The following is a 115,343-nucleotide window of genomic DNA, read 5'->3' as shown; positions in this document are numbered from 1 at the left end:
CTCTCGCTGGGCGGGACGACTTGCGTCATCGCAGCCGAAGGCCCTGTAACCGTGGCGCTGCTGATCGGCGAAGGCGATCGCGCATCGGAGCCGGTCGAGCCGGAGCCGGCAGAAGGCCTGGCGGCCGGCCGGATGCGATTCCGCACCGATGCCGGAAGGCGTTATGTGATTACGCCGGTATAAGGCGGCAGAGGCGATCTGCGCAGACGAGTACGCGCGTGAATATGGACGAAATAGAAGGACGCCTTTGCAAGGCGTCCTTCGTTGCGTCACTGCAGGCTCATCGCGTCTCGATCCTGCTCGTCCCCGCTCGTCCTGTCCGGCAGTTCGGCCGGTTTGAACCACAGGTCGCGGAACCGGACCCAGCCCAGCGATTCCAGGGCGATGCCGCGAACGGACGGGTGAAACGCGGTTTTCAGATGCTTGCGGTACAGGAACAGGAGGCGGTGCGTCGAGCGCAGCTCCGATTCCATCCCGATCAGCATCCGGTTCCGCAGCTCGGCATCCCGCATCACCATGATTTCGGCGAGCTTGCGCTCGAACGCCTGCTGCGTTGCCGGCAGCAGATGATGCAGCATGCTCTTGAACAGCTCGATAAGCCGCAGCTCGCGATGCTCGTCCAGCATGACCGCGAACAGCAGCAGATCGGCGGACAGCCGCGACTCGCCCTTGAACATTTCGGCGGGGAGCAGCTCGATCTCCAGCCGTATGCCGGCGTGCAGGCATTCATCGCGCACGAGCTCGGCGTCGGCTTGATACTGGGGGATCGTCGCCAGCACGATCCGCTCGCCTGCGTATCCGGATGCGGCAAGCTGCTCCGGGCAAGTATTCGCTGCGTCCGCGCGACGGCTGTCAGCTTGCAGCCCGCGCAGCTTCCATGCGCCGCACTCGGCGTTCCCGTCAAGGCTGCCGGTCCGAACCGCATCCCGTTCCGACGCATCGCCTTCAGCGTCTCCGCCGATGCTGCCGTCCGCCCGGACGTCAAGTTCCGGCCAGAAGCTGTTCGTCGCTTCGATCACGTCGCCGGACAGCCGCTCGATCAACTTCGCCCGATCGAGCGCCAGATCGACCGCCTCGCGGACGGCCGGATTGCGCAAAGGGCCGTCCCGCAGCTCGTTGACGGTAATGAACTTGCAGGTCGTGCCGGACTGCCGCACCTGCTGTAGCTGCTCCGAAGCGGCCTCCGTCAAGCGGACGTTGTGCATGACTTGAAACGCCGGCGGCTCGTCTTCCGTTCCGAAGCTCGACGGATCCGGCTCCGTCCACACCTCCACGACGTCGAGAAACCCTCTGCCTTGAAAATACCCCTCGTTCGCTTCAAGCGTATATACGCCATGCGCGCTGCCGGCAAGCCGGAAAGGCCCCGTTCCGACGGGGGCGCTCCCGAATCCGGCGCTCTCCGGCCCGGACATGACCGGGACGATGGACGCCCGGTTCGTCGTCAGGAACGACAGGAACAATTCGTTCGGCGCCCGCAGCCGGAACGTCACGGTCCGTTCATCCGGGGTAACGATGTCCGCGATATCGCCGTACGCCCAATAAAACAGTCCTCTCGGCGCAAGCTGCCGAATCCGGTCGAAGGTATATTTCACATCCGCGGACGTGAACTCGCGCCCATGATGGAACCGGACGCCTTTGCGCAGGAAGAAGGTCCAGATTTGCCTCGAGGCATCCGTCTCCCACGCATGGGCAAGCTGCGGCAATGCTTCGTTGCCGCTTGGACTCATCCTGACCAAGCTGTCGAACAGCTGGTTGACGAGATGGGATTCGCCTGCGAAGTGCATGTCAGTGGGATCCAGGGCGCGAATATGCTGGGGAAGCGGAAACCGCAGCACATCGAGCCGCCGTTCCCCGCGTACTTCGGAATGGAAGCCGAACCGGCCCGACAGCCAGGCTTGAAATTTGGCCCGAAGCCCGCTACCGGCAGGATCGATCTCCTGCAAGTAGGAGACGGCGCGCCGTAAATCTTGTTTCTCCGCGATTTCCTGCGCTTCCGCCAGCGTCTGCTCCTCCTTGGTGGCCAGGAAGCGCAGGATCGAACGGTTGCCGCGGCCGCGTCTCGGTTCCCAGCTCAGCCAGCCTTCGCGCTGCATGCGCTGCAGCAGCAGCACCATGTTCCGGTGCGTGCAGTCGAGCGCTTCCGCCAGCTCCAGCGTGGTCGCTTCGATCGGTTCGCGTTCTTGCGCGAGCGGGTACAGGCCGCGAAGCGCCAGATAATGCCGTCTAATTTTCATGCGATGCGTCTCCTTGCCTGTGCGATTCTAAAATATGAAAGGACAACAAAATAACTTTCACTTTTTGTTCCTATTTTATCGGCTACAATAAATGGAAGCAAGTCATCCGCGCTTACGTCGGCGCAATTGCAAGGAGTGAGACGATGCGAAATCCGGCGCCATGGCAGCGGAGATACGAGAATATCGCTTTGCTGTCGATGCTGTTTGGAATCGTCAGCCAATATTTATTCGTCGGGAACGGGTTCAACGTGAACGTGCCGTTGTTCGTAATCGCGTTCTACGGCTTGTTCTTCTATGCGGTCAGAGGCAGAATCGGCGGGTTCGAACAGTGGCGGGGCCAGACCAGGTCCGGCTGGCTGCTCAGCGTGCCCGTGGCGTTGCTGTCCTTGACGTTCGCCTTATACGACAATGCGTTCTTCCATCGCCTGAACGTGATCATGCTTCCGGCGCTTGCGGCCGCGCAGACCGTGCTGCTGACGAGGAGCAGCGCCAAGCCTTGGTATCGCGGCGGGTTCTACGTCGATGTGCTGCATCTGGCGCTGCTGAAGCCGAGTGCATATATCGGCATTCCGTTCGGCCTGCTCAACGACCGGCTGCTGCCGAAATCCGAAGCCGGCGCCAATACGGCGTCAGGCAAGCTGCGGCGGATATTGTTCGGCCTGCTGCTGGCGGCGCCGCTGCTCGGACTCGTCATCGGCCTGCTCGCTTCCGCGGACCGGATATTCAATTCGCTGGTTTGGCGCATTCCGCGGCTGTTGTTCCACTGGAATCTGTTCGACGGCTTCATCCGGATTTTCGTCGGCGCGTTGTTCGCTTGGTACGCATTCTGCTATCTGTGGGCGCTGCTGTTCAATCGGAGCGGGGATCACAGGGCGGATGGGATCGGCGGCGGCTTGCAAAGCCGGCCGGTTATGAGCGCCGAGGCGAAACGGGAACCGTTCGCGCTTGACCCGCTGACCGCCTGCACGCTGCTGATCAGCATCAATCTTGTCTATGTCGTCTTCGCCATCATTCAATTCTCGTATTTGTTCGGGGCTGCGAGAGGACTCCTGCCGGACGACGTCGCCTACGCCGAATATGCGAGACAAGGCTTCGCGCAGCTGATCGCCGCGGCGCTTATCAACTTGATCCTGCTGCTGTGCGGGCTGCATCTCGTCAAACGCGGCGAACGGATCGGCGAGCTGGTGCGCAAGCTGTCGCTCAGCCTGCTTGTCGGCTGCACCGTCATCATGCTCGTATCCGCGTTCAGCCGGCTGTCGCTCTATGAACAAGCGTACGGATATACGCAGACGAGGCTGCTCGTGCACGGGTTCATGGTGTTCCTCTGCTTCATTCTGGCGGCGTCGCTGCTGCGGATATGGCGGGAGCGATTCTCGCTGGCCAAAACGTACATCGCGCTTGGCATCGCGGCTTACCTGGCGATGAATTTCGCGAATCTCGATGCGATCATTGCGGAACGCAATTGCGACCGTTATGCCGCAAGCGGAGAGATCGATACCGCCTATCTCGGCACGTTGTCGGCGGATGCGCTGCCGGCGCTGATCAAGCTTCAAGCCGGACATCCGGACGCTATCGAAGGGCTGGAGGAAGCGATCGCGGGCATTCGAATGGGTACGGCCGAGGGAGGAAGCTGGCCGAGCTGGAACTTGTCCAAATGGAGAGCGGGAAGCACGGACATCGTTGATAATTAATGATCTAAACAATGGTGAAATAGAATAATTAATGCCGCTAATGATTTGTTTATATGCGCAAATCGACGGACGGAGTCGAGCGGGGTCGAACGGCAAAAAAAGTAGTCGAACTGTACGAAAATCGTGTTTACGTTAAGAAGAGCATGCGTCGAACGGACGCGAATGGCGGCAATGTTATCGGCGCGGTTACCGGCCTCTTGACAATCGTCCAGAACCTGTTGTATTTTTAGAACCAATCATCAACGACCGTAATCAAGGACATGCCGTTCGAGCACAAGCCGCGTACAGAGAGGAAGCCCACGTTGAGAAGCTTCCCGCGGCCGCCGGACAGTCCCGCCTTGTAGTCGCTGCAAAGAAAGCCGAGTATTTGCAGCCGGGAGATCCCCGTTATCCAAGCCAGAGCGCCGATCGGCGGACATTCGTCCGCGATCCGGCTGAATTTGGGGTGGTACCGCGAGCACGCACTCGTCCCTTGACCGGGGACGGGTGCGTGTTTTTTTGCATTCTTGCGTTCGCGGCATACGCATGGTCATGCCGCGAATGTACGGATTCGGGTTCACGAAGCTGTATCGCGAATAATCTGGGTTCAGAAAATGGAGGTTCATTATGCGACAACAAACGATGCTTATGCCGACGATGCGGGATACGCCGGCCGATGCGGAAGCCGTCAGCCATCGGATGCTCGTCAAAGGCGGCTTCATCCGCCAGCTGTCTGCCGGCGTCTATTCGTTCCTGCCGCTGGGGCGGCGCGTGCTGCGGAACGTAGAACGGATCGTCCGCGAGGAGATGGAGCGGACAGGCGCGCAGGAAGTGCTGTTGCCGGCGATGCAGCCCGCCGATCTGTGGCGGCAGTCGGGCAGGTACGAGGTGTACGGTCCGGAGCTGGTTCGCCTGCGCGACCGCGGCGACCGGGAAATCGTGCTCGGCCCGACGCACGAAGAGGTCATAACGGATCTTATCGGTCAAGAGGTGTCGACGTACCGCAAGCTGCCGGTTACGCTGTTCCAAATCCAGACGAAATTCCGCGACGAGCGCCGTCCGCGCTTCGGCTTGCTGCGCGGCAGGGAATTCGTCATGAAGGACGCCTATTCGTTCTCTGCCGATTGGGAGAGTCTCGACGCGACGTACCGGGCGATGTACGACGCGTATCATCGGATTTTCGAACGGTGCGGCTTGGCGTTCCGGGCGGTGGAAGCCGATGCCGGCGCGATCGGCGGCGAGGGCGGCACGCATGAGTTCATGGCGATCGCCGCTTCCGGCGAAGACGATGTCGTGGTTTGCAGCCACTGCGAATACGCAGCCAACATGGAGAAGGCGGCCGGACGCGGAACGGCGGCCGGCGCCGGTCTCGGCGGCACTCGCGAGTCTTCCGTGCATGGCGCGGCCGACGAAGCGGAGGAAGCCGTGCCGGGCATGGAGAAATTCCATACGCCGAAGCTGCACAGCATCGCGGATCTGGAAGCGGCGCTCGGCATTCGCGGCGACGAATTGATCAAGACGCTGATCTTCATGGCGGACGGCAAGCCTGTCGCGGTGCTCGTCCGCGGGGACCGTACGCTGAACGAGACGAAGGTGAAGAATGCGCTCGGCGCCAACGAGCTTGAGCTGGCGGACGGCGGGACCGTGCTGGCGGCAACGGGCGCGGCAATCGGCTTCGCCGGCCCGGCCGGGCTGCGCATTCCGCTGCTCGTCGATCTGGAAGTCGCCGCGATGCGCCGCGGCGTCGCCGGCGCGAACGAAACCGACTATCATATCCGGCATGTCGTGCCGGGCAGGGATTTTCCGCTGTCCGTTGTCGGCGATTACCGCAACGCGGAGGAAGGCGAGGCATGCCCGAATTGCGCGCAAGGCGCGCTGCAGGTGATCCGCGGCATCGAAATCGGCCATGTGTTCAAGCTCGGCACGAAGTACAGCGAATCGCTGAACGCCCGGTTCACGGATGCCGGCGGCGAGAGCCATCCGTTCATTATGGGCTGCTACGGCATCGGGGTGACGAGGCTGCTATCCGCCGTCATCGAGCAGCGGCACGACGACAACGGCATGCTGTGGCCTGTCGGGCTGGCGCCGTTCCAGGTCCATGTCATTCCGGTCTCGCATCAGGATGCAGCGCAGATGGAGGCGGCGAACCGGCTGTACGAGCAATTACGGTCAGATGGCGTCGAGGCGCTGCTCGACGACCGGAGCGAACGGCTCGGCGTGAAGCTGAAGGATGCCGATCTGATCGGCATTCCGCTCCGGATTGTCATCGGCAGAGGAATTGCCGACGGCCAGGTCGAATGGAAAGAGCGGGGCAGCGGCGAGCCGGCCGTGAACATTGCGGCGGAGGATGCCGGCGCGGCCGTTCGCAAATGGCTGGATGCCGCCCGACAGTCGCTAGGCTAGTACAGCCGTTCGCGGCTGGCTGAGCGTTCGATGGACGCGACGCGTAAGCAATCATTCGCAGCTGGCCGGGCGCTCGGCATTCGCGAAACTAATGAAGCCGGAAAAGGAGACGATTCGATGAGTTTGCAATGGCATATGACTGACCAGCCGTTCAACGTCACGCTGCACGGCGTTTCGAAGCAAGTACCTCCGGGAGACGATTACGGAACGACGATCAAGGAGCTGCTCGACAAGCTTTGGGCGGAAGTGCGCGGCCAAGCGCTGCCGAACCGCGGGTTGACCCATATGGTTTACGAGGAAGACGGCACGGTGTTCGTCGGCGTGGAGCTGGAGCTTCCGGCATCGCGCGGCGAAGGCGCTGTAGATGGCGTCCCGAATTTGGCGAAGCGCGCCTGGACGCTGAACGAATACGCCTACTGCGTTCATCGCGGTCACTACGGCGGTCTGGGCCGCACTTACGATGAACTGCATGCGGCCGTATCGGCAGCCGGACGCCAATGCAAGAAGCCGCTCGTCGAAGCGTACGGCCATTGGAAGGAAGACGAGTCGCAGATGGAAACCGGGATCTATTTCTCGCTCGCTTGACGAGCAGATCCTGTACAAGCAAGCCCCGAACAAGCGTACCCGGTACAAGCAAGCCCCTAACAAGCATGCCCGGTACAAGCAAGCCCGAAAAGAGCCATGCATACCCTCGCATAGCAACGCCAAACCGCCCGGCCTTACTGGTTCGGGCTGTTTGGCATTTCTGGCGGCGCCCGTCCCTTGCCGGGCTGGCGCTATTCCCGTCTCACGATGAGCTTGAAGAAGCTGCTCTTCAGATAATCGAGCGAGTAGAAGACAGGCTTGTCGTGCTCGTCGTAATGCAACTGCTTGAGCAGCAGGATGTCGGGACCGAGCAGCTCGATCGCCGTGCGGTCGAGCGGGCTGTCCAGGCTGACCGCGCAGATTTCCGTAATGGCGTACGTAATATGAATGCCGATTTTATTCCGCAGAAAATCGAAAATCGCGCCGGTGAATTCGCCGTCGATATGGCCGGCGACAAGGCTTTGCGGAAAGATGTTATAGTAGAACGCCACTTTGTTGCCGTCCGCCGTTCTGGAACGTTCCAGGATGACGACGTTCTCCTCGCTTTGCAGCTTCTCGCTCCAATCCGCTTCGGCTTCCCGGGTATAGATGTGAATATCGAGCTCGCTCTCCTTAAAGCCGGCGTTCTTGATCATTTGCCCGACGCTTTGCAGCTTGTTCAACGGATTCAGAATGCCGTCGGTGCGGCTGTTCACGTAGGTGCCGACGCCGTTCCTGCTGATCAGCGTCTTCTCCCGCTGCAGCATCTTGAGCGCCTCGCGCAGCGTGGGGCGGCTGACCTCGTATTGCTTCGCCATCTCCGGCTCGGAGGGCAGGCGGTCGCCCGGTTTCAACGCGCCGGCCGCGATGCCGCGCTCGATTTCTTCCTTCACTTTGAGATATAGCGGTTTCTTATCCAACTTTCCGTTGTTCCTCCTTGGCGACATATGCTGTCTGACATCTAAAGTGTAGCACAGACATCGGCATTTTCACAATAAGAAGCTTGCTATTGCTGGATACTATCTCAACAAACACTTAACATTGCCTGGATTGACAGTCAAGAAATGGACTGCCTATAATTCAAGGTGTCAGACAGCATCACTATCCAAACGGGATCGGGGGAGATGGATCGCGGCGAATCTGACGACCGCAACGGCGCCTAGCCGCCGGATAGGCCGGCATAGGACAACGGTGTCTGCTTCGCTTTACCATGTACAGACAGCTATTCGGGAGGGAAAGTGGATTAAGGAGCCGTACTGGGGGGATTCGCCATTGTCGCGGCGCAATCGCCATAACGGCGAATACGGCCGAACGGATGTATCGGATTCATCGGCGTGAAAAGCGTCATAATCATGCGCTTCATCTGCTACTCAATTTACGGGAGGGTTAACCATGTTCAACAAACCACGCGCCCGCATGGGCGGTTTCGTCCTGGCATCGGCATTCGCGCTGACGGCCATGCTGTCCGGCTGCGGCAGCGACAACAGCAATAACGGCAGCACGGCGCAAGCATCGACCAATGCCGCAAGCAGCCAAACGGCGGCGAACGCGAATACGGCCGGCGGCAAGAACGCTGCGGACGCCGGCACAGCAAGCGGCAATTCGGCGGCAGACGCGGCGCCGGCCGATACGGCGCCGAAGTCCGACAAGCTGGTCGTCTACGCCGCGCTCAACGAGGACGACATCGTTCAGATCCAGAAGCAGTTCAAGGCCGATACGGGCATTAACATCGAATACATCCGCCTGAGCGGAGCGGGCGATGCCAGCACGCGCGTCCAAGCCGAGAAGAACAACCCGCAGGCGGACATCATGGTCGGCGGCTCGGTGGAATTCTATGACGGCCTGTCGGATCAAGGATTGCTCGAGGCGTACACGTCGCCGAACGCGAAGGAGATCGATGCGCGCTTCAACGACCCGAAAGGCTTCTGGCAGGGCTGGTACATGGGCGTGCTCGGCATCGTGCTGAACAAAGACCGCTTCGAGAAGGAACTGGCGCCGAAAGGCGTGAAGGAGCCGCAGACATGGGACGATCTGCTCGATCCGAATTATAAAGGGAAATTCATCACGTCGAACCCGGCGACGGCGGGCGGCGGCTATATTTTCGCGGCGGATCAATTGTTCCGGCTCGGCGACGAGAAGGGCTGGGACTACTTGAAGAAGCTGAACGCGAACGTGCATCACTATACGCCGGCGGCCGGCGACGGCATTACGCTGACGGCGACGGGCGAGTTCCTGGCCGGCATGGCTTGGGCGCATGATATCGTCAAAGCGCAGAAGCAGGGCTATCCGATCAAAGTCGTCATTCCGAAGCAAACCGCATTCGAGATCGGCGGCGTCGGCATCGTCAAGGGCGGCGCGAATACCGATAACGCGAAGACGTTCGTCGACTGGCTGCTGACGCAGAAGGTCGGCGAGATGAACACGAAGATGTCCAACCGCTACTCCGTTCGCGGCGACGTCGCGCCACCCGAAGGCATGGTGAAGATCGAGGACGTGGATCTGGTGAATTACGACCGCGCCAAAGCATCGGCGATGAAAGCCGACGTCGTGCAGAAATTCACCGACATGATCGGCAAATAAGCTTAACGAGTACGCATTCTTCAGCCGCCGCCTCCTCTCTGCGGGTTCGATCCGCAGGGTGGAGGTGCGCGCCTTGAACCGAAAGGGTGAACGCTTTGCTCTCGACTGCCGTCAAACCGAAACCGGGCGCGGGGGACATGAAGCGAACGAGGCGAAATCCGTTGCCGGCGCTCGGCTCCGCCGCGATGATCCTGGTGACGTGCCTGTTCGTCGTCTGGCCGCTCATCAAGGTCGCCGGATATTCCCGCTTGGACGATTACCGCAAATTATTCACCTATTCGAGCTGGTATCATGCCGCGCTCAACAGCTTGTTCATGACGGCCGTCTCGACGGTCTCGTGCACCTTGATCGCGTTCTTGTTCGCCTATGCGGTCGCAAGAGCGCAGGTTCCGTTCCGCAAGCTGTTCGCTTCGATCGCGCTGCTGCCGATCGTATCGCCGCCGTTCATTGTCGCGCTGTCGTATATTTTGCTGTTCGGCGGGCAAGGCATTATTTCCAAATACGTGCTTCACGTCCATTTCGATATCTACGGCTGGCATGGGCTATGGCTCGTGCAGACGATTACGTTCTTTCCGTACGCTTATGCCGTCATTCATGGCGTGATGGCGTCCATCTCGCCGGAGCTCGAGAATGCCGCCTACAACCTAGGCGCTTCGCATTGGCAGGTGTTCAGGCATGTCTATTTGCCGCTGTGCAGGCCGGGACTGGCGGGCGGCGCGCTGATCGCGGCGATGAACGTGCTGGCCGATTTCGGCAATCCGATCATCATCGCGGGCAATTTTCACGTGCTGCCGACCGAGGCGTACATGCAGATGTCGGGGATGTACGATCTGCCTTCGGCTTCCGTCCTGTCGACCGCGCTGCTCGTTCCGGCGCTGGCATTGTTCGTCCTGAACCGCGCGTGGGTCGGACGACGCTCCTATGTGACCGTAACGGGCAAAGCTTCGAATTCATATGCGTTTGCCCTTCCCGCCGCGGTCAAATGGACGCTGTTCGCGGGCTGCATGCTCGTGACGGCGCTAGTCATCGCGATATACGGCGTGCTGTTCTACGGCGCGTTCGCGAAGACATGGGGATATGACTGGTCGTTCACGCTGAAGAACGTCCACTACATCTTCTCCAAAAGCAGGGAGATGACCAACAGTCTCGAATTCGCGCTCGTCTCGTCGCTGGCCGCGGCGCTGTTCTCGCTTCCGCTCGCGTTCATCGTACAGCGGAGACGAACGCGGATGTACCGGCTGCTGGACGCGCTTGCCATCCTGCCGGGCGCGGTACCCGGCATATTCCTGGGGCTCGGCTTCGCCGTCGCCTTCAACGAGAAGCCGCTGCTGCTGTCGGGAACGCCGGCGATTATGATCCTGGCGCTGATGTTCTGGAATTTGCCGACCTGCTACAGCGCCATTCTGGCCGGACTCGCGCAGATCAGCGGATCGCTGGAGGAAGCCTCGCTCAATCTCGGCGCGAATCGGCCGCGAACGTTCGCGCGGATCCTGCTTCCGCTGCTTCGGGGGCCGTTCCTCTCGGCCGTGACCGTCTCGTTTCTGCGCTCCGTCACCTGTCTGAGCGTTGTCGTCTTTATCTATTCCGCCCGAACGTCGGTCGGCACGGTCTCCATTCTTGGCCTTGTCCAGAACGGGCAATGGGGCAGCGCTTCGGCATTGACGGCCGGACTGATCGTCCTGGCGTTCGCCGTCCTGGCGGCCGCGCGGCTGCTCATGAAGAAACAGGCAAATCCGATCCAACTGTAACGGAGGGCCATATGCCAGTCAACGAAACGATGCATGAACCAATGAACGAACCGATGATTGAAATTACGAACGTATCCAAACGCTTCGGCGATTTCGAAGCGATCAAGAATGTGTCGCTCGGCGTACCGGAAGGCTCGTTCACGACGCTGCTCGGACCGAGCGGCTGCGGCAAAACGACGTTGATGAAGCTGATCGCCGGTTTCTTCGAGCCGGATGCCGGCCAGATCCGCATCGGCGGCAAACGGATGAACGGGCTGCCGGCCTTCAAGCGGGACACGCCGCTCGTCTTCCAGGATTACGCGTTGTTTCCGCATATGACGGTGGAAGACAACATCGCCTACGGGCTCAAGCTGCGGAAGCTGCCGCGGCGCGACGTACAGCAGAAAATCGCGGCCATGGCGGATATGTTCGGCCTGCACGGGCTGCAGCACCGGTACCCGCGCGCCTTGAGCGGCGGCCAGCAGCAGCGCGTCGCTTTCGCGCGCGCGCTCGTCACGGGCAGCCGGGTGATCCTCATGGACGAGCCGCTCAGCAACCTCGACGCGAAGATGCGCGTCGAGGTCAGGGACGAGCTGCGCCTGCTGCAGCAGCGGCTCGGATTCACGGCGATCTTCGTCACGCACGATCAAGACGAGGCGCTGTCGATATCCGATCAGGTAGCGGTATTCGACCAAGGCCGGATCGTGCAGACGGGCACGCCGCGGGAGATCTATCACCGGCCCGCTTCCGCATTCACGGCAGGCTTCGTCGGCGCGGCCAACTTCGCGGACGGCGTCGTGCAAGCTGTAGAAGGCGGCGAGCTTATCATCGCGAGCGGCATCGGCCTCATGCGGGCCGTCCGCGATAGCGCCCGGTTCGCCGAAGGCGACCGGGTGACGATGGTCATCCGGCCGGAAAATATCGCCATCCGCGATGCTTCGTTCCACGGCGACAACGCCTGGAGCGGCTTCGTTCGGCGCGTCAGCTTCCATGGGCGTTCAATCCGGTATTGGGTAGCGGACGACCATGCCGAATGGATCGTGGATTGTCCGGGTACGGGTCCGGAGAACGGCGTCGGATTGGAAGCGCGCATTCAACTGTCGGTGGATAAACGGGCGATTCATGTACTGCCTTACGAAGGCGACGCCGCAGGCTTCGGCCAATCCATACGACCGAACAGGGAGGAGTAAACCGCATGACCATGAACGGCGCGGAGGTCCATTTTCTGAACGTCGGCTGGGGCGATGCGCATGTCGTCCGGATGCCGTCCGGAGGCGTGACGCTGATCGACGGCGGCGACGAGCATGGGGCAGGCGAAGCGCTGCCGGACCGCGACCATCCGCTTCATTGGCTGAACCGGCACGGCTACGCCGAGGTCGAATGGATGGTGCTGACGCATCTGCACGAAGATCATTTGAACGGCCTGCTCGCTGTGGCGGAGCGGGAAGAGATACGGGTGAAGCGCGCGCTGCTGCCGTACGAACCGTTTCGGCTCCCGCCGGCTAACCCGGCGACGGCGCTCACGCCGCTGGCGGCAAGCATGCACCGCATGCTCGCTGCCTACTTGACGATGATCGACCGGCTGCTGGCGCGGGGGACGATCATCGTATGGCGCGAACGGTATGACCGCGAAGGCAGCGAAGTCGTATGGGAGGAAAGCGGGATCCGCTTCGCTCACGAATACCCATGGCGCGGCGACCCGCTTCCCGCGCGGCAGCTGCTGCCCGAGCTGGCCAAGGCGGAGCAGGCCGAGAGCGAGCTGCTCGAGCGGTTCTTCGAAGCGTCCAACCACGACAGCTCCGTGTACCGGCTCAGCTGCGGCGATGCTCCTGCGACCGGCGTGTTATTCGGCGGGGATCAACTGGAGCCGGGCTGGGAGCGGCTCGCAGGCAGGCGCGATCTGGCATGCGAGGTATGGAAGGCTGCCCATCACGGGCTGCCGGATGGCTGCAATGAGCGCATTTTGGGCTGGATTCGGCCGGCGTATGGCGTTATTCCGATCGATTCGGCTCGTTCGGCGCCATATGCGGCCGAATGGGAGCGGTTGAAGCGGCTGACGGGTATCGAATTTCAGCTTACGTCCGCTTCGGCGTACGGATGGGTGTATCGACTGAATCGGCACGCCGATTGCGGGAGTATAGGAAAATGACTTATCGGATGGGAGCGAATGCCATGGAGGCGCAAGCGGCTTATGAATTAACGATGCTGAAGAACGCCGAGCGATACGCCAGGGAGGCGGGCGCCTTAGTCGCCGACCGGATGAACTCGCCGCTTCGCATTCAGGAGAAAATGAACAAATCCGATCTGGTGACGGCCGTGGACGTCATGAGCGAATCGTTGATATGCCGGCTGATCCGGGACGATTATCCCGAACATTGGATTTATTCGGAGGAGACGGACGGCGCCGAAGGCGATGCTTGGCAGCGCATGCTGCAGCCCCGGGAAGGCTACGGTTGGATCGTCGATCCGATCGACGGCACGACGAATTACATTCACGCGGTCGGTCATTTCGCGATTTCGATCGGCATCGTCAAGAACGGCGTACCGGTCTGCGGCGTCGTGCACAATCCGCTCACCGGCGATCTCTATACCGCCATGAGGGGCGGCGGGGCTTATCGGAACGGGGAGAAGCTGGCGGTCGGACAAGAGCGGGGGCTCGGCGATGCCTTGCTCGGGACAGGATTTCAGGCGAAGGACTGGCATCCCGGTTCCTGCGCGGCGAAGCAGATCGGGCGGATGGCGGGAACGGCCCGCGACATTCGGATCTTCGGCTCGGCCAGTCTTGATCTATGCCTGGTGGCCGCCGGCAGGCTGACGGGATTCTGGCATGACGGGCTGTATCCGTGGGATGCAGCCGCCGGAATCGTCATCGTTCTAGAAGCGGGCGGGCAGGTGACCAATCGCGACGGACGCCCTTACGCCCTGAGCGACAATACGCTGATTGCGTCGAATGCGATCGTTCACGCCGAGCTGCAAGCGGTGTTGAGCACCGTTGCGCGCGATGAGTAAGGGAGGCGAATAAGGGAATGAAAGCGAGAAAGGGATGACCCGAAGCCGCAGCGGCCAAGGTCATCCCTTTCTTCATTTCATTGCATTCGTTCAATCGCATTCATTCAATTGCATTCAACAAGCTTGACGGCAACATGCCGACGACGACGACTCCCCAAGCAGCCTTCAAGCCATTCAGCCTTTCCTCACGCTTCCTTCGGCCGATCGATCGCTTCCGCCATCGTCTTATCGGTCAGATGCGCATAGATCTGCGTCGTTTCCGGGGAGGCGTGGCCCAGCTGCTCCTGCGTCTTGTACAGATCGTTGCGGAGATAATAATCCGTCGCGAACGAGTGCCGAAGCTTATGTACCGACAAGTAAGGCTTGCCGAACCGTTTGGCGTACTTGATGACCATCTCCTGGATCGCGCGCTTCGTCATCCGGGAGCCTTCGTTCTTGCCGTTCGCGAGCGCGAGGAACAGGGCTTTCTCCCGCTTGGGCGCCTTGTACTGCGATTCGCGAAGCGACAGGTAGTGCTGCAAGTCCCGCAGCGCGTCCTGGCGGAAATAGACGGGCGTCTTGAACGTCTCGTCGTTCTTGCCTTTGCGGTAGACGTACAGCAGCTGCTTCTTCAAGTCCAGATCGTCTACGTTCATATTGACCAGCTCGGACACGCGCAGACCGGAATTCAGAATCAGGCTCACGATCGACGTGTCCCGCGTCCGGTTGTTCGCATAGGCATAGGACGCCTGCTTGTTGCTCGCGACCTCCAAGCCGTAATCCTCGTTGATATAACGGATAAATTCCTCGATTTCCTGCTCCTGCAGCAGCTTGCCCTCGAGCTTGGCGGCCGTATCCTTCGGCTTCGACGTCCGCTTGATCGACACCTTCGCCATCACGTTCCGCTTGAGCAGCGGGTAGAACTGCTCATCCTCCGCGATCTGGCTCAAATAATGAAAGAGCGAGCGCAGGGACGACAGCTTGCGCGAGATCGTCGCGCGGCTGTTGCTATGCGCGGGCCTGGTGGCGAGAAACATGCGGAACGAGTCGATGCTGTCCATATGCAGCTTCTCCAGTTCGTCCAATTTCACGTCGCGGATCGTCGGGCCTTCAGCCAGCCCTTCGGCGAGCAGCCAGGACAGGAAGGCATCGTAGTCCCTTACATACTCCAGCAGAGAGGACGGCGACAGATCGGGCAGCTTATAGTTAATGAATTTCTCGATATACCAGGGCATCGCCGGGATTCTCCGATCCAGCTCCTGCCGGTCCTTCACCTTGAGAATGTTCATCGCGTTGCCACCTCCGTGTAGTCCATTTTAGAACAGAGGCGTTTCAATGTAAATGTTGGAAAAGAACATGCGTTCTCCGGTTCTCCCGATCGATTCGGAAAGCCTAACCGCACGGAAAGCCTGATCTAAGGAAAAGCCTGGTCGCACGTTACAAGCTTACTCCTTGACGACGATCGCCTGGAGCGGGTAGTGGTCGGACGGATAGCGGCCGTTGTATTGTTCGCGGTCGACGCGGGCGCTCGCGATCCGGGCGTTCGGCGAGACGAAGAGATAGTCGATCGGATTGCCCGATTCGCCGCCTTCGAAGTCGTGATAGGTGCGTCCGTGCGGCTCTGCGATGACGTCGTACGCGGAATGGTAGCCCGCTTGCCCGACGAGCTTGACGGCATTGCTGTCCGGCTCGCTGTTGAAGTCGCCGGCGAGCACGAGCGGAACGGAGCCTTGCTCCGCATTGGCTTTCATTCGGTCAAGCACCAGCTGTATGCCGTTGTCCCGCGCTTCCTCGCTCATATGATCGAGGTGGGTATTGTAGACGAGCCATGCCGCTCCGTCCTTGCCGACAAACCTGCCCCATGTGCACATACGCGGACAGGCCGTGTTCCAGCTCATGGCGCCCAGCTGCTCCGGCTGCTCCGACAGGCTGAAATTGCCGCTCTCCGCCGGCGCGATCGTCGCGTGTTTGTAGAAAATCGCACAGTATTCGTCTTCCGTTTCGCCGCTGCGGCTAGCACCGATCCAACGGTAATCGGGAAGCTGCTTCTGCAAATCCCGCAGCATAGCGGCCGTGCCTTCCTGCGTGCAGACGATATCCGCATCCGATTGCCGGATCGCGTCGGCCGCGCCGGTTACGCGGTTGGGCCATGCGTTATCTCCGTCGCCGAGTACGTGAACGCGCAAATTGAATGTCAGAACGTTTAATTTCATACGATATCCCTCCGTTTATATAGGATGACGATTAGAGCGCTTGCTCAGGCAAGTCACAGCAACATTATAACTGAAGAAGCGGGCAGGCACATCTCTTGACGGAATATTGCAGCAATCGCGTTCCGGCCTTGGCACGCCAGCATCAGGGGGACGTATTCCGGCGGGAATACAGGGGCGGATGCGGAAGTTTGCGCGCAGCGGTTGACAATATACCGCATTACTTATATAGTTAGTTACATGAGTAACTAACCAACATGGTGGTGAAGCGATGGGAAACACAATCGACGACAGCCGTCCCATCTTCGTTCAAATCGCCGAACGCATCGAGGACGACATTATCGCCGGGGGATTGCCCGAAGAATCTCAAGTGCCTTCAACGAATCAATTTGCCGCGTTCTACGGCATCAATCCGGCAACGGCGGCTAAAGGCGTCAATCTGCTGGTGGACCAAGAGATTCTGTACAAGAAGCGGGGGATTGGGATGTTCGTATCGTCCGGAGCGAAGGAGAAGCTGATGGAGAAACGGAAGGAACAGTTTTTCGAACAATACGTCGTGACAATGATCCGCGAAGCGGAGAAGCTTGGCATCACAAGAGAACAACTGACGGACATGATCCGCGGGAAGGGGAATTGACCATTGGAAACCATTGTGGAAATCAACCGGCTGACGAAGTCGTACGGCAGCTTTACCGCTGTCGATCATGTAAGCTTCGCGATCGAACCGAATAAAATCTATGGCCTGCTCGGCCGCAACGGCGCGGGGAAGACGACGATCATGCACATGATCACGGCGCAGCTGTTCCCGACGGGCGGGGAGCTCCGCGTATTCGGCGAAGCCCCGTACGAGAACGACCGCGTGCTGCGTCAGATCTGCTTCATTAAGGAAAGCCAGAAATACCCCGACACGTTTCGGGTAAACGACGTGCTCTATACCGCCGAAGCGCTGTACCCGAATTGGGACAGGGAATTCGCGAAGCGGCTCGTGGCCGACTTCAATTTGCCGCTCAAGCGGCGGATGAAGAAGCTCTCCCGCGGCATGCTGTCGTCCGTCGGCATCATCATCGGGCTTGCCAGCCGGGCGCCGCTGACGATTTTCGACGAGCCGTATCTCGGCTTGGACGCCGTGGCGCGGAATATTTTCTATGAACGGCTTATGGAAGACTATACGGAGCATCCGCGCACCGTCATCCTGTCGACGCACTTGATCGACGAAGTGAGCAAGCTGCTGGAACATGTCATCGTGATAAACAAGGGACGGATTTTGCTGGATGAAGAGGCCGATTCGCTGCGCGGGCGCGCCTACACCGTCTCGGGGCCGGCGGCGAAGATCGATTCGTACGCGGCGGGGAAGACGGTCATCCATCAGGAATCGCTCGCTGGCAGCCGCGCGGTCACGATTTTCGAGCGGCTCGGCGTATCCGACCAGAAGCGGGCCGAGGCACTGGGACTTCAATTCACATCGGTCACGATTCAGCAGCTGATCGTATTTTTGACGAACGGCGCATCGGCTAAGAAAGAGGGGACAGCATAATGAACATGGCGGTCAAAGGCATTGTCAAAATGCATTTGAGGGACCGGATTTCCTGGTTTCTGGTCCCATGGTGCATCATGATGAGCAGTTTCTTAATCAATCTGATCATCGCCGGAACGATGAACGACGATCAGATCATTACCGGCGGGCTGGCATCGATCTATATCTATAGCATGGTGAGCGGTATCGTAGCGGTCAACCATACGTTCCCGTTCGCGCTCGGGCTCAGCGTCCGCCGGCGCGATTATTTCACCGGCACGATGATGATGATCCTGGCAGTGAGCATCGTAACCAGTATCGTTCTGACGCTGCTCTCGTATATCGAGGACGCTTCGAACGGCTGGGGCGTGCGGCTCTTCTTCTTCCATCTGCCCTACGTAACCGACGGCAACGCCTTTCAGCAATTCATCGTTTTCTTCTCGTTCCTGCTGTTCATGTACTTGTTCGGCTTCGTCATCTCCAGCTTGTTCCGGCGCTTCGGCAGAACCGGATTGCTCGTGGCCGCGATCGTGTCGCTTATCATTGGGACGGTGCTTGTCTTTGCCATTATTCATCTGGAATGGTGGAGAGATATTTTCGACTTCTTCGACGGGCGTTCCGCCTTCAACATCGCGCTGCTGCTGCTGCCGGTCACGATCGTCTGCTCGCTCGTTTCTTATGCGCTGTTTCGCAGGAGCACCATCTAATCAGGGGGCCGGGAGGTCAAATGATAATAATTTAAGATCATTAAAAACCTCCCTTTTTCCGCATGCAGGCCTGAATTACGTGCTATGATCGGCTTCCATACTTATGTTTGGAGGGATTCAGGCTTCATGAACAGACAGACACGAATCATCGCATTGCTCGCCGGCGCGATCGTCGCGGGCAGTTCCCTGCTCGGTTACGGCGGTACGGCCATGGCGGCTTCGCCGCCGACGCTCAAGGCAGGCAGCGCGGGCAGCGACGTGGCGGATCTGCAGTTCAGACTGCAAACGCTCTATTATTTCAAAGGGACGATTACGACGACATATGGCATGACGACGCGCTCGGCCGTAATTGCTTTCCAGAAAGCCCATGGCTTGCAAACGGACGGGATCGCCGGTCCGGCGACATGGAGCACGCTCAAGAAATTGACCGTCAACAAGCCCGAATTGTCGAAATTGGCGCGGATCATCTATTCCGAAGCGAGAGGCGAAGTATACAAGGGACAGGTGGCCGTAGGCGCGGTCGTCATGAATCGGCTCAAGTCGCCGCTCTTCCCGAAAACCGTGACCGATGTTATTTTCGCGCCGTTCGCCTTCGCGGCCGTTGCCGACGGCCAGTACTGGCTGCTTCCGGACAACACCGCCTTCCTGGCGGCGAAGGATGCCGTGCGGGGTTGGGACCCGACCAAAAACGCGCTTTATTACTACAATCCTGCAACGGCGAAGTCCCAATGGATGCTCGCGCGCAAAGTCACGACCAAAATCGGGAATCACGTATTCGCAGTTTAGTTCGCAGAATGGCAGCTCATTGATCACCCATATGTTTAATTACGTTAATTAAATCCGCCTGATGGGGCGGTTTTTTTTATTTTATCGGGCCGTTCCATCGCAACTATTGCGGCGCGTTCCCGTTTAAGATGATGAGGAGAACGACATCGGCATGCATTCGATTTTGTTTAATGGCGCTAACTATCGCTCTCTTGAACGTGCTCCCGGCGAAGCTTGATGCCCCATCCGCATCTTCGCCTAATCCATGTTGGAAAAGGAGAGAGGTTCATGAAGAAATGGACAGTCGTCTTGCTCGTTCTGGCCATGTTCGCGTTCGGCGGAAGCTCGGTATTCGCGCATGGCGGTTATTCGGGCAAGGACGGCAAGAACAACCAGCAGCAGTCGTGCAGCCAGACCGTCAATATGCTTAATCAAGTGCTGCAGAAGACGAAGAACGAGCGCTCGCGCTCGCTGCTCGTCAGTCTCATCGCCTCGTTCAAAGCGCAGTGCGCGGCCGACAACGGCAGCAGCTTGAATACGCAGAAAGTGACCGAAGACAAGAATGCGCTCGCCATTCAGTACCTTGTGAACGACAACGCGAATAACGTGACGCTGCCGGTCATTCTTCCGGCCCGCGGCAAGAACGGATCAACCGTGAAATGGACGTCCAGCAATCCGCTCGTGATCTCGAACGACGGTCTGACCGTCCACCGGCAGGCGAAAGCGGATGTCGCGGTGAACCTGACCGCGGTGCTTACCTATAACAATGCTACGGCAACCAAGACGTTCCGCGTCGTCGTCAAGGGCACGTCCCCGCAGCTCTCGGATATCGAACGCGTCACGCGAGACAAGGCGGCGCTCGCGATCGGCTTCGGCGAATCCGATAACGGCGGCAGCGTGACGCAGCCGTTCAAGTCGCTGCCGGCGAAGGGCGAGAACGGTTCGACCGTGAAGTGGACGTCGATGACGCCGTCCGTCATCTCGAATGACGGCAAGGTCGTTAATCGGCCTGCGGCCGGCAGCGGCGACGTCACCGTCGTCTTCGCCGCGTACTTGCAATACGGTTCAGCGACGGAATTCAAACTGTTCACCGTCACCGTGAAACAGCAGCTGCCGGATACGCAGAAGGTCGCTGCCGATAAAGCGGCGCTTGCGATCGACTTCGGCGGCTCGGACAACGCCGGCCGTGTGACGCGTCCGCTGGACGGCCTGCCGGCCACGGGCGTCAACGGTTCGAAGATTACGTGGATCTCCAGCGCGCCCGGCACGCTTTCCGCCGATGGCAAGACGTTGAACCGACCGCCGTCCAACGCTTCCGATACGATCGTCTACATGACGGCGATTCTCTACAGCGGCTCCAGCAGCGATACGAAGATGTTCGCCTTGACCGTGAAGCGCCAATACAGCGATTCCGAGCAAGCGGCCGCCGATAAAGCCGACCTTGCGATCGCGTATCGCAGCGGCGACTCGGCGTCCGGCGTCACGCAGCCGCTCGGCTTGCCGACGAAAGGCTACTACGGCAGCACGATCACTTGGTACTCCAGCAATACGTCGGTACTGTCCAATGACGGCAAGACGCTGCATCGGCCTGCGCACGGGAAAGGGAATACGAATGTGACCTTGACCGCCATCATCAGCAACGGCGGGTCGGCCGACGTTCGCGCATTCACTGTAACCGTCAAGCAGCAGTAAGCGGCCTGCGGCGGGCGATCCTGCTTTTGTCCGATATTTGTGGTTGTACGATGCGTTGGATAGCGCTATCATTCTAGGTGAAGCACTTGTACTTGGGATCATCAATTCGGACAAATCGGGTGAAGCGAATGGGAATTAATTATTGCATGACTTGCGGAGCGCCGCTGGCGCTGCGGGATATCGACGGTACGATGCGCATGGCCTGCTCGGCGGAAGGCTGCAGCTTCGTGCATTGGGGCAATTACAGCATCGGCGTCGGGGCGCTCGTCCTGAGGGACGACAAAGTGCTGCTCGTGCGCAGGGCGCAAGAGCCGGGCAAGGGCTATTGGACGAATCCGGGCGGTTATATCGAGCAGCTGGAATTGATTCATGATTCCATCGTGCGCGAGGTCAAGGAAGAGACCGCCGTGGACGCGGAAGTCCGCGGCATCGTCGCCGTGCGCGATTTGCCGCGCAACATCCATAACGTCTATATCGCGTTCGCGATGGACTACGTGGGCGGGGAGCCGGAACCGGACGGCATCGAAGTCGATCGGGCAGGATTCTTCAGCATGGAGGAGCTCGAATCGATGAACGTCGCCGGATTTACGCGCTGGCTCATCGATGTGGCGCTGCGTTCGAAGAACGAAGGGCTGACGGAAGACAAGGAACCGCTCGTTCAATTGGACGGTCACGGCTTGTTCCGCGTATAGCGCGTATAGGCGGTACGACAAGCGGGTTGAACAAGGGAACAAGGGAACGAGAGACGGAACGACGAACAGTAGGCCGAACGGTACAATATTCAGCATCCGCGGCACAACAATCGGAATGCCAAAGCGCACAATAAACCGTAAAACGAAACGTCCAACAGACGGAACTTCAAACGCATAACGAAAGAAGCCTCTCAACGTCGCGATTGCCGCGGTGCTGAAAGGCTTCTTGCCATTTGGATGCTTCTTCGGCAGATTAATTAAGCACGCGTCTTGCCGTTACGTAATATTTCTTCCAGTAGCTCGAGTCCATATCGGAAATTTCAACGCCATTGTTGGCGCTGTGCAAGATTTTGTTGTCGCCGGCGTAGATCGCGACATGGCTGATGCTGTAGCCGTTCGTTTTGAAGAAGACGAGATCGCCCATGCTGAGATAGCCTTTCGCGACCTTCGTTCCTTTCAATGCTTGATCGAACGAGGTGCGCGGCAGCGTAATATTGAAGTTATCGAACACGTATTGCGTAAACGAAGAGCAATCGAATGCGTTCGTCATGTATGGAACCGCTCCATAAAGATAAGGCGTACCTATGTATTTCTCGCCGTAGGTGATCAATTCTTTGGATTTCTCGGTCGCCGCGCTTGCCGTTGTCGCCGTTCCTGCCGCGATGGCCGCAACGCCGATCGTGGAGCAAAGACTCACATTTAGGATGCTTTTGAGTAAAGTTTTATAAGAGAACGACATTGCTTTGCTTTCCCTCCAGCTCTTCAAGGTGTCATTTGTCTTTTTACACTATAGCACAGCTGAAACAGCGGGTTTTGGGCGAATGAGGACGTTTGTCGAGCGGTTCAGTGAAAAATGCGGCTTTATGAGAATTACGTGAGAAATTTCTCATTTGTAAACGCAAGTCTTGTCGAAACAGGGCCGGCTGGCGGCATTTGGTAAGCGAAACCGTCTTCTGGTATGATAAAGAAAGAGCTGGCAGACAGAAAGGACGAGACGAAAATGAGCGATATCAATACAGATCAAGCGCAGCAATCGGGCAGCAAGCTGGAGAAGGCGACCTTCGCCGGCGGATGCTTCTGGTGTATGGTGACGCCGTTCGAGGAGCAGCCGGGCATCCATAGCGTCGTGTCGGGCTACATGGGCGGGCATACCGCGAATCCGACGTACAAAGAGGTGTGCTCCGATACGACGGGCCATGCCGAAGTGGTGCAAATTACGTTCGATCCCGCCATTTATCCATACGAGAAATTACTGAATACTTATTGGCAGCAAATCGATCCGACCGATGCGGGGGGCCAGTTCCATGATCGGGGCCATTCGTACCGGAGCGCGATCTTCTATGAAGACGAAGCCCAGCGCGCCGCGGCGGAGAAGTCCAAGGCCGAGCTGGAGCGGAGCGGGCGGTTCGACAAGCCGATCGTGACCGAAATCGTACCGTCGGCGGCGTTCTATCCGGCAGAGGATTACCATCAGGATTATCATCACAAGAACCCGCTCCGTTATCGGATGTACCGTAAAGGGTCGGGCCGCGACGCCTTCATCGATGCGCATTGGAATACGACGCAGGACCGCGAAGCCCGCCGCGCGATGCTGACGGCGGAGCAATTCGAAGTGACGCAGAATAACGCGACGGAGCCGCCTTTCGCGAACGAATACTGGGATTTCAACGGCGAAGGGATCTACGTCGACATCGTGTCGGGCGAACCGCTGTTCAGCTCGAAGGATAAGTTCGACGCGCACTGCGGCTGGCCGAGCTTCACTAAGCCGCTCGTGAACGCGAACGTGAAGGAGAAGGGCGATTACAGCCACGGCATGATCCGCACCGAAGTGCGCAGCCGGGAAGGCGATTCGCATCTGGGCCATGTGTTCAACGACGGCCCGGGCCCGTCGCGGCTGCGCTATTGCATCAATTCGGCGGCGCTGCGTTTCATTCCGAAAGCCGATATGGAGGCCGAGGGGTACGGTTATTTCCTGCCATTCGTATAAGGCGTGGTATCAAAAGCAGGTGGATTAGGCGTGACACTTCATACGGAATAATAGAGCGTGAATGCTGTGTAGGCGTGACATATGCGGGCTGATAAGGCGAGACATTCAAGCAGGCTGATTAGCGTGACATACATGCGGGTTGATAAGGCGAGACATTCAAGCAGGCTGATAAGGCGAGATATATGCGGGCTGATTAGCGTGACATTCAAGCAGGCTGAGTCATTGGGGACTTGGTCTGCTTGTTTATGCTAGCCAGGCGGATGTGCCGGTTGTTATAGGTAAGAGAGGTAGATTTGAGTTATGATAGAGAAAAATGAGAGGGGCATTGCGGCATGAAGGTAGTATTGGCGCCGGATTCGTTCAAGGAAAGCATGTCCGCGTATCGCGCGGCGGCCGTGATGCGCGAGGCGATTCAAGGCGTTGCCGGCGGCAGCGAAACGGAAATCGTCGAGCTGCCGGTCGCGGACGGCGGGGAAGGGACGCTGGACGTCTTAATCGGCGCCATGCGGGGCCGTCTCATCGACGTGGAAGTGACGGACCCGTTGGGCGGGAAGGCTGCCGCTCATTACGGTTTGTCCGGCGATGGCGGGACGGCCGTCGTGGAGATGGCGCAGGCGAGCGGGCTGCAGCTTGTTCCGCCCGAGGCCAGAAATCCGCTGCTGACGACGACATACGGCACGGGCGAATTGATCGGGCATGCGTTAAGCCACGGCACTGTTCGCCGCATGATCATTACGATCGGCGGCAGTGCGACCAACGATTGCGGCGCAGGCATGCTGCAGGCGCTCGGCGCGAGGCTGCTCGATGCCGGCGGCCGGGAGATCGGGCGAGGCGGCGGCGAACTGCCGTGCGTGGCGGCGATCGATCTCTCCGGGTTGGACAAGCGGCTGCGTGAGGTGCGCATCGCCGTCGCCTGCGACGTGACGAACCCGCTGGTCGGCCCCCGCGGCGCATCGCAGGTGTTCGGCCCGCAGAAAGGCGCCTCGCCGCAGATGGCGATGGCGCTCGATGCGGCGCTAAGCCATTTCGCCGACCGCATTGCGGAAGCGTCGGGTCTGCGGCTGCACGACGTGCCCGGCGCCGGCGCTGCCGGCGGGCTCGGCGCAGCGCTCATGCTGTGCGGCGGCAAGCTCGAGCCGGGGATCGAGCTCGTGCTGGACGCGGTCGATTTCGATGCGCACCTGGAAGGCGCCGATTACGTGCTGACCGGTGAAGGGCGTATCGACGGCCAGACGCCGAACGGCAAAGTGATCGCGGGCATCGTGAAGCGCGCGCGAAAAGCCGGCGTGCCGGTCCTCGCATTCGCCGGCAGCCTGCAGCCGGGATACGAGAGCTTGTACGAAGCGGGCCTGCAGGCCGCCTTCGGTATCACCACGCGGCCGATGCCGCTTGAGGATGCGCTGAAGCAGGGCGAACAGAGCTTGCATCAAGCGGTGGCGAACGTGATGCGCTTGGTCGCGGGAACGAAGCGGTGAGTGCAGCGGCGGTGATGCGGCCTAGGTCGCGAGAGTTGCGGAATGGTCAGCAATGCTGTCGGGCAGGGGATTGGCCGGATGGACATCTTGCGTGGCTGTAAGATGGCAAGATTTCAGGATGGCAGAGGCCTAGATTATTTGGCCGAAGGCCGGTGAAATCGCACGAAAAGCTGCCGCCTGGGCAGCTTTTGTGGCCGAAGGTGCGGAAAGCTGCCTTTGGGAAGGAATTCGCGTGAAATGCTGCCGCAGAGCACCGAAATCCTGCCCTTGGGAAGGATTTCACGGGAAATTCTGCCGTGGAGCCCGTGGAGCACCAAAATCCTGCCCACGGGAAAGAATCACGCGATTTCCCGGTGCAAGCATCAAAATCCTTCCCTTGGGAAGGATTCCCCAGGATTCCCCTCATAGGGAGCAACTTTTTCGGCCGAAGGCCGGTGAAACTGCTCGAAAAGCTGCTCCGGCGGCAGCTTTTATGGCCAAAGGCCGGTGAAGTCGCACGAAAAGCTGCTCCGGCGGCAGCTTTTATGGCCGAAGGCCGGTGAAGCTGCTCGATAAGCTGCTCAGGAAGCAGCTTTTACGGCCGAAAGCCGGTGAAGTCGCACGAAAAGCTGCTCCGGCGGCAGCTTTTATGGCCGAAGGCCGGTGAAGCTGCTCGATAAGCTGCTCAGGAAGCAGCTTTTACGGTCGCAAGCCGGTGAAGTCGCACGAAAAGCTGCTCCGGCGGCAGCTTTTATGGCCGAAGGCCGGTGAAGTCGCACGAAAAGCTGCTCCGGCGGCAGCTTTTATGGCCGAAGGCCGGTGAAACTGCACGAAAAGCTGCTCAGGAAGCAGCTTTTATGGCCGAAGGCCGGTGAAACTGCTCGAAAAGCTGCTCCGGCGGCAGCTTTTATGGCCGAAGGCCGGTGAAACTGCTCGAAAAGCTGCTCCGGCGGCAGCTTTTATGGCCAAAGGCCGGTGAAACTGCTCGAAAAGCTGCTCCGGCGGCAGCTTTTATGGCCGAAGGCCGGTGAAACTGCTCGAAAAGCTGCTCCGGCGGCAGCTTTTGTGGCCGAAGGCCGGTGAAACTGCTCGAAAAGCTGCTCAGGCGGCAGCTTTTGTGGCCTAGGGCCGGTGTAACTGCTCGAAAAGCTGCTCAGGCGGCAGCTTTTGTGGCCGAAGGCCGGTGAAGTCGCACGAAAAGCTGCTCCGGCGGCAGCTTTTACGCTTGTTGTACGCCCAGCATAGGCGTCATCTCCGGGTGAATTCCCGAACGGGGGGTTAGCTGCCGCCTCCTACTCGATGGCCAGCTTCCAGGCAACGGACCAGCTCTTCCGCAGCATCCATCCTCAGTTGCGCAGCATCCATCCTCAGTTCGACTCCCCATACAACTCCGCCATTCGCCGAAACGACGCTTTCGGCTCCCACGGCATGCCGGGATAGGCCGTCTCGCGTTGGCTGCTTCCATCACTATCTCCTTCGCCGAACGTCTTGACGACGCTGTAACTAGCCATGTCCAAATCGAACTGCGGCCGGTCGCTGCCGGGATAGAACGGCATGACGAACGTGAACCAGAACGCGCCGTTCACCTGTTCTTCCTCGAAGATCGTCAGCAGCTCTTCCATGTAGCGGGTCTGCTCATGCTCGTCCCGCGCATAGTCGCCTTTTAATCGCGGCGGCGACTGATCGCGGTCGACGATCGCCCAGCCGTAACCGCCTTTCTCGCCCGCTCCCGCATACGTGCAGCAACCGAATTCAAGCACGATGACGGGCTTGCCGTGTTTGGCATACGAACGCAGCTTCTCGCGGTAGGTTCGCCGGGTAAACCGATCCCGATAGCAATCGACGCCGACGTAGTCGAACGGCGCCCAATCTACATGCTCCCAGACGCCCGAAGCATACGTCAGTTTGCCATGGAAACGCGCGCGCACGACAGCTGCAGCTTTGCTCAGAAAAGCATTCAACCGCTTATGGAACGAGCCTTTCCGTAGCGTATTCTTGATCAGCTTCCATGGATTCATCAGCGTCTGCATGCGGTCGAAAGCCGTCTCGCCGCTCACGAGTCCTTTCATGAAAAACGTCAATTCGCAGCCGACAACGAAAATCACATCCGGAGAAAGCTGGCGCAGCTCCTCCGCCGCTTCGGCACATGCTGCAAGGTAAGCTAAGGTCGCTTCTTCGCCGGCATTCACGTACGAAGGGGAGAACCATACTTCAAGGCCTTGCTCGATGGCGAATCGCGCCGCTGCTGTCAGCCGGTCAATGTCTTGACCGGAGATGCGGACGGCGTTGCAGTGCAGATCATGCCGGATGATTGCCAGCTCCTGCCTAACGATCTCGGGTTCGAAACGTTCGCGAGACGAATAGGCTTGACTGCGCGTGTAGGTGCCGACATCGTAATGGATGCCTTTCCGGCTTAGGCTTAATGCATGATCTTCATTCATTGCGTTTCACTCCTGACTTGTTTCGTCTATAGGTGTCCATGTTCGTTTGCACCTTGTCTATTTGCTCCATGTTCGCTTGCACCGTGTCCGATAGTTCCGGTTTCCACTTGTTCGATGCTCGCTCCGTATCTTCTTGTCCCAAGCCAACGAGCGTGATATAGTAAATAAAAAATAACTATATTCTCCTATTTATCTTTATATCATGCCTATAAAATAAACAAATATGAACGAGTTGTCAAACGCCAGGAGGAGGGGCGCCGAATGAACAAGGAGGCCGGGCAGATCGCCGCGAGCTACATGCAGCTGATACCGCTGCTCTACCGCGCGATGGATAATCCGAACGACGAAGACAAGGAATGGAAGGCGCCTGCTGAAATCACCCATCTTCAGGTGCATATCCTGGAGGAGCTGTACCAGCATCCTGACGGCATCGCGATGACGCCGCTGTCGCGTCTGATTCGCGTATCCAAGCAGCAGCTCACCCCGCTGGTCGCCAAGCTGGAAGAGAAGGGTTACGTCAGCAAGCACGCGGATGCGAGCGATAAACGGATCGTCCGGCTGCGGTTGGCAGAGAAAGGCCAGCAGCTTGTCAACGAGCGCTGGGGCAACTTCCATCACGGGCTCGTGCGCCGTATGGAAGGACTGAACGGGGAGGACCGCAGCGATCTCGCTTACGCGATCGAGAAGTTGACTCATATTCTGCGAAGGCTGCCGACATAACGAAGAGCCGCGAAGAACGCGGCTCTTGCAAGCAAGACTATGCAAGTAAAGCTATGCCAGCTCGATCACAACGTCGAACGACGATTCTGCGAAGGCTGCCGACATGACGAAGAGCCGCGAAGAACGCGGCTCTTGCAAGCAAGACTATGCAAGTAAAGCTATGCCAGCTCGATCACAACGTCGAACGACGATTCTGCGAAGGCTGCCGACATAACGAAGAGCCGCGAAGAACGCGGCTCTTGCAAGCAAGGCTATGCAAGCAAAGCTATGCCAGCTCGATCACAACGTCGAACGACGAAGGCGGGCGGAGACGGGTGAAATAATAGGTCTCCGCGGAGTCCCAGCGCGCATGCCATTCGGTGTCCTCGCTGTTCTCGCGCTCGTTATGGCGCCGGTAGCGAGTTGCGGGCGGCACCTCGATGAGGATCGAAAGGCCGATCAGATCGAGCAGTTCCGGCAGCGTGCCGTAAATGCCGTCGAGCAGGATGACAGCCGCAGACTGCACCGTTACCGTATGGGCCGCGAGGCGATCGTCCGTCTCGAACGAGAACGGCCGGTAATTGGCGCCATGACCCGCGAGCAGCGGTTCTAGCGCTTCGCGCCGAAGCCGACGCCAATCCATGCACCGGCGGCATTTCTGCTCGTCCGTGCATCGATCCCATTCCGCGTCGGGAACGGATGCGTCGAAGAAGTCGTCGATATGCACGACGGCCGCCGGAATCCGCCATTCGGCCAGCTGCTCGGCGGCCAGGTGCGCCAACGTTGTTTTGCCGGCGCCGCTTCCGCCGTCGATCGCGGCGATGAACGGAATCGCATGCATGGCTTGGGCCGTCCGGACGGCATGCGCGATCGCGTTCGCGGCAGCGGTCAGGGCGTGATCTGGCGAGCGTGATGTCATGGCAGCACTCCCTTTCGCATAATTAGGTGTAATGAACGTAAGCACCTATTCGCGATTTGCGTTGCATATCCCTTCCGACGCGTCATGATGTGGTATGCTAAAAGATGGAAAGGGGCGATATTCATGCATGCCAGTCCGGGGCTTGTCGTGCTATGGATCGTGCTGGTGCTGCTTCCGGCCGCCGCAGGCTGGAGGCGAAGATGGCGGCCGTTCGCCGTTTATGCGCTCGGCTGCGTTATTTTTATCGTGGAAGCGAACCGCGGCAACGACGGCTGGGACGACTTGGCCGACGTGGCTACCTTGGTCGTCATCGTGCTGCCGTTATATGTGATCGCATCCGTCGTCTGGCTGATTCAAATCGTCGTCGGCAAATACCGCAAGAAGCATACGTAACCCATTCCAGCTTACAGGAGGGACAAGCATGGCAATCGTACAAGTGACCATCGTTCCGCTCGGAACGTCATCGCCAAGCGTCGGCGCCTACGTGGCCGCCGTCATCGACGTGCTTCGCGAAGCGCCGGAACCGATCCATTACGAGCTGACGCCGATGAGCACGATTATCGAAGGCGAGCTGGACAACTTGCTGGCCGTCGTACGGCGGATGCACGAGGTGCCGTTCGAGCACGGCGCGATGCGGGTATCGACGTCCATCACGATCGACGACCGCAGAGACAAGAAGGGCTCGATGGAACAGAAGCTGAAATCCGTCGAAGAGAAGTTGAAATAAAGCTCCGCCGATCGAATCGACGAGCCCTTTAAAGAAGGCATCGCCAAAGCCGGGAAGGGCCGAGGGATGCCTTTTGTTCTGATCGTGCATGACCGGATGCCGCTCGAAAGCGCGACGTTCGACTCCAAAATAACAAGAAAACCCCGAGCCATTGGCCCGGGGTTGCGTATGCCGATCCGTAACAAGAACTCTACCAACATCATACCAAACCCTTCCGAAACAGTCTATATTTTCGTGCGGAAATTCGTTAATATTCTAGATGCCGGCCGGCAAATCGATCGATTGGGAGGATGCTTCGGCATGGACCAGCAGCAACATCTACATCCGGAAGACCTAACAAGTTTCGCGATTCAAACGTTTGGACACGATTATCGGCCGGCGGGACTGACGCGGCTGTATGGAGGCGCGCAGAAAGTCATATACGACGTTGCTTTCACGAACGGCTTCCATTGTCTGCTCTACATCTGGGATATCAGCCAGAATTTCTTCAAGGAAGAGATCGAAGAAGCGGATCGGGCATGGCATTCGTACGGTGCGGATTTGTTCGCCTTGAATCACGATTTTCTGACGAGGCACGGGATTCCGACGCCGGCGCTGTATGCCTTGAACCGCGAGCGGGAGCGGTATTCGTTCGATTACGCATTCGTGGAATACGTCACCGGTCCGAAGCTGGAGACGTATTTGACCGAACCGGGAACCGGTTCCGCGTCGGGGCCGAGCGCGTCGGCGAAGCCGGATGAGCTGATGGAGCAATTCGCCGACATCGTGAAGCGGATGCATGGCATCAAGGGCTTCGCGTATGGTCAAGCGGTCGCCGACAACGTCAATGCAGCGGACCAGTCGATTCCGTGCCATCGGCATCAGCTGATGAATGCGGAGCAGCAATTGGCGTATGCAGCACGGCACTTGGAGGAAGCGGCGGCCAACCGGGATCGGCTGCTGAAGAAGCTGTACGAGCTGGAAAGCCGGATTGCGCCCCGGCGAGCGTACGGCTTCATCCACGGAGAACTGGGGCCCGATCATGTGATTGTGAAAAATGACGCCGAGCTCTACTTGATCGATATCGAAGGGGCGAGCTTCTACGACGTCGAGCATGAACACGGCTTCCTGCATCTGCGCTTCGGCGAGCATTACGAATGGCTGCGGGACGAGTCCATCGATCCGGCAAGGCTGGCGTTCTATCAGCTGCACCATTACCTGTCGCTCACCGCCGGCGGTCTGAAACTGCAGCAGCGGGGGTTCCACGACCAGGCGCTCGCGCGAGGAATCATGGAAAGCAATCTACGCCGAGCGTTGCAGTTCGTAGGCTGAACGTTAGCGGCAGGGCTTTTGCTCCAGCCATAAGCCCGTTAGTACACAGCAGTCATTCACACAATGGCGTGGAGGCTTGATATCGTTCGACAGAGTACGGTTCACGGTCGACGGACGGTACAAGCGGTACGGGGACTGGCGCAGATATGCAGATATGCAGATATACGTTGAACAGCCGGTTTGACGAGGGCTATGGTTATTCGACGATGCCCGCCCTTTCAGTTCAGCTTGTTGCCCCGCAGGGATATTTCCCTTGCGGGGCTTTGTCGTGAACGGCATGGCATGCATACGGACGCATAATTTGCCAGCCCGGGGGAAAAACCAACAAAACGACAGGAGAGGGAGCGATGCAGATGAAACTGTTTCACGTGTTTGCCGGCGAGTTCCGGACCTTCATACGAACGCCGATGCTGCTCGTGACGTTCGCCGCCGTGGCGCTTGTGCCGATTCTGTACAGCGGCTTCCTGATCCGCGGAACATGGGACCCGTACGGGCAGCTGGCTTCGCTCCCGATTGCCGTCGTGAACGAGGACCGGGGAGCCGAATTCGAGGGCAAGACCCGCAACGTCGGAACGGAATTCGTCGACGAGCTGAAGTCGAACGAGCAATTCGCCTGGCATTTCGTCACGCCGGACGAAGCGTTGAACGGCATGAAAGGCAACCGTTATTACGGCACGATTACGATCCCGGCCTCTTTCTCGGCGGATGCGGCTTCGCTGGAGAGCGATCATCCGAAGCAGGCGGAAATTCGCTTCGAAGCCAACAGCTTCAATAACTTCATTGCCGGGCAAATCGGCGAGAACGCGATCAAGGAGCTGCGAAACCGATTGTCCGCGACGTTGACCGAAGCGTATTCGCGGGCGATATTCGCGCAGTTCGAGACGATTGCCACAGGCTTCAGCGACGCGGGGAAAGGCGCCGGCGAGCTGCACGCGGGCGCGCAGACGCTCGGAGACGGCATTCATACGCTGAAGGCGAACCTGGATGCGCTGGCGAACGGGACGGGCCGGATGGCCGGCAGCGTCGGACAGCTGCGAACCGGCGCGGGTTCGCTGCGCGACGGCGCTGCCGCGCTGAAGCAAGGGGCGGGCGACCTGGCGAACGGCGCGAAGGCTATCCAAGACGCCGTCGGCAAGCTCGATCAAGGCGCATCATCCGCCGTAAGCGGCAGCCGGACGCTGGCGGACGGACTGAAGGCGTTCAAGACAGGAGCAGACCGCCTATCGGACGGATTGAAGACGGCCGCTGACGGCAGCCGCTCGCTTCAAACCGGACTCGCCGCGTCATCTGCCTCGAGCGCTGACCTGGCAAGCGGAGCAAGCGAAGTCGCTGTCGGACTGGAGCAGTTCGCCGCCGCGCATTCCGATCTTGCGGAGGATGCCGCATTCCAGAAGCTGCTGGCGGCGAGCAAGTCGGTTGCGCAAGGGAGCAAGACGCTCAGCGAAGGCCAGCGGCAGCTGCTCGCCGGCAGCCAGACGCTTGCCGCCGGGAACGGAACGCTGGCCAGCGGCGCGCAATCGTTGAGCGGCAGCGCGCAGCAATTGGCCGGAGGCGCGGAACAACTGCGTACGGGCCAGCTATGGCTGCAGAGCGGGCTGCATGCGCTGAGCGGCCAGCTGCCGGCGTTCGCGGACGGCGCCAGGAAGGCGGGCGACGGGGCGGCGAAGCTGAACGGAGGCGCTGCCGCGCTTGCCAGCGGCATCGGCGAATTGGCGTCGGGCATCGATCAAGCGGCGAGCGGCGCGAAGAAGCTGGACGACGGGGCGGCCGAATTGGATGCGGGCGTGCCGAAGCTGGCGGACGGCAGCGGCAAGCTGGCCGACCAGCTGAACGCCGCCGCGGCCAAGACCGCTGCCGTTAAGGCGGACGATGCTTCCGTTCGAATGCTCGCCGACCCGGTAGCGATCGTATCCAATGACGACCGCAAGGTGAGCGTGTACGGAAGCGGCATCGCGCCGTACTTCATTTCGATGTCGCTGTTCGCGGGCGCGCTCGTGTTCACGACGATCTATGCCGCCCGGGGCACGCGGGTTGCGGACGCGACCGGCCCCCGGCTGCTCGTCGGCAAACTGATCGTGTTCGGCCTGATGAGCATCGTGCAATCGCTCGTCGTCTGCACCGTGCTGCTTACGATGCTCGGTCTGCATGTGCAAAGCGTGCCGCTGTTCTATCTGTTCACCGCCGCGACGGGATTGACGTTCATGCTGCTCGTGCAGATGCTGGTCACGTGGCTGGATCAGCCGGGCCGGTTCATCGTGCTCGTCGTGATGATCTTCCAGCTGGCTTCGAGCGCCGGAACATTCCCGCTGGAGCTGCTGCCGGGCTGGGCGAAGTCGATGCATCCTTGGCTGCCGATGAGCTACAGCATACAAGGGCTGCGGGACGTCATCTCGAGCGGCGACTTCAGCCGGGCATGGAGCCAGATGGGCATGCTGGCCATCTTCGCCTCGGGTTCGCTGATGCTGACCTGCGTTTATTTCATGACCCGCGAGACCGATGACGACGAGCAGCTGATGCCGGCCAAGGTTTGAACGCGCCGCCGGCAGCTTTCGCTCTTGTTGACGTCATTCACAGGAGACCCGGCAAAGCGTGATGGCATACTTCCTTCGGAGTCTGTAGAATAGAGGGTAAATAACCGCGTTGTTTACCCTATGACGCCGGCGGTTCGGAGGACAGGCCATGAACAAACACGAACAGGTCATGATGGATCTCAGGGATGTATTTAACAAAATGGCTTGGCTGAACAAGATCAAGATGGAAGTCAGCTTGAAGGGGTTCAAGCCCTCTGAAGTGCATTGCATCGAACACATCGGGAGACATGCGGATTCCAACGTGACGAAGCTTGCGGAGTCCTTCTATATGACGCGAAGCGCCATAAGTAAAATGACGAAGAAGCTCATGGACAAAGGCCTCATCGAAAGCTACCAGAAGGCGGAGAACAAGAAAGAAATCTATTTCAGGCTTACCGAGCAAGGGCAGGCGGTCGACAAGATCCATGAGGAGCTGCACCGGGAGTTTCAAGCGCGGGATAAGGCGGTATTCGAGACGGTAACCGAGGAGCAATATGACGGTATGCTCCGTTTCTTGGGCAAGTACAGCAAGCATTTGGATGCCGAAATCATGAAATCGGGTGCAGATGCGAAGTCGGAATAAAGGCGAATAACGAAAGGCAGCCTAATGCGATGCGGGCAGGCTGCATTTTTTTGCTTACTTTTTTGTTGACTAGGACACAAAATGGAGGTATGATTTTGGTGCCAGGGAAACAAAATTCCGATGCGAACGAACTGACAAGGGAATGCACGATAGCACGCGATAACATCTGAGAGGAAAATCCTATGAAACCAAATCCAATGAAAGCCCCCGGTTTGCCCAGAGACGTGCTTATCGCCGCCTGGGCGATCGCGCTGGGAGCCATTGCCCCGATGCTTGACTCCACCATGGTGAACATCGCCGTCGACAAGCTTACGAAACAATTCCATACGACATTGGATATCATTCAATGGGCCATTACAGGGTATGTGCTGGCTCTTGCGATTGCGGTTCCGGTATCCGGATGGCTGATGAACAAGTATAACGGGAAGCGCATCTTCATCGGCGCAGTCGTCGCCTTCGGTGCCATTTCAGTGCTCGCCGGCTTGAGCTGGAGCAGCGGGAGCTTCATCTCCTTCCGGCTGATTCAAGGCTTCAGCGCCGGGGTCATCACCACGCTCATGTCAACGCTCTTGGTCAAGACCGCGGGTCCGGAGAATTTGGGACGAGTGATGGCCATCGTCAGCACGCCGATGATCTTCGGTCCCATCCTGGGGCCCGTAATCGGAGGCTTCATCGTTCAAGGCGCGTCATGGCGCTGGATTTTTTTCATCAACGTGTTCATCGTGCTCATTGCCGCGCCGCTGATGATGAAGAAGTTGCCTGACTTCGAACCGTTCAAGAAGGATAGCAAATTGGATGTATTCGGGATCGCTGTTTTGTCGTGCATGAGCGCGGCATTGATATACGGTATTACGAAAGCGGCGGATCACGCTACCTTCTACAATCGCGCAGCCGTCCTCTGGGTGGGCGTCGGTCTCGCATTAGCCGTCATTTACCTCGCCTATAATCGAATCCGCAATAATCAAACCGTGCTTCCGTTGAATTTGTTTGCGCATAAGCGCTTCTCCGCTGCCAGCGTCGGGTTGTTCCTGGCGAACATATCCATTATGGGGCCGATGCTTATCTTCCCCTTGTTCTTTCAGCATTTTCGCCATTACACGGCAATCGAAGCCGCGCTTGCGTTAATCCCGCAAGGCGTCGGAATGCTCGTTACCCGGCCCCTGATCGGCAAAATGATCGATCGGCTCGGCGCGAAATACGTGGTTATGGTCAGCCTGGCGATCTCGCTGATCGGATCGGTTCCGCTTATCTTCATCACCGATCATACGAGCATGGTTTGGATAGCCGTCGTATTATTCATCCGCGGAACCAGTTTCGGAGGAATCATTCTGCCTTTGACGAGCGATGCGTATACAGGACTTGACAGCAGGGAGCTTCCCGAAGCAGGCGTAGGGATTAACATGATCGAGAACCTGGGTTCGAGCTTCGGTTCAGCGATTGTCGCGACAGTGATCTCGGCGGTCTCTCAGGGCTTGCAGCCCACGATCGCCAATGAGCTGAAAGGTTACCATGCCGCATTCCTCGTGTCCGTCATTGTTCTTGCGGCCATCTTCATTCCGGGTTTATTCCTGACGCATAAGAAACGAATGCCTTCCCGACACTAGATGACAACCTTAATCCCCAACTGCTAAACTGGCATTATCTCCCTGAAGGCTTGCCGTCAGGCCGGCCGGCGATGGGCAATCACTTCAAGCAAACGGAGGAAGAGATGAACAAGGTGATCGAAGAGGTCGTCAATCGGTTAAGCGGCAGGAATGGGCGAACGATTATCGGGATTTCAGGTCATGGCGCCTCCGGCAAGACGACGTTAACCCGACAACTCGTCGAGCTTCTCGGCCCGGATCATGTGAACGTGATCAATACGGATACCTATCTGATCGGCTCTGCTCTTAGGAAATATACTTTGATCAGCTACGACTATCGCAACGAACGCCATCAAGACAAAATGACGGCCTGTCATCCCGCGGCGCACAACAGTCTGGCATTGGAGCGAGACTTGCGGATGATTCGAGACGGGATGGATCTGTATACCATACGCACGGAGTTTGCGGAGCAGCAACTGATCTCCCCGCATAACGGCATTACGATCGTCGAAGGGATGACCGTCGCGTTTACGAATCTCGATTTGTATGATTCGACGATCTACTTATACACCGACGGCGAAACGGAACTGACGCGCAGAAGCGATCGCGACGTGAATGAGCGCGGCCGGGACATCGAAGCGTTAAGGCAATCGCATGACGAGCGCAGAATCCAATATGAATTGTTTATGCATCCCCGCTGTCATCAGTTCGATATAATCATCCGAAGCTCCAATGAAGGCTGCGTGCTTGAGAAATAACGACGAGTTAAGGCGGCATGCCGTTCGAACGCCGGATCGCATGACGCCTTTTTGCCGTGCTTTCGGCTCTCAGAGCTTCTGCACAGCCGCCGCTGCATGCCTCGCTCCGCTTTAACGCCGACACTCGTTAATTCCGTTGATAACGGACTGCCCATGCTCCCCTGGCAATTCGGTTATTTTTTCAAAATCTAACGTTAACGTAATCTTGAATTTCTGCTATGATAGCAAAAGCTGATCAAACATTCCGACTGGAGGGAGGTACTACACAACTTGGCGCCTTCGGTGAAATTATCGATGGAAGAAGTGACGGAGCGGCTCGGGATTACGTCCCGTACGCTGCATTATTACGAGGAAATCGGGCTGCTCCCGGACGTCGCGCGGACGGAAGGCGGTCATCGCATCTATGACGAGGCGATGGTTGAGCGGATTGCGCATATTTTGCGGCTGAAGCAGGTGCTTGGCGCTTCGCTGCAGGAAATCCGCGACATCCTGCAAGCGGAGGAAGAGCTGGATCGCATTCGGGCGAGCTATCGCGGCGAATCCCGGCTTGAAGAACGCGACCGGCTGCTGGATGAAGCGGCCGAGCGGCTGCAGTCGATCATCGCGCATATCGACGAGAAGATGGCGAAGCTGGATGCGATGCGGCAGAGCTTCGGCGCGCGGCTCGAACGGGCGCATCGGTTGAAGCAGGAACAACGGGAAGCGGCAGATCGCTGAACGCGAGCGTGAACGAAGAGAGGTCGATGAATGACATGAACGATTCTAGAAAATGGTGGATTTTATCCGTAACGAGCCTTGGTTCTTTATTGTCGGCGCTTAATTTCAGCACATTAATTATCGCGCTGCCTGATTTATTGAAAGGCCTGCACGCATCGCTGCTGCAGGCAATGTGGGTCATGCTCTCTTACATGGTCGCGCAAACCGTCATGGTGCTGATGGCCGGCTCGCTGGCCGACCGGTTCGGCCGCAAACGCGTGTATATCTTCGGCATGCTGCTCTTCACCGTCGTCTCCCTGGCGGCCGGGTTCGCGGACAATGCGCCGCTGCTCATTGTTTTCCGGATCCTGCAGGGCATCGGCGGCGCGATGATCATGGCGAACAGCACGGCGATCGTGGCCGACGCTTTCCCGAGAGAGGAGCTCGGACGCGCGCTCGGCATCAACATCATGGTCGTCGCGGTCGGTCAAATCATCGGACCGGTGCTCGGCGGCTGGCTGACGGAAGCCTTCGGCTGGGAGTGGACGTTCTGGTTCAATGTGCCGTTCGGCGTCATCGGCGTGATTTGGGGATTCAAGGTGCTCGGCATGAAAGACGACAAATTCGCGGCTCCGAAGGCCGGAGGCTTGGATCGCGGCGGCGTTATCACGTACGTGCTGTCCATTACGGGCCTGCTGATCGCCCTGACTTGGGGGCCGATCCAGAGCTGGACGTCGCCGGTCGTATGGATCTCGGGGCTGTTCTTCGTCGTGCTGTTCCCGCTGTTCCTGCGCTGCGAGAAGCGCCATCCGAACGCGCTGCTGCATCTGCCGCTGTTCGCGAACCGCGTCTTCTCCTTCGGCATCGTATCGGCAACGTTAAACGCGATCGCGCGCATGGGCGTCATGTTCATGCTGATCTTCTACTTCCAGGGCGCGCTTGAGAAGGATGCCCTGGTAGCCGGAATCATGACGATTCCGCTGGCGGCGGGCATGCTCGTCGTCTCGCCGGTCGCAGGCATGCTTGGCGACAAATACGGGGAGACGATGCCGGCGACGCTCGGATTGTTCCTGAACATCTTCGGCATGGCGGGGCTTGCGCTCGATACGGGCCTGGATACGCCGTTCTGGCATCTGGCCGTCTACATGACGATCATCAGCGTCGGCTCGGGCCTGTTCAACTCGCCGAACTCCAGCAGCATCATGAACGCGGCGGGGCCGAAATACCGCGGCGAAGCGTCCGGTATCCGCTCGCTGACGACGAACATGGGCATGATGCTCAGCATCGCCTTCTCGATGCCGATCGTCACGCACAGCATTCCGCATGAAGCGATGCTCGCGATCTTCTCCGGCACGCAAGTCGGCATGGACGATAAGTCTTCGCTCAACGGTTTCATTTCCGGCCTGCATGCCGTATTCTGGTTTATGGCCGCCTTGATGGCGCTGGCCACCGTATTGTCCTACTTGCGCTCCACCCGGAACGCCGGCGCTTCCGGGGGAGCGACCATTCATCATAAATAACCGTTAGCGGTATGCAAGGAGTCAACGAACGATGCCTGACCGTACTGTCATGCTCAAGTTATGGGGCGTATCGCTGCTATGGGGCTGCAATTATGTCGCGAGCGCGTATTTACTTCGGGATTTCTCGCCGATCCTGCTTTCTTTCTCGCGCCTTGTCGTCATGTCGCTCTTCCTGATCTCGGTCGCGCTCGTCAACAAATCGATGCGCAGGCCGACGAAGCGCGAGTGGCTGCTCCTGCTGTGGGCCGGCATAGCCGGCACGCTGATCAACCAGCTGTTTTATTTCACCGGACTGGAGCACTCGACCGCAGGCAACGCCGCGCTGATCGTCGCCTTGTCGCCGATTGCCACGACGCTCCTGTCGCGGATCTTCCTGAAAGAAGTCATCTCGTGGTCGAAATATTCCGGGACCGTCATCGCGCTGGCCGGCGTCGTCTGCATCGTGCTGTACAGCGGCAAGTCGATCGGCATCTCGATCGGCGACATCAATCTGCTTATCGCCACGCTTGGCCTCTCCGTCAGCCTGCTGTTCATCCGTAAGCTGACGGTCGGGATGTCGTCTTACGAAATCACGATCTACGCCACCGTCATCGGCACGATACTGATGACGCCGGCGGTCGGCTACGAAGCGCTCAGCGGCCAGTCGCACGGCAGCCACCAGCTGATGCATTGGCTGCTGCTGATCGCCGTCGCCGTGATCGGACAGGGGCTGGCCGGCTTCTGGTGGAACCGGGGCATCGCGGTCGCCGGGCCTTCCGTCAGCGCGATGTTCATGAACATTCCGCCGTTCATCGCGATCGTCGTGAGTCACTTCGTGCTTGGCGATCCCATCAAGCTCGCGCAGATCGGAGGCGGCGTGCTCATTCTGGCCGGCGTCGCGATCGCGAACATGAAGCTGCCGAAGATGCTGAGCAAGTCCCGCGGCAAGTCCGTCGGCTTGTCGCGGGCGGACTAACCGGCTACCTTGTGCATCTCAGTGCATCGCATTGAATTTCGAAGGATAAAGACCGTTCAACGCGGTTTTTATCCTTTTTGCGTTTATTTGCAGCATCGTTTCACATGTCGACAGGCCCGGCATATGGTGAAGGAAGGTGGTGATGATACATGGATTATGGTTTCACGCTCGGGGATTGGGTCGTGTACACCATGTGGGGCGCATTCGTGTTTATGATTCTCGATTTCGTGATCGCCTTCGCCCGTTCTTTCTGGTCGGGAACGTTCGATACGACATTCATCGGCTATCTGAAAGACATCCTCTATTACATCGTGCCGCTGAACTTTATTCTCTCGCTGACCTCGATCGACCCTACGCACTACACGCTGATCGTGCTCTATTTTATCGGCGGCGCGTCGATCATGATCAAATACGCCGTAGACATCGTGCACCGATTCAGAACGTATACGCGCTGACCGTACGCGTTAAGACGGCTGCGTTCGTTGCGATCGCCATACGCTGTTCCGACATGCATCTCCGTCCGTTCGATGACGTTTCGCTGCGGACCGTTGTTAAAGACGACGGGGATGCATGTTGGCTGAACAAGCGAATCCATACAAGCCAACGCGTACGCGTAAGCGAACTCGTTGTTGAACGAACGGACAAGCTTCACGAGCGGGAGCGGCGATATCGGGCCGCTTGATAGAGGCGATCATTGCCAAGGCCGAAATGATGGAGTATCGTATGCATATGGCTGCCTACTTCGCTGCAGGAGGTTCCCGCATGTACAGTGTCATGATCGTGGAAGACGAAATGCTCGTCCGGTTGGGATTCAAGAACGCCGTCGCCTGGGACGCGTACGGCATGACGGTATGCGCCGACGCGGCTAACGGACGGGAAGCTCTGGAGCACTTCAACGGCGGCATCCGGCCGGATGTCGTCATTACCGACCTGCGCATGCCGATCATGGACGGCCTCGAGCTGATCAAGCGGATCCGGGCGTTCGACGACCGGACGCGCATCGTCATCCTGTCGTGCCTGGAGGATTTCGAATTGATGCGCCAGGCGATGCAGCTCGGCATTAGCGGCTATATCCTGAAGCTGACGATGACCGACGAAGAGGTCCATCAGGTGCTTACGCGCGTGCGCGACGAGCTCGTCGCGCAGCGTGCCGTCGGCACCGCAAGAGGCATTATCCGCAACCCCGATTCGCTGAAAGAAAACATCATCAAAAACTTCGTGTTCTACAACCTCTACTCCAACGACGAATTTACCCGCCACATCGAGCAATTGAAATTGCGCCTGCATCCCGAACGGCTCATCGTCTGCATGATGGAAATCGACCATTTCGAGCAGGTCCGTGCCAAATTCAACGACGCCAAAGGCGAGCTGATCCGGGTCACGCTCATGAACGTGCTGGGCGAACTGCTGGAGCAGTCGCAGCGGGGAGAAGTCGTCTCCGACGAAGACAAGCGCTACTTGTTCCTCTTCAGTTTCCGCGATCGATCGAGCGAGCTGCATATTCGCGAAGAATTGACGGGCATCCTTCGGCAGATCCAGAAGGTGATGAAGCGATTCTTCAACATTTCCGCCACGTTCGGCATCAGCGGCATGCTGACCGGGTATGCCGCCCTGCATGATCTGTACCGGGAGAGCGAGCGGGCCGTCGGGCAGAAGTTCTTCTTCGGTACGGAGAAGCTCTTGTTCCTGCGCGATATCGCAACCGGCGCCTTGGAGGAGAATGTCGCCCGCGCCATCGAGCGGTATTGCGAGCAATGGCTGCAGTACGAAGAAATCGGCCATAAGGAGCTTGCCGCGATCGTGCGGTCGTTCCTCTCGACCGGCAGGCTCGGCGACCGGCAGGACATTCGCAAGCTGTTCGTCCGTCTGCTGCACGGACCTGCGATCACGAACATCCTGAGCGAAACCGAAGTGGCAGCGCTCGCGGCGAATCGCAGCGAAGAGCTGCAAGTGTGCGAGACGCTTGACGAATGCGCGGCCGTCTACGGCAAGTTCCTGCTCGACGTCGAGGCCGCCCGCGGAGCGAAGAAGCAGCTGGGCAAGGACATCGCCCGCGCCGTTCGATTCATCCAGGAGCGCTATAGCGAGGACATCTCGTTGCAAGAGATCGCGGAGCTGCTGGAGCTGTCGCCGAATTACGTCAGCCTGCTCTTCAAGAAGGAGCTGCGGCTCACGTTCTCCGAATACGTGAACCGCGTCCGGCTGGAGAAGGCGAAGGAGCTGCTGCTCGGCACGAACCTGAAGTCGTACGAAATCGCTCAGCGCGTCGGTTTCGCCGACGACAGCTACTTCAGCCGGGCGTTCAAGAAGCATACCGGCGTGAGGCCCGGCGGCTTTCGCCGCCTGTGGATGAACGAGTGGACGGGAGTGACGGAATAGGATGGCGCGCAGAGGGAGATGGCGGCTTGCGGGATTTTCGCTGAAGGCACAGCTCATTCTATCGTTCATGGCCGTTACGCTGCTCGTGCTTGCAATCAGCTCTTACTACAGCTACACGAAGACATTGGCGCTGTTCAGGAACAAGACGCAGGAGACGACGATGGCGCAATTTCGCCAGATTGAATTGAATACGCTTACATTGCTGCGGGAGGTCGATAAGCTGTCGAACACGTTCCTGCTCGAGACGAAGGTGCAGGCTTTCCTGCAGAATGCCAAGCCGACCAACCTGGAGTTCATCGGGCTGGAGCGGGACATCACGGAGCGAATCATTCAATATTTGACGAACTACGATTACCTCGATTCCATCTATATCTTCGGCGACAACGGCAGCGTGATCGGAGGGACGCTGGCGCAAAATCAATCCACGAACACGCTCGGCAAGCAGTATCCGTTCTACGGTACGCCGTTGTACGCCAAAGCGAAGGCCAGCTTCCCGCAGCCGATCTGGCAGGGCGGCATGACGACGATCGATTTCATGCGTTCCGCGATTCCGGTCGGCTTGACGAACGCGCATCTGATCTCCTCGCTGCGCGGCATTCGCTGGATCGGCGGCAGCCGGATGAACGCGATACTCGTGTTCAACGTCAACGAGCGGTATTTCCAATCCAGCTACGGCAGCCTGCAAAGCTCGCCTGACGGCTCGCTCACCATCGTAGACGGAGCCGGCACCATCATTTCCAGCACGCTGACGGACACGATCGGCGAAGCGTACCGGTTTAACGGCGACATCGCCGCGGACCGCCGCTTCGGCAGCTTCTCGTCCAGCCGCGGCGGCACGCCCGAGCAGGTCATCTATTACCGGATGGCGGATACCGGGTGGCTGTTCGTGAACGAAGTGCCGACGGCGCATTTTACGAGGGACGTCGTCGCGATCCAGCGGTTCATCGCCGCCGTGTTCCTGCTGTCGCTGCTGCTGATCGTTATTTTCTCCTCGCTGTGGATGAACCGGATCATGAAATCGCTCCAGCTGCTCGTGAAAGGGATGAAGCATGTCGGGCGCGGCAAAATCGGCCTCACGCTGGAACAGGCGTCGAATAAGGAAATCGGCCAGCTGATCGCCCAGTTCAACAGCATGTCGACGGGCATCCTGGAGCTGATGCAGCAGAACGAGGAGGCGGAGAAGCAGAAACGGCAGCTGGAGATGGAGGCGCTGCAAGCGCAGATCAATCCGCATTTTCTGTTCAATACGCTCAATACGGTGAAGTGGATGGCGGCTGTCGCCGACGCGCCGAACATTATGGCGTGCATGACGAGCCTCGGCAGCATGCTGCGGCCGATCTATTACGATCCGTCGCCGATGTGGTCGATCCGCGAAGAGATCGAATGGGTCAAGCATTATGTGAACATCATGAACTATCGGTACGGGGACGAGATCCGTTTCGAAATCGACGTGCCCGATCGGTTGTTGTCGTGCCGGACGCTCCGGTTCATGATCCAGCCGTCCGTGGAGAACGCGATCATACACGGCGAGAGCCGTAAAGGACTGATTCGCTTGTCCGCGGAGGAAGCCGGCGGCGATCTGACGATCGTCGTCTTCGATACATGCGGAGGCATGGCGCCGGAGAAGGTCGAGGAGCTGAACGCCAAGTTTCGCCTGACGGACGCCGGCGAGCAGACGTCCAAGGGCATCGGCTTGTATAACGTGCATAAGCGGATTCGTCTGCATTACGGCGAGCAGTACGGCATTCGGGTGCAGAGCACGGAGCATGCCGATACGAGCGTGATCATGCGAATTCCGAACATTCCCGGCGCGGCGGCGAATCAGCCGGCATGAAGGCGGCGCTTCGACGCCGGTCGATGCCTAGTCTCGACCGCGGAACGATGACCGAAGCAAACAGGGGGCAAGCGGATGAATGGAAGAGCGACGATTCGCCGGGCTGTAACGTTGGGCATTGCGGCTATACTGGCAGCGGCATTGGGCGGCTGCTCCGGCGCCGGCGGCGGTGCCGGGGATTTCGGAAGCGGCGGCAGCGGTTCGGCAGAGAAGGGAGCGGCTCGGTTGGCCGACACGGTCGGCGGGCAGGCCGCCGATCTGGGCAGCAGCGGCAAAGCAGAAGCCGATAGCTCCATTGCCGGCACGGCGGCGCAGAAGCCGATTACGTTGAAAGTAGAGCTTAACAGCACGGGCAAAGATTTCGAGAGCACGGAAGTCTATGACGAAATCACGCGCATGACCGGCGTTACAATGGATATCCAAACCTACGACGAGCAGAAATTCAAGGTCGAGCTCGCGGGCGGGAATCTGCCGGACATTATCCAGGTTCCGAACAAGAACATCAAGGAATTGATCGAAGGCAATAACATCCTTCCGCTCGACGACTTGGTGAAGGCATACGGACCCGACATCGCGCAACCGGTCCTCGCGCGGAGCCTGGATTATATCCGGCGCTTCTGGAGCGACGGCAAGAACAAGCTGTACATGGTTCCGGTGCAGGTCGGCAGCAGCGGCTTCGGCTTCCAGCAGGAGACGGGCTTGAACGTCCGTTGGGATTATTACAAGGAGCTCGGTTATCCGCGGATTCGGAGCATCGACGACATGGTGAACGTGATTGCCGAGATGGTTCAGCGGCATCCCGAGACGGAGGACGGCAGCAAGACGTATGGCGTAAGCATGTGGAACGACTGGGGAACCTGGAGCATCCGCAGCATCGGGTTGATTACCGGGGGCGGCGTGTACGACGTCAATACCGGGCAGCTCGTCAACGATTATACCGATCCCGATCACAGTGCGGTATGGGACATGGCCCGGTTTCTCTATCTGGCGCAGCAGCGCGGCATCCTCGATCCGGATGCTTTCACCGCGAAATACAACGATATCGTGGCGGAGGCTTCGAAGGGCACGCTGCTCTCCGCGTTCGCGACATGGCCGTTCGCTTATGTCAATGCGGAGCTGCTCCGGCAAGGGCCGGATAAGGGCTTCGTGACCCTTCCGCTCGACTGGGGATTTACGAACGTCGGCGGGAGCACGGTCGCGGGCTGGAGCGATCGCGCATGGGCGATCACCAGCAATTGCAAGGATCCCGGGCGGGCGATGGCGCTCATTAACTTCCTCGTCTCCGAGCAAGGCTCGCGCTTGATCGCCAGCGGCATTCAAGGACGGCACTGGGACTATGCCGACGGCGTCCCGCAGATGAAGCCGGAAACCGCGGCGCTCGCGGCCGAAGGCGGCGATAGCTGGAAGCGGACGGGAATCGGCATGTTCGCGAACCAGCAAGGCTTCACGGATCATGTCGTCACGAACGACGGCGGCATCGTGAACCTGTTCGAATCGCCCGAGATGTACAAGGCCAAGATGAACTCGCTCTACGAGGACTATGACCGGCATTACGGCGTTACCTATCCGGCGGAGGCGTATAAGCGGCTCGTCGAGCAAGGGAAGGTGAAGACGCTCGACCAAGTGCCGCAGGATATCTTGAACGCGATGCCGCCCAAGCCGGACGACATCATCCGCATTCAGAGCAAGCTGGATGAGCTGCTCATGAAGGGCATGCCGGTCGTCGTGCTCGGTTCGGCGAATGACGCGGAGTTCGCGGTCAACGAGCAGAAGCTGATCGACCAGCTGGTCGATGCCGGAGCCGACCGGTATTTCGCATGGTTCAAGCGAGCCTTCGAGGAGACGAAGGCGAAGATGGGGCGCGGTTGACCGGTGGCTGTAAGGGGGCAATTGGAGCGAAATGGCGTAGCGGATCGTAGGGCAGGGCGTCTGGCAGCCAGGATAGTAGCTAGTAGCTAGGATAGTGGTGCGAGATTGAGTAGGGGCGGGCGATAGAGCAGAGAGATCGAAAATCAAGTGTGTATCACTGGTGCAGTTACAGATTTGAAGCCGGGACTTGGCGCTTGGTGCTTGGGGCCGCGCTTCCACATGTTGTGGGAGTGCGGCTTATTTGCTTGTCCTTACGTAGGCTCCAAGCGTTAGATGATGGCAGTTTGGCCGACCCTGAGCGGCGGCCTGTGGCTGTGTGGTGGGGGAGGTGGCACGAGGCTGAGGTTGAAAAAGCTGCCAGTGGGCAGCTTTTTGTGTGAAATCCCGGGCCTGAGGCTTAAAAAGCTGCTGTTGAGCAGCTTTTAGAGAGAAGTTGTTGGCTCGAGATAGAAAAAGCTGCCGCTAAGGCAACTTTTCATATGAGATCGCTTGTTCACGACTTGAAAAGCTGCCATCAGAGCAGCTTTCTAAGCAATATCACTATATTATGGATGAAAAAGCTGACATTTGAGCAACTTTCTGAGCATTATCCCTGGTATAAAAAATGAAAAAGTTGCTGAATCCGCTGCGCCTCGCGCCCCCAACGCCCAGCGCCCGGCGCCAGCCTGCCGTACCTCGCGCCAACAGTGCATCGGAGCGAACCCGCTACGCCTCGCAGCCTCGACGCACCCGTCGCCAGCCCGCCGCGACTCGCAGCCTCGACGCACCCGTCGCCAGCCAGCCGCGACTCGCACCTCAGCGCACCTGGCGCCACCTCGCCCTGCTTCGCGCCCGCAGCGCCCGGCGTCACCCCGCCGCACCTCGCACCTCAGCGCCCCCCGCATCACCCCGCCTTGCCTCACAGCCTCCGCACCCCCAGCACTGCACCCAGCACCACCCCACCGCACCTCGCGCCTCAACTCCTCCAGCACCCCTAGCCATACACCTGCATTTCAGTCCAAATATCGTAGATTACTCCATATTTCCTTCGCCTGCGATCCCTTATACTCAAGTCAGCAAAGCAATCCAGATTGGATGATGGAGTGATCGACGATGAAAGCCCCGTCCAGCGCGGCCGCCGTTTCGGTTCGCAAGCGAAGGTTGAAAGCAAGCCGGGTAGCCCTGTTCGCCATGGTAGTGCCGTTCGTGATTCTCGTGTTCGTGTTCAATTACATTCCGCTGTTCGGCTGGCTGTACGCCTTCTACGACTACAAGCCCGGCATTCCGCTGTCGCAGACGCCGTTCGTCGGCTTGAAGTTCTTCCGGCTCGTGCTCGACAGCAAGGACGATCTCATCCGGGTGCTCACCAACACGATCGCCTTAAGCATGCTGTCGATCCTGACCTCGCCGCTCGCCGTTATATTCGCCATTCTGCTGAACGAGACGCGAAGCAAGCTGTTCAAGAAAACGGTCCAGACGCTGACCACGCTGCCGAATTTCATCAGCTGGATCATCGTCTACTCGCTGGCCTCGGTTATTTTCTCCTCGGGCGGTCTGCTCAACCAAATTTTGTTCAAGCTCCATTGGATCGAGGATGCGACGAACGTGCTCGGCAATCAGCCCGCGACCTGGTGGTTCCAAACGGCGATCTCGGTCTGGAAAGGTCTCGGCTTCGGCAGCATCATCTACCTGGCCGCGATCGCGGGCATCGACCAGGAGCTGTACGACGCGGCGAAAGTCGACGGGGCAGGGCGGTTTCAACGCATCATGGCCATCACCGTTCCGGGCATCATGCCGACGTTCTTCGTGCTGACGCTGCTCAATGTCGCCAACCTCCTGTCCTCGTTCAGCTTCGAGCAGAACTTCGTCTTCTACAACTCGCTCGTGGCCGACAAAATCGAAACACTCGACTATTACGTGTACCGGACCGGAATCGCGACCGGCGACGTATCGTTCGGCACGGCGGTCGGCATGGCCAAATCGCTGATCAGCATCGTGCTGCTGTTCTCGGTGAACGCGGTATCGAAGCGGGTAAGAGGCCAGTCGGTATTTTAGGAGGAAAGGAGCGGGAGCGCGCATGAACAAGTCATCGAACCTGTCGTTCGACATCGTTAACTACGGCATACAGATCATCTTCACCCTGCTGTGCATCTATCCGTTCTACTACATCTTCATCTATTCCGTCAGCGATCCGCAGCAGGCGCTGAAGGGCGTGATCCTGCTGCCGAAGCAGCTGACGTTCGTGAATTACACGCATATCTTCCGGCTGGACAATATGCTGCATTCGTTCCTTATTTCGGTGCTCCGAACGGTGATCGGCACGATCGTCACCATTGCCTGCAGCTCCTGGTTCGCCTATGCGGTGACGAAGAACGAGCTGTATGGCCGCACCGTCATCTACCGGTTCCTGATCGTAACGATGTATTTCAACGCGGGGCTCATTCCATGGTACATCACGATGAAGGAGCTGGGGCTCAAGAACAACTTCCTGCTCTACATCCTGCCGTTCGCCGTCGTCGCCTACTACGTCATTCTGCTGAAAACGTTCATCGAGCAGCTGCCCCAGGCGCTCGAAGAATCGGCGATGATCGACGGGGCGGGCTATTTCCGAATCTTCACGTCCGTCATCGTCCCGCTCTCGACGCCGATCATCGCCACGATTGCCGTCTTCGCTTCCGTCAGCCAGTGGAACACATGGACCGACAATTATTTTCTCGTCTCCGCCGACAACCTGCAGACGCTGCAATTGATTCTGTACAACTATTTGACGGACGCCCAGCAAATCGTCAACAGCAGCAATCTGCAGGACTTGAACCGCGGCCTCGCGACCAAGATTTCGCCGGAATCGATCCGCATAACGATTACGATGGTCGTGACGCTGCCCGTCATGCTCGTCTATCCGTTCCTGCAGCGGTATTTCGTCAAAGGCATTATGCTAGGCGCGATCAAAGGCTAGGCGCGATCGGCGGATGCAAGGCTTCCGACTGGAAGCCGTCATCATATACAAGACCATTAAACAGGAGGTCATGGCATGAAGCGGAACAAAGCATTCAAAGGCAGCATGCTGCTCGTATGGACGGCCGCCGTCGTGGCGCTGTCGGGCTGCGGCGGCAATAATGCGGCGAATAATTCGCAATCGGCTTCGACGAACGACGCCGGCACGGCATCCACGAACAACGGCACGGCAACGAATGACGGCGGCTCGGCGAATGGCGATACGGCGAATAACGGTACGGCTGCGGCGAACGACGGCGCGGGAACGGACGATGCCGCGGCGCCGGCGAAAGAACCGATCACGTACAAAGTGCTGGTCAACGCCACGCAGAAGGATTTCGAGAACACGGAGGTCTACAACGAAATCACGAAACAAACCGGCGTCACGATGGACCTGGAAACGTACGACGAAGAGAAGTTCAAGGTCGAGCTGGCGAGCGGCGACTTGCCCGACATCATGCAGGTGCCGAACAAATATTTGGCGCAGATGATCCAGGGCGGCAATATCATTCCGCTCGATGATCTCGTGCAATCGAACGGACCGGATATCTTGAAGCCGGCGTTCGAGAAGAGCCTCTCGTACAGCAAGCAGTTCTGGAGCGACAACACGGGCAAGCTCTACGTCATTCCCGTCCAGGTGGGCAAAGCGGGCTGGGGCTTTGACCAACAGACAGGCTTCAACGTCCGTTGGGATTATTACAAGGAGCTCGGCTATCCCGAGATCCGCAATGTCGACGATATGGTGAACGTGCTCGCCGACATGGTCGCGAAGCATCCGAAGACGGCGGACGGCAAGAAGGTCTACGGAACGGCCATCTGGAACGATTGGGGCACATGGGGCCTCACCAGCATGGGCATGATTACCGGCAACGGCTCGGTCGCCAACAATTATACGGATGTGCCGAACAGCGGCTTCTGGCAAACGTCCGAATTTCTGTACAAAGCGAAGCAGAAAGGCATTCTCGATCCCGACGCGTTCACGGCCAAGTACAACGACATCGTGACGAAAGCATCGCAAGGCACGCTGCTTAACGCCGCGGCGACCTGGCCGTTCCAGGCCGTCAACGCAGAGCTGCTGAAGGAAGGACCGGATCACGGGTTCGTAACGATTCCGCTCGATTGGGGCTTCGCGTGGGTAGGCGGCTCTACGGTCGCGGGCTGGTCGGACCGCGCATGGGCGATATCGGCCAAGGCCAAGGATCCGGCGCGCGCCATGGATCTGATCAATTTCCTGACGTCGGAGCAAGGCTCCCGGCTGATCGCGAGCGGCATTCAAGGCGTGCACTGGGATCTGGTTGACGGCAAGCCGCAGATGAAGCCGGAAATCGTGCAGCTCGCCGCATCCGGCGGTGACGCCTACAAGAAAACCGGCATCGGCATGTTCGCGAACCAGCAAGGGATGACCGACTTCTCGGAACTGAGCGATGGAAGCCTTGCGAACCTGTACAATACGCCGGAAGTGTTCGCGACGAAGGTCAATTCGCTGAACAAGGATTACGACGAGCACTACGGCGTGACGTATCCGGCCGCCGCGTACAAGAAATTCGCGGACGAAGGCAAAGTGCTGACGCTCGACGTCGTGCCGCAGGACGTGCAGGCCGCAATGCCTGCTCCGCCGGATGATATCAAACGGATTCAGACCAAGCTGGACGATCTGATGACGAAGGGCATCCCGGATATCGTGCTGCATGCCAAGAACGACGCGGATTACGCGAAACGCCAGGAAGCGCTGATCAAGAAGCTGAACGATGCCGGCGCGGACAAATATTGGGCATGGTACATGCAAGCGTTCAACGATACGAAGGCGAAATTCCAATAGGACATCATCGGCTCGATGCGACTGATTCGCATACGAGCCTGCCATGAAGCCGCGTGAATCGCGGCTTTTTGCCAGGTTCGCCGCGTACTCTCATTCTACTTTCCGGCTATTCATGATACGATTGACGTTAATAGGATCGGAAATCGCCAACATAGGGGACAGGGAGAGCTGAGCATGGTGGACATTCGAAGAGCGCGGCCGGAGGATGCGGAGGCACTCCGCGGGTTGTACATAGAAGCCGCCATGTGGATTCGCGAAGCGAGAGGCTTCAACCAGTGGCGGGAGGAGACGTTCGCAGGGGCGTACATCGAGCAGTTCATCGGCTCGCGCGACGTATTCGCCGCTGTCCTGGACGGCAAGCCGGTCGGCTGCTTCTCCGTGGAATGGGAAGACGAGGAAATCTGGGGCGAGCAGTTTCATCGCAATGCCGGATACGTGCACCGGCTCGTCGTGTCGCGCGAGCATCGGGGACAAGCGATCGGCGGGAAGATGCTGGACTGGGCGGCCGAATACATCGGCAGTCAGGGCAAGTCATGGCTGCGGCTCGATTGCATGGCGGACAATCCGCCGCTCAACCGCTATTATGAACGGCAGGGCATGAGCTTCAAGGGACGCTTCGACGCTGGCGCCTGGAGCGCGAATCTATACGAGCGACGGATCGAACCGTCAGAGCCGAAGTGCCGGTAACATTCTGTAGGAGGGGATCACGATGTCCGAAGACAAAGAAACGATGCTCTATGCAAAGTCTACATTATAAACAACGGCGGTTGTTTGTATAGAGCCGAAGAATGGACCGCTTATGATGCGTAAACGGAGTTTATAATGAGACTTTGCTTCCTTAAAACCATCATGTTTAAGGAGTAGAGCGATCATGAAATACGTAAACGCGAATGTTTTACCGGAGCCCTTGCTGAAGGAAGTACAGAAATATATCAACGGCGTTATGATTTATGTCCCGAAACCCGAAGGAACGCGAGAGGGATGGGGCGCGAGGTCCGGCAGCAGGGCCTATATCACGCAGCGAAACGAAGACATCCGGCGGCGATTCGCGCAAGGAGCTACCGTGGCTCAGCTTGCCGAACGGTTTTATTTGTCCTGCGGAAGCATCAAGCGAATCGTCTACAGCAAGAAATAATCAATAATAGCCTGTTGAAGCTAAGCCACATTAGATCATTGTCTAATGTGGATTTTTATGTCAAGAACCGTTTAGATCGGTTCGTGATCTATGAACCCGTCGGAGCAAGCTGATAGACTGGTCATGCAGGCAGCGATTTCCTGCGGGCATCGATGGCTCCGTACGAGCCTCCGCTGCGTCCGGAACGGGTCGCGGTCACGGAGCTGAGGGCCGTCGAAGATCGTGCGCAGAAGCTTGCGGCGTACCTTATGGGGAATTTCGCATTCAGATCGGAAAGAGAGGAATAGCAATGACAAAACCAGCATTGAGCTACACGATTTGGTTCTCGCAGCGTACGGGAAGCACGCTTCTGAGCGAGGCGCTTACCTCGACCGGAATCGCGGGCAATCCCGCCGAATGGCTGCATTATCAACACAATGATCCGGCAACGATGACGCCCGGTAAGCTGGAAGCGATATGGCGGCACGGCATGACGCCGAACGGCATCTTCGGACTGAAAATCCAATTTGAACAGCGATGGGTCGACGCGTTCCGCGCGATGTTCGACCTTTCGGAGCATGTGTCGCGGGCCGATGTATGGAGCACCGCATTTCCCAACTGCGCCAAACATATCTATATGACGCGGCGCAATAAAGTCAGATTAGCCGTTTCGTGGTGGCGTGCGATCGTATCGGGCGAGTGGCACCGGAAAGCGGGGCACAAGCCCGACGAACAAGATCTTGCGGATCAGTACAATTACGAGGCCATTCGTCATCTGATTCAAGAAAGCATGATGTGCGAGGCGGCAATCGAGGATTTCTTCACGGCATCCCATATTAACCCGCTTACGATCGTCTACGAGGATTTCATTCTGGATTACGAGGGAACCGTCAAACAGGTGCTGGCCTTCCTGAATCTCCCGGCGGACAACGTCGCCATCGCCCCTCCGGCATTCGATAAATTAGCCGACGAGGCGGCGGAGCAATGGGTGCAGCGGTACCGCGCGGACAGTCAGAAGGGTTGGGAGAACGTTCGGTGGTGAGCATGCAGCCGAACTGAGCGTGCAGTCGATAAGGAGGCGCAGGCCAATGATTCGAATCCGTCCGTATCAGCCGTCGGATGTGCATGCGGCAGCGGAACTCGTGGGGCTGCTGGGATACGCGGCGTCGGAGGAACGGATGCGCAAGCGAATGGAAGCGATCGATTCCCAGCCGACGGCCGCTACCTTCGTTGCGGAGTATGGCGGAAGCGTTGCCGGCATGGTCGGATTGCGCAAGCTGTATCCCTACGAGCAGGACGATCCGGTCGTTCAAATCGCGGCACTGGTTGCCGGCTCGAATTACCGCGGTCTCGGCATCGGACGAGCGCTCGTCCTGCAGGCGGAACGATGGGCGGCGGAAGCAGGCGCTTCCGCGCTCGTGCTTACAAGCGGCATGAGGCCCGAGCGCGAGGAAGCGCATCGCTTCTACGCGCATCTCGGTTTCGCCGTGACCGGCAAGCGTTTCGTGAAAACCGTTCGGCAGCCATGATCGTGAATGTCATGAACGAAACCGGGAACGTCAAAAAGCCGCGACATGCGGCTTTATTTGTCGTGGCAGGGCGGGAAGAAACGGCAGGTCGACGGAATGCCGGATATCGGCAAGATTCATTCGAAGCGCGGGCAAGATCCGAAGCGCCGGAAGCCTGCCTTCGAGCCGCTATACCGAGCGCGTCGGCGAATGAAGCAGCGGCTTGCCTTCTTTATAGTAGAGCGCCGGCGACAGGATTACGAAGAAAATATGAACGTTGTCATAGCCGAACTCCTGTAAGATGCGATACATGTTGAAGGCGACGGCATCATGTATTTCCTGAGCGCGCTGGAACATATGAATTTCGAGCGAGCGCGGCGTGTTCGTGATGATGCGAATATCGAGCAGCTCGATTTTGACGATTTCTTGCGGAATCTTGACGATATGGGCAAATTCCTCGACGACCGAGGGGGTAATTTGCTTCAGGAAAGAAGCGGTAAATCCTTTGAAGCGCAGAAATGGCACGGGAATCCCTTCGTTTCATTAAAATGATCGTACATTGTGATTATAATCACATGCACGTGGGGATTCAACTTGACAGCCTTACCTTATGAAGCGCTGGTCCGGTCATAATCGCGCGTATGCTCATTCTCTCTCGCGCATTCGCGTCTGCTTGTCCGAATGTAACAGCCGGCGAGGAAGCGGCGGGATGTATGGTCTTCCGTTCAAAATAAAAGACAGCCGCGGGGGACGGCTGTCCAGGTGACACAGGCCGCATACCTTATACAGCCGGGGAAATTAACGGCCTGTTTGCTGCTGCATCGGTTGTCCTTGCTGTGTCTGCTGTCCTGCCGCTTCGCCATACGTTTTCTGGCAGTGCATGTTGGAGATCCGCGGGATCACGACGGTTTCGCCGGCTTTCAGCTGGTTCGGATTCTGGATTTGCGGATTCGCTTCCTCCAGAATCGGATGCGGGATGTTGTACATATGGCAAATCGACATCATCGTATCGCCCGGCTTCACTTGGTGCTGCGCAAAAACCATGTCTCCGGCCTGATCTTCCCTGAAGAAAGGGAAGAAGAACGGGGAAAAGAAAAACGACGGGTACAAGAAACGGCCGGGAAAGAAAGGGTGGGGGAACGGACGGAAGAATGGACGCCCGAAACCGCCCGGGAAAAACGCTCGATTCATGAGTCAACCTCCGCGTAAGTAATAGTCATCTGACTATACATGGTATTACGCGGGTGCCTAAAGGTGACAACTATTTCCCGTGTGCGAGGGCCGGATCGCTTGGCGATTGTCGTTCAACCGGATGCATGCTATACTCCGCTTGAATTCGAATCGCTAGCATCGCGTTACCGAAGATGGAGGATGAGAGAACAGATGGATGATGCATCGAACCGAAATTGCCCGATCTGCGGCCAGAGCAACGCCTGCGAAGGCAGTCTCGCGTGCTGGTGCGGCAAAGAATCGTTTCCGAGGGGGCTGCTGGAGCTTGTACCTGACGAATTTCGCAATCGAGCGTGCATATGCCGTGCCTGTCTCGTCCGGTTTATAGAGCAGTCCGAACATGGCGATCGCACCGGGCGAGACTAACGCTATGCTTCAATTTCATCGCCGAGGCGCTTATTCAACCCCGTCAGTGAAATTCTTCTCGTAATGCTTGTCGCCTTTATGTTCAAGGTCGCATACCGTTTTCTCGAGCGTCTGCACGATTTGTTCTTTCACTTGCGCGAGCGTGTCGTAGAACAGCACTTCTTCGCTGCCGACGATTTTGTAGCCGTTGATCGCATGTAGCGCCGTCAATATCCGATGCTGCTCCGCAAGGTCGTTAATGGCCTTAATCGTATGGGAGGTTTGCAGGAACAAGTCCTTATGCTGCTGGTGAATAAGCCGTAGTTCCAATTTCGCCATTCGTTCATTCATCAGGCATTCTCCTTCGCGTGCGCATAATGTTCGCCCTGCAAGAGGGACGAGAGCGGGGTACCACTTACTTGTATGAGCGAAAGCCGCCCGGAATGCCTGCGCCAATTCTTAAATCCGCACACGCCTTTATCCGGTACGATCTGGTAGTATGGTAGAGACATGCTATGAATCTCTCGCAAGCAATCCGTTAGTCATCTATCGACATGGAGGTCGGCGAACAATGAGCAACTCGCAAATCGTGGAGCAGGCAAAAGAATTTCTGTATGGCAATGCGCGGTTATTGGATCGCAAGCGGTATGAATACCATTTTGAGGGCGGGACGAAAGCGGGCGTGATTCAGGCGCTCCGCGCTTACCGGAATACGGACGGCGGCTTCGGCAATGCGCTGGAAAGCGATATTCGCTGCCCCTTCAGCCAGCCGGTACCGACGGAAGTGGCGCTGCTCATCATGGAAGAAGTCGACGGCTTCGATGCGGAGATCATACGCGGCATCGCGGAATATATGCGCTCGCTTACACTGCCCGGCGGCGGCGTCCCGTTCGTCCTGCGGAGCGCGGCCGAGTATGCGCACGCGCCTTGGTGGAAGACCGAGTCGGACGATCGCCCATCGATGAATCCGACGGGCAGGATCATGGGTTTGTTGTACAAGCAGCAGGCTCTGCCGGAGATCGTTCATGAAGCATGGTTCGTTCGCAACGCCGCATATGTATGGAGCGCGATGGCGAACGAGGCGCCGGAAGGCTTCCACGATGCCGTACAGTGGATCGCCTTTCTGGAGAATGTGCCCGATGCCGCGAGACGCGAGGCGTACTTGACGAAGCTTGACGCGTATCTAACCCGGCCTGAGACGATCGAACGCGATCCCTTCGCCGGCGGCTATGTGCAGAAAGTGCTTGATTGGTGTCCGGACCCGAAGAGCTATCCCCGGAAGTTCGTGAATGACGATGTGCTCGCGCGCCATCTCGATATGCTGGCCGGAACGCAGCAAGCGGACGGCGGCTGGCCGATCAGCTGGGAAGCGCCGTCCAAGGGCGCGGAGCTGGAATGGCGCGGCTGGGTGACGGTAGAGCGGCTCAGGACGCTGCGAGCGTACGGGGTGATTTGACGCATGAATGGGGTTTGCCTAGCGGTATTGGTATTAGGACCGTATGAATGCCGACGGGCGGACATCTTCCGAGTTGCTAATGGTTGACGGCGTTGGGCATGGCAAAGCGCTGCGCGCCGGCACCCGGGAGAAGCGGACAAGCTGGCTGCTGGGCGGATAACGATAGACAAAGGGAGGCGGACTGCGGGTCCGGCCTCCCTCTGTACTTAATGGCTAGATGAATGCCGAACGACGGTCATTGCAGCCCGGCGGTGTCGTTCAGGCGCTCGCCTAGTTCATTATCCCGCGTTATTTCAAATACACGCGGCTGTAGTTGATTTCGTAATACTTGCCCGAAAGTGCGGATGCCGGCAGCGATTTGTTGACGCTTGCGACTTGCGTGTGTCCCCAGCCGAAGTCGAAGATGAAGTCCATGTCGATCGGCGTGCCGCCCGCGACGTTGCCGACGGTCCAGTTGTAGTTGGTGCCGGACTGTACGAGATGGCCGTCCATGTACATTTTGTACGAGTTGTCTTTGCCGTAGAGAAGCTGCCATGTGTGATACGCCGTCGGATCGAACGAGGAGACGCCGCCGGCAGCCATGCCCGAGGACCAGCTGCCGTAATTGATCGCATCCGGATTGTTGACGCTGTTCGAATGCCAGCAGCGGCCGTCGAAATTCGTATTGCCGCCGCCGTTGTCGTAGCCGAAGCTCTCGACGAGGTCGATCTCGGCGCCGTTATTCCACGTATTGCCCGCATTCCAGAGCGCGAACCAGAACGCTTGCGGCCTGACGTAACGGACGCGCGTCTCCCAGAGCACGTCATGGCCGAGCAGCGAGCCGCCGTTCGGCAAATTCCACTTCGCCTGGATGGAACCGTTGCCGACGTTGTGCTGGCTCGGCCATACGGTCGTCGCGCCGTTCAGCGGAACGAGGAATGTCTTCATCGAATCCGCCGTAAACTGCCGAACCGGATTGCCCGCGCTTTCGACCGGCTGTGCGCCGGTAGGCGTGCTGCTTAGCGCAGTCGCGGCCGTCGGCGCAACGATGACGGCGCCGTAGTTGGTTCCATTGGCGATCGTGCCGAATTGATCGTGGAACTGGAATTCGCCGATCAGGTCATTCGTGTTCTTGATCGTGCCGCCTGTGCCGAAATGCCAATTCTTCACGAGCGTGAAGCCGCTGAACGAGCCCGATGGCGCCGGGCCTATCGCAGGGCTGGCGAAGCTGCCGCCGCCGACCGTTTCCGCGCTCGGCGTGCCGACCGTCGTCGCGGACAGCGTCAAATCGCCGAAAGCGGACGTAATCCAGTCAAGCTCCGCGCTGCGCCAGCGGCTGCGGGCAACACAGAATATACACATCGTTCCGGTTCCCGACTATATAAAATCGTGACCATTGTAGTCATATTGTGATTTTTCCCGCGCGTTCGCCGTCCGTGAGCGGCCGGGCGGTCCGGCGCTCACCGAAGGGGCTTTCATTTCGCGTCTTGTCCGGTGCTTGCAGCCTTGATATAGTTTGGTTAATAGGCCCAATCCATGAAATCGCACCTGGCTAGCCGTGCGTAGAAGGAGAAACGCAGATGAACGATTCAATGACTACAGCCTTATCGAACGCCGGCGATTTTGTGCAAACCGCCTGCATGCGTCAGATTTGCGAAGCGGTACAATACCCGGATGCCATAACGCTGGCGCTGCTTGCCGAGACGGAGCGGCTGGCTTCGGATCCGGAGCGGGCGGATGCGGCCCGGAGATTTCATCGCGAGCTGTTCGATGAGCATAAGCGCCTGTCCGGCGATAGTAATCGGGAGCTTCTTGCCTGCGCCGACGGAGCCATGCTGGCCGCGGTCGTGTATGCCGGCGCGATTCCCCAGCTATGGGAGCGTTATTATGCGAAGCGCGGCATAGCGGCGCAGATCTTGATCGACACCGTGCAAGACCTCGCGATCTGGATGGAAACGCATCGCAAGCGTCACGGGCAGTGGGGATTGAGCGAATTGGGGTGGCTGCATATCCATATGACGGGCGGGCTGTTCCGCACCGGGCGCCTGCAATTTCAGCCGATCGCATTCCCTTATTCGGCGCGCGTCTTCCGCAACCGGTTGACGGGAGAACATGTCGTGCTGTCCGATGAGGGCGTTCGCTTCCATGCGGACGGACAGTTGGCGGGCGATGCCGATTCCGCCGGCATGCAGGGCGGCGAGTGGACGTCGGCTTTTGCGTTCGACGGCCGGCATTTCGTCGGACATCCGATCTCGCGCCTCGGCGCTGCAAGCCGCGAAACCGTCCGGCTGCCTGCGGATACGTGGAACCTGACGCTGCAAAAGGGCGACGACGTGCTGAACGTCCATATTCCCGAAGGCGGACGCATGTCCCATGACGCGTGTCTGGCCTCGTATGCGAGCGCTGCGCGGTTCTTCGGCGAGTGCTTCCCGGAGCAGCCGTTTCGCGCGTATGTCTGCTCGTCGTGGCTGCTCTCGCCGGAATTCCGGGACTGGCTGCCGGAACAATCGAATATTCGCCAGTTCCAAAGCGATTACCACCTGCTGCCGCTGATCTCGGATGAGACGCAGATCCTTGAACGCGTGTTCGACTTCGGCACGCAATTGGCCGATCTTCCGAAGCTGGCGGCGGAGACGTCGCTTCAGCGCGTCGTCTACGATCATTTGACGGCCGGAGATCGGATGCATAACGGCTGCGGGTTTATTTTGATGGAAGAGAGCGGCGCTGAACAATAGCTCGCCGAATGGAGGCTGCGGATATGGATGTTCGGTTCAATCAAGCTTGGCTGGTTCATAAGTTTCAAGAAATTCAACGGCGGACGATCAAGGCGATCGAGCAGTTGACCGACGAGCAGTTGAATTGGCGGCCGAATGCGGCGAGTCTCAGCATCGCAACGCTTATTCGGCATATCGAAGGCAATATTCTCGAACGGATCGAGAAGGGGATTTTGCATCGCGATGTCAAGCGAGACCGGGAACGGGAGTTTCTGCCGATTCCAATGGCCAAAGCGCAGTTAATAGCCATCGTGACCGAGAAGTTCGATCTGGTCATAGAGACGGTACAACAGCTTACGGAAGCGCAGTTTGAGCAAACGCAGCCCATCCGGTCGAGAGAGCGTACGCATGCGGACGTGCTGCATCAGTGCGCTGCGCATTATTCCGAACATATGGGACAGATCTTCTATATCGCTAAGCAATGCTTGAACGATACGTATGCTTCTACGTCATTATGACAGGACAAGAGAGGATCGATTCGATTGAAACGATTCATGATCGGTCAATACGGCGCTTTCGATGAAGTCAAGTATGCCCGTGATTTCAGAAGCGGTTTCTATGGCATCGAAGCTTGTCTATTTCAAGACGAAGCCGATACGCGGCGGTTGATCGAGGCGTCGAATGACCATGGCTTCCGGATCGGCATCCATTTTCCGCTGTATGCGGACCGGTCTCGCCAGAGAGACGCTTTATTCCTCGCGCAGGACGAGACCGTTCGTTCGGATGCGATCGATTGGATTCGACGGGAACTGGAAGCACTCGTGCCCGTGAGTCCAGACTATGTGCTGTTCCACTATCCGAAGCCCGTCATTCTGGATGATCGCGCGGGCTGGTCGTTATGGCGTTTCGGCGATCCCAGCGAGTACGTCTATGAGAGCGACTATTCATGTGACGAATTCCAACGGCGAAGCGAAGCCTTGTTCGAGTGGCTGTCGGACAAGAGCGAGGAATACCGGTTCACGCCGGTGCTGGAATTCGACGCTTTGAACCGCTATGTCTATGACGGCGACTTCTTGACGCGCTTGCTGGATCGTCATCCTCGAATTCGACTATGCCTGGACACGGGAAGGCTGCATTTGCAGGATCGGATCGATCCTTCTTTCGACGCGAAGCAGGTCATTCGCAAGTTTGCGCGATATGCGGATTTGATCCATCTTAAGAATGTGAAAGTGACGGACAAAGCCGAACATAACAATCATCCCGTGCTGCCGCGGTTGAGACCGGAGGAGGGCTGGGCGCCGATCGAAGATTACCTGGCGCTGGTCAAAGAAGGGAACCCCGATGTGAGAATCATGTTCGAGCATCGTTCCGGCCTGGTCAGCGACGACGAGCTGGAAGCATGCTACGACTGGGTCGAGCGGCTGATGCGCAAGTGCTGATGCGTAAGTGAAAATGTATCGAAACAATCAAGTACAACCGGCGGGAATAGCGAACAGTCGACGAAGTTGGAGGTAAACGCTGGCGCAATGCCTGCCGGAGCCGGCAAATTACGAGAGCGGGAGGGAAGCCTGATTCCGTTGCTCGTATTCCCGCCATAACGATTGGTAGATTCCGGGGCGAGCGGACAATTCCGCGTGCGTGCCTCTTTCCTTCAAGCGGCCATCGTCCAGCACGATAATGTCGTCCGATAGCTGCGCGAGACGCAGACAGTGGGTGATGAAGACGATGGACATGCCGTTCGAATGATCGCGAATACGCTTCATGATGCGGCTTTCGGTCCGGTGATCGAGCGCCGATGTCGCCTCGTCCATCACGAGGATGGCCGGCTTGCGGAGAAGAGCGCGGGCGATGCTGATTCGCTGGCGCTCGCCGCCGGATAGCTGCAGCGCTTGTTCGCCGACCTGGGTATGCAGGCCATCCGGAAGCCTCGCGATCCATTCGTCCAAGTCTGCCATCGCAGCCGCTTCCATTATCGCATCCGGCGTCGCGGCTTCGAAACCGTATGCGATATTGTCCAAGATCGTGCCGCTGCGCAGCATCACGTCCTGAGTAATGCAGACGACCGAGCTTCGCAGCCAAGCGGGATCGATCTCGTCAAGCGCAATCCCGTTGATACGAACATGACCCGAAGCAGGCGGTTTCAGTCCGAGCAGCAGATCGGCCAGCGTCGATTTGCCCGCCCCCCGATAGCCGACGATGGCAAGCGTCATGCCCGGCCGGACATTGAAGCTGATCCGATCGATCACGCTTCGTTCTTCGTAGTGGAACGTCACCTCGTCCGTTTCCAGCGTCAGCGGACCTGGCGGAACGAGACCGTTCTTCGCTGGCGGCGAAGGAAATGCGATGCCGGCCAGCCGGTCGACGGCTTGGGGGAGCTTCATCGACTCGATCGACCGCTCGATCATGGACGCGCCGAAGGGCCGCAGCCAATTGTAGACGGCGATGAACGCGACCAACGTGCCTACGGTAATCGCGCCGCGAAGCACGAACCAACCTCCGGCCACGTACATCGTGACGAGCGCGAACGCGTTCAATGCGGCATGCAGCACATGAACGCGGTTTTCGGCCGTCATGCCGCTCCGCGTATGATTCCATTCTTCGTGCAAGCATGCGCGGATGTCCTTGAGCGCATCGGCTTCACGACCGGCCGCTTTGATAAAGGCGGCGCCGGAGATCAGCTCCCGGACCGTCTCGGCGACGTCCGAGTGGCGCCGGGCCGCGTCTGCCGCCTTCCGCTTCACCTGACGGCCGAGCCTCGACAGCAATACGGCTTGCACGGCCCAGAAGAGCAGCACGATCGCGCCAAGCGGAGGCTGCAGCGCCAGCAGGATGAACGCGCCGGCGACGATCGTAACGATATGAAACAGCGTAAAACCGAGATGGCCGTTCGCCATGCTCGTAATGAACTGGGTATCGTCGAGAAGGCGCGTCAGTAGATCCCCGACCCGGCTGCGCAACAGCCATTCCATCGGCCGGTGCTGAAGGCCGTTATACAGCTCCGCCCGCCCGGTTCCGCCCAAGCGAAGCATGAACCGGCCGGCTATATTCTCCCATACGATCATCATGCTTCCCGTAATCGGAGCCGCCACCATGCAGATCGCGATAACGATAAGCAGCGGCCAATGCCGCTCGGGCAGCACGGTTTCCAGCACGTATTTCGACAAGAACGGCGGTACCATGTACAGCAGGGCGCCGACAACGTTCTTCAGCAGAATGAAGAAGAAATTCCAAGCATGCGGCAGCAGATGCTTTCGCGCATATCGAATGACGACCTTGCGATTATCGGGATAGGACGGCATGCTGCCTTGCACCGGCTTCAACTCCTTGTTCGGCATCTTCGTCTAAGCCTTGTTCGACGTCTCTCTCCATGCCTTGTTGTTCGGCATCTTCGCCATCGACATGACCGGCTTCGCCGTCCGCTTGCTTCAACAGCCTGGCATACAGTCCGTTCCTCCGTTTCAATTCCGCGGGCGTGCCTTCCTCGACAAGCCTGCCTTGATCCAAGACCAGAATACGGTCGGCTAGCTCGGCAGCCTTCAGCCGATGCGTGACGATAATCCGGGTCATGCCTTTCAGACGGGCCGACAGTGCTTGCAAGACGACGGATTCGCTCCGCTGGTCGAGCGCGGAGGTCGCCTCGTCCAGCAGCAGCAGCCGGGGATTCCCGACCAGCGCGCGTACGAGGCTGACGAGCTGCCGCTGTCCGCCGGACAGCAGCGAGCCGTTCGGACCGATATCGGTATCGTAGCCGGCGGACAGGCGGGACACGATGTCGTGCGCATCGAATGCCTGCATCCAATCGTCGAGCGTCCCTTGGTCCGCGTCGCCGAGATACGTTAAATTGCGGCGCAGGCTGCCCCGAAACAAGAGACTCTCCTGCATGACGCAGCCGATGTTGTGTCGCAGCTGCGCCGCGTTCCATTCGCCGATCGGCAGGCCGCCGATGCGGATCGTTCCGGCCGTAGGCTCCTGCAGCCGCAGCAGCAGCTTCAGCAGAGTGCTCTTGCCGGCGCCGCTCGGCCCGACGATCGCGACATGCTCGCCGGGGGAGATCGTGAAATGGAGATCACGAAGCGCTTCGCCGCGTTCTCCCGCAACGCTGACGCCTTCGAACGCGATCGGGTGTTCTCGCAATCTATCGGGGCTGTTCATACCAACCTGCAGTCCCGGCTCCTTCGGCAGTCGCAAATAATCGAGGAGTCCGTCGATGCGCACCTTGATGCCGGCCAATTGCGCATGCAGCGAGAAGAACGAACGGACCGGGGCGTTAATGGCCGGTATGTAGGCGATGATCGTTACGAGCTGGCCGACGGTAGCTTGTCCGTTCGCCATCTGCCAGCCGGCGAAGATGAACACGAGCGCCGGCGCCAGCGAATCCGGAATGCGCGGGAACGTCCGGTACCAGCTGTTCGCGATTGCGTCTCGGTACGTCAGATCCGCCCATTGGCGCTGCTCGGCCGCGACCGATTCGAACTCATGGCGCTCGGTGCCGAACAGCTTGATTTGCTTTAGCGATTCCAGCTTCTCCAACAGGCTTTGTCGTATCCTGGCGTCATGCACGGCCAATGCTTGATGGACGGATGCGCGTTTCTTGCCATAGACATGAACCGGAACGAACAAGATGACATAGGCGGTCAGAAGAAGCAGCGCGAGCAGCCAATTCCACCGGATCATGACGGCCATGGCCGCGCAAGCGATCAGCAGTTCCTGAACGAACGAAGGCAGGGTGTTCAGGCCGAAGGACTGGATCGCCTTCGTATCTCTTGCGCACCGTTGAAGCAGTTCGCCGCGGGGCGTCTTCGCGAAGAAATCCGCCGACGTTCGCAGCACGGAGGCGAGCGTCTCTTCCGTCAAGGCGTAGGTCAAACCGACCATCGTTTTCGCAGATACATACGTCTGCGCCGACTTGCATAATTCCGCCAGCAGCAGCATGCCCATGAGCGACAGAGCAATCTCGTACATGCCGCCGCCGCCGCGCAGCGAGACGGCATCCATCATACGGCCGATCAGGAGCGGGACTGCAGCCCCGCACAGCGCGGTAATTACGGTCAGCAAGGCGATCAATAGGACGGCGCCTTTCGCGCGGGCCGATTGCTTGGCCAAGAATACGAGCCATCCCGGCATGTTCAACCCTCCTTCATACGCGGAATCCGAAGCAGCGAAATTGCCATTATCGTAGCAGCTGCCTTCTGAACGGGTCAAACGCCGAAAACACATGTTCGCATTTTGGCCGTTACCGTGGCCGCGCCGAATAACGGCATTTTCTGAAAACGAATGCTTCGATTTGCTCGCTCTTGCGCTTGAATTCGCAATTTTCAGGGGAAATCTGGAAACGCCCGCAGGGATTTCGCGCCTTGAACGCGAATGGATCAGGAGGAGAACGCGGATCGAACGCGATATGCGCGTGGAAGAATGGAGGGGTTCTGTTGGCAATCCGAGCGGTCTTTTTTGATCTGTTCGAGACGCTGGTTACCGAGTTTGCGGACGGGCGAAGACTTTCGAACCGCCGCTACGATTACGAGAAGCTGCTGGGCTTGACCGAGAAACAGTTCAAAGGCGAATGGAAGCTGCGCCAAGAGCGGCGGATGAACGGGACTTTCGCCGCGTTTCCGGACGTCATACGGGACATCGCGGCAGCGAATCGGCTGAGCGTCGAGGAAGATGCGATCGAGATGCTCCATCAAGGCCGCCTGAATGAGAAGCGCATTCCTTTCCGCGAAATTCGTCCCGATATCATCGCGCTGCTGGAGGCATTGCGGGAACGCGGTTTGACAATCGGCCTGATCAGCAATTGCACGCCGGAAGAAGTAGCCGCCTGGCAGGATTCGCCGCTGTCCGCGCATGTCGACGATGCCGTATTCTCGTTCGAGGCGCGGTGCAGCAAGCCGGATCCCGCGATCTATCTGCTCGCCTGCGGCCGGTTACGCGTAAAGCCGGATGAGGCGCTGTTCGTCGGAGACGGAGGATCGGACGAGCTGGAAGGCGCGGATCGAGCGGGACTTCGCGCTTATCACGCGTTCTGGTTCAACACGTACATCGAAAGCCGGTTCGAGAAGCTGAAGGCGCCCGGCGAGCTTCTGCGCGTTGTCGGCGAAGGCGGGCGCGAGGCCGGAGCGTAACCGGATCGACACCGGAAATCGGACCGGATCTTGCCTGCCGGCCGATCATAAGCTATAATACCGCTAAACATTGCGTTACGAAGGAGATTACTCCCATGCTGCAAGCCAATCGCCGTCATCAACTTCATCATCACAAGCTGCGTTAGCACGCCCGTTACGATACAGGGCGGGCTAACGCATTACGCGTTGGCCTCCCTGCGGCATACGAACGCGCAGGACCAAGAGGTCCTGCGCGTTTTTTATTTTTCCGACAACCGAAAGGATGGGATCGAGATGCAGAACGTGAAAGGAACATACGACTATTTCGGACAGGAGCAGCGCATTCGGAAGCAGGTGCAGCAGACGCTGCAGGACGTATTCGAGCTGTATGATTTCGACGGCATGGAATCGACGGTTCTGAACGAGCTTGAACTGTTGGCGTCGAAGTACGCGGGCGGCGATGAAATTCTGAAAGAGATGTACCGGTTGACCGACCAAGGCAGCCGCAGTCTCGGCTTGCGGTACGACTTGACTATTCCGTTCGCCAAAGTGATCGCGCTGAATCCCGGCATCGACATGCCGTTCAAACGATACGAGATCGGGAAAGTATTCCGGGACGGTCCCGTGAAACGCGGGCGGCTGCGCGAATTTCTGCAATGCGACGCCGATGTCGTCGGCATTCCGGGACCGGAAGCGGAAGCCGAGCTGATGCAGCTGGCCGCGGAAGCTTTCCGAAGGCTGGACATTCCGGTGCGGCTCAAATGGAATAACCGGCGCTTCCTCGGGGAAGTGCTGGAAGCCGCGGGGATCGAGCGAAGCGCCATGCTCACCGTGATGCTGACGCTCGATAAAGCGGCAAAAATCGGCAGCGAAGGCGTAAAGGAGGAGTTGCTTGCCAAAGGGATCGAAGCTGCCGCCGCAGCAGCGCTGGTGAATCTGATCGAGCTTGATAATCCGACCTTCGAGGAGCTTGCCGGCCGCTTCGGCTTGGCGTCTCGGCCCGGTGCGCTTGAAGCCGCCGCGCTGCAAGACTTGATTCGCAAGCTCGGACTCGAAGCGATGTGCGAGTTCGATCCGTTTCTGTCGCGCGGCTTATCGTTCTATACGGGCACGGTATACGAAGCGTTCGATGCCACGGGCAAATTCACGTCGAGCATTAGCGCCGGAGGCCGGTACGATGCGATTATCGGGCAGTTGGTCGGCAGGGAAGACCTGCAGTTTCCGACCGTCGGCATCTCCTTCGGCATCGAGTCGATCATGGAGCTGCTGCTCGACCGGGCCCGGCAGCCGGATGACCGGAGCGTCACGCTCATCGTCCCGATCGGCGATACGATCCCGCAGGCGCTGCGCGCTGCGGCCGAACTGCGGAGCGGCGGCATTCGCGTGCGCGTCGAAGCAGCCGGACGCAAATTGAAGAAAGCGCTGGCCAGCGCTTCGTCCAAAGGCATTCGCTATGTTATTCTGATCGGAGAAAGCGAAGCGGCGGCGAATAGCCTGCGGGTGAAGGACATGCAAGAGATGACGGAAACGGTCATGAGCCTGGAGGAAGCGGCCGCGCTGCTGCCGCGAAAATCATCCTGATGGAGAAGGGGGTTGCCGAGCAATGCGGATCGGAGAGTACGGAACGGCGCTCGCCACATTCGCCGGCGGCTGTTTCTGGTGCATGGTGAAGCCGTTCGATGAACTGCCCGGCATTGTCGCAATCGTTGCCGGCTATACGGGCGGCCGCACGGCGAATCCGACTTATGCGGAAGTCGGCACGGAGACGACCGGGCATTACGAGGCGGTTCAAATTACGTTCCAGCCGGACATATTGCCGTACGAGCGGCTTCTCGATATTTATTGGCGCATAATCGATCCGACCGACGACGGCGGGCAGTTCATGGACCGCGGCCATTCGTACCGGAGCGCCATCTTCGTGCATGATGCGAGGCAGCGGGAGCTTGCGGAAGCTTCCAAGCGCGCGCTGCGCAAGAGCAGGCGCTTCAAGCGGCCGATCGTTACGCCGATCTTGAACGCGGGAGCGTTCTACCCGGCGGAAGACGAGCATCAGGACTACTACAAGACGCACCGCAGGAATTACAATCTCTACGTCGAGGGATCGGGGCGGGAAGCGTTCGCCGATCGCAGCTGGAGAAGCGAGCGGGACGTCGCGGAATTGCGCCGCGTCTTGACCGAGGCGCAATTCCGCGTAACGCAGCTGAACGAAGACGAGCCGCCCTTCGAGAACGCGTACTGGAACAATGCGCAGCAAGGCCTGTACGCAGACATCCTAAGCGGGGATGCGCTGTTCAGTTCGACGGATCGATTCGACTCCGGCACCGGCTGGCCAAGCTTCGCCAGGCCAATCGAAGAAGGCATCGTGCGAAGAGAAGCCGAATTCCGCGGCGGCCATGCCCGTACGATCGTTCGCTCTCGCTTATCGGGCAATTACTTAGGAACTTATGTCCAGGAAGGCCCTGCAGGCTCGCCGCCGTATTATCGGGTCAACTCCGCCGCGCTGCGGTTCGTGCCCCTCGAAAGAATGCGGGACGAGGGCTATGCGCGTTTCGTCCGCCTGTTCGCCAAGCAGGAGTGACGGAATCGGCACGGCGGCCGGATGCTGCGGCATTCCAAGCGGGAACCGGCTATTCTTCATAGATCATTTTACGGGTCATCCCGCCGTCGACGACGAGATTGGTGCCCGTCACGAAATCATTCGACGGATCGGTCAAATAAAGACAGGCTTTGACGATGTCAGCCGGTTTGCCGACGCGCTGCGCGGGATGCTGGGTATGGTCGATCGGCCGCAAAGCGTCGTAGTCGCCGTTCTCGATCCAACCGGGACTGACGGCATTCACCCGAATGCGGTCCGGTCCGAGCGACAGGGCAAGCGCATGCGTCAGCGACAGAATGCCTCCCTTGGAGGCGGCATAGGCTTCGGAGTTCGGCTCGGACATGATCGCCCGGGTCGAGGCGATATTCACGATCGCGCCGCCGGAGCCGTCCCGCATCAGCTTGGCCGCTTCCCGCGCGCATAGGAACGTGCCGCGCAAGTTCGTATGGATCACGTAATCCCATTCCTCGACGGTCAGATCGTATACGGATTTCCAAGCGCCCAATCCGGCGTTATTGACCAGTACGTCCAGCCTGCCGACGGTTTGCCGCACCCAGCCGAAGCAAGCCTCGACCGCGGCAGGATCGCTTACATCCAAGACGCGCGTATGCGCGGCATGCCCGGATTCGCGTATCCGTTCGGCGGTAAGCGCGAGCGCTTCGGCATGCCGGTCGATGAGGATGACCGTCGCGCCTTGTTGGGCGTAAGCTTGCGCAAGCTCGCGGCCGATTCCGGCGCCGGCGCCCGTGATCAGTACAGCTAGATTATCGAACAGCATATCGCTCACTCCTTCAATTCGCGGACTCTGCTTCCCAGAGTTACATTTGCATCGATAAAAGTCAAATCGAAACGCGAGCGGCGATGATGCGACATGGTATACAAAACGGGGCGGACGTGCAAGGAGGGAATAACTTCGCTATTTCGCGTGACTGCACCGCGCGGTGCTTCAAGCTCCGCTTCAAGCCTTAAGGAGGAATATCAACGTGGGTATAACAATCGGTGAAATTAATGCCATTAATCGTTATCCGATAAAATCATTCGGCGGCGAGCCGCTGACAGCCTGCCGGATCGAGCCGTACGGCATGCATGGCGATCGGTTCGGATCCTTCTATGATGCGTCCAAGACCGGGTGGGCGCGCTTCGTCACGGCGCGGAACGTCCCCGCGATGATGTCCTACCGGGCGAGCTTCGCGGAAGGGGAAATCCGCGTCACGGCGCCGGACGGCCGGAAGTTCGGATGGGACGAACAGCTGCTGCGCGAGGTTCAGCGGCATTCGAAGACGCCGATATCGATGTCGGCGCTGCAAGAGCCGAATCCGGAAGATCCCCGCCTGATGTCGGTCGATGCGGCGAGCATTCTGCTCGTGACTGACGCTTCGCTTCGCAAACTGGAAGCGCAGTGGGGACGAGAAGCCGATCAGCGCCGATTCCGCGGCAATTTCGTCGTGAAGCTGCGCGAGGGCGCGCCGCTTGAAGGCGAATGGATCGGGCGCCGGCTGACCATCGGCGGCGTCGGGCTGCAGGTCGACAGCTTCTGCGAACGATGCGTCATGATCACGATGGATCCCGATACGCAGAAGAAGGATCCGTCGTTGCTGAAGATGGTCCACAATGAATTCAACACATGCTTCGGCGTATACGCGTCCGTCATCTCGACGGGACGGATTGCGATCGGCGACATGGTGATGCTGGAAGATATGGATACGAACGCCTAAGCGGTAACGGCGCTAAGCCCGGAACATGATTCGTCATGTTCCGGGCTATTTGGCGTGAAGCCAGCATGAATCCATTACAGCAAGCGCATTATGCGCCGAACATGCCATGCCGGCTCCAGCCGCCAGTCGAATCACCCAGCGGCGATGAACAGCAGCTGTATAGAACAGCAGCAGAAAATAAGGTTTGACTTGCGGACGAAGGCGAGCATATAATGACCTTGTATTTAGTAATTTAGTAAATTAGTAAGACATAAAAGGAGTAAATCACATGGAACCCCATCTCTATGAGGCTCTATCGCCGGATCGGCAGCTCTCGGAAGCGGAGCAGGCGCTCGTCTGGCGGAAGTCTGCCTCCCATCGAACAAGCGCGGAGGAACGCCGAATCTGCCGCGAAGTCAGGCGGAATTGGCGGCGAGGCGAGATGAAGATCGCCACGATTCTGCTCGAAGGCGACGCCGGCTCCGGCAAAACCCAGCTGGCCAAAGCGTTGTCGGCCGATTTCGGCCTGCCGTATACGAAAGTTACCTGCTTCGCCGATATGGATAAAACCGACGTGATCGGCGCGATATTGCCGGTGATCGCCGACGATCGGCTTGCGCGGCTGTCCCCCGAAGACCGGGAGGCGCTGCAGGCGTTGTACGACAGCGACGGATTTCAGAGCGCAAGCCGGTTATTGACGGATAAGCTGCGGCTTTCGCCGGAGGCCGCGTCATACCGAATGAAACGTCTCCTGCAATTGGCGCAGGAGCAGACGGATGGCGATGCGGTGGAATACAGGTTCTATCCGTCCGAGATCGTTAACGCCTACCGCAACGGCTACCTGCTTGAGATTCAAGAGCCGACCGTCATTCGCGACGCCGCGGTCTTGATGGCGCTCAATTCCGCGCTTGAGCCGGACGGCAGCATCAATCTGCCGACCGAAGTCGTACGCCGCCATCCGGATTTCATCGCGGTCATTACGACCAATCGCGGCTATGCCGGGGTCAGGCCGCTGAACGAGGCGCTGCGCGACAGAGTGCAGCACGCGGAGCGAATGGATTTGCCCGACAAGGACGCGATGATCGAGCGCGCGGAAGCCAAGACCGGCTACCGGAACCGGCGCGTGCTCGCGACGCTGGCGGACGTCATTCTGCTGCTCGACCAGACCGCTCGCGCCCATGCGATCAAAGGCGTCGCCGGGATGCGCTCCTTCTTCTATTGGACGGACGCGGTCGCGGCCGGAGCAGGCGTGACGACGTCGTTGTATCCGAAGGTCGTCTACAAGCTCACGACCGATCCCGAGGAAATCAAGCTTCTGGAAGCGGCGCTCGAGCAACGCGGTTTGTTCGCGGCGCTAGCCGGAGCGGAAGCGGAGGCGGCAGCCGGACGGGAAGCGGTACTGGAACCGGATCAGGAGGCGGAACCGGAACAGGAGGCCGAGGCGGCAAGACCAGCCGCGGAGAACGGCCGGGAACGGCACAAGCCGCAGCGCCGGACTGACGCGGAAGCCGTTGAAATCCATACCTGGGGAGCCGTCGAGGTTGAATCGGAGCTTCAGGAGCAGACCGATGCCGAAGGAATTGCGCTGAAGAAAGCGGCAGGCAGCGAGGAGGGCTCGGCAGGCGCTTTGATCGCGCCGGCCGACGGGGAAAGCTCCGAGAATGGCGATGACGGCGAACCCCGTTACCATCAAGCCAATCCGGAAACGATGCCGGCGGAGGATGCGGTCAGGCGAAGGCGGGAGGAACGCGCGCAGCTGAACCGGGAAGCGCGTGAGGCAGTGGCCGAATCGCCGCACGGCCGCGTCAAGCTTGTCGTGCATCGGCCCGATTTCGACGAGGCCGGCAGGAACGAATACGAGCGAATGAGCCGCGAGCTGCTGCCGGTCGTGCGGGAAATCGCGCGCAAGGCGCTGCCGCTGCTGGAGCAGGAGCCGACAGCGGAATTCGCCCGCCATCATGCCTATGGCAGCCGATTTCAAGCGGACGCCGTCGCTCATCGCGATTTCAACGCCTTCGCCAAGAAAAGGCCGCCGACGGATTCGCCGTCCCTGGCGGTCGCGCTGCGGGTCGACGAATCCGCGTCGATGGCGGCATTCGGAAGGCTGGAAGCGGCGAAACGCGCGGTAATCGCGGTTTATGATTTTTGCCGGATGTGCGGCATTCCGGTCATGATCTACGGCGACACGGCGGACGTGTCGCGCCTGGAGCAGATGTCGGTCTTCGCATACGCCGATCTGAAGCGGCTCGATCCCGACGACCGCTATAGGCTTATGGGCATACGGGCGCGAAGCAACAACCGCGACGGCATGGCGCTGCGCATCATCGCGGAACGGCTCGCGGCCTCGCCGCAGTCGACGAAGCTGCTGATCAGCTTGAGCGACGGACAGCCGAAGGCGATGGAGGATTACGCGGGAAGCGTCGCCATGCGGGACATGCGGCAAACGATCGCGGAATTCGAGCGCAAAGGCGTGACGATGCTCGCGGCCGCCATCGGCCAGGACAAGGAGATTATCAGCCGTATTTACGGGAACGAGCGGTTCCTGGACATTACGGATTTGCAGGCGCTTCCGGCCAAGCTGGTCGGACTGATCGCTAAGTATTTGTGATCCATCGGGCATTTGAAGACAGTCAATAATAAGGAGGAAGCGATGCGGCATGGACAAGAACAAACGCAAGGAACTGCAGGAAGCCTACAAGCAGATGAAGACGTACATGGGCGTGATCCGAATTACGAATCGGACGAACGGCAAAATCTACATCGACGCCTATCCCAATCTGAAGAACAAGTGGCTGACGATTCAAGCGCAGCTCGATACGGGCCGATTCGCGAACGCGGAATTGCAGCGGGATTGGAAGACGTTCGGTCCCGGCGCCTTCGGCTACGAGGTGTTGGAGCAGAAGGAAACGGACGACATCGCCGATATCAAGTGGGAGATGAAGAGGATGGAGAAAAGGTGGATGGAGGAGCTGCAGCCGCATGGCGAGAGAGGCTACCGCAAGCCGCCGAATCCATAAATCAAGAAAGGCAGCCGCGAAGGCTGCCTTTCTTGTTCGAACGGTTGTTATTATCATTCGAAACCGTGCGGCAAACCTACAAAACCCGTTCCAGGAATCTCCGGGCCCGTTCGCTCTTCGGCGCCGTGAAGAATTGCTCCGGGGCCGCTTGCTCGATGAGCTTCCCGTCGTCGAGGAAATAGATCGTGTCCGCGGCTTCGCGGGCGAACTTCATTTCATGCGTCACGATCAGCATCGTCATGCCGGAATCGGCGAGTCCGCGCAGCACCTCGAGCACTTCCTTGACCATCTCGGGATCGAGCGCCGACGTCGGTTCGTCGAAGAGCATGATTTCCGGATCCATGGCGAGGCTGCGCGCGATGGCGATCCGCTGTTTCTGGCCGCCGGACAGGCGGGACGGGAACTCGTCCGCTTTCTCCTTCAGGCCGACGCGCTCGAGCAGCGCCATTCCTTTCCCGCGCGCTTCTTCGCGCGACAGGCCTTTCACTTTAACCGGCGCGAACATGATATTGTCGATGACGGACATATGCGGGAACAGGTGGAAATGCTGGAATACCATGCCGATGCGCTGGCGGAAGCGGACGATGTCCGTCTTCGGATCGGTAATTTCCGTGCCGTCGATCGTAATCCGGCCGCCGGTCGGCGTCTCGAGCAGGTTCAGGCAGCGCAGGAACGTCGATTTGCCGGAGCCGGAAGGGCCGATGACCGCGACGACTTCTCCCCGCTCGACCGTAGTAGAGATGCCCTTCAGCACCTCGTTCTTGCCGAACGTCTTCGTAATATTCTCTACATTAATCACTGCGGCGCATCCTCCTTTCAAGCAGACGGGCAAGCGAAGTCAAGATCAGGACGAGCACGTAATAGATCGCGCCCGCCAAGAGCAGCGGTTCGAACGCGCGGTACGAAGCCGCCTGCACGACGCTTGCGCGGCGCAGCAAATCCGATACGCCGATGACGGAGACGAGCGACGATTCCTTGACGAGGGCGACGCATTCGTTAACGAGCGCCGGCAGGATGTTCTTGACGGCCTGCGGGAAAATAATGCTGATCATCATCGTCCGGTACGGAATGCCGAGCGCCATCGCCGCTTCGCGCTGGCCGCGATCGACCGCCATAATGCCGCCGCGGATCGTCTCCGACAGGTAAGCGGCGGAGTTCAGGCCGAACGCGAGTCCTGCCGCCATCAGGGCCGGAATATCGTAGTGAAACAATTGCGGCGTCGCGTAATAAATCAGGATCAATTGCAGCAGCAGCGGCGTGCCGCGGAAGATCGACGTATAGGCGGTCGAAAACCATTTCAGCGGTTTAATGGAAGACAGCTTGAACAACGACAGTACGGTGCCCCAGATAAAGCCGAGCAGGGCGGAGACGAGCGTGAACAGCAGCGTCACGAAGATGCCCCGCAGGATGAACGGCACGTAGCCGTTCAACGTGCTGAAGTCGATCATATGCTTGGCGGGCGTCACCGCATCGTGCTTGCCGAACCATTTGTCGACGATCTGCTGCTTCTCGCCGCTCGCTTCCATTTCATGAAGCTTCTCGTTGAACGCGGTCGGCAAATTCGAGCCTTTCGGGAAAGCGATCGCGTAGCCCTGCGATTCGTCCTCGTTCGGAAGCATCGTCATCGTCAGATCGGGATTCGAAGCGACCGCGTCGAGGGCGACCGCGTCTTCCACGATCGCGGCGTCGATCCGGTTCGATTTGATTTCTTGAATGAGATCGGTAATGCGGTTCAATTTCTTGACGGCGACGCCGTTCAAGCCCGCGACGGCCGTCTCCTGCGTGGAGCCGAGCTGGACGCCGACGCGTTTGCCTTTGAGCTGATCCATGGAAGCGAATGCGGCATCCTTCTTCGAAACGATCGTATTGCGCGCGGCGTAATACATGTCCGAGAAATCGACGCTTTGCTTCCGTTCATCCGTAACGGACATGCCGGACATGACGAAATCGACCCGGCCCGATTGCAGCGCGGCGATCAAGCCGTTGAAATCCATGCCGGAAATTCGCAGCTTGCAGCCAAGCTTCTCGGTAATCGACTTGGCGATATCGACGTCGAGGCCGACGATCTCGCCGCCGTTCTTGGCATCCGTGTCTTCATAAGGCGCATAGTCGGGGGACGTGCCCATGACGAGCGTCTTGCCTTCGCATACCGAATTCCCGGCGGCCAAGGCCGTTCCGGAGCCGATCCCGAAGACGTTCAGTCCGGCCGCGGACAATGCGGCCAGCGCCACAAGCATCAGCGCCGCGATCATACGCCGGAAGCGTATCGTGTTGATGTGATTCATTGCAGATTCCTTTCTTGCTCATGATGTCGAGGATATTTTGACCATCGTTAACTATGCCGCATGGAAAGAAAGCATGTCAATAGGCAGCATTGCGTAAAAGGCGAGGCATATGCTGGAAGCTATGAATGCGCCATTCCGCCATTCTCTTGTCATATCTGCGGTTCGTCTGCATACCATTAGGCGATGATGCAGGATACAAGGATGGAGGGCTGACGATGACTGCTTACGAGCCGCAATGGATTCGGATCGCCGCCGCCCATTTGCCGATCGGCGCCGAGCTGGCGATGCAAGGCGGATCCATCGCGCGGGCCGCGGTATGCGCGGCAGACATTAACGGCGACCGGGTGCCGGAAGTTGCCGCGATCTATCGCGCGAACGGGGAGCTCTATCTGCTCGTCCTGGCGTTCCGCAACGGCGCGTGGACGGAAATGCAGACCGTCAAGGGGCTGGGCGGCGGCGTCGCGCTGCTGTCCGCGCTGCCGGTCACGCGGGCGGGTACGCCCAATCTCGCCGTCGGCTGGCGTATCGATGCTTCGATGTCGAAGCTGTCGGTTTACGAGCTGACAAGAGACGGGCTCCGGGATACGGCCTCCCCGGAGATGAGCTTCGCGGCCATGGAGGCCCTGGATATGCCGGGTCCGCATGGCGTCGACGGCAAAGCGGAGCTAGCGCTCTGGTCCCGGACCGGTGACGGAACGTACCGGATCGAGGTGCTGCGCTGGGCGAACGGCGCTTTCGTGCCCGCGCTCGACGCCTATGCCTATTATTTTCCGAAAGTGGCGCTTTATTACGAGCAGCTGACCCGGCAAGATCCGCATAATCCGTTCCATTGGCATGCATTCGCCGATGCCCAGTACCGGGCCGGGCTGCATCGGCCAGCGCTGGCGTCGATCCGCCGGTCGCTCGAGTGGCTGCAGCCGCAGTCCCGCGGAATCATGCTCGATCTCGAGCGAAGCATCCGTGCCGAATTCGAGGCGATCGCCGATGCCCAGCGAGCCGTATACTTGTATCCGGCTCCGCTCAAGACGACTTCCGGCACGAAGTGGGGCTTCATCGATCGCAGCGGCAGAATGGCGATCTCGCCGCGGTTCGACGACGCGATGGATTTTCAGCCGAACGGTCTCGCGATCGCATCGGAGCGCGGCAAGTACGGCTTAATCGATGCATCCGCCAATTATATCGTGAAGCCGGTGTACGACTCCATTGGCAATTTCTCCGAAGGACGGGCGACCGCCATCGACAGCCAAGGCTTCAAGCTGATCGATGAACGCGGGCATGTCGTCACCAAGCGGGCATATCCGTTCATCGCGGATATGAGCGACGGGCGGGCGCTTTATTACATCATGGACGAGGGCGGCGAGACAGGCGTCAGCAAGTTCGGTTACTTGAACGCGCAGGGCGAAGAAATCATCCCCGCCCGGTTCCTCGAAGCGAATGATTTCCAGCTGGGCAAGGCGCTCGTGAAAATCCAAGACAACCGTTATGCGCTGATCGACAAGAACGGCAGGACGCTCGCGTCGTTCGCGCACGCCTACGTCGGCCCGCCCGGCGACGGGCTGCTCGCGTTCCAGGACGATCCGGCCGGCAAGTACGGCTTCATCGACGAGCAAGGGAAAGTCGTCCTGCAGCCGGCGTATACATCGGCGTTCCCGTTCCATAACGGCCGGGCGATCGTGAATACGGCTGAAGATTTCAAGGCGAGCTATGGCGTCATCGACAAGCGCGGCCATTACATCGTGCAGCCGGGCTATAACGATATTCGCGATCTCGGCGAGGATCGCTTCGGACTCGGGCGCGCGGTCGATCCGGAGCAGCCTTTCATCGGTTCGCGCTACGCGATCGCCGACTGGAACGGAAAACGATTGACCGATTTCGCGTATCACGACGTATCCGATTATAAGAACGGTCTCGCTTCCGCGACGGACGGGAAGCAGACCTATTTCATCGACCGCGGCGGCAAGAAGGCGCCGGGTTATCCGGTCGCCGAAGGAAACGGGACGTTGTCGGCGGAAGCCGGAGGGCTGATCAAAGCGTTCGTCGACCAGCGGCTGTCCTATCTGGCGCGGGACGGACGAATCGTCTGGAAACAGAACACCGTCATACCGCTGCGGCCGCCGCTGATCGTGAAGGAGCTGAAATACAAGCCGAATCCCGACTATCTCGTCTATTTCCCGCAATTGGGCGGCAAGAAGGACGAGGCGGCGCAGCAGGAAGTCAACGACAAGCTGAAAACCATGTCCCAAGTGAAGCCCGTTCCCGCGGATCAGCAGCTCGAATATTCGTACAGCGGCGACTTCGACGTATCGTTCTACCAGCAGGATCTGCTTCAACTCGAGCTGACGGGCTACAACTTCCCGTTCGGAGCCGCGCACGGCATGCCGACGAAGCAATATGCGATCATCCATTTGACGGACGGCCGCTTCTTCGAGCTGAAGGACTTGTTCAAGCCGGGCAGCGACTACGTGAAGACGCTGAGCGGCATCATCGGCAAGCAAATCAAGGAAGACCCGCAGTACGAGTACGTGTTCCCCGATACGTACAAGGGCATTCAGCCCGATCAGCCGTTCTTCGTCACGGAGCATGCGCTGCATGTTTATTTTCAACCGTATGATATCGCGCCGTACGCCGCCGGTTTCCCGACGTTCACGATCCCGTTCGCGCAGATCGATTCGATCATCGACAAGGAAGGCGAATTCTGGCGATCGTTCCATGCCTAGCAGGCGTGCTGCTTGATAACGAACGTTCATTTCCGTAACGGCTGCTTCGGCAGCCTTATTCGTTTGACGGTTCATAGGGTTAACGGTATTTCCGGCCCCGTCGCATGGCGAAACTCCGAGACGGATTTGGAGTGGAATTCCAGTTGAGGAGGAATTCGTGCCGGAATGTTGAATTAGGTTAAATACTCGAATCTGTCGGAGGAAAACATGAGCGAAATCCAACGGTTTTTCGAAACGCAGCAGGATGCTATTGTCGCCAATTGGATCCACCGCATGGATATTGCCTTTCACCAGCTATATGACCTGGAATTGCTTCATGCGAGAGGGCTGAAATTCACCCATCTGATCGCGGACGTCCATACGCCCGTGGAACGACATCGCGATTATTCGATGTACCTGCGATGGTGCGAAGTCATGTTTCAACGAAACATTCCCATAGACCATATTATGGCGAGCGCCTCGTTCTACCGGGAAGCGTTTCTGGAGACGATCAGCGAATTCGACATCGAACGCGCCGAGCTGATGCGGATCATCGCTTGCGTGACATCGCGAATCGACGATTTAGCGATGAATATTTATACGTATTTCTGGAATCATGCGCGCGGCAAAATCGAACAGCAGGACAAGATGATCGAGGACATGCATGCCGATAAATTGAACTTGATCGGCAAGATGGCGTCGAGCATGGCGCATGAAATCCGGAACCCGCTCACGACGATCAACGGTTTCGTGACGCTGATCCGCAAAGCGCTTCCCGACTCCGGACTGGAAACCGTGAAGAAATATCTGGACATCATCGACACGGAGTTTCACAACATCGAGCAGCAGATCAAAGGGTTTCTCAGTTTCTCCCGCAAGCCTATCGCCGAGGAATTGTATACGTCCGCGAATTTGAACGAGCTGCTCGAGAAGACGCTGATGCTCGTCAATCCGCTGCTGCTCAACGAGAATATCGAGCTGATGCTCAAGCGGGAAGAGGGCATTCGCGCGCTCATCCAGGAAGCGCCCGTCATGCAGGTGTTCTCGAACCTGTTGAACAATGCGATCGACGCGCTGCGGGAGCAGAAGGACGAGCGGCGAATCCTCGTGCATATCTTCTCCGAAGGCGACTATACATACGTCAAAATTACGAATAACGGCCCTGAAATTCCGCATCATATCCAACAGCACCTGTTCGATCCGTTCGTTACGAGCAAATCGGACGGAACGGGACTCGGCCTTGCGATCTGCAAGCAAATCGTCGAACGAAACGGCGGCAGCATTGCCTTCGAGTCGAACAAGGAAGAGACCTCGTTCATCGTGCGCTTCAACAAGCTTATGGAATCATAGGCATGCGCCTGCAAGGATGGTATTCAATTAGGATGACGATCGGTATGGATGAAGACTTCGAGATGGAATATCGCGCTTACGGGCAATGGGACGAAGAGGCATGGTCGGCGGCAGAACCCATCTATAAGGAAGCGTTCCCCGAGCACGGGCGCAAAAATAAAGCGATCGTCCGCAGGATGCTCGATCGCGGGATAAGCAATCTGCATGTCTGGCGGAGCGGGCGGGAACCGGCGGCTATGGCGCTGACCGCATACGATGCGCGGACGCGGCTGCTGGTCATCGATTATATCGCCGTTCGCCGTTCCATGCGGCGAAGCGGCGTCGGACGCCGCTGCATCGATGACATACGCGGCTGGGCGATCCGAACGATGCCCGATTGCCGCGGCTTGGTCATCGAAGTCGAGGCTGAGGAGAACGAGACGAACGCCGAACGTATACGGTTCTGGCAGCGCATCGGCTTTCGTCTGACCGGGTATGTGCATGCCTACATCTGGGTGCCGGAGACATACCGGGCGATGTATTGGCCGTTCGAAGAAGTCGAGCCGGTGTTAAAGGATGACGGCAAGAGCTTGTTCAAGGCGATTACCCGCTATCATGAGCGCGCTTATCGCTCCAAGTAGCGGTTCGCGGCATATGCGTTGACGAGAGAGGAGACGTCCGTCTGCTCTCTTTTTCTCGATTGCGGATTGCATGTCGTGGAAGGCTCTGGTAATATAGGAACGTATGTACGGTTGGGGAAGGACGATTGTAATCGTTGAACGGAGGTGCCGGGGATGGAACCGATTCGAACGACGAAACGGGCGCTCAGGCGGTTATTGCTCGATAGACAGGGGCTGCTCGCGGCCCCGCAGCCGCGCGCGGATTCCGATGAAGCCAGGAGCAAGCAGGCGATGGCCGTCATCCGGCAGCTGGAAGGCGTACAGATCGACCCGGTATCCGCCGTTCGGCCGAATCAGCACCTGACGCTCGCGGCCAGAATCGCCGGCTACGCGCCGGATGCGTTGAACGGACTGCTCCCGCGCGGCGAAGTGTTTGAATATATTGCGAATGCGGCATGCATCCTACCTATGGAAGACTATCCGATCTTCGAGCCGACGCGCAGGCTCATGCGGCAGCATACGGAAGCAAGGGTCGAGGCGCTGCGGCCCGTCATCGAGCAAGTGCTGCTGCAGCTGGAGAGGGAAGGACCGCTGCCGGCCAAGGCATTCGAGTCCGACGTACGGGTTCACGGCTACTGGGACGATGCCAATGCGGCGGCGAAGACGAAAGCGACATCGCTTGCGCTCCAGCTTCTCGTCGAAACCGCGCAGGTCCAAATCGCGGGACGAGCTGGGAACCAGCGGCTGTTCGAATTGAGCTCGCGTTACGTGCCTGCGGACCTCCTGCGCCAATCGGACGCGATCGGCCAAGAGGAAGCGGAGAACGCGATGCTGCTGAAATATTATCGGGCGTACGGCGTATTCGAGCCAAGCGATTCGCGCTTCGGCTGGCTGCGCTTGCCCGCGCAAGGCAGACGCGATGCAATCGCCCGCCATGTGGCGGGAGGGACTGCGGCACAGGTCGCGATTGACGGACTGAAGCAGCCTTATTACATACTGACAGCAGACCGCGAGCGGTTGGCCGTCCATCAAGAAGCGGATGCCGAGCTGGATAGACGCGGACAGGTGGACGATTTGGCGAATAGCATGAACGCGGCCATGGAAGACGATTCGCTGCCGTTCCGGTTCATCCCGCCGCTCGATAATGTATTATGGAGCCGCAAGCGGCTTGAGGACTTGTTCGGCTTCGAGTACCGATGGGAGATTTACACGCCTGCCGTGAAGCGCAAATACGGCTATTACGCAATGCCGATCCTGGCCGGCGACCGCTTCATCGGACGGATGGACCCGCGTCTCGATACGAAGCGGCGGCATCTGACGGTCGAGCTGCTCCAGCTCGAGCCCGGCCTTGCATTCGATGGCCGATTCAAGCGCAAGCTGGAAGACGCGCTTGAAACATTCGCGCGAACGCATGGCGCCGAGACGTTGACGATCGAGCGTTATGCGCTCGGAGAATGATACGCAGAGACGAATTAACGACAGGAGGTGAGCGCCGCCGCGGTACCGGAAGGTACTCGCGGCGGCGACGAATTTGAGTATTCATATCAATGCTAAACCCGGCGATATCGCCGAAACGATTTTATTGCCCGGAGACCCGCTGCGCGCGAAATATATTGCCGAGCGCTTCCTGGAGGATGCAAGCTGCTATAACGAGGTTCGCGGCATGTTCGGTTTCACGGGTACGTATAAAGGTCACCGGATTTCCGTTCAAGGCACTGGCATGGGCGTGCCGTCCATCTCGATTTACGTCAATGAACTGCTGCGCGAATACGGAGTGAAGCAGCTGATTCGCGTCGGCACATGCGGCGGCATTCAACAGGACGTGAAAGTGCGCGACGTCGTCATGGCGATGTCGGCGACAACGGATTCGAGCGCGAATCAGCAGCTGTTCCCCGGCTTTCAATTTGCTCCGCACGCGGATTTCGACTTGCTGCGACGCGCCTATCAGGTCAGCCAGGAACGCAGGCTATCCGTCAAAGTCGGCAACATTCTGACGGCGGACACCTTTTACCGCGAAAGCATGGAGCCGGTGAAGAAGCTGGCGGAATACGGCGTGCTTGCCGTCGAGATGGAGAGCTCGGCGCTGTATACGCTGGCTGCCCGCTACAAGGCCAAGGCGTTGTCGATCCTGACCGTGAGCGATCATCTGTTCAGCGGCGAGACCGATACGACGGCCGAGGAACGTCAAACAACGTTCAACGATATGATCGAAGTGGCGCTTGACGCGGCAATCCGAACGGACTGAACGACTGCTCGAGACTGAGCCCCCTTTCACGGTAAATTAATGCGCTTCGGACATCTCGGGCACAAGGAACTAGGCCTGTGCTGTCGAATAGGATGTGGTAAGGGGGTGCAGTCATGAACAATAATCCGCAGTATTACAATGGTCATGCCGGCAATGGCGAATCGATCCGACGTATTGCAGCACGATTGTCAGCACCGCATTCGTTAGCTCCGCAGCGACCGTCCGCAGCGACAGCGGCGGGAGCTATCGGCGACGCTCCATTTCCGGCGTATTTCAACGGTTACGCAGGCAATGGGGAATCGTTCCGGCGAATGGCTATGAATCAGCAGATTTAACCCTTGTGATTTGTAAGCGGTTACAAACGAATGCAGACAGCCGCCGGCTGTAAGGCCCGACTAGACAAGCGTTCATTCGCTTCAGTCGCCTTGCTCCGGCGGCTATTGGCATTGCATCTCGATTCGTAATGCGCCCGCTGCATTCGTAGGGTATGAATGGCTTTTTATCTCTTCCGTGAGCGCGGCTCCGGTTCGGAAATATTCTGATAATAGCGCTCACCCGTGCGTGGGTTGAACCACACCTGCTGCGCGATGCCGGTCGTCGGATCGATGAACTGCTCCTCCGTCTTGATGTAGTCGAAGGGAGGCTCGACCGTCTTTCCCTTCAACCGATTGCGCCGGATGACGATGGTGCCGATGACGGATACGATCACGATCAGCGGCGCGATTATGAAGTAGAGAGCCAGGAGGAAGGTCATGCCTACTCCTTCTGGACGACAACCGCCGTTCCGTAAGCCACGATCTCCGACATGGATTGGCCGATTTCGCCGGAATCGAAGCGCATCATGATGATGGCGTTCGCGCCCATCGCATGCGCGTTCTTGATCATCCGGTCGATGGCCGCTTTGCGCGCATCCTCGATCATCTCGGTATATTCCTTGATTTCGCCTCCGACCAGACTGCGGAACGCTGCCGTAACATTGCCGCCCAGCCCCCGGCTTCTTACGGTGACGCCGAACGTATGGCCCAGCACCCGTTCGATGCGATGACCGGCGATATTTTCCGTCGTGACGACGAGCATGTTCATCTCTCCTTAAACGTTGGTATGGTTCGACTTTACCATGCGGGCCGGCATATAGCAAAAGCATCCGGCCTTCTCAGGTAGATGCACGATGCTGCGATCGGGCATTCAGCCGCTTCCATGATGTACGGCGCTTCAGCTTGTCCGCCTTGAACGCAAGCATGCCGCGGCAAGTATACCGCGGCATGCGATGATCGGCATCAGTCGAGCAGAAAGCCGGCGATCGTGTCGAGCCGCTCGGCACTGACGACAAGCTTGCGATCCTGTAATTCGCCTACTTCGAGCGTGCGTACGCATACCAGCTTGCCGCCTTCCGCAGCGAATTCGCGAACGCGATGGAAGGACCGGTCCAGCGTCAGCTCGCCGGCCGTGAACGGAATGCAGGCGACGGAGACGGCATCGGCCAAGTCCTCTTGGGCGATTAGCGCCCAATTGCCGGCGTATGTCACGCCCCCGGCGACGGGGAAGCGCTTGAGCGCATCGCCTTCGCCGCGCAGCGTCAACGCCGTCAGCAGCAGATTAGCATCGTCCGTACCGAGCATCGCCGCGCGCTGCGCGCCGTCGAACGCTTCCAGGCGTCCCCATGAGCGGAGCTCCGGTTCGCCCTTCAAGCTCCCCGTGCTCGCGTCCAGCCACAGCGGCTTCCAGCCGCACGTGCGCCGATGCCAACAGTGCAGCGCCGTCCAGCGCTGGATGTCCGGCGCTGTCAGACGTTTGCCGTCATTATCGCATTCGCCGAGCGTCAGCCCGTTGACGCCGACGACGGCGGTATCAAGCAGAATCGAGCCGAGCGTATCCCAGTAATAGCCGGTCGACGAATTGACCGCCATGCCGTGTCTTGCCGCCAGCGATGCCCACAAGCAGCGCTGATTGTGGCCGGAGAGCTCATGCTTCGCGCTGTCGCCGGCATCGCCGAGATCGTCGAGGTTGATCAGATCGGATACGGCGCGCATGAGCGGATGGACGCCATAATAGATGATCGTGATTGCCGGGTCGGCGGATTTCGCCGCATCGTATATAAGCTTCAGCAATCCGAACGCCAGCCGTTCGCCGCGATAGGCCGGGTCGCGCGGCGCGCAGCCGTCCGGACCGGGGAATCCATAGCCGAAATCGAGCTTGAGCGCAGCCGGCTTGTAGCGCTCGACGAGGCGAACCGTGCGCTCCTGGATGACCTGCCGCGTCCGCTCGGAGCTCGGGTCGAGCAAGTAGTGGAATTTGCCGCCGAACGGGCTGCCGGACCAGCGCCAGCGGCGGGGCTTGCCGTCCGGGCCGCACAGCAGATCGCCCGGCTTCAAGCCTTGCGCATCGGGATTGTCCGTCCATCCGATGCTCTGCCAGAAGGCCAGCTCGTAGCCGTTGTCCCGCAGCCGCGCCATATCGGCATCGAAATCCGGGAAACGATCGAGATTCGGCTCGGCGCTGCCGACGAACGTTTCCCACGAATCGTCCATGACGACCATATCCGCAGGCGTCGTAGCGGAGACGCGATTCGCATAGGCTTCCAGATCGAAGCGGCCTTCCTTGAAATCGCCCCATGTGCAGAGGAACGAGCGCTGGTGATGCGAGGATTTCGGTTCGAACGGACCGAATGTGTCGAACAGGACGCCAAGCGCGTCGTAGCCCGTGCCGCCCCATGCGAGCCGAAGCGGATCCAACCAGGTGCGCTCGCGCGGATCCGGAGCGCCCCACAGATCTTCGCGGTATGCGTAATGGACACAGGCCGACACGGATTGGATATGCAGCGTCAGCGGCGCATCCGGCACTTCGCCTGGCCCGAACGCGAGCCAGCCGTGCTTGCCGCCCATGGCTGCCGCATACAGCGGCCGGGGGAACGCGGCAGCGTACGGCGTGCCCATCGCGTCGCCGAAGCTGCCGAGCGGCAGGCGGGCGCTGCCCATGTCCCATGAGCGCCAGAACGAATGCGTCGGGGACGAGCCGGCGGCCGGCACGCAAAATCCTTCCGCCGACCAGTCCGGCCAGAAGACGCTGTCGGCGCTCGGCGTGCAGAGCCGCTCCGATTCCGTCAGCAGGCGGGTGCCGAATTGCAGCGAGACGAGGCGCGCATCGCGGCTCCACGCGGCTTGAAGCCGTTTCAATCGAATGCCCCATGCATGCGTTTCGATATCGAGCGTGCCTGTTCCATGAGCGCCGAGCGTCAGCCGGATCGATAATGCGCCCTCAGACGAATACGTCACGCCGGTCGCGGCCGCTTTCACGTATTGCGCGGCGCCGTCGGCCGCGAATTCGAAGGCCGGCAGCAGGCTGCCTGTCCATACCGTGCGCGATAAGCTTTGATCCGCTGGAGTGCTCTTGTTGGAGGAGGCCGACAACCGCGCCTCGTCCTTCTCCGTATCCCAAACCAGCATCAATCCGGCCGATTCATGCGTAATGATCATGTTCACCGTGTTGTTGTTATTCCGAAGATTATTGATGGGTGTATTGGTTAGAGTCTTGTTGGGAGTATTGATGGGAGTATTGGTAGGATGCTGCAGTGGATTATTCATTGCTGACCTTCCTTCCGCCGTATATTCGCTTCCATTATAGAAGCGAGGCCGGCAAAAGTAAGCAGTCCGAATGCAGGAATCGGTATCCAATATAGCGAAAGGCGGGTCAAGCGGCGAGCTCTGCCGTTTTCGCCGCCAGCTAATCTTTCATCGGCCACTGGTTCCGGTGGTCGGTCACGCAGAGCGCGGAGCAGAAGCCGGTCAGGCTCATGCCGGTTTTCTTCTTGAACATTTTGCCGAAGGCGTGAACATCGTTATAACCGACCTGCTCGGCGATTTCGCCATAGGAGAGCGCCGTCTGAAGCGCCAATTCCTTGGCTTTGGAGATGCGCGCCCAGATCAGGAACTGCATCGGCGTCGTGCCGAACGCTCTCCGGAATTCCGCGATCAGGTAGTTCCACGTCAGCCCGGTCAGCCGCTCCAGCTCGGGCACGTCGAGCGGTTGATCGAGCCGGCGCTCGATATGGTTCTTGACCTGCATCAGCCGCGCCACGTTGCTGCGCTGGCCGGTTGCGCCGGCTGCGGCATTGCCGGCAGGGCGGGCGACGCGGGCCAGGATGGCGAGCAGCAGCGATTGGCATGCAAGCCGATTCTCCACGCCCGGAAGCCGGTATTTGGCGACAAGCTCGGCGAATTGATGCTCGACGGCGCGGCCGTTGAAGCGGCCGAGCATATGCAGGCCCGCGAACGCATCCTCCAGCGGGAACGGCATATCCGCGAAGTGAAACACGACGGTAATCGATAGGAAAGGACGTCCCGGCAGCGCCCGCAAGCCATGCGTTTCATACGGCCGATAGAAGAACACGTCTCCTTTGGCGACCTGATGCGCGCTGCCTTCAATGGCGAATTCGCCTTTGCCGTCGATGACGTAGTTGAGCGCGTACTGTTTCAGTGTCCGGTTCGAGAAGCCCCAGTCATCGGGGGCATGGAAAATATGCGCAAGCGAAATATAAGGCGGGAAGCGAAAATCCCGCAGCGCGTCCAGCGTTTCCTGCGGGTGAAGCGCGGCGAGATCGGGTTCGATGGCGCTCATAACGGATCGCTTCCTTTCGACGGCTTGGATATAGATCCATTATACAAGGGCAATCGTAATTAAGGACACCTGCTTTTATCGATTGGCGGCAGATCCGACCGGAGCGGCAGGATTGGCGGTATCCCGCGAGCGAAGCAGCTTCGGCTTCGTATTCACGATGACGATGCTGGCGACAATGAGCAGCAAGCCGGCGACGAGCTTGAGCGTGATGGTCTCGCCCATGAACGCGACGCTGAACAGAATGGCGATGAGCGGGATAAGGAAGGTGAAAGAACCGACCTTGCTCGCTTCGCCGGAACCGACGAGCTTGAAGTAGACGAGCCAGCCGAGGGCGATGACGAAGACCGAGATGAACAGCAGGTTCGATACGAACGACAGGTTCCAATCGATTGCCGACCATTGCTCGTACGCCGATCCCGACAACAGCAGGGCGACGCCTCCGATCGTTATTTGCAGCGCGACCACCCAGACCGTGTCCGTCCGGGCCGCGTTCTTCTTCATATATATCGTCCCGAGCGCCCAGCTGATCGCGCTGCCGATCGCAAGCAGGACCCCTGCGAGCGAGAATTCGCCGGATCCTCCGCTGACGCTGATGACGCCGACGCCGAGGAAGCCGAGCAGGAGGCCGATGATTTTCAGGCCGTACATGAGCTCCCCGAGCCACAGCCAGGAGAAGATGCCGAGCAGGACGGGCTGCAGGAAGACGATGGAAGAGAACAAACCGGCCGGCAGATACTTCAGACCGACGGTTTGCAGCCCGTAGTAGAGGATGATATTGAGCACGGACGAGATCAGGTAGATGGGCCAGTTGTCCCGCAGCCGGATGCGTTTGTAAGTGGGGAGGGCGATCGCGATGAGGATGATTCCGCCGATCAGCGTCCGCAAGCCCGCGAACAGAAGCGGCGGGGCGAACTGCAGCGCGGACTTGGATAACGGCCAATTGACGCCCCAGACGACGACGAGAAAAGCAAGGTAAAGGATGGTTCGCTGACGCGAAAGCTGCTGCATGTTCGTTCAACTCCTAATTTTATCTGTACCCACCATGTTACTCCGCCGGTTCGAATTAATATAATGAATAAAACTTATCGGATCGATAACATTATTGTTATAAGTCGTACATGCCCCATAGGTCGCCTGAGGCCGAGCCGCCCAAATTGTCGTTTATTTCATAAAATAGATTGCGCGCGGGCAAGCCGGCATGGTATGATTCTGCTTGTCTTATGACGCGGAGCCGTGGTGTAGAGGCCTAACATGCCTGCCTGTCACGCAGGAGACCGCGGGTTCGAATCCCGTCGGCTCCGCCATTCCATATGAATGTTGCTTGAGCAGGAGCTTGATTCCTGCTCATTTTTGCATAGGAAGGGGATCGCTGCCCGCGATGAGAGGACGTTTCGCCCCGACGCCGTCGGGGCTCATGCATATCGGCAACGCCAGAACCGCGCTGCTTGCCTGGCTGCAGGCGCGCAGCGCGGGCGGAGCGTTCGTGATGCGGATGGAAGACGTCGATCTGACGCGCTCGAGGACCGAGCTGGCGGAGCAGGCGCTTGCCGATCTGCGCTGGCTGGGACTGGACTGGGACGAGGGACCGGATGTCGGCGGAGCCTATGCGCCGTACACGCAGAGCGAACGCATCGGCATGTACGAAGAAGCGCTCGCCGCATTGGAACGCTCCGGCAGGCTTTATGAATGCTATTGCAGCCGAGCCGAGCTTGCCGCCGTCGCCAGCGCGCCGCACGGACTCGGCAGCGAGGGGCCGGCCTATCCCGGCACTTGCCGCTTGCTTACGCCGCAGCAGCGGGCGGAGCGCCGATCGCTCAAGATGCCTTCGCTTCGGTTCGCCGTCGACGCGGCCGAATCCGTCCGCTTCGACGATCTCGCAGCCGGGCCGCAGACGTTCCCGCCGGCGGCAGGCGGGGATTTCGTCGTGAAACGCGCGGACGGGATGATCAGCTACCAGCTCGCCGTCGTCGTCGACGATGCCGCGATGGGCATAACCGACGTGCTGCGCGGCGAAGACTTGCTTGATTCCACGCCTCGCCAGCTGCAGCTCTACGAGGCGCTCGGCTGGGCGCCGCCGCGATTCGCGCATGTGCCGCTGATGTACGGCAGCGACGGCAAACGGCTGGCCAAGCGGCATGGCGCGCTGTCGCTCGCGGCGCTTCGCGGCTCCGGTATCGCCCCCGAGAAGGTCGTCGGCTGGCTGGCCGCCGTATCGGGGCTGATCGGCAAGTTCGAGCCTGTCCGCGCAAGCGAGCTGGCCGGGCATTTTCGCATTGATCGGGTGACGAAGGAAGATATCCTCATTACGGATGATTTGCTGAACCGGCTTGTCGAATGAGATTGTTGCGAATATGCGATCGCCGCATAGCGATGATGTACCGCGAAATTAACAATGTAGCACCATGAATGGATCGTTAGCATGTTGGCTGACCGCCTTCATGCACCACTCCACCGCGCGCGAGCGCTGCGCACGGTGCAAAAAAGATTCGACACCACGACTATCATCGGATAAAGGAGCTGCATGCTTATGTTTCATCAAGCACATTACCAAGGCACGCGCGAGCAGAACTACGAGCTCGTCGTTCAACAATTGAAGGCGCTGCTGGACGGCGAATCGGACCGCATCGCCAACCTGTCGAACGCCTCGGCGCTGCTGAATCAATTTCTCGATCGGATCAATTGGGTCGGCTTTTATCTGTATAAAGACGGCGAGCTTGTGCTCGGTCCGTTCCAAGGTCTGCCTGCGTGCGTGCGCATTCCGCTGTCCCGCGGCGTATGCGGCAAGTCCGCAAGCGACCGGGCGACCGTACGCGTGCCGAACGTGCATGCGTTCCCGGGGCATATCGCCTGCGATGCCGCCTCGCGGTCGGAGATCGTCATTCCGCTGCTGGTAGACGGAGAACTGCTTGGCGTGCTCGACATCGACAGCCCCGAGCTCGACCGCTTCGACGAAGTCGACCAGCGCGGCTTGGAGGCATTCGTCGCCGAGCTCTGCGCAGCGTTATAAGATGGAAGCCTCGTTTCGGCTAGCTTCAATTGGCTGGCGTTCGGAAACGAGGAAGAATGAAATGGATTTCGCGGAATATGGCGGCACGCGGCACGGAGCTACGAATTCCTTCCTGTGGGAAGGAATTCTGGTGATTTCGCAGTAGCCTTGTACAGAACCTTACACACCTGCCTCAGCGCGTCAAACCCACAATAATGTCGGTAAAGTTGTTGTTCGGGCGATTTTTCCCGCCACGGATCGGCAAATGTCGGTAAAGTTGCTGTTCGAGCAACTTTTCCAGCCTCTGATCGGTGATAATGCCGATAAAGTTGCTGTTCGAGCAACTTTTCCAGCCACGGACCGGTAAAAATGCCGATAAAGTTGCTGTTCGAGCAACTTTTCCAGCCATGGACCGGCAAAATGCCGGAAAAGTTGCTGTTCGAGCAACTTTTCCAGCCACGGACCGGTAAAAATGCCGATAAAGTTGCTGTTCGAGCAACTTTTCCAGCCATGGACCGGCAAAATGCCGGAAAAGTTGCTGTTCGAGCAACTTTCCCTCCTCGTACCAGTAGCTTTGCAAAGAGCCTGGTGATTTCGCGGTGTGAAGCTATGAATTCCTGCCTTTGGGAAGGATTTTGCCGCTTTGCTCCACGTGAGGCTGCGAATTCCTACCTCTGGGAAAAGTTTCGCGGCTTTTCACGACCGTCTTCGGCGGGCAAAGCTGCCCGAATGACAACTTTATCGACACTTATGCAGGTCTTCGGCGGGCAAAGCTGCCCGTATGACAACTTTAACGACACTTATGCAGGTCTGCAGCGGATAAAGTTGTCCGAATGGCAACTTTATCGACACTTATGCAGGTCTGCGGCGGATAAAGCTGCCCGAACGGCAACTTTACCGGCATTTTTGCAAGTCTTAGGCGGGATAAGTTGCCCGAATGGCAACTTTTGCTATATCTGCAGTAGCTGTGTGAGGATCTTGGCAAGTCTCTGAAGTTTCGCGGCGCGGAGCTGAGAATTCCTGCCTATAGGAAGGAATTCTCGGGATTTCGCGCCGAGTAGCTACGAATTCCTTCCTTCGGGAAGGAATTTCTGGTGATTTAGAAGCATTGAGCTTCAAATTCCTTCCCATAGGGAGGAATTCAGGTGAGTTCGCGGGTGTGGAGCTATGAATTCCTGCCTCTGGGAAAGAAATCATGGAGACTGACGATGCAGAGCTGTGAATTTCTCAGTAGCCTTGCTAAGAGTCTCACACACCTGCCGTTGCTATTCAGGCAACTTTACCCGTCCCAGACCGGTATAAAGGCCGATAAAATTGCTATTCCGGCAATCTATCTCGTGGAAGGAACTCGAAGGAATTCTCGAAAGCCTGGGAGCCGATCGCAAAGTCAATTCCCGACCTCTCAAGCCTCACGTTATGTTGTCATCGCATGGAAACCAAGGACCTCGCTTGCCACTTTGCAGTGGATTGCGAGGTCCTTTCGCATCTCCATTGGGAAGCTCCTTCATCGTGTGTGCATACGGGCCAGCCGCTTCGGTATGGATGCGTCATGCGTCATCCCCCTCGCTCTGAGGCTGCTTCAACCGCTGCCGGTAATCCCGGGGCGACGCGCCGTACCGCTGCTTGAACAGCTTGGAGAAATGAAATTCATCGTAGAACTGGAGCGACGCGGCGATTTCTTTGATCGACAGGCTTGTCGTCTCCAGCGATGCTTTCGCCGAAGACAGCTTGAGCTCCTGCATGTAGCGATTCGGCGACATGCCGGTCCGATCGCGGAAACGGGCGTAGAAGACCGTGCGCGACAGGCCGCTTTGCCGGACAAATGCATCGATCGGTACCGGACGGCCGATATGCTGGTGCATGTAATACAAGATGTCGTCCAGCTCGGGGTGGCGGCTCTGTCCGTATGCGGCTTGCTCCCGGGCCAGTAACAGCAGCAGCTCTTGGGCGCATAGATGAACCGAGATCCCGTAACCGACGGGGCGGACGATCAGGCTGTCGATCAATCGTTCGCACAAGCGGATCGCTTCGGGCATGTTGGCGGTGGTCACCGGTTTGCCGGTCGGCATCTCGAGCTGATGCGGCATGTCCAGCGGATCGAAGTGGAGGAAATAGAATTTCCAATCGCCGTCCAGGCACTGATAAACGCATGGCACGCCATTCGGGACGATTATATAGGTACCCGCATGCAGGTCGCTGCTCGCATCCGCAAGCTTGAGAACCCCTTTGCCCTCGTAAGTAACGAAGATGCCCGGCCATTCGAACCCTTGTGCATTCGTAACCTGATAGCTATCGTTAGCTTGCACTTTCCAAATCGACCGGAACCGGAAGGCCGGAATCGCGAATCCATCGTCAAGCAAGTATGGGATATTCATGTAAGCCAATTCTTTTGCCGCCTCCTCCGTCCAATCAGGTTAGTATGATTATACATGTTTCAGTGAAATCGTTCCATGTCGGAACGAAGCGACAGCGTTTACAATGAAACCATAAGACGATGGATCACGAAGGAGAGAGCGCTGATGTTACTGAAAGTAGGCAATCGCGAGCTGGAGCTTGGCGGACCGCATCTGGATGAATTAAGGGATTCGAACGATATTATGCATGATTTCGACGCGCTGCGGGCCCGAATGCGGGAGGACGGTTATTTGCTGCTGCGCGGGCTCCACGACCGCGACGAAGTGCTGGCCGCCAGACAGGCCGTATTGAAGAAGATGGATAAAATGGGCAAGCTCGATCGCGACACGCTGCTGGAAGAAGGCATTATGGCGGACGGCAGCAAAACCTTGTTCCTGGGCGGCACGAACGAAGACTTGCCGGAATTGTTGAACGTGCTGAACGGCGAGCGGATCATGCGCTTCTTCGATCGGTTTCTGGGCGAACAGTCGCTGACGTATCATTACAAGTGGCTTCGGGCCGTCGGCAAAGGCGATTATACCGGCGCGCATTACGATATCGTCTACATGGGCCGCGGAACGAAGAATCTCTATACGGTCTGGTCGCCGATCGGGGATGTCGACTACGCGAAGGGCGGATTGGCGTTGTGCCTCGGCTCGCACCGCTTCGAAGAGCTGAAGCAGTCATACGGGTCCAAAGATTCCGACCGCGACGGAATCGGCCATTATACGGACGATCCGCTCGTCATTACGAATAAATTCGGCGGCAAATGGGCGACGACGGAATTCAAAGCAGGCGACGTGCTCATTTTCGGCATGTACCTGATGCATTGCTCGCTCGAGAACACGACGAACCACTACCGGATCAGCGTCGATACGCGGTATCAGTCCTCGCTGGAGCAAGTCGACGAGCGGTGGAGCGGCAAGAAACCGCGCGGCCACTTCCAAGACGCCGCCGCGCCGAACTGATCTATCGCGTAAGGATTCATCCAGGCGCAGTACCCATCATACGAGCGAATTGAGGGACAGCGGACGACGCTGTCCTTCTTCTCGTTGGCGGCGGGGGTGGTGTTAGAAAATGCCATTGCTTTTCACCCGGCGAGCCGATATGATTGGATACTGTTGTTGCAATTGAATACGCGAACCCTCATCGTGTCGGATGAGGTAGAGGTCGCGATGTTGAAGAGTACGTCGGAGGAAGTCCAGCAGAGACTGTCGATTCCGATGGAAAGGCGCCATCGCCGAAGCCGCACGGTTTGCTGACCGCGCCGGCTGGGGTCGTTCCCGATAAGGGGCGGAACTGTCATGCTGTTGATCGAAGAACAGTATGTTGTGCTATCTTGATCGGATAAATGGGGGAGTAGAAGCTGCCTTGCTTATTGCTGAAGAAGGCGGTTTTTTTGTGTTTTTCGGGCAATATTTCAACAAGAATCCGCAGAGAATAGCAAAGGGGTCGTACAGAACGTGAAAGACAACACGAATAAGCTGCGCAGAGGTTTGAAGTCCCGGCATATGACGATGATTTCGCTTGGCGGCTCGATCGGGACGGGCTTGTTCCTCGCGAGCGGCAGTGCGATTCATGACGCCGGGCCGGGGGGCGCGCTGCTTGGCTATTTCATTATCGGCATCATGGTATATTTCCTGGTTACGAGCTTGGGCGAAATGGCTACCTATATGCCGGTCTCCGGCACATTCAGCACGTATGCGACGAAATTCGTGGATCCGTCCTTGGGCTTCGCGCTCGGATGGAACTATTGGTATAACTGGGCGATTACGATCGCGGCCGAATTGTCGGCGGCGACGCTCATCATCAGGTTCTGGCTGCCGGACAGCCCGTCGTTCCTATGGAGCGCACTGTTCCTCGCCTTGATGGTCGGTCTGAACTTGTTGTCCGTCAAAGGCTACGGCGAGTCGGAATATTGGTTTGCCATGATCAAAATCATTACGGTTATCGTGTTCATCGGCATCGGCTTGCTGATGATCGTCGGCATCTGGAAAGGCGGCGCGGTCGGCTTCAGCAATTTCACCGCCGGCGATGCGCCGATCTCGGGCGGGTGGCTGGCCGTCCTCGGCGTCTGCATGGCGGCCGGCTTCTCGTTCCAGGGTACGGAGCTCGTCGGCATTGCGGCCGGCGAATCCGAGAATCCGCGCCGGAACGTGCCGCGCGCGATCCGCAGCGTCTTCTGGCGGATTCTGCTGTTCTACATCTTGGCGATCTTCGTCGTCGGCATGCTCATTCCGTTCACGACGGATACGTTGGCAAGCGACAGCGTTGCCGCCAGCCCGTTCACGATTGTTTTCGAGAAAGCCGGTCTCAGCGTTGCCGCCTCCGTCATGAACGCGGTCATCTTGAGCTCGGTGCTGTCCGCGGGCAACTCCGGCATGTACGCTTCGACCCGGATGCTATGGGTGCTCGCGAAGGAAGGCAAAGCGCCGCGGCTGTTCGCGAAGCTTAACAAGCGCGGCATTCCGGTCAACGCGCTGCTTGCGACCGCGGCGCTCGGCATGCTGGCTTTCCTGGCCTCCTTCTTCGGCGACGGGCAAGTGTACATCTGGCTGCTCAACGCTTCGGGCATGTCCGGATTCATCGCATGGCTCGGCATCGCGATCAGCCATTACCGGTTCCGCCAAGCGTACGTCGCCCAGGGCCGCCATCCGCAAGATCTTCCATACCGTTCCCGCTGGTTCCCGATCGGTCCGATTCTGGCCTTCGTCATGTGCATGGTCGTCATTATCGGTCAGAGCGTGAGCGCCTTCTCCGACGGTCAAGCGGATTGGATGCTGCTCGTCGCTTCTTACGTCGGCATTCCGCTGTTCCTGGCGGTGTGGCTCGGCTACAAGTGGAAATACAAGACGAAGCTGCTCAAGCTGGAAGAATGCCGGTTGGAGCCTTCGACCGACTAGTGCTTCAGGCGGCGCAAGGAAGATGGCATGGAGACATGCGCAAGGAATGAGAGCAATGGCTGACGGTCCTTGCTTAGGATGACAAAGTCTGGCTTGGGTACGCCCCGCACTGAAATGCCAAGCAATTGGGATTTTACTGCGGGGCGTTTGAACGCTAACGAAAGTCCGAGAAGGAAATAGGCTGCCACATAGGTGACCATCAGCCACCAGGTAATACGTATGATGATAGAGATCGAACGTTTGCCGCTGCTTCGGTCGAGTACGAAGCGAAGCTTCAAATTGCCCCGACCGGACAACCTTCATAGGTCGTGCGGACGGAGAACCCGTTATTAGTATCGAAATCGGCGTTTTGAGCTGGCAATCGGCCCCAAAAGCCGATTGAAAAGACCGGTTTTGGCAGCTTTGCCGCATGAACGCCGCCCGACGGCGCTCTGCGGGACGCCGCCGGAACTGCCCGTGAATTGCGGTTCAAGCTGCCCGCACTGCCAAGAGTTGATTCGTTTTTTCTTCCAAAGCGCCTTCTATAAGGCGAAAGGCTATCTGTCTTTGCTCGTTTGCTTGGGCGAAGTTTGTTGCGTTCGTGAATAAGGGCTTGCAGATGCCGGAAATCGTAAAAGTCAGACTAGGTATGATCCGTCTTCGTGTGGTAATATTTAGAAGACCAGCGGAAAGAACCTGTTACCCTTCCGCCGCCTTCCGCCGAATCCATGACGACGGAGAACGGGCATTTGAGCAAGGAGGACCCCATGAATCCGGAAGCAGGGCATGTCCAGAAAGCGGTCGGGTTTATCATGCGTTCCAGCGAATCCGGCCAGCATCAGCTACTCGGTTATTTGAGCGATCCTGGCGTGCCGTACCGATTCGTCGGCGGCAAGGTCGAGGCGGGGGAAGAGCCGGAGGCGGCTTTGTTGCGCGAAATTAGAGAAGAATCCGGGTTGACGGGCCTGACGATCGTCCGTAAGCTGGGCGTACAGAACTACTATAAACCATACATCGCCGCTTACGTGGTAAGACATGATTACCTGCTTGTGCCGACGATGAAATTGCCGGAGCGGTGGGAACATGTCGTTACCGGCAGCGGCGGAGACGATGGGGCCGTGTTCAGGTTTGAATGGCTGAACAGCGGCGAGCATGATCGGATTGATCCGGAGTTTCGCGATTTGGTGCGTGATGCGTACATACCGGAGCTGTTCAACGTTTGACGGAACCGGTTGGCGAGAAGCTGAAGCTCATTGATGGCAGCGCTAACTTATGGCGTGCCTGGGGAGGGGAACTATGCGAGAGATCCATTTCGATTTTCCTGCCAAAGAACGGGTCTATAAAGTCATTGGAGAACGGAAACTGAAGCTGTTCATCTTCGATTCCGGCGAGACGGCGAGCGGCCGAACGGCTGTATTGTTTTTCAACGGTGGGAGTTTCAAGAAAGGACCTTTGACGCCGGCTCAGTTCCAGCATCAGGCGCAGTATTTCTCATCGCAGGGCGTCGTTGCGGTGTGCGTCGATTATCGGAACGGACATGATGAGGGCTTCACCCCGATTCAAGCGATCTGCGACGCGAAATCCGCGATTGCCTGGGTACGTCGCCATGCGGAGGAGCTTGGGGTCAATCCCGAACGCATCGTAATGTGCGGCGCGTCTGCCGGCGGTTATACTGCGGTTTCCGCGCTGATGTTCGACGATATCAACGACGATCAAGCGGTGGATTATCATCCGAATGCGCTGATCGTGCTGGCTGCCGGCATGGACGGCGTGGATATTATGGGGCGGCTGTTTCCTGAGATGCAAGATCTGGCGCTTCGATTATCGCCGATACATCATTGCAAGCAATGCCTTCCGCCGACATTATGGATGTGCGGGACGTCCGACGAGCTATATCCTCAGAATAAACGATTCACCGCGCTCATGCAGGAGGAAGGCAACGACATCGCTTTCATTACCTATGAAGGCATGGGGCACGGATTCTTTAACTACGGATGGCATGACAATAAGCCTTATAACGAAACGACCTTGAGGATGGAAGCGTTTTTAGGCGGGATCGGGTTTATGCAGCCGGACTGATATCGAATTCGATCTACCATAAACATCAATACGAGAATCGCATCTGGGAATAAGGGAGACCTATCGTGCTCGTAAAGATCATCGGATAAGCCAACAGCGGCAATTTCGGACCGAACGCCTCGTCCAAGACTGCCGCTGTTCTGCATGCGCTGCTGTAGTGATGTGCGGCTATAGCTTCACCCATGCCGTCAACCCTTCCGGTTCATCCGGATTGATGCCCATCCGTTCGGCGCGGCCCAGCGCGACGATCTGCGGGATGAAGAGGAACGGGATGCCTTGGACAGGCAGCGACAGCTCCGATTCCGTCTGAATGACGAGCTCGGCATCATCCGGCGACAGGTTCGCGGACGCATCGCCGAAGGCGATCACTTTCGCGCCGCGGCTGCGAATGTCCTGCAGCAGCTTGCGCTGCTGCTCGGGCTGCCGGCTCGTAAGATGGGCGATGACGAGCGTATCCGGGCCTACGGTCACCATCGGACCGTGGCGGACATCCAGCACGTGGAACGCGTGGGCTTGCGCCTTGGCGATCTCGGTCAAGGCAATCGCGCCTTCCGCGGCGAGGCCGTGCACTTCGCCGTCGGCCAGGAGCACGACGTTCGTCCAGTCGAAATCGCCGGCTTCCCGGATTTGGGCTTCGACTCGGTTCATGTAAGCCTCGCCTTGCGCGATGACGAGGGCGAGCTGGTCGATGACGGTCTCATCTTCGCCGATGAAGGCCGCGAGCATGAGGTTCGCCGCGTACAGATTCGCGACTGTGCGCGTCTGGCAGACGCTGCGGTCGAACGCCCAGGGCAGCGTCAACGTCAAATCCGCCATGGCCGAAACCGGGGAGTCGGGCACGCAGACGACGGCCAGGACCGGAACGGGCGCCCGCTGCTTCGCAAGCCGGATCGCCTCGACGATTTCGCTCGTGGCGCCGGAACGGGAAGGAGCGATCAGCACCGCATCCGCCAGCAGGGGGACGTAGCCGTCCGCGTTCAGCATAAGATCGCCGCCGGCGAGCGCAATCGCGCGGCGCTTCGCGCGCAGGCGCATCGAGAAGGCGCCCGATTCGCTGATGGCATAGCTGGACCCGCAGCCGACGAAGGCGACGGAGCTGCCGGCATGCGCGCGGAAGAAATCGGCAATCTGGCTGCGCTGCGATAACAGATAATCGAACGTTTGCTTCAGTGCGGTATATTGCGCCTTGATTTCCTCGTACGTCAAGCTCATGATTCATCCTCCTTATTATGGCGGTTCCGCTGGTTCTGCCCTTATCATAGACGGTATACGTGATGACGGCAATCAATATTTGATCGTATAACTCAAGAAATGATTGTAAAGATCAAATTCACTCGGTATGATTACGATATCAGCTATGTTTCGAACCGCAGACGCATTCGCAGAAACGATGAGAAGGGTAGGATGACGATGTCGTTGCAAGCTTCTACCGAAATGCTCCAGGCCGCCAGGGAAGGGAAGTATGCGGTCGCCGCCTTTAACGTCCACACGCTGGAAATGCTGCAGGCGGTCGCGGAGGCGGCAGCGGAAACGCAGTCGCCGCTCATTATTCAGTCCACCGTCGGAACGGTCAATCATCTCGGCCCGGATTACATCGCGGCCGCCGCGGCCGTCGCCGCCAAGCGAACCGGCACGCCGGTCGCGCTCCATCTCGACCATTGCACAGACTACGATTTAATCGTCAGATGCATCCGCGCCGGCTATACGTCGGTCATGATCGACGCTTCCATGTATCCGTTCGAGGAGAACGTCGCGCGCACCGCGCAAGTCATGGCCGCCGCGGCCGCCGCGGGCGTGAACGTGGAAGCGGAGCTTGGCAAGGTCGGCGGCGTGGAGGACGATATCGTCGTCGACGAGCGCGACGCGCTGCTGGCCGATCCCGACGAATGCGCGGCATTCATGGCGCGGACCGGCGTGCATACGCTTGCGCCGGCGATCGGTACGGCGCACGGAATCTATAAAGGCACGCCGAACATCGATTTCGCCCGGATCGCGCGGATCGCGGATCTGGTATCGGCCCCCCTCGTGCTGCACGGCGGCTCGGGCATCCCGGCCGACCAGGTGAGGCAGGCGGTATCGCTCGGGATGGCGAAGATGAATATCGCCACCGAGTTGCGGATCGCCTTCTCCGACGCGATCAAGCAGGTATTCGGCCGGCTGCCGGACGAGAACGACCCGCGCAAATACATGGTCCCGGCGAAAGAAGCCGTCAAGCGGCTTGCCATGGAGAAGATGGAGCTGTGCGGCTGCGTCGGGAAGGCCGCGAACATCGTGAATCGTTAATTCAGGAAGGAAGCAATGTCATGCAGTCCAAAGCAGAGCTACGCAGAACGAAAATGCTTGAACGAATCAAAGAAGGCGGCAAAGCGACCGTCGAGGAGCTGGTGCAGGCAACGGACAGCTCCGTCGCGACCGTACGGCGCGACCTGGAGGTGCTCGAGCGGTCGAATCACATCATCCGCACGCTGGGCGGAGCGGTCTACGACGAGAACGGCGGCAGGAACGCGGAGCTTGCTTTCGCCGACAAGCGATTCGTCAACCTCGCGGGCAAGGAACGCATCGCGGCCGCGGCGGCGGCGCTCGTGAAGGAAGGCGACGTCGTATGCCTCACAGGGGGCACGACGACGTTCCTGATCGCCCGCGCGCTCAAGAACCGCCGCAGCCTGACGGTCGTTACGAACGCGGTCAACATCGCCAACGAGCTGATCGACGCCGAAGGCGTGCAGGTGGTCGTCACCGGCGGCGTCATGCGCCATAAGAGCTCGGAGCTGATCGGGCCGCTGGCCGAAAGCATCATCGAGAAACTAAACATCACGAAGATGTTTCTCGGCGTGGACGGCGCATCGCGCGAGCATGGCTTCACGACGCATTCCGAGCTGGAGGCGCGCATCGCCCAGCTGCTGATCGCGCGCGCGGCGGAGGTATACGCGGTGTTCGACCAAGCCAAGCAAGAGCGGACCGCGCTGTTCACGATCGTGCCGTACGATCAGGTAACGGGCGTCATCACGGACCGCGAGTAGCGTAGGCAATCATCCGGCTCAGCTTGACGGCTTGAGATGAGATACTGCAAGCAATCGAATAAATGGAGGCGATCGCCATGATTCATGCAGCCGTAATCGGCGCAGGAAGCCGGGGAATGTTCGATTTAGGATCGTATGCGCTTAAGCGGCCGAACGAAATCAAATTCGTCGCCGTCGCGGAACCGAACGAGGAGCGGCGGCGCAAGTTCGCGGAGATGTACGGCATTGCGCCAGAGCTGCAATTCGGCAGCTGGGAGCAGCTGCTCGCGCAGCCCAAGCTCTGCGAAGCGCTGCTCATCTGCACGATGGACAAGGGGCATTTCAGGCCGACGATGAAGGCGCTGGAAGCGGGCTACCACATCCTGCTGGAGAAGCCGATGTCGCCCGATCCGAAGGAGGCGCTGCTGATGGCCGAGGAAGCGAAGCGGCGCGACCGGATATTAACGATATGCCACAGCATGCGGTACTCCGGCTTCTTCCGGGCGGTCAAGCAGCTGCTCGATCAAGGGGCGATCGGCCGGATGATGACGATTCAATGGATCGAGAACGTCGGGTATTGGCATCAGGCGCACAGCTTCGTGCGGGGCAACTGGCGCAATACGGCGGAATCCAGTCCGATGCTGCTGCAGAAATGCTGCCATGACCTCGATTATTTGAATTGGATCGTCGGCGCGAGCTGCACGAGCGTCTCGTCGTTCGGCAGCCTGTCGCATTTCCGGGAAGAGAACGCGCCGGAAGGCTCGACGGATCGCTGCACGGACGGCTGCAAGGTCGAGCACGAATGTCCATACTCCGCCTTGAAATGGTATTTGAACGAGAAGGACGCCTGGCCGCAGAAGGTCGTCTCGCTGGAGCCGACGCTCGATGCGCGCCTGAAAGCGCTGCGGGAAGGCCCGTACGGCAGATGCGTGTACCGCTGCGACAATGACGTCGTCGATCACCAGGTCGTCACTCTGCAGTTCGACAACGACGTCACGGTAGCGTTCACGATGACCGCGTTCACCCGCGAGACGAGCCGTTCGTTCAAGATCATGGGCACCAAGGCCGAGCTGATCGGCCATACGGAGCAGAACGAAATCGAAATCCGCCACTTCTCCGGCCGAACGGAAATCATCCGCCCCGAGGAGCAGGAAGGCGGACATAGCGGCGCGGATACGCTGCTGATGCAGAGCTTCGTGCGCCAGGTGGAGACGCAGAGCGAAGGGGTCAGCAACGGCATGGAATCCGCGCGCAGCCATCTGCTCGTCTTCGCCGCCGAACAATCGCGATTGACGGGGGAGACCGTTCATTTCGACCGGTACGTGGATCGGCTGCGTACGGAGTACGCCCAGGCAGCCGAAGCCGTCCAAGAAGTTTAGCCTCCGGGCGGCAGACATGCGCCTCATCCGGCGTTTGCCGCATTAACATACTAGAAGCATGCAGACGGCATTGTTTCAAATTTTACCGAGCGCAGCGTTCAGGCTGCCGGGAACATATATGAAGTCGTATCGCCTGACGAGATACCCCCCTTTTTTTTTGCAACGGACACAGGATCCTTTGTTTGTATGGAAATCGGTGTTTTGGGCTGGAGACCGGACACAGGATTCGTTATTGCCCCCTGGAAAGCACCGAATGTCTGCATGTAGGTTGAAATAGCGCATCTCCTGTCCGCAAGCACGCGGAAAGACAAGGAAACTTGGCTAATAACGCATCTCTTGTCCGCTACCTTGCTTCGACGGCCGTGCTGCTGTCCAGCCGGATTTAAGCCGATGATCCAAGCGATTTCTTCTGTTATACCGAGGAAGCGTCAGCCGCTGGACTTTATCGACACCGAGCGCAGCGCAAGTTGCCGCTTTTTTTATATGGAACGCGAAAGGCGATAATCGCAAAAAAGATGAACGAGTCGAAAATCCGGCGATAGCAAAATGCGGCGGAATCCGGTAAGTTGAGCATGAGAACACGGCATGCGAGCACGCACATGCAAGCTCACCATTGAACCGCAAGCCGGTCCGCAAGCCGCTAATACCAGTGGGGGAGTTGAACGCCGGGATGGAATCAGGGGCAAGCAGAGAGACGGTTGATTTGGGCCGCTTGTATCAAGGACCGTTTCAGATTGAACAGGATGACGGCTGGTTCACGATATATATGGCGACGCCGTCAGCGGAGCCGGTTCGCAATCCGGGCATGGGGCTCATCGCTTATGCCTGGGAGGAGAACGGACCGTCGCTCCAAGCACGAAGCGGCAACGAAACGATCGAGGAGCATGTGGAACGATTGGCGAAGCTGCCGTTCGTGGATGTGCTGTACATCCGCTGCGATTGGCGGCATGTTCAGACAGAGCCGGGGCGCTTGAACCTGCATCCGATCTGGGAGGCGACGCTGCAAGCCGCCGAGCGGCACGGACTGCGGGTTGCGTTCCGCGTTCAGCTGTCGAGTCCGAATCCGCAGCCGGAGCGGCTGGCCATGCCGGACTTCCTGATCGGCCAAGTGCCGCTGGTCAACATCGGGCGTTTCGAGGGGCAGGACTACGATTATTGGGAGCCGCGCTACGATCATCCGGCGTTCCGGGCCGCGTTCCGGGAACTGAACGGGCTGCTGGCGGAGCGGTTCGACGGCGATCCGCGCATCGAATTCATGGATTTGATGATGTACGGCTTCTGGGGCGAGGGGCATACGGGCGACCTGAAGAACCCGTTCCCCGATTATGCGGCTGCCGAGCATACGTTCATGGCGATGACCCGGGAGCAGGTGGAACGATGGCGGAAGACGCCGATCGCGGTGAATACCCAGCCGGATATCAGCCAGACGGGCAACCGGACCGTTCGCGCATACGCGATGAGCGAGGATTGCTGGGTCCGCACGGACAGCATCATCCTCGACGAGCCGGAGCAGATCGAGATTATCGCGAACCGCGCGCCTTGGACGGCCGCGGTCGTCGAAGACGGTTATTACCGGCATTTCAAGCTGGATCAATTGAAGTTCGACAGCGCGAACGTCGACGTCATCGCCAATTCCATGCTGCATGCGCTCGATATCGGCGGCAACTACTGGGGGCTGTGGACGGAGGCGGAGGCGATTGCCCGCTATCACGAGCGCTACCCGCACGCCATCGAGACGCTGCGCCGCCGGCTCGGTTACCGGCTGAGGCCCGCATGGATCTGGCAGCGCAAGCGGATCGGCACCGACGAGCTCGTCATCGCGCTGGCGAACGACGGCGTCTCCGGCGTTCCGGGCGCCTTATGGCTGGAAGCGACCGACGGGACGACATCATTGCGCGGGAAATTGGACAAAGGCAGCCCGGTTCCCGGCAAGGTGGGCATGGCTTCGCTTACTCTGCCGCAGCACTGGCGGGACATAGAGGTCCGGCTGTCGCTCCGGCTCGAGATGAAGCCCGGCGTCTTCAAGCCGGTGCAATGGGCGTGCGCGCAGCGGACGGAAGCGGACGGTTCGCTTGCCATCCGTCTGAAATCGCATGCGGATACCGATTGGAGGTGCGGCATATGATACGAATCGGACTCGTCGGCTGCGGCTGGCATTCCAGAGCGACGCACGGCCGCTGCTTGACGCGCTATCGGGAAGCTACGGGCAATCTCTTCCTGGCCGCGTGCTGCGACGTCGACGCCGAAGCGGCCGAATCGTTCCGAACGGCGTTCGGTTTCGCGCGCGCATATACGGACTTCGCGCGGATGCTCGCGGAAGAGGAGCTGGACGCGGTATGGATCGTCGTGTCCGTCGAACATACCGCATCGCTGGCGCTGCAGGCGATGGAAGCGGGCATTCCCGTCTTCCTGGAGAAGCCGCCGGGCATCGACGCGGCGGAGACGAGGCTGCTCCGGCAGCGGGCGGCCGAGCTCGGCATTCCGCATCGCGTCGCGTTCAACCGGCGCTTCGCCCCGCTGACGCGCAAGCTGGCCGCCATCTTGAACGCGTCCCGGGGCAGACGCATATACAGCTTGACGTACGAGATGATTCGCATCGATCGGAAAGATGCGGATTTCTCCACGACCGCCATCCATGCCGTTGATGCGGCCAAATTCATCGCGGGCTCGGACTACGCCGAGCTGCGGTTCCGATATGACGAGCTCCCGGAAGCCGGGCCGGGCGTCGTTAATATGATCGCCGACGGCAGGTTCAAGAACGGCGTTCGCGTCCAGCTGCTCTGTTATCCGTATTCCGGCATCGCCGTGGAGAAGGTGACCGTGCGGGGCGAAGGATTCTCGTGCGAGCTGCGGCTGCCGCTGCAGGAAGGCGCCGGTCCAACAGCGAGTCTGAAGTATGCCGACCGAGGCAGGGAAGAAGTCGATCAGGCGGAAGGCGATTGGCTGGAAGCTTTCGGATTCTACGATGAGAATGCGAGCTTCCTGGACGGGCTGCAGCAGGGGCATTCGCTCCAGGACGACTTGCGCTCCTCGCAGCAGTCGATCGAAGTGATGGAAGCGATCCGGCAGCGCGCGGAGCGATATGAAGACGGATAATCTCCTCCATGACATAGGCGAGATAACCGAACGAACGCTTGAATAACTTCAACGCTTGAATGAACCGACTAACGCGTTAACGCGATTGGAATCGGATTAACAAGGCCGCTTAACGCACTTCACGGTGCGCGACGCGGCTTATTGGCGTTCCAGAATATAGTGCTGCTTACGACGCTTGCTCGGAGTTAAGCCGCAGGGCACCTAATGCTCGTGAATCATGACCGCGGCAAACGCCAGCGCTTGATTACCGGACAAGAGAGGACTGGTCGAATTTATCGCTGTTTCACTTTTTTTCGCATGCGCCAAAAATAGGTGAAGCAGTCAAAGAACAGGCGATTTCCTTCCCGCAACCGATGTTCTAGGCTGGTAATGAGGCGGAGTCTCCCGATCGAAACGCGGCTTCGAAAGAGGGGATGCCGCATGAGTCGTGCAACTTTATCATTGCCGGAGCAAGCGGAACCATCTTCCGTTCAAGGAGGGATTGTCATGGAAAAGCTATACGACCTTGCATACGACACCGGCTTCGGCGACCCGAGTCCGAGCCGCATGAAGCCGCCCGCAGGGGAGCGGCTGAAGCTGTTCTTCGTCCCGAGCGTCAAGCATGGGTACGAAATCGTCGAATTCATCCGCCGCACCGGCGTCGATTTCGAAACCGTCACATTCGACAGAGCGTGGGACTTGAACAAGTGGGGGATCGGCGACTATTACGATATCCGCGCCGCGGTCGACGACCAGCATGTCATGATTGACAATCTGGAGCGCGCGCTCGTCTCGGAGGAGCACTACGATGTGCTCGTCATTCCTGCGGTGAATGGCTGGGCGCATTTCACGCCGGCGACCCGGCAGGCGATTCTGCGTCGCGTCGAGGCAGGCGCGGGGCTTGTGCTGATTCGTCCGTTCAATGGCGAAGACAAGCCCAAATCGCCTGAGCTGGAGGCGCTGTCGCCGCTCGTCAACCTGTTCGAAGAAGGCTTTGCCGTCGACAACAACGCCGGCGAAGGCTATCCGAAGGTGCGCTTCGATCTGTTGGCGTCCGGCCGCTGGTCGGCAGCGGCGCCGCATTATATTACGCGGGGCATTCCGTTCGGGCGGCTGCCGAGCGAGCAGCTCGCCTATTACCCGTACGAGGCCGCCGGCGAAGTGCTGATCGAAGCGGAGGGGGGCGCGCCGATCGCAGCCGTAAAGTCGTACGGCCAAGGGCGCGTCGTCGCCTTCGGCTACTATCCGCGCGATATTTTGCCGCAGCATAAGGACTATACCGGCAAGGAGTCGACGTACGACGCCGTGATCGACAAGTGGAGCGGCGTCCGGACCGGCGCGTCCTTCGCGTTCCTCGACTACTTCTACGAGCTGGCGTACCGCAGCGTCGTATGGGCGGCGAAGCGCGAGCCGGACTGCGCGCTCTCCGTCGCCGAACAGGGCGAGCGCAGCTGGATAATCCGCCGCGAAGGCAGCGCGGCGTCCGACCGGCTGCGGTACAGGATCAAGGACGGCTGCGACGAAATCGTCGCCGAAGGCGATTGCGGTTCGGACGGCTTGCTTAGGCTGCCGGAATCGTTGGACGACGGAGGCGCATTCCGCATCGAGGTCGAAGCGTTCGCCGGCGAAGGCGTACTGGAATTCGCCACGTTCGCGCTGGAGAGGCCGCTTGCCGCCTCGTTCGCGCACGCTTCCGTCAACCATGACGCGCTGGCACTCGGGGAGACGCTTCACGCGGTCTTCCGGCTGCAGGGCGAATCCGGCGTACAGCTCGTCATCCGTGTCGCGGATGATTTCGGCCGGGTGCTGGAGCAATCGTCGCCCGAGCTGCGAATCGGCGAGACGCTGACGCATGCGTACCGCGCTGCGGCAGCCAAGTCGATGCATATCGAGGTGCAAGCCGACATCAGACGGGGCGGGCGCCTGCTTCAGCGCTGGTCGTCCGGCGGCATCGTCGTTACGCCGTCGAAGCGGCGGCTGGACGACTTCGAAGTATTCACCGCGCCGCAGAACCGGGGCCATGGCGACTTTCTCCCGCTCGTCGCCGAGCGCTACCGCGAAATCGGCGTCACCGGCCTGTATCCCGGCAGCGCCAAGACACTGACGATGTCCGGCGCCTCGGGGATGGGCGTCTACTGGTACCATCGCGCGCCGTACGTCGAGCGGAAGGAGCGGTACTACCGGACCCGCGACAAGCGCTTCCTGGTCCGCGTGCCGTGCCTGAACGATCCGTCGTTCTGGGAAGAGCAGCGGAGCAAGATTACGGCAACCGTGTCCGAATTCAGGACATTCGGACCGATCGCTTATTTCGCCAACGACGAGGGCTCGCTTACGTGTTATACCGACGAGCTGGATCTGTGCTTCTGCGCTCATTGCATGCGCGAGATGCGCGTCTGGCTGCGGCAGGAATACGGTCAGCTCGAAGAGCTGAACGGCGCTTGGGGCACGGCGTTCGCCAGCTGGGAGGATGTCGTCCCGCATACGCGCGAAGAAGCGAGGAAGACCCGGCAGTTCGCCCCGTGGACCGATCATCGGCGCTTCATGGAGCATATCTTCGTCGACGCCTACCGCCGAATCGCCGCCCTGGTGCGCGAAGCCGACGAGGGCGGGGTCATCCGAATGTCCGGCTGCCAGGCGTCGACGGCCTATTCCGGCTACGATTACTACCGCCTGCACCAGCACGTCGGGTATTTCGAAGCGTACGGCGTCGGCAATCAATACGAATTCCACCGCTCGTTCGCCAAGCCCGGCACGATTATCGGCGGCTGGTTCGGCTACGGCGCGGACGGGGTTAACGCGCAATACGGCGTCTGGCATGCCGTCTATCACGGGCTGACGCTCTGCAACCTGTTCTGGGAATACAGCTTGCTGAATCCCGATTACTCCCTGAGCAGAAGCGCCCGCGATCTGAGCGTGCCGTTCCGGGAAATCCGCGAGCATGGCATCGGCAAGCTGCTGCTGCATGCCGCGAAGCGCGATCACTGCGGCATCGCGCTGCATTATTCGATGGCCTCCGTGCGCAGTACGGCCATTCTGGGCGACAAGGCGCGCTTCGAGAGCAACCGCCAAGGCTGGATCGATATGCTGGAGGATCTCGGCTATCAGTATGACTTTGTCGCCACGCAGCAGATCGAGGCGGGCGAGCTGGCCGCCCGAGGCATCAAGCTGCTCGTGCTGCCGTATTCGGTCGCGCTCGGCGAAGGGGAGGCGCTGGCGATCGCCCGCTTCGTCGGCGAGGGCGGGACCGTCATCGGGGATTTCCAGACCGGCCTCATGGATCATCGCGGCCGCATGCTGGAAGCCGGCTCGCTGGACGGCCTGTTCGGCATCGAGCGGCTGACGACGGAAGCCGAGCCGTTCTATATCAACGACGGCTTCGTGCCGAATGTGGCGTTCCCGTATTTTGCGCCGGGCGCGTTCGAGGATGAACGCATGGCGGAATTCGGCACGCGCTCGGCCGCGGGGACGCCGGCATACCGCGATGATTTCGCGCGCCAGGTCGTCGCCGTGAACGTACGAGAGCAAGGCAAGGGGAAAGCCGTCTATCTTAACATCGCGCTGAACAACTATCCGAAGCTTCGTACGCAGACCGGGGAGGGCGCCGCGCTGCGCAAGCTTATCCGCAGCCTCGTCGGCCTGTCGGGCGCGGTCAAGCCGGCATCGCTGACGCGCGCGGACGGCAGTCCGTTCGAGACCGGCTGCGAGAGCTTCTATTACGCCGGCGACGGCGCCGCATACGTTGCCGTCCTGCGGAAGCTGAGCCGGAACCAGGCGCTCGGCCATGACGGCTTGGCCGTCGGCGCCGGCCGGGAGCGGCAGGACGCGGCCGAACGGCTGCGCTTCGCTTTCGCGGAGAAGGCGCATGTGTACGATATCCGCGAGCGCCGCTATGTAGGATATGCCGACGAGGCGGACTTCGAGCTGGCCGAAGGCGACACGAAGCTGTTCGCGCTGCTGCCGTGCCGCGCGACGGGCTTGCGGATCGACGCGGCCGACGCGTGGAAGCGCGGCGATACGGCGCAGGTCCGGTTCATGCTTGATGCCGATGGCGCGCAATCGTTCGCCAGCGTGCTGAGCGTCCACGTGTACGGCCCGGACGGCAGCCGCGAATGGCTCTACTCCGACAACGTATACGCGGAACGCGGCGAGTGCGCGCATGCATTCGCGATCCCGGTCAACGCCCGGACGGGGACGTGGACAATATCGGTGAAAGATGCGGCAACAGGCCTCGAAGCTGCGCATGCCGTTACGGTGCTGGATTGAAACCGGCTTAGGCGCCGGATTGAAACCGGGCTTCAAGGACTCTGCCGAATGCCGTTCGCAATTTGCATGGGAGGAATTTGGAAGAAGGGGCTTAAAAGGCGAAGCTAGCAGGATTTCACGCGCGAGTAGGGTATTAAGAACGTAAGAGGCGAAAGCGCTCATAACGAAAAGGAGATGTTACGGTGAAACTTGCTCTCAATACGCTCGGCTGTCCCGACTGGACGTGGGAACGCATCATGGAGGAGGCGGCCCGGCTCGGCTATGACGCCATCGAGGTGCGCGGCATTCAGGATGAGCTGCTGCTGCCGAAATGCCCGCCGTTCCTGCCGGAGCGGATCGATTCGACCAAGGAGGCGCTGCGGGGCAAAGGACTGGCGATCTGCTGCCTGAGCACGTCCTGCGTCTTCCATGCGCCGGAACGCTACGAAGAGGCGATTCAAGAAGGCAAGGCGACCATCGATTTGGCCGAGCGTCTCGGCGTGCCATACATTCGCGTGTTCGGCGACGCGATCCCCGACAAGGCGAACATGGAACCGACGATCGCTGCCGTCGCTGCCGGTCTTCAGACGCTTGGCGATTATGCCCTGCGCAAGCAGGTGATGGTGTTGATCGAGACGCATGGCGATTTTGCCGACCACGACATTCTGCATGACGTGCTGAACCGCACGCATTCGCCGGCGATTGGCGTGCTGTGGGACATTCAGGTTACGTACAAGCACGGCGGCGGCCAGCGGCCGGAGGCGACCTACGCGAAGCTAGGGCCCTACGTCCGGCACGTTCACGTGAAGGATATGTCCGGTTCCAACGAGAATCGCCGGCTTTGTTTGCCCGGCGAAGGCGATGTGCCGATCGGAGCTTGCCTCGAATTGCTGCGCGAGCAGGGCTACGACGGGTACTTCTCGTTCGAATGGGAGAAGCGGTGGCATCCGGAGATTGAACCGCCGGACGTCGCGTTCCCGGCATTCGTGCGCTATATGTCCGCCTTCGCGCAGGAGAAGTAACCTCGTCGTACTAGCTTGAGGCCGCTTGACGAATACGTTGGACATGTACAGCAGCTGAGCCGAGTCAGAATGCATCTTTTCCGTAACAGCGATCCGTTCTTATAGGAGATGATGGCATGGCTTCGAAAGCCGCTTATTGGACAAACGCAACGATTTACACGCCGGCCGGCATCGTGGAGCAAGGCACGCTCGTCGTTGACGACGCCGGCACGATCGCCGCGATCGGAGGGCCGGAGCTGGCGGCCGATCCCGCGATTGCCCGGCATGACGCCGGCGGAAGGCTGCTGCTGCCGGGCTTCATAGACGTGCATATCCACGGCGGCGGCGGATGCAACGTAATGTCCGGCACGTACGCGGAGTTGGACGGCGTCAGCCGCTTCCATGCCGCGCACGGGACAACCGCGTTTCTCGCGACGACGACGACCGCGCCGCTGGCGGAGATCGAGCAGGCGCTGCGCGCGTCGGCAGACGCGATGAATCAAGGCGTGACCGGCGCCGGCTTGATCGGCATCCATCTGGAAGGGCCGTATCTGTCGGAGCGAAGGCGCGGCGCCCAGAGCAAGGCGGATCTGCGGATTCCGACGGAGGCCGAGATCAAGCGGCTGATCGATGCGGCGGCGGGGCAGATCCGAATCGCCACGGTCGCGCCCGAGATCGATGGCGGCATGGCTGCCGTCCGTCAATTCGCGGCCGGCGGCATTACGGTTTCGGCGGGGCATTCCGACGCTACGTTCGAGCAGATGCGCGACGCCGTCGGCGCAGGCATCAGCCATACGACGCATCATTTCAACGGGATGAGCCCGCTGCATCACCGCGAGCCAGGCGTCGCCGGGGCCGGCCTGCTGTTGTCCGAACTGACGACGGAGCTGATCTGCGACGGCATCCATGTCCATCCGGCCGCGGTCAAGCTGCTGTTCGAGACGAAGGGCGCGATGAACGTCTGTTTGATCACCGATGCGGTGACCTGCGCCGGCCTGCCCGACGGCGACTATGGCGGCGTCACCATGCATGAAGGCCAAATTTATCTGAAGGACGGCTCCAGCCTGGCCGGCAGCGCGCTCACGACGATTCAGGCGCTGCGGAATGCCATCCGGTTCACGGGCTATTCGCTGGAGCGGCTGCTCCCTTCGATAACGGAGGTTCCCGCCCGCCAGGCGGGCGTGTCGGATCGCAAAGGATCGCTGGAAACGGGCAAGGACGCGGACTTCGTCCTCGTCGACCGGGAGCTCGACCTGTACGAGACGATTGTCGGCGGCCGTTCGGTTTATGCGAGGCAGTCCCATGAAGCTTGACGAGGCCAAGCCGATGAAAGCGCTGGTTGGCGTCGATATAGGCGGCACGAACACGGTGATCGGCATCTTCGACGAGACGCGCACGCTGCTGAAGAAGACGGTCATTCCGACGCTGAAGCCGCATTTTCCGGGAACGACCGATCGGCCGGATTCGTTCTGCGACGCCTTGGCCGAAGCGATCCACGCGCTTGCGCGGGAGGCGGGCTTCACGGACGGCGTGGCCATTGTCGGCATGGGGGTTCCCGGCTGGGTCGATCCCGTGCTCGGCCGTGCGGAAGGCGCCTCCAACCTCGGCTGGCGCGGCGTTCCGTTCGCCGAGCAGATGAGCCGCCGCCTGGGCGTCCCCGTGCATATCGACAACGACGTCCGCATCTATGCGCTCGGCGAGATGCAGGCCGGCGCGGGCCGGGGATACAAGAACGCGCTGTGCATTACGATCGGCACCGGCATCGCCGTGGCGATCGTGGCGGACGGGCGGCTCGTCCGCGGCGCCAGCTTCTATGCCGGCGAGATCGGACATGACGCCGTCGAGGGACAGGACGGGGCGTGCAATTGCGGCAGACGCGGCTGCGTCGAGAGTATCGTCTCCGCCACGGGCATCGCGCGCTTGGCTAGAGAGGCGCTGGAGACAAACGGCGAGAGCACCTCGCTCAGCCGGTTGAACCGTACGCCGACGGCGCAAGACGTGTATACGGCCGCGATGGCCGGCGACGCCGTGGCCGGACGGATATTCCGCTTGGCCGGGGAGGTGCTGTCCGCCAAAGTGCTGACGGCCGTCACCCTGCTCAATCCGGAAGCCGTCATTATCGGCGGCGGCGTGGCCGAAGCGGGCGACCTGCTGCTCGGCCCGATCCGGGAGCGAATACAAGCGCGATACACCTTCGAGAAGAAGCCGGCTATCCTGAAAGCCGCATTGGGCGATTCCGCCGGCTTGATCGGTGCCGTCTCCTACGCAGCGAGCTATTGAAGCGGACGATGGCGCCTTCGAATCGAGCAGTTGACGGTTTCCGGCTGCCAGCCTGCGTCATGCGGGCAGCAACGTCTATCGGTGGAGTTGACTGGGAAATCGCGGTCTGGCAGCGTGCGTCAAGCGAGCAGCAACGACTATCGGTGGAATCGACAAGGAGATCGCGGTCTGGCATCGTGCGTCATGCGAACAGCAACGTCTATCGCGGACTTAACGAGAATACCGGACTTGATGGCTTGCTTGACGGCTCGGTCTGCCTGGACGGCCTTGATCTGCAGCTTGACGCGCTCGCGAGCCTCATAAGATGATGACAGCATAACGTCCGCTTCCCGTTCATGGAAGCGGACGTTTCCGTGTTCTCGAAGCAGCCTCGCATACGGAGATCCCGACTGACCGGTCACCGATTCCTCAAGCGCGTTCAACCTCTACGCGTGCACACAGCGCCATCGTGTCCGCCAGGCTCACTTGCCCCGTTCCGGCGGATTGAGCGTTCGCGGTACCCGCCGCAACGGCGAAACGGAGCGCCTCCGGCATCTCCATGCCCCGCGCGCAGGCGACCGTCCAGCCGGCAACGAACGCATCGCCGCTGCCGACCGGGTTCGCCGCCTGCACGGCGGGCGGGACGGCTCGCCACAGCTCGCCGTCCGGCGTCGCCGCAACGCAGCCGTCGCGGCCGAGCGAGACGATGACGGTGCGTACGCCGGCTTCGCCCAGCTTAGCCGCCAATCGGCGAACGGCGTCATGCTCCCGCGGGTCGTCGCCGGTCCAGGAGCGAAACTCGTCCTCGTTCGGCTTTACGGTATGCGGGCCGCTTGCCGCGCCGAGCGAGAGCGCCGTGCCGCTCGTGTCGAGCACGACATGGGCGCCTGCCTGACGTGCCGCGCCGACCAGCCGCGCATAGTAATCGTCGCCGAGCCCTCGCGGCAGGCTGCCCGACAGCGTCATCCAGCGGCCGGGGAGGCATAAGCTGCGCCACAGCGTAAGGAAACGCTCCTTCTCGGACGGCGAAATGTCCGGTCCCGGCTCCAGCACTTCGGTGGAAACGCCGGTGCTCTCATCGATCAGATTGAGACAGATACGGGTCTCCTGGTCGATCAAGACCAACTGGTGGTCGAGGCCGATCGCGTCTAGCCGGTTCTTCACCCAACTGCCGTTCGCGCCTCCGGCAAAGCCGGCTGCCATGACCGGGGCGCCGAGCGATTGGATGACGCGCGCGGCGTTCAACCCTTTGCCGCCCGCCGTCGCCTCGATGCGAGCCGCCCGGTTCACCTGCCCGAGCCCGAACCCGGGGAGCATCAATCGCTTATCGATCGCCGTGTTTAAGGAAGCGCACACGATCGGCAGCGTCAATTCTTGATTCGACGGAGCATCTAACCGCATATCATTCAATTGCATATTGCCAAATAGCTGATTATCCAATCGCTCATCATCCAATCGTGTATCATCCCATCGCCCATCATCCAATCGCCCATCATCCGATCGCCTATCAGCCATTCGCGCTTCATCCTTTCCGCATGCCGGCTCTTTCCTCGTCATCCGGCATCCGCAGGGAATGTAATCCGCTCGTTCAAGAACCGCTCGACGCCTTCGCGCGTCACCGTTCCGGCGCCACCGATCGCAAGCGTCGACAAGGCGCCGCAGGCGTTGGCGAAGCGCAGCGCATCGGCATCGCTCCGGCCTTCGAGCATGGCGGCGATGAAGCCGGCGTTGAAATTATCGCCCGCTCCTGTCGTATCGAGCGGTTCGACGGAGTAGGGGAGGCCTTCTACGACTCGGCCGTCCGGGAGGAAGAGAGCGGCGCCTTCGCCGCCACGTTTGACCGCGACCGCTCCGCGCGACGTGGGGAGACTGGCCGCAAGCTTGGCGATATCTTCCGCTTCGAAGATGCGCAGCGCTTCTTCTTCGCTCGGCATGAACCAATCGGTCCATGCGAGCAGCGCCGCCAGCCGTTCGCGGTCCCACTGCTCCGCCGGATCCCATCCGACATCGAACGAGGTCGTCAGACTGCTCTGCCTCGCCCGCTTGAACAGCTCGGCCCAATGCGGCCGCATGCCGTCCTGCAGGAAATAAGAGCCGAAATGGACATGAGCGGCATCGCGCAGCAGTTCCTCCGGCACGAGCTCCGGCGTCACGTCGGCTATCGTGCCCATGTACGTCAGCAGGGAGCGGTCGCTGCCGTCCGACATGGACAGAGTCGCGCCTGTACGTCTGCTGCCGTCAACGAGCACATGCGCCGCATCGACGCCTAGCCGGACGAGCTCCTTGCGGCAGTAGGCGCCGAATTCGTCGTCGCCGACAATGGAGACGAAGGCGACATCGTAGCCGAGTCCGGCAAGACCGGCCGCCGTGATGGCGGAGGAAGAACCGAGCGCGAGACGAAATTCGCGGACGAGCTTCTCGCGGTTCGGTTCCGGACGAATATCCTTGTCGGCAAAAATCAAATCCACGTTCAATTCTCCGATCACGATGATTTTCTTCGCTGGCATAACGGCATTCCTCATTTCGTAATGGGTTCAATACGAGTTGCGGGCCTGCGTCAAAAATGCCTTTCCGAGGATAATCGTATGAGAAATCCGGCTGCGCGGCAATCGTCACTATTTACGATTCTCACTTCTTATTCAGGTTTACCGTTGTCAGTGCCGATCGGAGCCGTAGAATGACGAAGGACTGCCCCGAGCGATTTCGTACGCTAGCCGGCAGTCCTGTCAAGCAAGTCTATGAGGGGTTCGAGGGAAGCAATCCGGCTATCGCAGCGCGATCGTATTCTGAATCGCGCGTAATGTATCGTCGCTCAGAATGCCCAGGTACCAGAAGGCGACGCCTTTAATGCCGTATCGTTTGGCCAGGCCGATCTTGTCGCCGACGGACTGCGCGTTCTCGCTGCCCAGCGAAATCCCGAGCACCAGCTTCGACTTCGGCACTTCCTTCATGGCCAGCTGGACCGCTTCATTCACGCGGTTCATTGGCTCGGGTCCTTTGTCATACGAATACTCGTACGCCATGAGAATGATTTCGTCCGCCAATTCGCCGAGCTTCTTATAATCGTAGCCGCGGTAGGAGCTGTTAAGCGGATGCAGCGCGAGCGTCAGCTTCAAGTTCGCCGCGCTCGCGCGCTGGTCCAGCAGCTTCACGAAGCCGGTGTAGGACTGCTGGATGGCCGCCAAATCGCCGGATAGACCGAGACCTTCGAAATCCAGCGTGATTCCGCTGAAATGATTGTCCGCGGCGAGCTGCACCAGCTGGTCGATGACCGCGGATTGAAGCGTCGGATCCTGAAGCAGCTTCGTCAGCTCGCCGCTGCCGTCCGTTGCCACCGCCATCAGATTCGGGCTGCTGCCCGCCGCCGCGGCGTCCTGCACGATCGATTCCGGCGTCACGTCTCCCGCCGGCTTCGGCCAGTAATAATCTCGTCCGTTCAAGACGAGATTGCCGGTTGCGTCGATTCTCGTCCAGCCGAACGATACGGCGTTGAATTTCGGTACGAGCGCGACTTTCTTGAACGAGGAGATGGCGTAGAACGCTTCGGCATACATCGGCTCGGCCGGCGATACGATCGAGACGGTCCGGAGCACGCTGTCCCAGCTGACCGCTGCGCCGAACGCCGTACTGAAAAATTTCAGCGGGACGAATAGCGAATCGTCCTTCATCGCCGGCGCGACGGCCA

Annotated in this window: 98 protein-coding genes, 1 tRNA gene and 1 riboswitch (2 of these 100 only partly in view); of the genes, 72 read left to right on the top strand and 27 right to left on the bottom strand. The window is 59.1% G+C overall.

Going from position 1 to position 115,343, the window contains the following annotated elements; all coding sequences use genetic code 11:
- On the top strand, positions 1 to 183 hold the final stretch of the coding sequence (locus GXP70_RS17135) for a glycoside hydrolase family 95 protein (protein ID WP_162357955.1). Its footprint begins 2,235 nt before the window's first position; the window shows 183 of its 2,418 coding nt (coding positions 2,236-2,418); its start codon lies off the left edge, out of view; the stop codon is at positions 181 to 183.
- Positions 184 to 269: 86 nt separating this feature from the next.
- Here GXP70_RS17135 and GXP70_RS17130 read toward each other — a convergent pair whose 3' ends face one another.
- Entirely contained in the window at positions 270 to 2,234 is a 1,965-nt protein-coding gene (locus tag GXP70_RS17130) for an ABC transporter substrate-binding protein (protein ID WP_162357954.1), read from the bottom strand.
- Positions 2,235 to 2,377: 143 nt separating this feature from the next.
- On the opposite strand from GXP70_RS17130, the gene GXP70_RS17125 reads away from it, so the two are divergent.
- The 3 genes from GXP70_RS17125 to GXP70_RS17115 all read left to right on the top strand — a co-directional run bounded on the left by GXP70_RS17125 (position 2,378) and on the right by GXP70_RS17115 (position 6,892).
- Positions 2,378 to 3,925 carry a DUF4153 domain-containing protein gene (locus GXP70_RS17125; protein WP_162357953.1) on the top strand — a complete coding sequence of 516 codons (1,548 nt, stop codon included), beginning with the start codon at positions 2,378 to 2,380 and terminating at the stop codon, positions 3,923 to 3,925.
- Positions 3,926 to 4,531: 606 nt separating this feature from the next.
- A complete protein-coding gene (locus GXP70_RS17120; protein ID WP_162357952.1) occupies positions 4,532 to 6,307 on the top strand; it encodes a proline--tRNA ligase in 1,776 nt (591 codons plus the stop codon).
- A 117-nt stretch (positions 6,308 to 6,424) separates the two neighbouring features.
- Positions 6,425 to 6,892: a GyrI-like domain-containing protein gene (locus tag GXP70_RS17115; RefSeq protein ID WP_162357951.1), complete on the top strand. Its 468-nt coding sequence runs from the start codon at positions 6,425 to 6,427 to the stop codon at positions 6,890 to 6,892.
- Positions 6,893 to 7,083: 191 nt separating this feature from the next.
- Here GXP70_RS17115 and GXP70_RS17110 read toward each other — a convergent pair whose 3' ends face one another.
- On the bottom strand, positions 7,084 to 7,791 hold the full coding sequence (locus GXP70_RS17110) for a GntR family transcriptional regulator (protein ID WP_162357950.1): 708 nt from the start codon (positions 7,789 to 7,791) through the stop codon (positions 7,084 to 7,086).
- Between the two features lie 472 nt (positions 7,792 to 8,263).
- Here GXP70_RS17110 and GXP70_RS17105 point away from each other — a divergent pair, with 472 nt between their 5' ends.
- The 5 genes from GXP70_RS17105 to GXP70_RS17085 all read left to right on the top strand — a co-directional run bounded on the left by GXP70_RS17105 (position 8,264) and on the right by GXP70_RS17085 (position 14,187).
- Entirely contained in the window at positions 8,264 to 9,451 is a 1,188-nt protein-coding gene (locus GXP70_RS17105) for an ABC transporter substrate-binding protein (protein WP_162357949.1), read from the top strand.
- Between the two features lie 137 nt (positions 9,452 to 9,588).
- On the top strand, positions 9,589 to 11,199 hold the full coding sequence (locus GXP70_RS17100; RefSeq protein WP_162357948.1) for an ABC transporter permease: 1,611 nt from the start codon (positions 9,589 to 9,591) through the stop codon (positions 11,197 to 11,199).
- An 11-nt stretch (positions 11,200 to 11,210) separates the two neighbouring features.
- Positions 11,211 to 12,368, top strand: a complete 1,158-nt coding sequence (locus tag GXP70_RS17095) for an ABC transporter ATP-binding protein (RefSeq protein WP_162357947.1) — start codon at positions 11,211 to 11,213, stop codon at positions 12,366 to 12,368.
- 5 nt (positions 12,369 to 12,373) lie between these two features.
- Positions 12,374 to 13,327 (top strand): ComEC/Rec2 family competence protein, encoded by a 954-nt coding sequence (locus GXP70_RS17090; protein WP_162357946.1) that lies wholly within the window; start codon positions 12,374 to 12,376, stop codon positions 13,325 to 13,327.
- On the top strand, positions 13,324 to 14,187 hold the full coding sequence (locus GXP70_RS17085; RefSeq protein WP_162357945.1) for an inositol monophosphatase family protein: 864 nt from the start codon (positions 13,324 to 13,326) through the stop codon (positions 14,185 to 14,187). Before GXP70_RS17090 ends, GXP70_RS17085 begins: the two co-directional genes overlap by 4 nt.
- 185 nt (positions 14,188 to 14,372) lie before the next feature.
- On the opposite strand, the gene xerS is transcribed toward GXP70_RS17085, so the two are convergent.
- Together xerS and GXP70_RS17075 are read right to left on the bottom strand one after the other, a co-directional pair.
- Complete coding sequence (xerS, locus tag GXP70_RS17080; protein ID WP_162357944.1) at positions 14,373 to 15,455, bottom strand: tyrosine recombinase XerS; 1,083 nt, start codon at positions 15,453 to 15,455, stop codon at positions 14,373 to 14,375.
- 156 nt (positions 15,456 to 15,611) lie between these two features.
- Entirely contained in the window at positions 15,612 to 16,379 is a 768-nt protein-coding gene (locus GXP70_RS17075) for an endonuclease/exonuclease/phosphatase family protein (RefSeq protein ID WP_162357943.1), read from the bottom strand.
- A 268-nt stretch (positions 16,380 to 16,647) separates the two neighbouring features.
- On the opposite strand from GXP70_RS17075, the gene GXP70_RS17070 reads away from it, so the two are divergent.
- The 6 genes from GXP70_RS17070 (at position 16,648) to GXP70_RS17045 (ending at position 21,745) form a co-directional block, all read left to right on the top strand.
- Entirely contained in the window at positions 16,648 to 17,013 is a 366-nt protein-coding gene (locus tag GXP70_RS17070) for a GntR family transcriptional regulator (protein WP_162357942.1), read from the top strand.
- Between the two features lie 3 nt (positions 17,014 to 17,016).
- Complete coding sequence (locus GXP70_RS17065; RefSeq protein ID WP_162357941.1) at positions 17,017 to 17,910, top strand: ABC transporter ATP-binding protein; 894 nt, start codon at positions 17,017 to 17,019, stop codon at positions 17,908 to 17,910.
- Complete coding sequence (locus GXP70_RS17060) at positions 17,910 to 18,596, top strand: hypothetical protein (protein ID WP_162357940.1); 687 nt, start codon at positions 17,910 to 17,912, stop codon at positions 18,594 to 18,596. The genes GXP70_RS17065 and GXP70_RS17060 overlap by 1 nt, the downstream gene beginning before the upstream one ends.
- 126 nt (positions 18,597 to 18,722) lie before the next feature.
- Positions 18,723 to 19,382: a cell wall hydrolase gene (locus GXP70_RS17055; RefSeq protein WP_162357939.1), complete on the top strand. Its 660-nt coding sequence runs from the start codon at positions 18,723 to 18,725 to the stop codon at positions 19,380 to 19,382.
- A 267-nt stretch (positions 19,383 to 19,649) separates the two neighbouring features.
- Positions 19,650 to 21,053 (top strand): immunoglobulin-like domain-containing protein, encoded by a 1,404-nt coding sequence (locus GXP70_RS17050; protein ID WP_162357938.1) that lies wholly within the window; start codon positions 19,650 to 19,652, stop codon positions 21,051 to 21,053.
- Between the two features lie 128 nt (positions 21,054 to 21,181).
- Complete coding sequence (locus GXP70_RS17045) at positions 21,182 to 21,745, top strand: NUDIX domain-containing protein (protein WP_162357937.1); 564 nt, start codon at positions 21,182 to 21,184, stop codon at positions 21,743 to 21,745.
- Between the two features lie 253 nt (positions 21,746 to 21,998).
- On the opposite strand, the gene GXP70_RS17040 is transcribed toward GXP70_RS17045, so the two are convergent.
- Entirely contained in the window at positions 21,999 to 22,442 is a 444-nt protein-coding gene (locus GXP70_RS17040) for a C40 family peptidase (protein ID WP_225442452.1), read from the bottom strand.
- Positions 22,443 to 22,745: 303 nt separating this feature from the next.
- On the opposite strand from GXP70_RS17040, the gene msrA (GXP70_RS17035) reads away from it, so the two are divergent.
- Positions 22,746 to 23,732: a peptide-methionine (S)-S-oxide reductase MsrA gene (msrA, locus tag GXP70_RS17035; protein ID WP_162357935.1), complete on the top strand. Its 987-nt coding sequence runs from the start codon at positions 22,746 to 22,748 to the stop codon at positions 23,730 to 23,732.
- A gap of 332 nt (positions 23,733 to 24,064) precedes the next feature.
- Positions 24,065 to 25,207 (top strand): glycerate kinase, encoded by a 1,143-nt coding sequence (locus tag GXP70_RS17030; protein ID WP_162357934.1) that lies wholly within the window; start codon positions 24,065 to 24,067, stop codon positions 25,205 to 25,207.
- Positions 25,208 to 26,553: 1,346 nt separating this feature from the next.
- On the opposite strand, the gene GXP70_RS17025 is transcribed toward GXP70_RS17030, so the two are convergent.
- Positions 26,554 to 27,627 (bottom strand): glycoside hydrolase family 113 protein, encoded by a 1,074-nt coding sequence (locus tag GXP70_RS17025; protein WP_162357933.1) that lies wholly within the window; start codon positions 27,625 to 27,627, stop codon positions 26,554 to 26,556.
- A gap of 261 nt (positions 27,628 to 27,888) precedes the next feature.
- On the opposite strand from GXP70_RS17025, the gene GXP70_RS17020 reads away from it, so the two are divergent.
- A complete protein-coding gene (locus GXP70_RS17020) occupies positions 27,889 to 28,347 on the top strand; it encodes a MarR family winged helix-turn-helix transcriptional regulator (RefSeq protein ID WP_162357932.1) in 459 nt (152 codons plus the stop codon).
- A gap of 265 nt (positions 28,348 to 28,612) precedes the next feature.
- Here GXP70_RS17020 and GXP70_RS17015 read toward each other — a convergent pair whose 3' ends face one another.
- Positions 28,613 to 29,245 (bottom strand): uridine kinase family protein, encoded by a 633-nt coding sequence (locus GXP70_RS17015; RefSeq protein ID WP_162357931.1) that lies wholly within the window; start codon positions 29,243 to 29,245, stop codon positions 28,613 to 28,615.
- Positions 29,246 to 29,368: 123 nt separating this feature from the next.
- Here GXP70_RS17015 and GXP70_RS17010 point away from each other — a divergent pair, with 123 nt between their 5' ends.
- The 21 genes from GXP70_RS17010 to GXP70_RS16910 all read left to right on the top strand — a co-directional run bounded on the left by GXP70_RS17010 (position 29,369) and on the right by GXP70_RS16910 (position 53,465).
- Positions 29,369 to 29,638 carry a hypothetical protein gene (locus GXP70_RS17010; protein WP_162357930.1) on the top strand — a complete coding sequence of 90 codons (270 nt, stop codon included), beginning with the start codon at positions 29,369 to 29,371 and terminating at the stop codon, positions 29,636 to 29,638.
- Positions 29,639 to 29,666: 28 nt separating this feature from the next.
- Positions 29,667 to 29,972: an MTH1187 family thiamine-binding protein gene (locus GXP70_RS17005; RefSeq protein WP_162357929.1), complete on the top strand. Its 306-nt coding sequence runs from the start codon at positions 29,667 to 29,669 to the stop codon at positions 29,970 to 29,972.
- A gap of 300 nt (positions 29,973 to 30,272) precedes the next feature.
- Complete coding sequence (locus GXP70_RS17000; protein WP_162357928.1) at positions 30,273 to 31,283, top strand: phosphotransferase family protein; 1,011 nt, start codon at positions 30,273 to 30,275, stop codon at positions 31,281 to 31,283.
- A 347-nt stretch (positions 31,284 to 31,630) separates the two neighbouring features.
- The gene (locus tag GXP70_RS16995; protein WP_225442451.1) at positions 31,631 to 33,814 is read left to right on the top strand and encodes a YhgE/Pip domain-containing protein; all 2,184 of its coding nucleotides are present in this window, start codon (positions 31,631 to 31,633) and stop codon (positions 33,812 to 33,814) included.
- Between the two features lie 148 nt (positions 33,815 to 33,962).
- Positions 33,963 to 34,436 (top strand): MarR family transcriptional regulator, encoded by a 474-nt coding sequence (locus GXP70_RS16990; RefSeq protein ID WP_162357927.1) that lies wholly within the window; start codon positions 33,963 to 33,965, stop codon positions 34,434 to 34,436.
- A 182-nt stretch (positions 34,437 to 34,618) separates the two neighbouring features.
- On the top strand, positions 34,619 to 36,040 hold the full coding sequence (locus GXP70_RS16985) for an MDR family MFS transporter (protein WP_162357926.1): 1,422 nt from the start codon (positions 34,619 to 34,621) through the stop codon (positions 36,038 to 36,040).
- A gap of 104 nt (positions 36,041 to 36,144) precedes the next feature.
- The gene (locus GXP70_RS16980; protein ID WP_162357925.1) at positions 36,145 to 36,777 is read left to right on the top strand and encodes a uridine kinase family protein; all 633 of its coding nucleotides are present in this window, start codon (positions 36,145 to 36,147) and stop codon (positions 36,775 to 36,777) included.
- Positions 36,778 to 37,047: 270 nt separating this feature from the next.
- Entirely contained in the window at positions 37,048 to 37,494 is a 447-nt protein-coding gene (locus tag GXP70_RS16975) for a MerR family transcriptional regulator (RefSeq protein WP_225442450.1), read from the top strand.
- A gap of 35 nt (positions 37,495 to 37,529) precedes the next feature.
- On the top strand, positions 37,530 to 38,993 hold the full coding sequence (locus GXP70_RS16970; protein WP_162357924.1) for an MFS transporter: 1,464 nt from the start codon (positions 37,530 to 37,532) through the stop codon (positions 38,991 to 38,993).
- A gap of 31 nt (positions 38,994 to 39,024) precedes the next feature.
- Positions 39,025 to 39,948: a DMT family transporter gene (locus tag GXP70_RS16965; protein WP_162357923.1), complete on the top strand. Its 924-nt coding sequence runs from the start codon at positions 39,025 to 39,027 to the stop codon at positions 39,946 to 39,948.
- Between the two features lie 149 nt (positions 39,949 to 40,097).
- Positions 40,098 to 40,403: a hypothetical protein gene (locus tag GXP70_RS16960; protein ID WP_162357922.1), complete on the top strand. Its 306-nt coding sequence runs from the start codon at positions 40,098 to 40,100 to the stop codon at positions 40,401 to 40,403.
- A gap of 307 nt (positions 40,404 to 40,710) precedes the next feature.
- Positions 40,711 to 42,327 carry a helix-turn-helix domain-containing protein gene (locus tag GXP70_RS16955; RefSeq protein WP_162357921.1) on the top strand — a complete coding sequence of 539 codons (1,617 nt, stop codon included), beginning with the start codon at positions 40,711 to 40,713 and terminating at the stop codon, positions 42,325 to 42,327.
- A gap of 1 nt (position 42,328) precedes the next feature.
- The gene (locus GXP70_RS16950; RefSeq protein ID WP_162357920.1) at positions 42,329 to 44,161 is read left to right on the top strand and encodes a cache domain-containing sensor histidine kinase; all 1,833 of its coding nucleotides are present in this window, start codon (positions 42,329 to 42,331) and stop codon (positions 44,159 to 44,161) included.
- A gap of 75 nt (positions 44,162 to 44,236) precedes the next feature.
- Positions 44,237 to 46,030: an extracellular solute-binding protein gene (locus GXP70_RS16945; RefSeq protein WP_162357919.1), complete on the top strand. Its 1,794-nt coding sequence runs from the start codon at positions 44,237 to 44,239 to the stop codon at positions 46,028 to 46,030.
- Between the two features lie 1,092 nt (positions 46,031 to 47,122).
- Positions 47,123 to 48,064, top strand: a complete 942-nt coding sequence (locus tag GXP70_RS16940; RefSeq protein WP_225442449.1) for an ABC transporter permease — start codon at positions 47,123 to 47,125, stop codon at positions 48,062 to 48,064.
- A 22-nt stretch (positions 48,065 to 48,086) separates the two neighbouring features.
- Positions 48,087 to 48,965 (top strand): carbohydrate ABC transporter permease, encoded by an 879-nt coding sequence (locus GXP70_RS16935; protein ID WP_162357918.1) that lies wholly within the window; start codon positions 48,087 to 48,089, stop codon positions 48,963 to 48,965.
- Between the two features lie 75 nt (positions 48,966 to 49,040).
- Complete coding sequence (locus tag GXP70_RS16930) at positions 49,041 to 50,822, top strand: extracellular solute-binding protein (RefSeq protein ID WP_162357917.1); 1,782 nt, start codon at positions 49,041 to 49,043, stop codon at positions 50,820 to 50,822.
- A gap of 174 nt (positions 50,823 to 50,996) precedes the next feature.
- Positions 50,997 to 51,509 (top strand): GNAT family N-acetyltransferase, encoded by a 513-nt coding sequence (locus GXP70_RS16925; RefSeq protein ID WP_162357916.1) that lies wholly within the window; start codon positions 50,997 to 50,999, stop codon positions 51,507 to 51,509.
- 184 nt (positions 51,510 to 51,693) lie between these two features.
- Entirely contained in the window at positions 51,694 to 51,957 is a 264-nt protein-coding gene (locus tag GXP70_RS16920; protein ID WP_162357915.1) for a CD3324 family protein, read from the top strand.
- 289 nt (positions 51,958 to 52,246) lie between these two features.
- Positions 52,247 to 52,978, top strand: a complete 732-nt coding sequence (locus tag GXP70_RS16915; RefSeq protein ID WP_162357914.1) for a Stf0 family sulfotransferase — start codon at positions 52,247 to 52,249, stop codon at positions 52,976 to 52,978.
- 46 nt (positions 52,979 to 53,024) lie between these two features.
- Positions 53,025 to 53,465 carry a GNAT family N-acetyltransferase gene (locus GXP70_RS16910; protein WP_162357913.1) on the top strand — a complete coding sequence of 147 codons (441 nt, stop codon included), beginning with the start codon at positions 53,025 to 53,027 and terminating at the stop codon, positions 53,463 to 53,465.
- A 168-nt stretch (positions 53,466 to 53,633) separates the two neighbouring features.
- Here the strand turns inward: GXP70_RS16910 and GXP70_RS16905 are convergent, their stop codons facing one another.
- Together GXP70_RS16905 and GXP70_RS16900 are read right to left on the bottom strand one after the other, a co-directional pair.
- Positions 53,634 to 53,969, bottom strand: coding sequence for a DUF1904 family protein (locus GXP70_RS16905; protein WP_162357912.1), 336 nt, complete (start codon positions 53,967 to 53,969; stop codon positions 53,634 to 53,636).
- A 273-nt stretch (positions 53,970 to 54,242) separates the two neighbouring features.
- Positions 54,243 to 54,635, bottom strand: coding sequence for a LysM peptidoglycan-binding domain-containing protein (locus GXP70_RS16900; RefSeq protein WP_162357911.1), 393 nt, complete (start codon positions 54,633 to 54,635; stop codon positions 54,243 to 54,245).
- A gap of 39 nt (positions 54,636 to 54,674) precedes the next feature.
- Here GXP70_RS16900 and GXP70_RS30190 point away from each other — a divergent pair, with 39 nt between their 5' ends.
- Positions 54,675 to 55,040, top strand: coding sequence for a cysteine-rich CWC family protein (locus GXP70_RS30190; protein ID WP_318652378.1), 366 nt, complete (start codon positions 54,675 to 54,677; stop codon positions 55,038 to 55,040).
- 30 nt (positions 55,041 to 55,070) lie between these two features.
- Here the strand turns inward: GXP70_RS30190 and GXP70_RS16890 are convergent, their stop codons facing one another.
- On the bottom strand, positions 55,071 to 55,370 hold the full coding sequence (locus GXP70_RS16890) for a hypothetical protein (RefSeq protein WP_162357909.1): 300 nt from the start codon (positions 55,368 to 55,370) through the stop codon (positions 55,071 to 55,073).
- Between the two features lie 220 nt (positions 55,371 to 55,590).
- Here GXP70_RS16890 and GXP70_RS16885 point away from each other — a divergent pair, with 220 nt between their 5' ends.
- Complete coding sequence (locus tag GXP70_RS16885) at positions 55,591 to 56,475, top strand: hypothetical protein (protein ID WP_162357908.1); 885 nt, start codon at positions 55,591 to 55,593, stop codon at positions 56,473 to 56,475.
- A 288-nt stretch (positions 56,476 to 56,763) separates the two neighbouring features.
- Here the strand turns inward: GXP70_RS16885 and GXP70_RS16880 are convergent, their stop codons facing one another.
- Positions 56,764 to 57,816: a LamG domain-containing protein gene (locus GXP70_RS16880; protein ID WP_162357907.1), complete on the bottom strand. Its 1,053-nt coding sequence runs from the start codon at positions 57,814 to 57,816 to the stop codon at positions 56,764 to 56,766.
- Positions 57,817 to 58,034: 218 nt separating this feature from the next.
- Here GXP70_RS16880 and GXP70_RS16875 point away from each other — a divergent pair, with 218 nt between their 5' ends.
- The 3 genes from GXP70_RS16875 to GXP70_RS16865 are packed head-to-tail and all read left to right on the top strand — an operon-like array spanning position 58,035 to position 60,607.
- Positions 58,035 to 59,189, top strand: coding sequence for an acyltransferase domain-containing protein (locus tag GXP70_RS16875; RefSeq protein WP_162357906.1), 1,155 nt, complete (start codon positions 58,035 to 58,037; stop codon positions 59,187 to 59,189).
- Positions 59,190 to 59,212: 23 nt separating this feature from the next.
- On the top strand, positions 59,213 to 59,686 hold the full coding sequence (locus tag GXP70_RS16870; RefSeq protein ID WP_162357905.1) for a DinB family protein: 474 nt from the start codon (positions 59,213 to 59,215) through the stop codon (positions 59,684 to 59,686).
- A 24-nt stretch (positions 59,687 to 59,710) separates the two neighbouring features.
- A complete protein-coding gene (locus GXP70_RS16865; protein WP_162357904.1) occupies positions 59,711 to 60,607 on the top strand; it encodes a sugar phosphate isomerase/epimerase family protein in 897 nt (298 codons plus the stop codon).
- 108 nt (positions 60,608 to 60,715) lie between these two features.
- On the opposite strand, the gene GXP70_RS16860 is transcribed toward GXP70_RS16865, so the two are convergent.
- Positions 60,716 to 62,479 (bottom strand): ABC transporter ATP-binding protein, encoded by a 1,764-nt coding sequence (locus GXP70_RS16860; RefSeq protein WP_162357903.1) that lies wholly within the window; start codon positions 62,477 to 62,479, stop codon positions 60,716 to 60,718.
- Positions 62,448 to 64,292, bottom strand: coding sequence for an ABC transporter ATP-binding protein (locus GXP70_RS16855; protein ID WP_162357902.1), 1,845 nt, complete (start codon positions 64,290 to 64,292; stop codon positions 62,448 to 62,450). The genes GXP70_RS16860 and GXP70_RS16855 overlap by 32 nt, the downstream gene beginning before the upstream one ends.
- 302 nt (positions 64,293 to 64,594) lie before the next feature.
- Between GXP70_RS16855 and GXP70_RS16850 the strand changes: the two genes are divergently transcribed.
- The 3 genes from GXP70_RS16850 (at position 64,595) to msrA (GXP70_RS16840) (ending at position 67,844) form a co-directional block, all read left to right on the top strand.
- Entirely contained in the window at positions 64,595 to 65,287 is a 693-nt protein-coding gene (locus GXP70_RS16850) for an HAD family hydrolase (RefSeq protein ID WP_162357901.1), read from the top strand.
- A gap of 273 nt (positions 65,288 to 65,560) precedes the next feature.
- Positions 65,561 to 66,847, top strand: a complete 1,287-nt coding sequence (locus GXP70_RS16845) for a histidine--tRNA ligase (protein ID WP_162357900.1) — start codon at positions 65,561 to 65,563, stop codon at positions 66,845 to 66,847.
- Between the two features lie 22 nt (positions 66,848 to 66,869).
- On the top strand, positions 66,870 to 67,844 hold the full coding sequence (msrA, locus tag GXP70_RS16840; RefSeq protein ID WP_162357899.1) for a peptide-methionine (S)-S-oxide reductase MsrA: 975 nt from the start codon (positions 66,870 to 66,872) through the stop codon (positions 67,842 to 67,844).
- A 49-nt stretch (positions 67,845 to 67,893) separates the two neighbouring features.
- Here the strand turns inward: msrA (GXP70_RS16840) and GXP70_RS16835 are convergent, their stop codons facing one another.
- The gene (locus GXP70_RS16835) at positions 67,894 to 68,640 is read right to left on the bottom strand and encodes an SDR family NAD(P)-dependent oxidoreductase (RefSeq protein ID WP_162357898.1); all 747 of its coding nucleotides are present in this window, start codon (positions 68,638 to 68,640) and stop codon (positions 67,894 to 67,896) included.
- A 205-nt stretch (positions 68,641 to 68,845) separates the two neighbouring features.
- Here GXP70_RS16835 and GXP70_RS16830 point away from each other — a divergent pair, with 205 nt between their 5' ends.
- The 3 genes from GXP70_RS16830 (at position 68,846) to GXP70_RS16820 (ending at position 72,573) form a co-directional block, all read left to right on the top strand.
- Positions 68,846 to 69,577 carry an MOSC domain-containing protein gene (locus GXP70_RS16830; protein ID WP_225442448.1) on the top strand — a complete coding sequence of 244 codons (732 nt, stop codon included), beginning with the start codon at positions 68,846 to 68,848 and terminating at the stop codon, positions 69,575 to 69,577.
- Positions 69,578 to 69,845: 268 nt separating this feature from the next.
- Positions 69,846 to 72,164, top strand: a complete 2,319-nt coding sequence (locus GXP70_RS16825) for a cobaltochelatase CobT-related protein (RefSeq protein WP_162357897.1) — start codon at positions 69,846 to 69,848, stop codon at positions 72,162 to 72,164.
- A 49-nt stretch (positions 72,165 to 72,213) separates the two neighbouring features.
- Positions 72,214 to 72,573 carry a GIY-YIG nuclease family protein gene (locus GXP70_RS16820; protein ID WP_162357896.1) on the top strand — a complete coding sequence of 120 codons (360 nt, stop codon included), beginning with the start codon at positions 72,214 to 72,216 and terminating at the stop codon, positions 72,571 to 72,573.
- A gap of 76 nt (positions 72,574 to 72,649) precedes the next feature.
- Here the strand turns inward: GXP70_RS16820 and GXP70_RS16815 are convergent, their stop codons facing one another.
- Both GXP70_RS16815 and GXP70_RS16810 read right to left on the bottom strand, forming a co-directional pair.
- Positions 72,650 to 73,372 carry an amino acid ABC transporter ATP-binding protein gene (locus GXP70_RS16815; protein ID WP_162357895.1) on the bottom strand — a complete coding sequence of 241 codons (723 nt, stop codon included), beginning with the start codon at positions 73,370 to 73,372 and terminating at the stop codon, positions 72,650 to 72,652.
- On the bottom strand, positions 73,365 to 74,858 hold the full coding sequence (locus GXP70_RS16810; RefSeq protein ID WP_225442447.1) for an ABC transporter substrate-binding protein/permease: 1,494 nt from the start codon (positions 74,856 to 74,858) through the stop codon (positions 73,365 to 73,367). The genes GXP70_RS16815 and GXP70_RS16810 overlap by 8 nt, the downstream gene beginning before the upstream one ends.
- Before the next feature lie 215 nt (positions 74,859 to 75,073).
- Here GXP70_RS16810 and GXP70_RS16805 point away from each other — a divergent pair, with 215 nt between their 5' ends.
- The 6 genes from GXP70_RS16805 (at position 75,074) to GXP70_RS16780 (ending at position 82,083) form a co-directional block, all read left to right on the top strand.
- Positions 75,074 to 77,575, top strand: coding sequence for a WG repeat-containing protein (locus GXP70_RS16805; protein WP_162357894.1), 2,502 nt, complete (start codon positions 75,074 to 75,076; stop codon positions 77,573 to 77,575).
- Positions 77,576 to 77,782: 207 nt separating this feature from the next.
- Positions 77,783 to 78,904, top strand: a complete 1,122-nt coding sequence (locus GXP70_RS16800; protein ID WP_162357893.1) for a sensor histidine kinase — start codon at positions 77,783 to 77,785, stop codon at positions 78,902 to 78,904.
- A 44-nt stretch (positions 78,905 to 78,948) separates the two neighbouring features.
- Positions 78,949 to 79,524 carry a GNAT family N-acetyltransferase gene (locus GXP70_RS16795; RefSeq protein WP_162357892.1) on the top strand — a complete coding sequence of 192 codons (576 nt, stop codon included), beginning with the start codon at positions 78,949 to 78,951 and terminating at the stop codon, positions 79,522 to 79,524.
- Between the two features lie 153 nt (positions 79,525 to 79,677).
- A complete protein-coding gene (locus GXP70_RS16790) occupies positions 79,678 to 80,961 on the top strand; it encodes a DNA glycosylase AlkZ-like family protein (RefSeq protein WP_162357891.1) in 1,284 nt (427 codons plus the stop codon).
- 73 nt (positions 80,962 to 81,034) lie between these two features.
- A complete protein-coding gene (deoD, locus tag GXP70_RS16785) occupies positions 81,035 to 81,748 on the top strand; it encodes a purine-nucleoside phosphorylase (protein WP_162357890.1) in 714 nt (237 codons plus the stop codon).
- Positions 81,749 to 81,861: 113 nt separating this feature from the next.
- Complete coding sequence (locus GXP70_RS16780) at positions 81,862 to 82,083, top strand: hypothetical protein (RefSeq protein WP_162357889.1); 222 nt, start codon at positions 81,862 to 81,864, stop codon at positions 82,081 to 82,083.
- Between the two features lie 164 nt (positions 82,084 to 82,247).
- Here GXP70_RS16780 and GXP70_RS16775 read toward each other — a convergent pair whose 3' ends face one another.
- From GXP70_RS16775 to GXP70_RS16755, 5 genes are all read right to left on the bottom strand, one after another.
- A complete protein-coding gene (locus tag GXP70_RS16775; RefSeq protein WP_162357888.1) occupies positions 82,248 to 82,502 on the bottom strand; it encodes a hypothetical protein in 255 nt (84 codons plus the stop codon).
- A 2-nt stretch (positions 82,503 to 82,504) separates the two neighbouring features.
- Complete coding sequence (locus GXP70_RS16770) at positions 82,505 to 82,825, bottom strand: heavy metal-binding domain-containing protein (protein ID WP_162357887.1); 321 nt, start codon at positions 82,823 to 82,825, stop codon at positions 82,505 to 82,507.
- A 200-nt stretch (positions 82,826 to 83,025) separates the two neighbouring features.
- Positions 83,026 to 85,227 (bottom strand): alpha-amylase family protein, encoded by a 2,202-nt coding sequence (locus GXP70_RS16765; protein ID WP_162357886.1) that lies wholly within the window; start codon positions 85,225 to 85,227, stop codon positions 83,026 to 83,028.
- 241 nt (positions 85,228 to 85,468) lie between these two features.
- Complete coding sequence (locus tag GXP70_RS16760) at positions 85,469 to 86,362, bottom strand: AraC family transcriptional regulator (RefSeq protein ID WP_162357885.1); 894 nt, start codon at positions 86,360 to 86,362, stop codon at positions 85,469 to 85,471.
- Between the two features lie 75 nt (positions 86,363 to 86,437).
- Positions 86,438 to 87,370: a DMT family transporter gene (locus GXP70_RS16755; RefSeq protein ID WP_162357884.1), complete on the bottom strand. Its 933-nt coding sequence runs from the start codon at positions 87,368 to 87,370 to the stop codon at positions 86,438 to 86,440.
- Between the two features lie 219 nt (positions 87,371 to 87,589).
- Here GXP70_RS16755 and GXP70_RS16750 point away from each other — a divergent pair.
- From GXP70_RS16750 to GXP70_RS16740, 3 genes are all read left to right on the top strand, one after another.
- Positions 87,590 to 87,666: transfer RNA gene (locus GXP70_RS16750), tRNA-Asp, on the top strand.
- 74 nt (positions 87,667 to 87,740) lie between these two features.
- Positions 87,741 to 88,700, top strand: a complete 960-nt coding sequence (gluQRS, locus tag GXP70_RS16745) for a tRNA glutamyl-Q(34) synthetase GluQRS (protein WP_162357883.1) — start codon at positions 87,741 to 87,743, stop codon at positions 88,698 to 88,700.
- A gap of 189 nt (positions 88,701 to 88,889) precedes the next feature.
- Positions 88,890 to 89,369 carry a GAF domain-containing protein gene (locus GXP70_RS16740; RefSeq protein WP_162357882.1) on the top strand — a complete coding sequence of 160 codons (480 nt, stop codon included), beginning with the start codon at positions 88,890 to 88,892 and terminating at the stop codon, positions 89,367 to 89,369.
- 172 nt (positions 89,370 to 89,541) lie between these two features.
- On the opposite strand, the gene GXP70_RS16735 is transcribed toward GXP70_RS16740, so the two are convergent.
- On the bottom strand, positions 89,542 to 89,898 hold the full coding sequence (locus tag GXP70_RS16735) for a hypothetical protein (protein WP_162357881.1): 357 nt from the start codon (positions 89,896 to 89,898) through the stop codon (positions 89,542 to 89,544).
- Between the two features lie 997 nt (positions 89,899 to 90,895).
- Positions 90,896 to 91,723, bottom strand: a complete 828-nt coding sequence (locus GXP70_RS16730; protein ID WP_225442871.1) for an AraC family transcriptional regulator — start codon at positions 91,721 to 91,723, stop codon at positions 90,896 to 90,898.
- A 144-nt stretch (positions 91,724 to 91,867) separates the two neighbouring features.
- Here GXP70_RS16730 and GXP70_RS16725 point away from each other — a divergent pair, with 144 nt between their 5' ends.
- The 4 genes from GXP70_RS16725 to GXP70_RS16710 all read left to right on the top strand — a co-directional run bounded on the left by GXP70_RS16725 (position 91,868) and on the right by GXP70_RS16710 (position 96,703).
- Complete coding sequence (locus GXP70_RS16725; RefSeq protein WP_162357879.1) at positions 91,868 to 92,710, top strand: phytanoyl-CoA dioxygenase family protein; 843 nt, start codon at positions 91,868 to 91,870, stop codon at positions 92,708 to 92,710.
- 188 nt (positions 92,711 to 92,898) lie between these two features.
- Positions 92,899 to 93,087: riboswitch (Lysine riboswitch) on the top strand.
- 166 nt (positions 93,088 to 93,253) lie between these two features.
- Complete coding sequence (locus GXP70_RS16720; RefSeq protein WP_162360519.1) at positions 93,254 to 94,645, top strand: amino acid permease; 1,392 nt, start codon at positions 93,254 to 93,256, stop codon at positions 94,643 to 94,645.
- Positions 94,646 to 95,391: 746 nt separating this feature from the next.
- Positions 95,392 to 95,847 carry an NUDIX domain-containing protein gene (locus GXP70_RS16715; protein ID WP_162357878.1) on the top strand — a complete coding sequence of 152 codons (456 nt, stop codon included), beginning with the start codon at positions 95,392 to 95,394 and terminating at the stop codon, positions 95,845 to 95,847.
- Between the two features lie 73 nt (positions 95,848 to 95,920).
- Positions 95,921 to 96,703, top strand: a complete 783-nt coding sequence (locus tag GXP70_RS16710; protein ID WP_162357877.1) for an alpha/beta hydrolase — start codon at positions 95,921 to 95,923, stop codon at positions 96,701 to 96,703.
- Positions 96,704 to 96,871: 168 nt separating this feature from the next.
- Here GXP70_RS16710 and GXP70_RS16705 read toward each other — a convergent pair whose 3' ends face one another.
- Positions 96,872 to 97,915 carry an SIS domain-containing protein gene (locus GXP70_RS16705; protein WP_162357876.1) on the bottom strand — a complete coding sequence of 348 codons (1,044 nt, stop codon included), beginning with the start codon at positions 97,913 to 97,915 and terminating at the stop codon, positions 96,872 to 96,874.
- Between the two features lie 198 nt (positions 97,916 to 98,113).
- Between GXP70_RS16705 and GXP70_RS16700 the strand changes: the two genes are divergently transcribed.
- The 9 genes from GXP70_RS16700 (at position 98,114) to GXP70_RS16660 (ending at position 111,679) form a co-directional block, all read left to right on the top strand.
- On the top strand, positions 98,114 to 98,986 hold the full coding sequence (locus tag GXP70_RS16700; protein ID WP_162360518.1) for a class II fructose-bisphosphate aldolase: 873 nt from the start codon (positions 98,114 to 98,116) through the stop codon (positions 98,984 to 98,986).
- 20 nt (positions 98,987 to 99,006) lie between these two features.
- The gene (locus GXP70_RS16695; RefSeq protein WP_162357875.1) at positions 99,007 to 99,723 is read left to right on the top strand and encodes a DeoR/GlpR family DNA-binding transcription regulator; all 717 of its coding nucleotides are present in this window, start codon (positions 99,007 to 99,009) and stop codon (positions 99,721 to 99,723) included.
- Between the two features lie 77 nt (positions 99,724 to 99,800).
- Positions 99,801 to 101,081, top strand: a complete 1,281-nt coding sequence (locus GXP70_RS16690; protein ID WP_162357874.1) for a Gfo/Idh/MocA family protein — start codon at positions 99,801 to 99,803, stop codon at positions 101,079 to 101,081.
- A 670-nt stretch (positions 101,082 to 101,751) separates the two neighbouring features.
- A complete protein-coding gene (locus GXP70_RS16685) occupies positions 101,752 to 103,206 on the top strand; it encodes a hypothetical protein (RefSeq protein ID WP_162357873.1) in 1,455 nt (484 codons plus the stop codon).
- Positions 103,203 to 104,177 carry a Gfo/Idh/MocA family protein gene (locus tag GXP70_RS16680; protein WP_162357872.1) on the top strand — a complete coding sequence of 325 codons (975 nt, stop codon included), beginning with the start codon at positions 103,203 to 103,205 and terminating at the stop codon, positions 104,175 to 104,177. Before GXP70_RS16685 ends, GXP70_RS16680 begins: the two co-directional genes overlap by 4 nt.
- Positions 104,178 to 104,663: 486 nt before the next feature.
- Positions 104,664 to 108,419 (top strand): beta-galactosidase, encoded by a 3,756-nt coding sequence (locus tag GXP70_RS16675; RefSeq protein WP_225442446.1) that lies wholly within the window; start codon positions 104,664 to 104,666, stop codon positions 108,417 to 108,419.
- A 182-nt stretch (positions 108,420 to 108,601) separates the two neighbouring features.
- Positions 108,602 to 109,420, top strand: coding sequence for a sugar phosphate isomerase/epimerase family protein (locus GXP70_RS16670; RefSeq protein ID WP_162357870.1), 819 nt, complete (start codon positions 108,602 to 108,604; stop codon positions 109,418 to 109,420).
- A 116-nt stretch (positions 109,421 to 109,536) separates the two neighbouring features.
- A complete protein-coding gene (nagA, locus tag GXP70_RS16665; protein WP_162357869.1) occupies positions 109,537 to 110,712 on the top strand; it encodes an N-acetylglucosamine-6-phosphate deacetylase in 1,176 nt (391 codons plus the stop codon).
- Positions 110,702 to 111,679: an ROK family protein gene (locus GXP70_RS16660; protein ID WP_162357868.1), complete on the top strand. Its 978-nt coding sequence runs from the start codon at positions 110,702 to 110,704 to the stop codon at positions 111,677 to 111,679. The genes nagA and GXP70_RS16660 overlap by 11 nt, the downstream gene beginning before the upstream one ends.
- A gap of 408 nt (positions 111,680 to 112,087) precedes the next feature.
- Here GXP70_RS16660 and GXP70_RS16655 read toward each other — a convergent pair whose 3' ends face one another.
- The 3 genes from GXP70_RS16655 to GXP70_RS16645 form a co-directional block, all read right to left on the bottom strand.
- Entirely contained in the window at positions 112,088 to 113,098 is a 1,011-nt protein-coding gene (locus tag GXP70_RS16655; protein ID WP_162357867.1) for a 1-phosphofructokinase family hexose kinase, read from the bottom strand.
- A 113-nt stretch (positions 113,099 to 113,211) separates the two neighbouring features.
- The gene (locus GXP70_RS16650) at positions 113,212 to 114,165 is read right to left on the bottom strand and encodes a carbohydrate kinase family protein (RefSeq protein WP_192043362.1); all 954 of its coding nucleotides are present in this window, start codon (positions 114,163 to 114,165) and stop codon (positions 113,212 to 113,214) included.
- A gap of 258 nt (positions 114,166 to 114,423) precedes the next feature.
- Positions 114,424 to 115,343: the 3' portion of a stalk domain-containing protein gene (locus tag GXP70_RS16645; RefSeq protein ID WP_162357865.1), read on the bottom strand. It continues 361 nt past the right edge of the window; 920 of the gene's 1,281 nt are visible here — the last part of the coding sequence; its start codon lies off the right edge, out of view — the gene reads right to left on this strand; it ends in the stop codon at positions 114,424 to 114,426.

Source organism: Paenibacillus lycopersici (genome assembly GCF_010119935.1).
GTDB lineage: Bacteria > Bacillota > Bacilli > Paenibacillales > Paenibacillaceae > Paenibacillus_Z > Paenibacillus_Z lycopersici.
Note: the sequence above shows the minus strand (reverse complement) of the source record. Positions and strands in the feature narration are given on the sequence as shown.

What these genes read in the sequence shown, in the direction of transcription:
- GXP70_RS17130 (WP_162357954.1), bottom strand. Translation starts at nt 2,234, where the DNA reads ATGAAAATTAGACGGCATTATCTGGCGCTTCGCGGCCTGTACCCGCTC.
- GXP70_RS17125 (WP_162357953.1), top strand. Translation starts at nt 2,378, where the DNA reads ATGCGAAATCCGGCGCCATGGCAGCGGAGATACGAGAATATCGCTTTG.
- GXP70_RS17120 (WP_162357952.1), top strand. Translation starts at nt 4,532, where the DNA reads ATGCGACAACAAACGATGCTTATGCCGACGATGCGGGATACGCCGGCC.
- GXP70_RS17115 (WP_162357951.1), top strand. Translation starts at nt 6,425, where the DNA reads ATGAGTTTGCAATGGCATATGACTGACCAGCCGTTCAACGTCACGCTG.
- GXP70_RS17105 (WP_162357949.1), top strand. Translation starts at nt 8,264, where the DNA reads ATGTTCAACAAACCACGCGCCCGCATGGGCGGTTTCGTCCTGGCATCG.
- GXP70_RS17100 (WP_162357948.1), top strand. Translation starts at nt 9,589, where the DNA reads ATGAAGCGAACGAGGCGAAATCCGTTGCCGGCGCTCGGCTCCGCCGCG.
- GXP70_RS17095 (WP_162357947.1), top strand. Translation starts at nt 11,211, where the DNA reads ATGCCAGTCAACGAAACGATGCATGAACCAATGAACGAACCGATGATT.
- GXP70_RS17090 (WP_162357946.1), top strand. Translation starts at nt 12,374, where the DNA reads ATGACCATGAACGGCGCGGAGGTCCATTTTCTGAACGTCGGCTGGGGC.
- GXP70_RS17085 (WP_162357945.1), top strand. Translation starts at nt 13,324, where the DNA reads ATGACTTATCGGATGGGAGCGAATGCCATGGAGGCGCAAGCGGCTTAT.
- xerS (WP_162357944.1), bottom strand. Translation starts at nt 15,455, where the DNA reads ATGAACATTCTCAAGGTGAAGGACCGGCAGGAGCTGGATCGGAGAATC.
- GXP70_RS17075 (WP_162357943.1), bottom strand. Translation starts at nt 16,379, where the DNA reads ATGAAATTAAACGTTCTGACATTCAATTTGCGCGTTCACGTACTCGGC.
- GXP70_RS17070 (WP_162357942.1), top strand. Translation starts at nt 16,648, where the DNA reads ATGGGAAACACAATCGACGACAGCCGTCCCATCTTCGTTCAAATCGCC.
- GXP70_RS17060 (WP_162357940.1), top strand. Translation starts at nt 17,910, where the DNA reads ATGAACATGGCGGTCAAAGGCATTGTCAAAATGCATTTGAGGGACCGG.
- GXP70_RS17055 (WP_162357939.1), top strand. Translation starts at nt 18,723, where the DNA reads ATGAACAGACAGACACGAATCATCGCATTGCTCGCCGGCGCGATCGTC.
- GXP70_RS17050 (WP_162357938.1), top strand. Translation starts at nt 19,650, where the DNA reads ATGAAGAAATGGACAGTCGTCTTGCTCGTTCTGGCCATGTTCGCGTTC.
- GXP70_RS17045 (WP_162357937.1), top strand. Translation starts at nt 21,182, where the DNA reads ATGGGAATTAATTATTGCATGACTTGCGGAGCGCCGCTGGCGCTGCGG.
- msrA (WP_162357935.1), top strand. Translation starts at nt 22,746, where the DNA reads ATGAGCGATATCAATACAGATCAAGCGCAGCAATCGGGCAGCAAGCTG.
- GXP70_RS17030 (WP_162357934.1), top strand. Translation starts at nt 24,065, where the DNA reads ATGAAGGTAGTATTGGCGCCGGATTCGTTCAAGGAAAGCATGTCCGCG.
- GXP70_RS17025 (WP_162357933.1), bottom strand. Translation starts at nt 27,627, where the DNA reads ATGAATGAAGATCATGCATTAAGCCTAAGCCGGAAAGGCATCCATTAC.
- GXP70_RS17020 (WP_162357932.1), top strand. Translation starts at nt 27,889, where the DNA reads ATGAACAAGGAGGCCGGGCAGATCGCCGCGAGCTACATGCAGCTGATA.
- GXP70_RS17015 (WP_162357931.1), bottom strand. Translation starts at nt 29,245, where the DNA reads ATGACATCACGCTCGCCAGATCACGCCCTGACCGCTGCCGCGAACGCG.
- GXP70_RS17010 (WP_162357930.1), top strand. Translation starts at nt 29,369, where the DNA reads ATGCATGCCAGTCCGGGGCTTGTCGTGCTATGGATCGTGCTGGTGCTG.
- GXP70_RS17005 (WP_162357929.1), top strand. Translation starts at nt 29,667, where the DNA reads ATGGCAATCGTACAAGTGACCATCGTTCCGCTCGGAACGTCATCGCCA.
- GXP70_RS17000 (WP_162357928.1), top strand. Translation starts at nt 30,273, where the DNA reads ATGGACCAGCAGCAACATCTACATCCGGAAGACCTAACAAGTTTCGCG.
- GXP70_RS16995 (WP_225442451.1), top strand. Translation starts at nt 31,631, where the DNA reads ATGCAGATGAAACTGTTTCACGTGTTTGCCGGCGAGTTCCGGACCTTC.
- GXP70_RS16990 (WP_162357927.1), top strand. Translation starts at nt 33,963, where the DNA reads ATGAACAAACACGAACAGGTCATGATGGATCTCAGGGATGTATTTAAC.
- GXP70_RS16985 (WP_162357926.1), top strand. Translation starts at nt 34,619, where the DNA reads ATGAAACCAAATCCAATGAAAGCCCCCGGTTTGCCCAGAGACGTGCTT.
- GXP70_RS16980 (WP_162357925.1), top strand. Translation starts at nt 36,145, where the DNA reads ATGAACAAGGTGATCGAAGAGGTCGTCAATCGGTTAAGCGGCAGGAAT.
- GXP70_RS16970 (WP_162357924.1), top strand. Translation starts at nt 37,530, where the DNA reads ATGAACGATTCTAGAAAATGGTGGATTTTATCCGTAACGAGCCTTGGT.
- GXP70_RS16965 (WP_162357923.1), top strand. Translation starts at nt 39,025, where the DNA reads ATGCCTGACCGTACTGTCATGCTCAAGTTATGGGGCGTATCGCTGCTA.
- GXP70_RS16960 (WP_162357922.1), top strand. Translation starts at nt 40,098, where the DNA reads ATGGATTATGGTTTCACGCTCGGGGATTGGGTCGTGTACACCATGTGG.
- GXP70_RS16955 (WP_162357921.1), top strand. Translation starts at nt 40,711, where the DNA reads ATGTACAGTGTCATGATCGTGGAAGACGAAATGCTCGTCCGGTTGGGA.
- GXP70_RS16950 (WP_162357920.1), top strand. Translation starts at nt 42,329, where the DNA reads ATGGCGCGCAGAGGGAGATGGCGGCTTGCGGGATTTTCGCTGAAGGCA.
- GXP70_RS16945 (WP_162357919.1), top strand. Translation starts at nt 44,237, where the DNA reads ATGAATGGAAGAGCGACGATTCGCCGGGCTGTAACGTTGGGCATTGCG.
- GXP70_RS16940 (WP_225442449.1), top strand. Translation starts at nt 47,123, where the DNA reads ATGAAAGCCCCGTCCAGCGCGGCCGCCGTTTCGGTTCGCAAGCGAAGG.
- GXP70_RS16935 (WP_162357918.1), top strand. Translation starts at nt 48,087, where the DNA reads ATGAACAAGTCATCGAACCTGTCGTTCGACATCGTTAACTACGGCATA.
- GXP70_RS16930 (WP_162357917.1), top strand. Translation starts at nt 49,041, where the DNA reads ATGAAGCGGAACAAAGCATTCAAAGGCAGCATGCTGCTCGTATGGACG.
- GXP70_RS16925 (WP_162357916.1), top strand. Translation starts at nt 50,997, where the DNA reads ATGGTGGACATTCGAAGAGCGCGGCCGGAGGATGCGGAGGCACTCCGC.
- GXP70_RS16920 (WP_162357915.1), top strand. Translation starts at nt 51,694, where the DNA reads ATGAAATACGTAAACGCGAATGTTTTACCGGAGCCCTTGCTGAAGGAA.
- GXP70_RS16915 (WP_162357914.1), top strand. Translation starts at nt 52,247, where the DNA reads ATGACAAAACCAGCATTGAGCTACACGATTTGGTTCTCGCAGCGTACG.
- GXP70_RS16910 (WP_162357913.1), top strand. Translation starts at nt 53,025, where the DNA reads ATGATTCGAATCCGTCCGTATCAGCCGTCGGATGTGCATGCGGCAGCG.
- GXP70_RS16900 (WP_162357911.1), bottom strand. Translation starts at nt 54,635, where the DNA reads ATGAATCGAGCGTTTTTCCCGGGCGGTTTCGGGCGTCCATTCTTCCGT.
- GXP70_RS30190 (WP_318652378.1), top strand. Translation starts at nt 54,675, where the DNA reads ATGGTATTACGCGGGTGCCTAAAGGTGACAACTATTTCCCGTGTGCGA.
- GXP70_RS16890 (WP_162357909.1), bottom strand. Translation starts at nt 55,370, where the DNA reads ATGAATGAACGAATGGCGAAATTGGAACTACGGCTTATTCACCAGCAG.
- GXP70_RS16885 (WP_162357908.1), top strand. Translation starts at nt 55,591, where the DNA reads ATGAGCAACTCGCAAATCGTGGAGCAGGCAAAAGAATTTCTGTATGGC.
- GXP70_RS16880 (WP_162357907.1), bottom strand. Translation starts at nt 57,816, where the DNA reads ATGTGTATATTCTGTGTTGCCCGCAGCCGCTGGCGCAGCGCGGAGCTT.
- GXP70_RS16875 (WP_162357906.1), top strand. Translation starts at nt 58,035, where the DNA reads ATGAACGATTCAATGACTACAGCCTTATCGAACGCCGGCGATTTTGTG.
- GXP70_RS16870 (WP_162357905.1), top strand. Translation starts at nt 59,213, where the DNA reads ATGGATGTTCGGTTCAATCAAGCTTGGCTGGTTCATAAGTTTCAAGAA.
- GXP70_RS16855 (WP_162357902.1), bottom strand. Translation starts at nt 64,292, where the DNA reads ATGCCGGGATGGCTCGTATTCTTGGCCAAGCAATCGGCCCGCGCGAAA.
- GXP70_RS16845 (WP_162357900.1), top strand. Translation starts at nt 65,561, where the DNA reads ATGCAGAACGTGAAAGGAACATACGACTATTTCGGACAGGAGCAGCGC.
- msrA (WP_162357899.1), top strand. Translation starts at nt 66,870, where the DNA reads ATGCGGATCGGAGAGTACGGAACGGCGCTCGCCACATTCGCCGGCGGC.
- GXP70_RS16835 (WP_162357898.1), bottom strand. Translation starts at nt 68,640, where the DNA reads ATGCTGTTCGATAATCTAGCTGTACTGATCACGGGCGCCGGCGCCGGA.
- GXP70_RS16825 (WP_162357897.1), top strand. Translation starts at nt 69,846, where the DNA reads ATGGAACCCCATCTCTATGAGGCTCTATCGCCGGATCGGCAGCTCTCG.
- GXP70_RS16820 (WP_162357896.1), top strand. Translation starts at nt 72,214, where the DNA reads ATGGACAAGAACAAACGCAAGGAACTGCAGGAAGCCTACAAGCAGATG.
- GXP70_RS16810 (WP_225442447.1), bottom strand. Translation starts at nt 74,858, where the DNA reads ATGAATCACATCAACACGATACGCTTCCGGCGTATGATCGCGGCGCTG.
- GXP70_RS16805 (WP_162357894.1), top strand. Translation starts at nt 75,074, where the DNA reads ATGACTGCTTACGAGCCGCAATGGATTCGGATCGCCGCCGCCCATTTG.
- GXP70_RS16800 (WP_162357893.1), top strand. Translation starts at nt 77,783, where the DNA reads ATGAGCGAAATCCAACGGTTTTTCGAAACGCAGCAGGATGCTATTGTC.
- GXP70_RS16795 (WP_162357892.1), top strand. Translation starts at nt 78,949, where the DNA reads ATGGATGAAGACTTCGAGATGGAATATCGCGCTTACGGGCAATGGGAC.
- GXP70_RS16790 (WP_162357891.1), top strand. Translation starts at nt 79,678, where the DNA reads ATGGAACCGATTCGAACGACGAAACGGGCGCTCAGGCGGTTATTGCTC.
- GXP70_RS16780 (WP_162357889.1), top strand. Translation starts at nt 81,862, where the DNA reads ATGAACAATAATCCGCAGTATTACAATGGTCATGCCGGCAATGGCGAA.
- GXP70_RS16775 (WP_162357888.1), bottom strand. Translation starts at nt 82,502, where the DNA reads ATGACCTTCCTCCTGGCTCTCTACTTCATAATCGCGCCGCTGATCGTG.
- GXP70_RS16770 (WP_162357887.1), bottom strand. Translation starts at nt 82,825, where the DNA reads ATGCTCGTCGTCACGACGGAAAATATCGCCGGTCATCGCATCGAACGG.
- GXP70_RS16760 (WP_162357885.1), bottom strand. Translation starts at nt 86,362, where the DNA reads ATGAGCGCCATCGAACCCGATCTCGCCGCGCTTCACCCGCAGGAAACG.
- GXP70_RS16755 (WP_162357884.1), bottom strand. Translation starts at nt 87,370, where the DNA reads ATGCAGCAGCTTTCGCGTCAGCGAACCATCCTTTACCTTGCTTTTCTC.
- gluQRS (WP_162357883.1), top strand. Translation starts at nt 87,741, where the DNA reads ATGAGAGGACGTTTCGCCCCGACGCCGTCGGGGCTCATGCATATCGGC.
- GXP70_RS16740 (WP_162357882.1), top strand. Translation starts at nt 88,890, where the DNA reads ATGTTTCATCAAGCACATTACCAAGGCACGCGCGAGCAGAACTACGAG.
- GXP70_RS16730 (WP_225442871.1), bottom strand. Translation starts at nt 91,723, where the DNA reads ATGAATATCCCATACTTGCTTGACGATGGATTCGCGATTCCGGCCTTC.
- GXP70_RS16725 (WP_162357879.1), top strand. Translation starts at nt 91,868, where the DNA reads ATGTTACTGAAAGTAGGCAATCGCGAGCTGGAGCTTGGCGGACCGCAT.
- GXP70_RS16720 (WP_162360519.1), top strand. Translation starts at nt 93,254, where the DNA reads ATGACGATGATTTCGCTTGGCGGCTCGATCGGGACGGGCTTGTTCCTC.
- GXP70_RS16715 (WP_162357878.1), top strand. Translation starts at nt 95,392, where the DNA reads ATGAATCCGGAAGCAGGGCATGTCCAGAAAGCGGTCGGGTTTATCATG.
- GXP70_RS16710 (WP_162357877.1), top strand. Translation starts at nt 95,921, where the DNA reads ATGCGAGAGATCCATTTCGATTTTCCTGCCAAAGAACGGGTCTATAAA.
- GXP70_RS16705 (WP_162357876.1), bottom strand. Translation starts at nt 97,915, where the DNA reads ATGAGCTTGACGTACGAGGAAATCAAGGCGCAATATACCGCACTGAAG.
- GXP70_RS16700 (WP_162360518.1), top strand. Translation starts at nt 98,114, where the DNA reads ATGTCGTTGCAAGCTTCTACCGAAATGCTCCAGGCCGCCAGGGAAGGG.
- GXP70_RS16695 (WP_162357875.1), top strand. Translation starts at nt 99,007, where the DNA reads ATGCAGTCCAAAGCAGAGCTACGCAGAACGAAAATGCTTGAACGAATC.
- GXP70_RS16690 (WP_162357874.1), top strand. Translation starts at nt 99,801, where the DNA reads ATGATTCATGCAGCCGTAATCGGCGCAGGAAGCCGGGGAATGTTCGAT.
- GXP70_RS16685 (WP_162357873.1), top strand. Translation starts at nt 101,752, where the DNA reads ATGGAATCAGGGGCAAGCAGAGAGACGGTTGATTTGGGCCGCTTGTAT.
- GXP70_RS16680 (WP_162357872.1), top strand. Translation starts at nt 103,203, where the DNA reads ATGATACGAATCGGACTCGTCGGCTGCGGCTGGCATTCCAGAGCGACG.
- GXP70_RS16675 (WP_225442446.1), top strand. Translation starts at nt 104,664, where the DNA reads ATGGAAAAGCTATACGACCTTGCATACGACACCGGCTTCGGCGACCCG.
- nagA (WP_162357869.1), top strand. Translation starts at nt 109,537, where the DNA reads ATGGCTTCGAAAGCCGCTTATTGGACAAACGCAACGATTTACACGCCG.
- GXP70_RS16660 (WP_162357868.1), top strand. Translation starts at nt 110,702, where the DNA reads ATGAAGCTTGACGAGGCCAAGCCGATGAAAGCGCTGGTTGGCGTCGAT.
- GXP70_RS16650 (WP_192043362.1), bottom strand. Translation starts at nt 114,165, where the DNA reads ATGCCAGCGAAGAAAATCATCGTGATCGGAGAATTGAACGTGGATTTG.